The organism is Thalassotalea algicola, from assembly GCF_012932965.1.
Taxonomy (GTDB): Bacteria; Pseudomonadota; Gammaproteobacteria; order Enterobacterales; family Alteromonadaceae; genus Thalassotalea_F; species Thalassotalea_F algicola.
Genome location: NZ_JABBXH010000001.1, coordinates 691,813 through 807,155, shown reverse-complemented (window position 1 = coordinate 807,155; position 115,343 = coordinate 691,813). Strand labels below are relative to the sequence as shown.

Here is a 115,343-nt window from a genome sequence, read left to right as displayed (position 1 = left end):
ACCGAATTAAATCACACCCGAATAATGAACTTGGCAATTTAACCAAAGGATTAAACAAGATGGCAGAAAACCTTGAAGAACTTTTTGCCTCGAAGAACGAGCTATTGCTGTCAGTCAGCCATGAGTTGCGGTCACCGATGGCAAGAATGAAAGTGCTGTTGGCGTTTTTGGAGAAAGGCGAAATAGAATCTAAGTTGAATCGAGAAATAAATAAAATGGACGCCATTGTCGAGCAGTTGTTAGAGAGTGAACGACTTCGAGACTCGCATAAGTTACTCAATTTGGAGTCCTATTTTTTCCCCAATGTAATGGACGATATCATGACAAGTTTTGATCGCAATGAAAGTATCCAATTAGAAAGTAACATTCCTGAGATTGTCGTTAATATTGACTTGGGCCGATTCAAGTTCCTCATTCGCAACCTTATTGAGAATGCATTGAAGCACAATATTAACTCACGTCCAGTTATTGTCACTTGCCAAGAAGGCAATAACGAGCTCGCTATTACTATTAGAGACTTTGGTTCAGGCATCGACCCAGAGTTTTTACCAAGGTTGTTTGAACCTTTTTCTCAAGCTGAGCATGTAGAAAATAGAAGCAATAATGGGGTCGGTTTGGGGTTGTTTTTATGTAAGCGTATCGCCATTGCTCATGGTGGAGAGCTTTTTGTGAATAGCGAACTTAATAAAGGAAGTGAGTTTACGTTTAGGTTGCCAGTAGCTGCATAAAACACTAGATTGTATACAAACTAAAATCCCGCCAGATAAAAGCTATTCGTTATTAGAAATTTGAATTGGTTTATATAGTGACAGTTTATCAAAGTCCTAAATGGACATTTTTTCCCAAAAAACAAGAAATCGTTTATTTAGATGGTGAGAAAAAACAACTCCCTTCTCGAATTAGTAAATGTTTATTAACTCTACTCTCCAATGCTGGAAGTGTCGTAACCTACGATGAATTATTAAAAGAGGTTTGGGGTACCACACACAAAGAAGCCAGTACGATTTCATCTGTCGTTTCCGAGGTTAGGAAATTAATTGGTAGTGGAGACGGCGATGAAAAAATGATCGTAACAGTGCCCAAACGGGGTTACCGTTATACTTATCAGGTTCAAGTTTACACACTGGATGAGCTTACTGCTCGGGAAAAGTCTAATGAGAACCTGCTATCAACAAATCCTGCAGAAGAAACTATAACTAACAACGAACCAATAGTAAGTAATAGGCTTTCTTACAGATTTGTAATGATAACCTTATTAATTATTGTCAGCGTATATTCGCTCCTAAATTTCCTTAACTTAACCGAAACCAATGAGAATATAAAAGATCAAGCTATCCCTGCATCATCAATGCAATATGAAGTGCTATCACATGAATCAGGAAGAGAAGATGAGTTTGATATTAGTGATGATGGCCTTTGGTTAACTTATGTCAATAAAAGAACTGAGACCTTACCCAGTTTAAAAGTTAAAGAACTTGAGACAGGGAAAGTACAGCAAATAACGGCTGAAGCTGGCAGCTATTTTGGTTCACCTGTTTTTTCCAGCGACACTAATCGAATTGTCTACCACAAACAAACAGATCAATCATGTGAAGTTTGGATATTAGATTTTAGCACCAAGTTGCTTGAAGCTAGTAATGCAAAATACATCGCTAATTGTGGTAAAGGTGGATTTTGGTCTACGACTTCCTTTTCAAAGGATGGTCACCATGTTTACTACTCAAGAGCACATTCATTAACCGACCCTTTCAAAGTTTTTCGATTAGATTTAAGAACATCCTTTGAACGGAATATCACATCTCCAACCTCTTCAGGAAGAGGAGATTATTCTTTTTCACTTTCTCCTAGCGGCCAGCAATTAGCAGTTATAAGAAATGTACTTTGGCAGGAAAGTCACATTTTAGTAAATAACGTTGAAAACAATGAGTCTAAATTGCTGCTCAAATTACCTTATCTAACTGACAGGATCGGCTGGTTAAGTAATGAGCAAATAATTTATTGTGATAGGGACAGTAATATTTGGTCTTATAACCTAGCCACAGAAAAACAGTCATTAATGGCTGAATTAAACTTCACATGCAATTACCCTGTAGTTTCACAGGAACAAATCTACGCGATAAAAAAAGTAAGTATTAAGAATGCTATTTGGTCTCTAATAAAAAAAGATAATGGAGACTTTGCTATTACCCCTTTAATTACTAGTCCTTATTATGATTCCAATGCGATGTTTGGGCCAGATGAAACACTGTACTTTATTTCAAATCGCTCTGGAAAAGAGCAGTTGTGGCAAAAAACGCCTGATGGCTTCATACAATATAAAGGCGTTAACTTACCTCCTAACACTAGGGAATTAGAGTTTTCCATTGAAACTAATACCTTATATGGCTTATCCGAGCAACGTCTATTTCGCTATAACCTAGACATCGCTGAAATTGAGTGGATCTCAAAAGAAAAACACCAAGTATTCAATTTTAGTATTGCCGACAACAACCAACTAATTTTTTCCGAAGGTAAAGATGAGTACTGGACTCTAAAGTCGATAGATTTATTTACACTCAAAATTACAAATCTAAAGCTTAATGCTTTTTCATCGAAGCAATATGAGGGAGAACTATTCTTTACCCAGTATCATGAACAAGGTCTTTGGAAGAAAAACCTCGAAACAGGAATCGTTGAAAAAGTCTTGGAAAAAGTAGACATAAAGTTTAATACCTTCTGGGATATCTGGGATAAAAACACGCTAATTTGGGCTACCGACAAAAAATTTAAAATATATGATCTGAATAGCGGTCAGTTACTCTATGACAATTTAAATTTCGAAGGACATATCGGCTTTTTGAAGTGCAAAAAAGAAAGGTTGATGTGTACATTTTCCTTTAGGGAAAATAATGAAACTGAAATAATCAAATTAAAAAGTATTTAACTAATTGTTTTTAAATAAATATATTTTTATAAATTTTCCCAAGGATTTTCCAACGCTTTTCTTGAAGTGTTTTTACATTCCTTTTCATATGATTTGCGCCGTCAACTTAAACACATGATTGGTATTAAACATATGAGACAATTTTTCTTAATTATTATCTTTGCGCTAGGTAGTTTTAATGTACTAGCAAAGTCAGAAATAAACTTGAATGAATTACTGCAACCTCACGAAGTTAAACAAGATATAGATCAATGGATTAACTTCATCAATAAAACCCACCCTCAACTGTCATATACAGTTAAAGACGTAGATCGTTTTTATTTAGACGTAGAAAACCTTAAAGATAACATTAACGAACCTATATCCGTTTTAGATTTTTGGCGCAAAATTTCTATATTCAATAGCACGCTAAGTGATGGTCATACGGTAATCACATTGCCTAAACCGAAAGAACTCGCAAATATTCATATAGCAAATGGTGGCGGAATATTCCCGTATAGTGTGGTATTTAATAATGACAAGCTCGTTATTAAATCAACTATAGATGGAAAGGCAACCGAATTAAGAGGGAGTGAGATTATCGAAATAAACGGTAAGAAAATAAATGACTTTATTGCCCCCCTTCTAAAACGAACTCATGGTGATAGTAAAGCATTTCGTAAAGCTCTACTACAGAGGCGTTTTTCTGAGTACGTATGGCTTTACTATGGCAACATAAAGTCTTACGACATTGTATTATTAAGTAAATTCGGTAAACAAACCCAAAAGAGCATTAATGCAAGCCATATCCAATTTGATCTTTCAGATAACTTTAATGACAACTTTAAGTTTGAAATGTTAGATCCGAAGAATGCTTTATTAACAATAGAAACCTTTTATTGGGGAGCTGAATACAAAGATGTTATTGCTTTTTTACATGATGCGTTTTCAAAGGTTCAAAATAGCTCAGTCGAGCATTTAATTATCGATATTCGTGAAAATGGTGGCGGTGATGACGTTATTTGGATTGATGGCATACTACCTTACCTTGCCAAAGAAACATGGAAAACGGGAAGTAAGTACAAAGTTAAAGTTATAGAAGGTCGAGCGAAAGAAGGTCAAACAGTTGGTGATGTGCTTGAAGGTGATATGAGCTTTCGAGAAGTAAAAGGTAACGTACCTAAGTTTAACGGAGATGTATCGGTTTTAATTAGTGACTTTACTTATTCTTCATCTATATTGTTTGCCAATGTAATTCAAGATTATCAAATGGGTCAATTAGTTGGCGAACCGACAGGCGGAAGGAGTGGTCAAACGGGTGGAATTCAAGCGTTAAATTTAGCAAATTCAAACTTGAGAGTAATTAGCCCTCGTTTTTACTTGGAAAGACCTAAAGGAGGGCATAACTATGCCCCCGTTGAACCTGACTTACCAATAAACTATGACAAAACAATACCTGAACAGTTAGTAAACAAGCTGATAAACCAACGCAACTTGATAACTAATTAATGTAGCATTTGCGTTAAGGAGTTAAATGAATTAGATAAAGTGAAGGATGGATATTACCCAGTAATTCAAAGCCATCCTTTATAGCATTCAAGTTAAAACGTTTTGGATAGGAATGAGTTAGTCACCCGTCCGCTTTGTAGAACTTATTTAATAAAACCTTATTATCATGATCGTCTGTTGCTAAATTGAAAGTCTCAGCATTTTAATCAGAACTTTCTCGCCAAGTGACTCAATTCTCAAGACTTGTGATGATCCACATAACCAAAAAATCAACCAATTTGATAAAGATCAAAAAATTTAGAGTAAGTACTTTACTTTTATAGAGCAGGTGCTCTATAATGTGTTTCGTTCCTTGTGAACGCCTGTTGTAATAATTTTGTATATATTCTAGCTTTCCCCATAGCTAAATACGCCGCTGATATTTATATCGGCGGTTTTTTTTGCCTGAAATTTAATGTTGACTATGATTAAGGATACATTGAAACAATTTGTTCAAGGCTAGAATCACCTCTAATGACACATTTCACTGCCTTGTTTTTTATTGTTGGAATATGCGTTTTTCATATAAATGCTCAGGCAAATGAGAAAATTCGTGTCGTCACTGAGGAATGGCCGCCTTATAACTATACCAATGACGAAGGAGAAGTAGTTGGTTTAGCAACAGAAGTGCTGAAAACAGTGTTGCGTGAAGCTGATATTGATTACCACATAGAAATGCTTTCATGGAGCCGCGCATATAAGCTAGCGAAGAAACAAAGCCACACACTTATCTATACTATTTATCAGGCTGAAAACAGGGAAAGTCAGTTTCAATGGATATGTCCGCTAATTAATACATCAAGCCTTAATGTTTACGCATTAAAAAGTAGAGCGGATATAACATTATTAACACTTGCCGAATTGAAACAATTTACAGTGGGCAGTACAGAAAGAAGTTTCCTTTATGATTATTTGATAAACCAAGGGTTTGAAGTAGGAAAAAACCTTGATAGTGCTAGTGATGAAGAAGCCAATATTCGAAAATTATTTCGTGGACGAATTGATTTAGTCGCACAAGAAGAGTTGCCATTCAAAATGCGTTTAGCTAAAGCGGGATTAAGCTTTGACGATGTAAAACACGTGCATACTCTATTTCCTAATGCCTCAAACAAAAGCTGCATGGCTATGAGCCTTAGCACCCCTAAAGTGTTGGTTGAAAAAATTAGAAAAGCCCTGCAAAAAGTAAATGATAAAAGAGCGAATAGGCTTTCATCTAATTAAAAAAAATTAAGAATATTCGAAGAAGTTATCCCACTTACTATCTAATATTTGTTTCGCTTCATTAATAGAAACTGCTTTATATACCTGCTCTTGTATAGTCACTAGCGTTAATTTTTCAAGCTTTTGTAATGCATCTGAAATTTCAAAATCTAATGTACATTGATGTGTTTGTTCAAACCATTGCTCTATTTGTTTATCTAGCGCCTGAGCGGTTAAGCCGTCAGTATTTTTAAGTAAAAAGGTATAAGCCAGCAGAGCTTCTTTAAAATCTTCTTCTTCGGCAGCGTCAATTAAGGTGTGAAATACGCCAGCGTTGTTATCCAAATTTTTGAAATAGAGATTATCTGACAGCGCCTTCATAAATTTAATTTTACGGTTTTTGAATTTGCTCCATTCTTTAAAAACAAAGCTGCCAAATACACCTAAGCCAATACCCAGTGAAATAAAGTGTTGCTGAGTCATTTCTACTTCTTCACTGCGCCACCCTAACCAAAAGGCAAATAGTGCAGCTAGTAAGACAAATGATGCGCCGAGTTTGGTCACTAAAACAACGGCACCACCAATAGCAGCAGATGCTCCAATAATTGCCTTGTCTATTTTTCGCATGCGAACTTCGCTGTTGGGAAACAGCATTTCTAGATCTGCTTTGGGGACATTTTGGAAAAGTTTAACTATGGTTGAGCCTGGTTCATAACCTAATGGCGTTTTCTGCTTACGTTCAAAATAGGTTTGGTCTTTAAAGGTAATAAATACGGCAACACGATCGTAATTGGTAAACTGAATTTCTTGTTTGCGAAAGCCCCAAAAAGTAGAAAGAGTTTCAGATTTTTGTGATTCACCACGACGATAAAAAACGACCTGTTCAAAGTCATCAAATTCGACCTCTAACCTAACCTTAAATAGCGATTCTTCGCTCAGTGCATCTTGCAAATCTTGTTCGGTAACTTTTTCAAAGTTTGCGGCATTTAATACTTCGGCAAAATTTTTAGCAAAACGGCTTTGGTGCTCATTACGTTGTTTTTCAGAATAAGGGGTTAGCAGTTTTGTGTCTGCATTTGGGTCGAATGGCGCGTAGTCGTTTTTAAGTGCTTCTAGTTGTTCATGGTATTGAAAATGAAACACGCTAGCGAGAATGTCGCAAAACTGTTGGAAAGCATTAGCTGATTGGCCATCAGCAACTTCTTGCTGGCACATAGTAATAATATCTTGCTTTCTAAAGGGAATAAAACGATCGGCACTCATAACTTTCTACGATTTATACTGAGAAAGTTAGAGTGTATGGGAAAACGAGCTAAGAAGAAATCTTGTCAGAAAAATTATGATTCGGTTGTTGTGTCAACGATTTCATCAGCAAACCAATTGCTAATCACTTGTGTTGCTTGGTCGTAGCCTGTGCGTTTTAATGATGAAAACGCTTGTACTTTTATATCACCCTTTAGTGCAGCTAGTGTCTTTTGTACTTTTAACACCTCCGCAGATTTTTTACCTTGTGATAACTTGTCACACTTTGTCAGTAAACAAAGTACGGGTAAGTCACTGTCTACCGCCCATTCAATCAGATCTTGGTCTAAGTCTTTTAAAGGGTGACGAATATCCATTAGGACAACTAACCCTTTTAAGCAGTCGCGTTTTTCTAAATATTCACCTAATGCCTTTTGCCACTTTTTCTTCATCTCAAGCGGTACTTTAGCAAAACCATATCCTGGAAGATCAATAAGGCGCTTATTCTCAGCAATTTCAAATACATTGATTAATTGCGTGCGGCCAGGTGTTTTACTTGTACGAGCAAGGCTTTTTTGACGAGTTAATGTATTTAACGCACTTGATTTGCCTGCATTTGAGCGACCCGCAAAAGCAACTTCTATACCTGTATCGTCTGGTAGACGACGAATATCGGGGGCACTAATGGTAAATTTGGCTTTATTTAAGTTGATTGCTTGCTCAGACACTATGGCTTTCCTCAGTTGAAGTGGCGCTATTATAACGTTTTTTTGCAAGCAACTAACAAGAGATTGCAAAAATAACCTGATTTTTTATAGGTTTTTCTGTGCTAGGCTGTTACACAACACGAATATTCGTGTAAAATATCGCGACGAATTTATCAACCGTATTTAGTGTGCGTGTGGGCTTCTAATCATTCACAAGCATTAAATGTAAGAAGAATAAGCAGAGAGCATTCGATGAAAAAAGTTATCGTATCACTTCTATTGGGCTTAGGTGTGTTAGCTAATGCCAATGCACAGGGCGACGTTGAAGCAGGTAAAACTAAAGCTGCAACTTGTGCTGCATGTCATGGCGCTACAGGGCATAGCGCAATTGACACTTACCCTAACCTAGCTGGCCAGCATGCTGATTACATTGTTAAGCAATTAAAAGCATTTAAAGACGGTTCAACCCGTAATGACCCAGTAATGTCACCAATGGCAGCACCATTATCAGAGCAAGATATGCAAGACTTAGGTGCATTCTTTGCGAGCCAGCCTAGCACTCCGAGCGATGCTCCGGCAGCTTCAGAAGGTGGTGCTCCAGCTGCTCCTGCTCCAGCAGCAATCGTTGGTGATGCAGCCGCTGGTAAATATTTATACGAAAACGGTGACGAGTCTCGTTCAATTGGTGCTTGTATTGGTTGTCATGGTAAAGAAGGTATGAGCGATGTACTTATTTACCCTAACCTTGATAAACAACACCCAGAATATATTGAAAAACAATTAAAGCAGTTTAAAGAAGGCGCTCGTGATAACAATTACGCGATGAGTCAATTCGCTGCGCCATTAACTGAGCAAGAAATTGCTGACTTAGGTGCTTACTTTAAAGACCCAGCAGCAGTAGCAAAAGCGGCACCAGCTAAAGCGAAAGCAGTGGTAACGGTTGTTGGTGATGTTGAGCTTGGTAAAGCGAAATCTGCAACGTGTGTAGCATGTCATGGTACAGATGGTAATGCGTTGGTTGCTATGTATCCTAAACTTGCGGGTCAACACGAAGGTTACTTATTAAAGCAGCTTCAACAATTTAAATCTGGTGCTCGTGACAATGCAATCATGGCACCTATGGTTGCGGCACTTTCAGATGATGACATGAAAAACCTAGCAGCTTTCTATGCAAGTCAAACAACGTCAAAGGTTGCTAAGCCTGATGCAGTTAATGAAGCAGGTCGTAAGTTATACTTCGGTGGTGATTCTGTGCGCGGGATTACCGCGTGTGCAGCATGTCATAGCCCTGTAGGTGACGGTATGGCAGCAGCTAAATTCCCATCGCTTGCTAATCAGCATCCTGATTACATCAAGGCACAGTTAGAGCAATTCCGCTCTAAAACACGTGCTAACGATGCAAATGCAATGATGCAGAACATTGCGATTAAATTAACTGACAAAGATATTGCTGACTTAACAGCATTTATTCAATCGTTATAAGTTAAAGAAATTGTTAAAAAAAAGCAGCCTAATGGCTGCTTTTTTTATGGCGAAGTTATAGTAAACGTCTTACTATTTAGATTGAATAGTATTCGTTGGTTCTATAATTAAATCCATGAGTGGTCATTCTAATAAAGTTCATGAACATATAATTTGTCCGCAGTGCGACCTGTTATCCCGTGCGCCCAATTTGGAGCAGGGTCATAAAGTGGTTTGCAAAAGGTGTGGCGCCAAGTTATATGAATGTAAAACTAACTCTATTGATCGCACCTTGGCATTATCATTAGCCGGATTGATTTTAGCACTACCCGCAATGTCGTTACCTATCATTGGTGTCGGTGCCGTTGGCCTACTAAATTATTCTTCATTGCTTGAGTGTATTCACCAGCTCATTAATAATGGCTATCAAGGAATAGCGTTGTGTATTTTCCTTTTCACGATAGCAATTCCTGTCGTAAGACTGTTTGCTGCAACATATATTACTTGGTCTATTAAATTTAACCGAGTTACCCCTGCACTACTGAACTTTTTCCGCTCATATCACCAGCTTGATAGCTGGACAATGCTGCATGTGTTTTTGCTTGGTATAGTCGTTTCTATGTATAAGCTAGTTGACTTAGCAGAGTTGCATGTGGGGGTTGGTTTTATTGCATTTGTTTCACTATTAATTTGTTCTACAACCATATCGGTAACACTGGATCATCACTTGATTTGGGATCGACTGGAGCAAAGCTTAGATGAATAAAACGGCGAAAAGTGAAGGCCTTAGCTTATGTCCCAAATGCTATAAAGCCAATGCATTTGTAACTGGCCGACATAAATGCCAACGATGCAACGCAACGTTTTATCAGCGAAAGCCTCGAAGTATTGAATACACAATAGCTTGGACGATAGCTGCTTTAGTGATGTTTATTCCAGCTAACTTAATGCCAATTATGGTGTTTACTGCGTTAGGCAATGTAGATGCCTCTACTATACTTGGCGGTATTCAAACATTCTTGAAACTTGGGATGTACCCAGTAGCAATAGTCGTTTTTATTGCTAGTTTTATTGTGCCTTTAGGAAAAATTTTAGGCTTGGTGATATTGGTACTAGGTGTAAGAAAAGGACCTGGCTTGAAGTCAGAGCAACGCACTAAGCTTTATCACGTTGTCGAGTTTTTGGGACCATGGTCCATGCTTGATGTATTTGTGGTCGCATTAATGGCGGCTGTGGTGAATCTTGGCTTTTTGACCTCAATAGAGGCAGGTCCGGGAATTACTTATTTTACTTTAATGGTAGTGTTTACCATGTTTGCTGCCGAAAGTTTTGATCCTCGATTGTTATGGGACAGTGAAAAATATGAATAATAATACACCCGATGAAGGGTCAATGGTTAAAGTGGTGAAGCGAGAAGGAATTTCTGCTGTATGGTTAGTGCCATTTATCGCTTTGCTCTTTGGTGGTTGGTTGCTAATAAAAGCGGTTGCAGAGCGTGGTGTTTTTATAACGGTTCAATTTGATAATGCTAATGGCATTGTCGTTGGTAAAACGGAGGTTCGATATAAAGGCTTAACCGTAGGTAAAGTGGTCGATATAGAAGTATCTGAGGATTTGCAAAAAGTCTTAGTCGAAATTGAAATGATTGCCGAGTCAGAAGCGGCAATTACGGATAAAACACAATTTTGGTATGTGACTGCAGATATTTCTTTTGCGGGCGTAAAAGGGCTCGATACGTTGTTGTCGGGTAGCTATATCAATATGAAACCTGATGTTACGGGATTGGGTAACTCTCAAAGAGAATTTGTTGCGCTTGATGAAGAGCCTCCTCTTGATGAAAGTGTTGAAGGGTTACACTTGGTATTGACGACGAATAAGTTAGGGTCAATAGCTAAGGACTCCCCAATTACTTATAAGCAAATTAAAGTAGGTTATGTTGCCGGATATCAATATGACGAACAACTGAGTTTAGTTAAGGTAAACGTATTTATTGAGCCAGAACACGCCCACTTGGTAAAAGAAAATTCTCGATTTTGGAATGCGAGTGGCTTTAGTGTTACCGGTTCTATAACTTCAGGTATTAATATTCAAACAGAGTCTCTTGCCTCTATTGTAACGGGCGGTATTGCTTTTGATACGGATGAACAAGCAATAGAAAAACCGGTTGCAAAAAATCACATGACTTATGAATTACATAGTAATTTTCAAGAAGCAGAGATGGGGCATACCATCACACTAGATCTTGCATGGGATGCTGATATTGATATTGGCGCGCCTATTGTTTACCAAGGCATAACGCTTGGAAAGCTAGAAAGCTTTACTGATATTGATCCTGAGACTCGAAAAATACAGGCACAAGCTAAAATAAACCCAAGAGTTAGACGCTATTTAACCACGGAAACACAGTTTTTCTTAATAAATCCGCAGTTAGATTTAGGTGGCGTAACCAATATGCATCGTATGCTAACTGGATCTCAAATTGGTGTAAGGCCGTCAGGTGAAGGGGAGATTTCGAGTCGTTTTAAAGTGTTCAACCAAAAGCCTGCGTATAAATATAAAGAGCCGGGTTTACATATTGTCTTGGAAAGTTCAGGTGTATATTCATTAAATGCCGGTGATGGAATCTATTACAAGCAACAAGCAGTTGGTAGCGTTCAGGCAATTGAAAATACAGGGCCAAATCAGTTTCTAGTGCATATCTTTATTAAGCCGCAATATCAAAACTATGTCAGTAAAGATAGCCGCTTTTGGAATGCTAGCGGCTTTAGGTTTACAGGTGGCTTACAAGGGTTTGAATTACAGGCCCAGTCTCTGCAAAGCATTATCAAGGGTGGCATTGCGTTTGATAAGGGTAATAAGCAAGTCGAGCAAAAACCGATGAATGGTGATCGTTTTATATTGCATGCCAATAAAGATATGGCAAAAGAGCGATTGCCGTTCGAATTAGCCGTGGCAAATGCAAAAGACATTAAACGAGGTACCCGTATTATGCACAGAGGTGAGTTAATTGGCTCTGTGCATCATATCGAACGCCGAGAAGGCAAAGCTTATATGACCGCTGGTTTGTTGCCACAACATGAATATGTACTTCGCGAAGGTAGTTTGTTCTGGTTAGTTAAAGCGGATATTTCATTATCAGGACTCACCGATACTGACGCGCTATTTGGTGGGAACTATATAGGTGTTAATGCGGGTGAAGGGCAAATCAAACGTCATTTTGTTGCCCATTTAACACCGCCCAAAAAACCAGTTTCACATCGTGGATTACAACTTAGAATAAATGCTGAAAGCGCCAGTGTCGTAAATTCGGGTAGCCCAATAAGTTATCGTGGCATTACGGTTGGTCAAGTTGACAACATAGGAATAGAGGCTTCAGGTGCGAAAGTGGCGATCAATATCACTATTGATGAAGAGTATCGTCATTTTATAACGCCTTACTCTAGGTTTTATAACGCTAGTGGCCTAACAATTTCAGGTGGGTTGAGTAACTTTGTTGTTAAAACTGAATCTGCAGACGCCATGTTAACGGGCGGAATTAGTTTTTATAACCCTGAGCAAACCGAAGGAGATTTAAATGTTGCCGAAGGGGACACTTACTCACTATTTGATAATTTACAACATGCACAGAGCGCTGGTGAGGTAGTAAGTATTTACTTCAATGAAATCTCTGGTCTTAAATCAAATATGAAAATTAAATTTAAAGGGCAAGATATTGGGTTCATAGAGCGAGTTATATTTGATACTAAAGGTTATGGAGCTACGGTTGTAGCTTATTTAAGTGATAGTGGCCAAAAGTTCGCAGTGACCAATACAAAATTTTGGTTAGAGCAGTCGGAAGTCGGCTTGGTCGGTAACAAAAACATTGGCGCAATATTAAGTGGTGGCTTTGTTAATGTAATCCCTGGTTCGGGCGGGAAACAACGAGAGTTTGTAGCAGAAGATATTGCCCCTGTAGTTGAGCGTTTACCTTATGGGTTAAATATAAAATTGGTTGCTGACCGACTAGGTTCGGTGCGTGTAGGCAATCCAGTACTATATCGTCAAGTACCGGTTGGCAAGGTAATTGGTGTTGGTTTATCTAATAGTGCTGACAAGGTAGACATATATATCAACATTGCGCAGCGATACGCAAAATTAGTTACGAGCAATAGTGAGTTTTGGAATACTAGCGGGGTCACCATAGATGCAGGTTTGTTGTCAGGAGTGAAAATAGATTCCGAGTCTATAGAAACGCTTATTGCTGGAGGCATTTCATTTGCGACTCCAGAACGTGAAGGCGCTGATTCAATGACCGCTGTCGAAAACGGGCACACTTTTACTCTATATCCTGAGTTTAAGGATAAATGGTACGACTGGGCGCCGAAAATACCGATTGGAGCCCAGTAACTGTCAGCGCAATTTAAATATAGTTATTTGCAATCGCTTTAAGTCGCTTAGTTGCTTCAATGTAGCACTCTGCTTGGGTGATTGCAGTCACAACTGCAATGCTATCAACACTGGTAGACCACACATCGGACGCATTAGTTAAGTTAATACCGCCAATTGCAACTACTGGAATATCAGTCGAAATGTTCAGTATTTGCTTAAGGTTAGTTAACCCTTGGATCTGGCCCGTCATGTCTTTTGTTTTTGTAGGGAATATTGCACCAATTGCTAGGTATGATGGCTTCAGCTGTTGTGCTAATAAAAACTCATAAATACCGTGAGTACTAATGCCTAATCGAATGCCTGACTGCTGAATTTTTGCTAGGTCTGCTTGGTAAATATCTTCCTGACCCAAATGAATACCGTAGGCCCGATGCTTAATTGCCAATTGCCAATGATCATTTATAAACAATCGCGTGTTTGGGTAGTTGTTAGCTAACTCTACCGCTCTTTCTATAATAGCGTCTAACTCGTTTTCAGGCTTATTCTTTACTCTAAGCTGAATAATCGTTAATTCTAACGGTAATAACTTTTCTAGCCACTCTATTGAATCAACTACTGGATATAGCCCTAGACTTTGATTACCGTCTCGTTTCATTCCTAGTTCAGCAAACGGCGAAGTTGGATAAGATAAAAGTGGCTGAGTAAGTTCTATCTGCGGAAAAATACTAGGTTTAGTAGGTAACTCGGTTTGTTCGAACGCACCATAGTATTGAATGCGACCGTCGTTTGCTATCATGCCTTGTTGCATAAAGGCTTTGGTAATCGTAAGTGCATCGCGTAGCAGATAGCCTTTACTGAGCAGAGCAGCAATAGCGGAAGCGAAACTACAGCCACCACCATGAGTATAGTCGGTATTAATGCGCTCTGAACTTATGCTGTATTTGCTTCTTAATTGTTTGGGCTCGGAAAATTGATAGCCATAATCAACACAGAATTCCTCGTCAGTATGACCACCTTTAATAACGGTATTATTTATCCCGAATGTAGAAAATTTATCGGCTATGTCATCAACAGCGCCAAGATAAATGCCAGTGAGTTTTTCTGCTTCTGTCATGTTTGGGGTTAATACGTCGATTACTGAAAACAAGTGATGCAGCGCGTCTTTGGTGACTTCGGTTGTTACTCCTCCAACGGTGGCTGCTGCGACGGGATCGTAGACCACAACCAAATTGACATTATCTGCCTTTAACTCGGCGATTTTTTCAATTAGCCAGTAAATTTGCTCATCGGTGGCAACCATACCGATTTTAATTGCATCAGGTAGTTTATCTTCTATTAGCAGCTGATATTGCTGTTCTAATATCTTGATGTCGACAGGATTAATTGTGAGTAATTCTTCCGAATTTTGTACTGTGTTAGCGGTGATGAAGGCGCAAGCTTCAACGGCAAAACAATGTATGGTACGTAAGTCTGCGGCAATACCTGCGCCGCCTGAAGGGTCGTGTCCAGAAATAGTCCAAACGATAGGTTTATTTTTATTCATATTCATCTAGGTTTGATGCCAAAACGGTGTATCTAGCGTAGGCGTCGAAGGATGTGCTGTTTGACGTTGCGCCATAATACCAGCTAAGTAAGCTTGCTCGCCAGCATCTATTGCAGCTGCAAATGCTTGTGCCATCATGATTGGGTTATCTGCTAGCGCTATCGCCGAATTGAGCAAAATACCGTCGTAACCCATCTCCATGGCTAAACAAGCATCTGAAGGCTTGCCGATACCAGCATCTAAAATTAATGTTGCATCGGGTAAGCGCATGCGAATAGTTTCTAAATTATAAGGGTTCATTAGCCCTTTCCCTGTGCCAATTGGAGAAGCCCATGGCATGATGACCTGACAACCTAAGTCGTATAAACGTTGACAGATCACTAAGTCATCGGTGCAATAGGGCAGCACCTTAAAGCCCAAAGCAATAAGCTGCTCTGCTGCGTTAAGTAACTCGATCGGATCTGGCTGTAAATTGTAATCATCGCCGATAGTTTCTAGTTTAATCCAGTCAGTGTTAAATATTTCGCGGCTCATTTGCGCCAATGTCACCACTTCTTTTGCTGTTTTGCAGCCAGCAGTATTCGGTAATAAGTGTCCGTTGGTTTGGGCTGTAATATCTTTAATATATTGCCAAATCTTCGCGCCGGCCTGCTGTGCTGGATTTTGCCTTTTAAGCGATAAGGTTATTACCTGACTACCACTAGCAATTATGGCGTTTTTCATTACCTCAGGTGATGGGTAAAGCGCACTTCCAATTAATAATCGGCTATTAAGGTGTTGACCATAAATGTTCAATGCCATTGCCTAACCTCCTTGAATTGGTAGAAAAATATCAACACAATCGTTACTAGCAAGCGGTGTTGTCGTGTAATTATCTTTTGCGATGAAGCTGCTGTTTACTGCGACTGCAAAACTTTGCTTTCTTTCCAGTGCAGATAAATGCCATTGCAGTGCATCTGCAACCGTTGGTTTATCGCAGGGTAACTTGGTTTCTTCACCGTTTATTTTTATGTTCATAGGTTACTTTTAATTCTTCGGGGAGTTGTTTTTTCTTCTATCGCTAAAAGCGAGTGGTAGGGTGATTCAGCTAAAGGTTGACTTGGTTGACCACCCAAGGTTAAAAGTCGTTGTTCGATAGCAAATTCAAGTTGAGCCAATACAATCGGCGCAACTAAAAAGCCATGACGATATAGTCCATTTACTTGAGCGATACGGGTATCAATAAAAATTTGCGGTTGGTTATCGCTAAACGCTGGGCGCAACTGTGTAACATGTTGTCTTATATTAGCTTCGGCAAACCCTGGATGCACACTGTAGGCCGCGCTTAATAGCTCCATTGATGACCGAACTGTCATTGGCGCTAAATCTTCACTTTCAACTTCGGTCGCGCCAACTACATAAAACCCTTTGGTTTTCGGTGCAATATAAAGTTGATATCGAGGGTGCATTAGCCGGATAGGCCGCTTTAGTTCTATATGCGGTGCATATAACTGAAAAAGCTCCCCTCGCACGGCGCGTAAATCTGATAACGGCTTAGCTTTAGTGGTATTTTCACGTGCACCACTGCCTCGGCAATCGACGATAAAATCATATGATGTTTGATGCCTAGCTTGGTTAATAGCTTGGCCTTGCTGATAATCGATGGTGACACTACTTTCGTGCTCGTCAATGCTTAAAACCTTGCTATGTTCCTGCCAAACAACGCCCGCTAATTCGAGCTGCTTTTCTAAGGCAATAAGCAACTTTCGATTACCTAGCTGCCCTTCTTCTGGCAAAAATAGACCTTGGTTGAAGCTGCGGCCTAATTCCGGTTCAAGGGCTAATAGCTGTTCGCGATTCAACTTTTTAAGTGCATATTGCGAGTAGTTGCTCTCCAAGAAGCGAGTAAACCGTTGATAGTCACTTAGGTCTTGTTCGTGACTAACCACGATGGAACCTGCATGTTGAAAGTAAGTGTAGCCATCAAGCTTAGCCAAAATGTTTGGCCAACATTTAAGCGCGGCAAACCCCATTTCCACAATATTCGCAGGGCTATGCATTGCTTCTCCTAGCGGAGTTAGCAGCCCTGCTGCGGCATATGCAGCACTGTTTTTACCAGCTTTACTGTCTTTATCAAACAAGGTCACCTGATGACCTTGTTCTAATAACGACAAAGCGATTAAACGGCCCATAAGTCCAGCACCAATAACGGCAATATTGGTGCTGAAATGCTTGGAGGTCTGCTGCTCTGAGTGAATGTTCACAGTTAGCTACTTTACTTGATGATAAATTTCACTACCTGTCGCTTTAAACTCTGCTGACTTTTCAGCCATGCCTTGCTCAAGCGATTGACTATCCAACTCAATCGTTTCATTGAGTAGCTTTATTTCTATAGGTTGTGCGCCTTCAGCTTCTAGTTTCGCAGCATAATCACGGACATCTTGAGTGATTTTCATTGAACAAAATTTGGGACCACACATTGAACAAAAATGCGCTATCTTGCCTGATTCTTGTGGCAGTGTTTCATCGTGATATTCACGCGCTCGCTCTGGATCTAGGCCTAAATTAAACTGATCGTGCCATCGAAACTCAAAACGAGCTTTTGATAAGGCGTTATCACGAATTTGTGCACCCGGATGTCCCTTGGCTAAATCACCAGCATGGGCGGCAATTTTGTAGGTGATTAATCCTTCTTTAACATCATCTTTGTTTGGCAGGCCCAAATGTTCTTTAGGGGTTACATAACAAAGCATTGCGCAGCCATACCAGCCGATATTTGCCGCACCAATACCCGAGGTAATATGGTCGTAGCCAGGTGCAATGTCAGTAGTTAGTGGACCTAATGTATAAAAAGGTGCTTCGTGACAATGCTTAAGTTGCTCTTCCATATTGGCTTTTACCATATGAAGAGGCACATGACCTGGTCCTTCGATCATTACCTGAACATCATGTTGCCACGCAATTTTAGTGAGCTCACCAAGCGTATGCAATTCAGCGAACTGTGCTTCGTCGTTGGCATCAGCGATAGAACCAGGGCGCAGCCCATCGCCCAGTGAAAATGCTACATCGTACTTTTTACAAATTTCACAAATATCTTCAAAATGCGTATATAGGAAGTTTTCTTTATGGTGTGATAAACACCACTTCGCCATGATAGAACCACCACGCGATACAATGCCAGTGACACGTTTTGCCGTCATCGGTACGTAGCGCAGTAGAACACCTGCATGAATGGTAAAATAGTCAACACCTTGCTCTGCTTGCTCAATTAATGTGTCGCGAAATACTTCCCAGGTTAGGTCTTCAGCAACACCGTTTACTTTTTCTAACGCTTGGTAAATAGGTACGGTGCCAATGGGTACTGGCGAGTTTCTAATAATCCACTCGCGGGTTTCATGGATATAACGACCTGTCGATAAATCCATTACCGTGTCAGCCCCCCATTTAGTTGACCAAACTAGCTTCTCTACTTCTTCTTCAATAGACGAAGTGACCGCTGAGTTACCGATATTTGAATTCACTTTGATTAAGAAGTTACGACCAATAATCATTGGCTCAGATTCTGGGTGGTTAATGTTACATGGAATTATGGCACGGCCTTCTGCCACTTCTTTTCTGACAAATTCCGCGGTAATTTGTTCTGGCATCTCGCTGCTGCCAACGATAGCGCCGAAGCTTTCACCTTGATGTTGCTGTTTTAAAATTTCATCTTTCATTTCAGCACGTTTAGTGTTTTCGCGAATCGCAATATATTCCATTTCTGGCGTGATAATACCTTGGCGAGCATAATGCATTTGCGTGACGTTTTTACCTACTTTTGCACTCCGAACTTTTGGTAAATTATCAAAGCGGATGTGGTCTAGCCCTTCATCAGCTAGACGTTGTTGGCTGTAACCAGAGCTTGCTCCTTCAAGCATTTCGGTATCGCCACGATTTGCGATCCATTCTGCTCGCAGTTTTGGTAGGCCTTGATGAACATTTACTTGAACCGAAGGATCTGTATAAACGCCTGAGGTGTCGTATACACGCACGGGTTCGTTAGGTTCAAAAATGGGGTTTTCTTCAGTGCCGCCGACAAAGGTATCGCCTACGGTAATTTCACGCATAGCTACTTGGATATCGTGAAGCTCACCTTGCACATAAATTTTATTGGAGTTTGGGTAACTTTGGCCTGAAACATTGTTGATAAAAGCTTCGGCTTGCTGACGTCTTTCGCGTCTTGATAATGAACTCATGGTCTCTCACCTGAAAATTATTAATATCAAAGGCGGAGCTCTAAGGTGTAAAACGAGGACGAAATAATGCCAATGATCTTGTGAGGCATAGGTTTCGCACTTGTTCCCTTCGCAGCAATTACACTGATCAGGTTCTACGGATCCCGCTTACGCGATCTCAGCCTTTTGGCACTCCGACAAGTTCGGTTAGCAGCTTATTGCTAGTTGCATAAGTTGCTAAGCTGGCAGAAAGATTACATAAAATGCTTGTAAGTGCAAGTAGTGCTAAGCTTAGGAGCAGAGCAAAAACTGCCTGTAAAAAAGGACATAATAATGAAAAATAGGCGAATTAATGAGTTACTCGTATTGTGTTGGCTGTTATTTTCTTTTAACTCAGCTGCTCAAGCACAAGAGATTTCTAGCGAGCGACAGAATGTTTTAAGGGGAAGTATTACCGAGCAAAGAGCTTGGTGGGATTTGCAGCATTATCAATTGTCGGTTGCGGTTGATATTGGGGAGAAACGATTTTCTGGCAGCAATCTGATTACCTACAAAGTGCTTTCAGACGTTAGAGAGCTTCAACTTGAACTTCAACAACCTATGGTTTTAGTTGCTGCTTATCAACAAGATACAAAACTTGCAATACGCCAAGAAGGATATAGCTATTTTATTACAACCGTAGCGGCAAATGAAGTTGGTAAAGAGTATCAATTGAGAGTTGAGTTTAATGGTCAGCCACATGCGGCAAAGAATGCCCCATGGGATGGCGGTGTTACTTGGTCAGAAGACGGTGGTGGAATGCCATTTATTGCCACGTCTAATCAAGGTATAGGCGCTAGTATTTGGTGGCCGAATAAAGATCATGGTTATGATGAACCGGATCGCGGTATTGATATGTTTATTGAGGTACCGCAGCCCTTTGTAAATGTCTCCAATGGGCGCTTAGTTAATGTCGAAGATAAACAAGATGTGGGTTCTCGAATATTTCATTGGCAGGTAAAAAGCCCAATAAATAATTATGGGGTGAATATTAATATTGCGGATTACGTTAATTTCTCCGAAGTATATCAAGGGGAAACTGGACCACTTGATATGGATTACTATGTGCTTCGTGAAAATGAAGATAAAGCACGCATGCAATTTAAAGATGTGCTAAGAACGATGCAGGCATTGGAGCATTGGTTTGGTCCGTACCCATTTTACCAAGACAGTTTCAAGCTCGTAGAAGTACCGTACCTTGGGATGGAGCACCAAAGCTCGGTCACTTATGGCAATGGCTACCAAAACGGGTACAAAGGTAGAGATTTGAGTGGTACCGATTGGGGACTTAAGTGGGATTATATTATTATCCATGAAATGGCTCATGAATGGTTTGCCAATAGTATTACGGCAAAGGATATTGCCGATCTATGGGTACAAGAAGGTTTTACAACTTATGCCGAAGGCTTATTCGTCGAATACCATTATGGTAAACAGGCGGGCGATGAATATCAGCAGGGATTGCGTCAAAATATCAATAACGATAAGCCTGTCATTGGTCCCTATCATCAACACAAAATCGGCTCTTTTGATATGTACCCTAAAGGAGCTGCGTTATTGCATACGATTAGGCAGGTGATTAATGATGATGATAAATGGCGAGAAATTTTACGGGGGCTTGGTACCACGTTTTATCATCAAACGGTATCTACAGCGCAAATAGAGCAATATATTATTGATCAGTCAGGCAAAGCGCTTGGCAGCCTATTCGACCAGTATTTACGAGATAATCGATTACCAATTTTAGAGTTTAGAATAAAAGGGCAACAACTTACTGCTCGATGGTCTAATGTGATTGAAGGTTTTGAGATGCCAATTCGTGCAAGTATTGGCGAACAAGAGCAGTGGTTTAATTTAACCACCCAGTGGCAACCGTTTGAATTGCATGAAGGTGAGTTGGTTTGGGATAACAACTTTTACATTGCTCAAGCCTTCCTTGCTCTACAATAACCAGGTATTGAAGAAATAAAAAAAGCGCTCATCGAGCGCTTTTTTTATTAAGAAACTAGCTTATTTTAAGCTTGCATAGTATGCCGAGATGTTAGCAATGTCTGCATCTGATAATGGCATTGCCATAGGCGCCATAACTGGGTCTTTACGAGAACCTGATTTGAAGTCTTTTAATTGCTTCACTAAGTATGCCTCTTTTTGGCCGGCAAGGTTAGGATACATTGGAACTGCTGAAATACCTGCTGCACCGTGACATGCTGCACACATGCCTGATTTTGCTTTACCCGCTGCAACGTCTGCTGCAAACGCCGGAGCTGCCATCATTGCTGCAGTTGCAATAGCAAGAGTCATTTTTTTCATAATGTCCGTCTCTCTTTAATGATTAGATTTATTCTGAGCCTTTATCAATTATAGGGAAAAAGGGCTAAGTTGTCCTTGATTTTTTTAGTATTATATCAAGAACCATTGTTACCTAAGTTGATAAGATGCTCAAGCCGATTGTATTAAACTTCGACAATCATTTACTCAAACATATGCCTTTCCAAGTTCGCAAAGTTAGGCCAACCCCTTTGGTAGGCTCACATATAGTTGCTGTAAGCGGCGATATGCTAACAGAGCTTGGCCTTACAAAAGATGATTTACATCAAACAAACTTTGTTGAAGTCTTTTCTGGTAAAGCATTACCTGAAGGCGGTTGTCACCACGCACAAGTGTATGCTGGGCATCAATTTGGACAGTTTGTTCCTCAATTAGGAGATGGCCGAGCCATTAGTTTAGGTGAAGTAAAAGGAAGCGAGTTTCTTCGTTGGGATGTTCAATTAAAAGGGGCAGGGCAAACGCCTTTTTCTCGTATGGGCGATGGACGAGCAGTATTGCGTTCGTGTGTTCGAGAGTTTCTGGCTAGTGAAGCAATGGCAGCACTTGATATTCCAACAACGCGAGCGTTAAGTATTATCGGTAGCAGTCAAGATGTTTACCGGGAACAAGTAGAAAAAGGTGCTGTGATGACTCGATTAGCACCAAGTTATATTCGATTTGGCCATTTTGAGTATTGGTTTCATCATGGAAAGAAAAGTGAGCTTAATCAGCTGGCAGATTACTGCTTAGCGACTTATTTTCCCGAATGTTTAACCGAGGAGAAGCCTCATTTAGCTATGCTGCAAAAAATAGTGCAATCTACTGCAGAGCTTATTGCGTTGTGGCAAGTACATGGTTTCGCCCACGGTGTAATGAATACCGATAATATGTCGATTTTAGGCTTAACGATTGACTATGGACCTTTTGGCTTTTTGGATGATTATGATCCTAAGTTTATCTGTAATCACTCAGATCACACGGGTCGCTATGCTTTTGAGCAACAACCAAGTATCGGTTTATGGAATTTAAATGCGCTAGCGGTAACGTTTTCAGATTGGTTGTCTGTCCAAGAAATTACTCAAACATTAAGTCAATATGAGCCGATATTTGTTCGGCATTACTTACAATTGATGCAGAAAAAGTTGGGCTTTAGCCATTGGCAGGAGGATGACCAGTATGTGTTGGGAGAATGGTTGAACTTATTGACTAAACACAAAGCTGATTACACCTTGAGTTTTCGACAACTCAACCAAGTGTTTGTTAAAGACAGTGAAAATGAACATTGCCAAGTACTTTTATCACAATTTTCGGGTGATAGTGCTGCGATTAGTTGGTTAAATAAATACCGTCAACGATTGTTAGAAGATGAATTTGCAGATAAAGCTCGTCACCAGCTGCAAAACCAATACAATGCAAAATATATACTAAGAAATTATCTTGCACAGCAAGTGATAGAGGAAGCTGAGCAAGGTAACTATCAAATGCTTAATGAGTTACAAAAAGTGCTAAAAGCACCTTTTGATGAGCAACCTGATTTTGAAAAATATGCCATTCAATCACCAGATTGGGGAAAATCATTGGAAATTTCATGCAGCAGTTAAATTCTGAAAATATTTTCTTTACACAAGATAATATAGAAATTCGCTTATCAGAATCCTTCGACGATGAAGATATTCAATCGTTGGTAAATCTAGTGTTGAATGAGGTAGATGGCGCAAAAATAATTGAACATATACCAGGAGCAGATAGGTATAACGTAAGATTTACTGTGTTGGCGAGTAACTTTGTACTTAACTTTGAGGTTTATAGTCAGTCTTGCTGGATTGAGCTTGAATCGGGTGATGGTGAAGAGCTGGTTAAACTAAATCAGTTAATAAAGAAATAATAATATGGAAAAAATACTAATTAGTGCTTGTTTCCTAGGTTTAAATGTTCGTTATGACGGCAAAGCAAAAGCATTGTTAAATCGCACTATTACAGACTGGCGTCGGCAAGGGAGGCTTATTGTTGTTTGCCCAGAAGTTGCGGGAGGCTTAGCTGTACCAAGAGAGCCGGCTGAAATAAATAGAGATACTGGCCAAGTTATCACGCAGCAAGGCGCAGATGTCAGCGCTGCCTTTAAATCAGGTGCTGAACATGCGCTATATTTGTGCCAACAACATAACATTCGTTATGCATTGCTTAAAGAATCAAGTCCTTCGTGCGGAAGCTCCAGGGTTTACGATGGGACGTTTAGTGGGAAAAAAATTGAAGGTAGAGGAATTACCGCACAACTACTTGAAAAGCATGGTATTCAAGTATTTTCTGAGCAAAATTTTAACGATTTGGTTGCACTATTTTCCGTAGATGCAAACGGTGTATAGTTAGGCTATCGCCACTTTGTTTCGACCGCCGTCTTGGGCACAGAAGAGTGCCTTTTTGGTGCGTTTAACTAAAGTATTGAGAGTTTCACGACGTTGAAATTCACTAACACCCAATGAGATGGTCATTTGTGGTAATCGTATCCCTGATTTACTGCTGATGAAGCGAATCTTTTCAACGCCTTGGCGAATTTTTTCAGCGATTTCACCGGCTATATTCATTTCGACATCTGGTAGCAGTATCAGGAATTCTTCATTGCCTGTACGTACAGGTAAACCGCTTTCGCCGACATAGTTACTCACTTTATTGGCAATTTTAGATAAGATGACATCACCAATGAGTGAGCCAAATTTTTCGTTAAAATCTTTAAAGTGATCAACATTAATCACTACCGCGGCAATTTGACGGTCAGGTGCTTCTGTCACCCAAGCTTCAAAGTGTTTAGTGAGTGCTTTTTTATTGTAAAGTCTAGTGATCGGATCTAAATAAATTTCTTTGCGAGCAGCAGCAAACTCATGTTTTAACGCATTTGTTTTTTGCTGTGCGGCTAATAGCTGCTCTGTTAACTTTTGTTGCTGTTGTTTAAACTTTAAGGCCGCTTGCTTTAATTGATTAATTGCCTGCTGCTGTTGCTCATCATTGCCATTGCTTATCACGCCAACATTGTTTTCTACATTTTCAAGGAACTGTTGGCTTTGAACGGTCGACTGTAAACAAGTGTCTTTAACCTGATTAGTGACTTTATCAACATCATCAAACATCTCGTCACGAAATTCACTCTGTCCTAGAATGTATTGCTGATAAGTCTCTTCAATAATGAAGTTGTCTAAATGCTGGTGGTTAAAGAGGTGTTGATCAATTTTGGTAATGAGCGGAATGTTTTTTTCACTGATATATTCATAGGCAATTGCATAATTTATTGGGGCAGCTGACAACTGCCACTTAGCGAGCTGCTTAAGTGCCTTTGTCATTTTTGCTTCTGCTTGTGCTATCGAATCATGGTGTTTCAATGATTCATCCCAATAAAATCAATATCCGTAGACCATTCTGTCTAAATTTCAAGAAAACTTCTAGTTTTGCATGCAATTTTTACAATAAAAATTGTAACCGAGCCAAATTGCTTCATTTATCAGCAATTACTGTCACAATATTAGGCAAGTTAATAATTGAATATTGTATGCGTGCAAGTAGAATGGTCACACCTTTATCTATGCCTATAAAAACGAAGTAGCGCAAAGGTTACTGCGCTAAGTGACAATGAGAAGCAGTTTTATAATCCCTTTGACACTCCAAAAATAGAATAACGTTGGAATTTATCATGAAATATTTACATATAATCTTGGCTTTTCTGCTTGTTGCATGTAGTCAAACTACGCAGAAGCAGAAGATAGATGCCAATGAACAGCTGGCCGGTGTGATTGCCAACTATCATAGCTACGAAGAACAAAGCAGCCCATATAATAAGCCAGAGGCTGGAGCAAGTAATGCACAGCTTCCAGACATGAGTTCGAAGAAGTTAGCTGCAAATCATCAAAAACTAAAGGCTATCTTTGAGCAAGTTAACGCAGTGGATATAACAAAGTTAGATGATAACAATAAAATTAGTTGGTCCGTTTTACACTATCGCATTAAAAACCAACTCGACAGTTATTTAAACAATGAGTACTTGATGCCACTTACGGCAGAGTCCGGATTTCACGCTTACCTAAGTTTTATCACGCGAATGGTCGCGTTTAAAACGGAGCAAGATTACATCGATTACTTGAGTCGATTAAATCAAGTGCCAAATTACTTCTCGCAGCAAATGGCTTGGATGCGTTTAGGTATCGAAAAAGGCTATACCCAGCCGCAGATCGTACTAGAAGGATTTGAAGACTCAATCAAAGCATTCATCAAGGAAGATGTTACACAAAGTGCTTATTACCAGCCGTTTAAAGCGATGCCATCACACCTTGATGAAGCAACGCAAGCAAACTTAAAGACGCAGGCTAAATCGGTAATTTTGGAAAAAGTATTCCCAAGTTATCAGCAATTTTATGACTTTATGGTTAATACCTACAAACCAAATGCGCGTAAAAACATTGCTGCAAGCAGCCTCCCAAACGGCAAAGCTTATTATGATAATCGCGTAAAACACTTTACTACACTAGATATGACAGCAGACGAAGTTCATGAAATTGGCTTAGCTGAAGTAAAAAGAATTCGCGGTGAAATGCAGACCATTATTGAGCAAGTTGGCTTTGAAGGCAGTTTTGCTGATTTTGTTGAATTTCTGAGAACAGATGAACAATTTTATGCAAAAACGCCTGAAGAGTTACTAAAGGAAGCATCTTTTATAGCCAAGAAAATGGATGCAAAATTACCAGGCTTGTTTAAAACCTTACCTAGAACACCTTATGGTGTGATCGAAGTGCCTGCTAATATCGCACCCAAATATACAACTGGTCGATATTCTGGTCCTTCTCGAGATGATCAACCAGGTAATTACTGGGTGAATACCTATCGATTAGATCGTCGCCCTCTGTATGTTCTTGAAGCATTAACGTTGCATGAAGCTGTACCTGGTCATCACCTTCAAGGCTCGATTGCACGAGAAATGGAGAATGTACCTAAGTTTAGAAATCAAACATACATTTCAGCATTTGGCGAAGGTTGGGGACTTTATTCTGAATTTTTGGGTATTGAAGCTGGTTTTTATCAAGACCCATATAGTGATTTCGGTCGACTAACATATGAAATGTGGCGAGCTTGTCGTTTAGTGGTTGATACAGGTATGCATGTCAAAGGATGGTCCCGCGACAAAGCGATGAACTTTTTAGCAAGTAACACTGCGCTTTCACTGCATAATGTTAAAACTGAGATTGATCGCTATATCTCATGGCCTGGTCAGGCGTTGTCATACAAAATTGGAGAATTAACAATAAAACGCTTACGTAAGGAAGCGGAGCAAGCTTTAGGTGCTAATTTCGATGTTAGAGAGTTTCATGATCGTATATTAGAAAATGGTTCTATGCCATTGTCGATGTTAGAAAAAATTATTCGTCAGTACATTGCTGAAAAGAAACTATCTTTAGAAAAAAAATAAGATTGAACTGACAACTTTAGCAAGGTAGATGGCGAGTACGCTCGTCATCCTTTGTTTTTACTAGAAGGCTGAATGTATTAATACGCTGACGGTAAATTGGAATTGTTTAAGTTGAAATTAATTGATTTAAGAATAACAAAGGAAGGACACGCAAAGTTAACCGTGAGTTTGCCAGGTTTAAGAAAAACCTAATATAGATAAGCCCCCACTATATCTAAATTCGGTAGTTCCGCTGTCCTAGGTTTCCCCTTAGACCGGTAACTTTGCGTCTCTAGTTTTCACCAGATTTGCCTTTGTCGAGCTTTAGTTGCTCTGTAACCATTATAGTATAAAGATTTTTAACTTGTAAACGTTTTATTTTTTCGACGCTTTCGTACTGTTATTCATCGATTGGTAAAATCTAAGCAACGGGTTAGAATGCATTGAGTTTGTCGACTTTTTTGCAAAGGTAACGGCCACGTGAAAGCCAAGGTTTTGATCTGTTTATTTATTTTGTTGAGCATTGGCTTCTTCCAAAGTGCCGTGGCGCAACAAACCCGTGAGATAGTTAAAGAAAATACTGAGCGGGTTAGTCAGTTATATCAAGCGGATAAAGATGATTTAGTCTATGAACAAGTCGTTACACTTGCCACCGAAATCATTCAATATCGTCAACAATATCCTAAAGAAATTATTGCTCAAGCCTATGTGTTACTCGCCGAAGTAGCAAATAGTAAGGGAGATTCTGCACGCGCTTTCCAATTTGCCGTTGACGGCTTGACCTACAACCCGTTGCCAGTAGAAATACAGTTGAACTTAGAGATAAAAATAGCCGCAGGTTATTTTGTTAAAGGCCAATATCACAATGTTTTCCATTTTGTAGACCAAGTATTTAATCAAGCCAAGGAATACGGTTTGATTAAGTATCAACTGCTCGGTTTAGGCTATCGTGCAATGGCAAACGCTTTAATCGGCGAGAGCGAAAAAGCTTATGGTGATTTAGTTCATGTGAAAGAGCTAATTGATCAACATAGGCAATACGCAGAATATTTGGAGTTGTTGGAAGTTATTGCAATTTCCTATCATTATTTAGGGGATTATCAGACGGCCTTAGAAATGCATGAACGCATTCTTAAACTTAGATTTGCGCTTAATAAGCAAAATGGCATTGAAACGACCTACTACAACTTGGCTGGCGGCTATAAAGCAACTCACAGGTATGACGATGCCTATAATGCATACTGGGAAGTTAAGAAAATAGCAGAACAAGAAAATTGGCCAATTAAACGAGCTTATGCAGAGTTAGGGTTGGGGCAAGTCTTATTAGAACAGCAAGATTTTCAAAAAGCATATTTAGCGTTGATTGAAGCAGAAAATTCATTTAAAGGGCAAAACTTAAATAAACCTTATTTAAGTACGTTGATTGCCTTAACTAAGGCCAGCTATGCGACAAAACGAGAGACGTTTGCTCAGCAATTATTGATGCTAGCAGAAGAAATCTCGGAAATAGCAGAAGTCTCAAGTAGTCAAATTGACTTGTATCTATTGTTGTCCAATCATTATCAAAAGCAGGGTGAAACTAACAAAGCGTTAGACATGTTGAACCAATATGTAGAGCTTCAACGTCAATTTTTCAAAGGTAATCAACTCAAAGCAATTCAAGCTCCATCTACTTTAAGTATCGAAAATAGTAATAAAGAAATCGCCTTAGATTTAGCTGAAAGCTATGAAGCGCATACTGAATTTTCAGAGCGCCTAGTAGTACAAGAACGCTTGGTCACTATATTTTTAATGACCACTTTATTATTGGCCGTTATTATATTACTTCAGTGGTTTTCTTATCGTTCCAGAAAACAAAATTATGTTTATGAGCAATTAGAACGTCCTGCCTATATATTACCTTCCCCTGCTCAAACTAAATACATTTACCATCGAGCCTTTAAAAAAGCGCGTAAGTATGAATATCCGTTATCTGTAGGTTATTTGACAATAAGTAACTGGCAGGATTTAACGTTTAGTTTTAATAAAAAAGTGATTGGCGAAGTAAACAAAACGATAGCTACATTGATTAATGAACATGTTGGTGAATTTGACCAGACTGGGCAGATCAATGATGGTGAATATATTGTGTTATACCCTCACCAAACTAGCGAACAAGCGCAGGCTAAATTTGAAAAGTTGATTGAGGCATTAAAAGTAAGATTTTTTGCCAACTTAGGTGAGTTTTCGGTTAATATAAGATTCTCTATTGCTACGCCAACGGTACAAGATATAGACCCTTATATCTTTTTGTCTCGTTTAAGTGATGTGTCGTGAATTTAAAAATTAAGGTACGAGTAAGTTGATAGTATTAGCATTAATCGTTGTCGTAATATTTGTTGTTGTTAGTATATATTTTTATTTTCGCTCAGAGCGGTTGCAGCATGAATTGATGCAGCAAAAGCGTGAAAGCGTACAGACTCGAAAAGATTATAAATTATTAATGGATACACTTGCTGTTGTAGCAGCAAAGCAATCTGAATTTTATCTATTTCGCTATAATGCAACAAAAGAAAAAGCTGAAAAAATTGCCCCGACAATTGCCAGCGACATGGCGCTTATTTGGCCAATCGTGAACAACTATTCTGCTATCTTTCGCTCGTGCTCTTCGGGTAAAGAAAAATTAAGGCCTATTGTCGAAAAGTGCTTTGAAAGTTACAAAATTGGTTCGTTTAAAGAGTTTTTACGGTTTATCTCTGGGCAAGAGAAGCATATTAAACGAATGTGGGCGAGTGATAATTTAAATGGTTTTATGTCGATGATGGAGGCGCTTCTTACCGAACAGCAAGGTGAGCTAGCGAAAGTTAAACCGATAAAAAAGCAACCTAGCCAACCCCAGCCTACTGTAGAATTTCAGAAGTTTAATCAAGGTTGAGCAACTATAGATAATAAAAAAGCGCCTAAAGGCGCTTTTTTATTATCTAATCTGAATTTTGGGAGCCGTATTAATTTCACCATCTCCGGTAATAGTCGCTGCATTTCCATCGCATAATAATATGGCTAATCCGCCAGTATTACTTTCCCTTATAAATGCTAAGTCATAACCAAACTGAGTTAGGCTACTTGCAGCAAATTTTTGGGCTAAAGTAAGTTGGTCCCACAAGCCAGCTTGAATTTGTTCGTGATGCCTTCTTTCTAAAAGCACTTCACGTTCAGATGTAGCATGCATTTTCTGCCTCTATTTACGCTGTGTTGTTAATGGTTAACCACCACATTATCGAAACACTATATTACATTGATTAATATTTCAACACTAAAAAAGTATAAATAATAAAAAATTAAAATATAACGGCTAGTTAGCATTATTGATAATCTAATGGTCAGAGCAGTATGGCTTGTTTTTGTTTAAGTGCTATTTCCTATTAAGACAAGCGTTATATAATAGTTATCAGTTGAAATACAAAGGGTTTGTTATGAGTCAGGTACTAGACGATTTATTATCGTTACTTTCACTGGAAACAATTGAGCAAGGAATATATCGAGGTCAAAGCCAAGATTTAGGGTTTAAAGCGTTATTTGGCGGCCAAGTTATGGGGCAGGCATTGTCTGCAGCGCAGGAAACGGTTGCTCCAGAACGCTTAGTACATTCATTGCATTCATATTTCCTTAGAGCAGGAGATGCCAGCAAGCCTGTGGTATACGAAGTTGAAGAGCTACGTAATGGCCGAAGCTTTAGTGCTCGCCGTGTACAGGCTATTCAAAATGGTAAGCCCATATTTTATATGACAGCATCCTTCCAAGAGCCGGAGCCAGGCTTTGAACATCAAGATGAGATGCCTAATGTCGCACCTCCGGAAGATGTAGCGTCGTATCAAGATTTCATTTTTGCTAACCAACATATTTTGCCAGAAAATGTTAGAGGTAAATTTCTCGCAGAAAAGCCAATTGAATTAAAACCTGTAGAGCAATACAACTGGGTGTGTCCAGAAAAGATGCCGGCACAATGCAATATGTGGATTAAAACCAATGGCGACCTGCCTGATGATTTGCGGGTTCATATGTATATGTTGGCGTATACCTCAGATTTTCAGTTCTTACCTACGGCGCTCTTTCCACACGGACAAACACACTGGAATCCAAATTTTCAAATAGCGACTATTGATCACACTATGTGGTTTCATCGTCCGTTTAGATTTGACGATTGGCTGCTCTATTCGATTGATAGTCCGTCAGCGACAAGTGGCCGAGGATTAGTTCGAGGGCAAATATTCAATCGCCAAGGCGAGTTAGTGGCTTCGACTATGCAAGAAGGTGTTATTCGAAACCGCAAGCCAGCTTAGTTTTTCTGCCAATCAAAGCCGGTTGGGTGTTGGAATATTCGCAAACCAAACTCCGGTGCAATGGCATACAAATGATCAAAAATATCTGCTTGTATGCCTTCATAACTTACCCAATTTTGATCGTTACTGAAAAAATACAGTTCTAAAGGTACCCCTGTTGACGTTGGTGCCAATTGTCTCACCATACAAGTCATTTCATGGTGAACTTTTTTATGTTGAGCTAGATAAGCTTCAATATAAGCTCGAAAAGTTCCGATATTTGTTAACTGTCGTTGATTTAACTTATCTTCTGGGCTAATGCCATTTGCTTGGTGATGTTGGTTTATTTCTTCTGACTTCTTGGCTAAATATGGCTTTAATAAACTGATACTTGAAAGATGTTCGATATCTTCTTTTTGGCAAAACTTTACACTAGCAATATCAACTTTAATTGCGCGCTTTATTCGTCGCCCACCAGAATTAAACATATCGCGCCAATTTTTAAACGAGCCGCTAATTAACGCATAGGTGGGTACAGTGGTTACGGTTCTATCAAAATTTTGGATTTTTACCGTGTTTAAGCCAATTTCTAATACGTCACCGTCGGCGCCATATTGTGGTAGTTCTACCCAATCACCAGGTGCCACCATCTTATTGGCAGCAATTTGAATACTTGCAACTAAACCTTTAATAGTATCTTGGAAAACTAACAACAGCACTGCGGTTAATGCGCCAAGACCACTAAGTAAGAATATCGGTGAACGATCAACGATAACTGATACTGCTAAAATTGTAGCAATCAGGTAAATGGCAAGCTTGATCAGTTGTACGGTTGCATTAAGCGGTAAATAACGAGCTTTAGCTTTTGCTAAATAAATACTTTTTATTACATCAAGTATTGCGCAAATACAGCGGGCAATTTGAAAAATTATTGCTACTCGTGCCGCCACTTTAATAATAGGTATAAGCGCCGAAGACTCAGGCAATAAAAGCGGTGTTAATAAAAAAAGTAAGAAAAACGGAACAATTAGCGATATTTTACTGAATACTTGGTGTTGAACGAGTAAATCGTCCCATTGGTTTTTAGATTTTTCTACTAAGGTTCGAATCAACACCAGAATTCGATGCTTCACTATGTAGTGACTAGCAAGTGCAATGAATAACAGGGCGGCAAATCCAACTAAATGACTACCAAGTGGTAAATGTGCACTTGGCCAACCTAGTTGAGTGAGGGTCTGTGTTATCCATTGATTCATATGCTAGCTCCTATCAGCAATCATTTGTGCTAAGGTTTTATCCTTCTCTTGCCATAATTGATTAACCCAAGCTTGGAAGTTTTGTTTAAACTGCTTGTCGTTAAAATAATCGCCGATTATTTCTTTGGGAATATCGATTGTTTGTACATTAACATCGATTTCAGAAACTTTGCCATAAATGAAGTCTTTAAATGTTGGAATACCTTGCGGGTAATAGATAGTGACATTGACTATTTTGGTTAAGTGCTGCCCCATTGCGTCAAGTACAAAAGCAATACCACCAGCCTTTGGGCGTAATAAATGGGCAAACGGAGATTTTTGTCTTTTGTGTTTCTCGGCTGTAAAGCGAGTGCCTTCAATAAAATTCATCACACTAACTGGCTTATGCTTGAACTTTTCACAAGCCTTTCGCGTAGTTTCGATATCTTTACCAAGTAGATGTGGATTTTTCTTAAGGTATGCTTGGCTATACCTTTTCATAAATGGAAAATCTAGTGCCCACCAAGCTAGACCTAAAAATGGCACGTAGATTAGCTCTTTTTTTAAGAAAAATTTTAAAAAAGGCACTTTGCCATGTAACAGCCTTTGCAGCACTAAGATATCTACCCAACTTTGGTGATTGCTTAGTACTAAATACCAATCTTTCTTTCCTAATTTGTCTAAGCCCGACACTTTGTAGCTAACTTTGGTAAATAAATTTTGGATGCTGGTATTAACCGCTACCCAGTTACTTGCCATTTGATCTAGCAGGTAGCTAAACAGTTTTTGCCATCCCTTTATTGGCACAAGTGCTTTTAGAAACGAACAGATAACAATTGGTATTAACCAAAATAATGTATTGATTGCATATAATAAAAACGAAATAGAACCTTTAATTGGTCCAGGTAAAAAATTCAACATAATGCTTATTATTATTCGATGAAATAATCCTTAATTACATAACTTTGATTGTAAGGCTTTCTGACTAATTTGAAAATTGCTTTTATCATTGGTTAAAAAATAGTAAGTGGGGCAACTTGTTAGTTGGTTATTAAATAAAATTTGATAGTAAACAAGTGTTTTCGACCTTTTGATACCTCAAACTAAGTTAACTGACATCCATGTCATGGAAAAAGTCTGACTTTCATTTGGGCAATGTTGTTGCAACATAGATGCTCTCTATCTGTAATCGATAAAATATTCACAGGTCACTAAATAAACATGCTTTCAGCTACCTTGATTTTCGTAGCCTAAAATTCATGTTTTCAACTGTCAAAAATGCTTTTAATTTGATGGATATGCTTTAAACCGATTAAAAATAACTTTTTTGTTTATAAAAAGTAAAAAAGATGATTGCTATTTAGGCGTTTTTCACGTCATGCTATGGAAGACGAAAACAAAGGAGGAGCAATGAATTTTCAACGTGTTGTCATTAAAGTTGGTAGTGCCCTAGTCGCGCCTGAAAAAAATGGTTGTAGCGGCAAGTACTTACTATCAATAGCACGCTTTATCACCCAGTGTCATAGTGCTGGGAAAGAGGTAATCTTAGTTTCATCGGGCAGCGTGGCTGCTGGACGTGCATTAATACAACATGGCTCTCCCAATCCCTCCATCCCCACTAAGCAAGCAATGGCTGCAGTGGGGCAAATGAAAATGATGGCAAACTGGCAGCGATTTTTTGATGTGCCTTGTAGTCAATTATTGATAACCCATGGCGATTTAAAAGATCGTCAGCGTTATATCAATATTAAAAATACCATTCGCATACTATTGGAAAATGGTGTCATCCCTGTGGTCAATGAAAATGATACGGTAGCTACGGATGAACTGAAAGTCGGCGACAATGACAATTTAGCAGCTTTAGTTGCGTTAGTGAGTGAAGCTGACTGCTTAATGATTTTAAGTGATGTTGATGGTTTGTACGATCAAAACCCGAAAGATAATCCTGAGGCGAAATTATTAACCGAAGTCGCTGAGATCAACGATGCCATCTATAAAATGGCAAGTGGTACGACAAATCACATTGCAACAGGCGGTATGCAAACCAAAATACAAGCAGCGGAAAAAGCGACGGAAAATGGTATAGCGACTTTTATTGTCAATGGTGAAAAACCGCAAGTGTTTGAGCAATTGGTTGCCAACCAAAAACCAGGTACACACTTTTTAGCGAAGCAAGCACCGGTAAAAGCGAAAAAGCATTGGTTAAAACATACGTTAAAAAGTGCAGGTAAGGTCTCACTTGATGCAGGTGCAATTACTGCGGTTATCGAAAAGGGGGCATCGCTACTGCCTTCAGGAATAAACAGTGTTAGTGGACAATTTTCTGCAGGCGATTCGATCGATTTAATTAGTCATAGCGATCAGCGTGTTATTGCCAAAGGTATTAGCCAATATAGCCACCGTGATCTTGAAAAAATTAAAGGCGCAAATAGCAACCAAATAGACTTAATTCTTGGCTTTTGTCCTAGCAAGGTTATTGTTCATCGCGACGATATGGTGATACTCAGTTAAGGGTTTGATGGAAAGAGAAATGACAGAATTTAATATGCAGCATATGGCGCAGCAAGCTAAAGTGGCGAGCCGTCAAGTGGCACAATTGACCACCACAGAAAAAAACGAATTACTGAGTGATATGGCGCAGGCGATTCGACACGAAAGCCAAAATATCATCAATGAAAACCAGAAAGATTTAGTCGCGGGTCGTGATAAAGGTTTATCAGAAGCGATGCTTGATAGGCTTACTCTTACACCGGAACGAATAGAAGGGATTGCTCAAGCAATTATAGACATTGTTAACTTGCCTGATCCTGTCGGCAATATTGCCAATATGCAGTTACGTCCTAATGGTCTGCAAGTGGGTAAAATGCGTATTCCTCTAGGCGTTATTTCGATGATTTATGAATCTCGGCCAAATGTTACGGCTGAATCGGCTGCTTTATGCATAAAGGCTGGTAATGCGGTTGTACTGCGAGGTGGCTCAGAAGCCATTCATAGTAATTTGGCTTTAGCGAATTGTATACACCAGGTATTGGCTAAATATGAGCTAAATCCTCATATGGTCTCGGTGATTCCTGATACGAGTCGCAGTGTCATTGAACAGTTATTGAAACAACGTGACTCCATTGATTTAGTGATCCCAAGAGGTGGCGAGGGACTCATTCGTTATGTAACTGAAAATAGCCAAATACCGGTGATACAGCACTTTAAAGGTGTGTGTCATTTATATATTGATGAGTACGCAAGCTTAACTAAAGCCACTGATATTCTGGTTAATGGGAAAACACAGCGCCCAAGTGCTTGTAATGCAATCGAAACTGTTTTAGTACATCGTTCAGTAGCTGATAAATTCTTACCTCTCGCTAGTAAGGCGTTAGCGGAATTTAATGTCAGGATACATGCGTGTATTAATAGCATTAGCTTTTTTGATAACGCGATACCTGCAACAACTGATGATTATCATGCTGAGTATTTGGCTCAAGAAGTCGCGATTAAGGTTGTTGAAGACTACGATGCAGCTATTGGCCATATCAATGAGTTTACGTCAGACCATACCGAAGTCATTGTTAGTCAGGATACTTCTCGCTGTCAGCAGTTTATTCGTCAAATAAACTCTTCTGTTGTGATGGCCAATGCATCATCGAGGTTTTCAGATGGAGGTCAACTTGGACTAGGCTCTGAAATTGGTATTTCAACCAGTAAATTACATGCTTATGGTCCTATGGGCTTAGAGTCACTGACCACAGAAAAATTTGTTGTCGTTGGCGATGGTCAGGTTCGAAACTAGTTAGTAGTAACTTAAAAAGGCCAGTCGAGTATGATTGGCCTTTTTGTTTAAGTGGGAAAGATATTTCAGCTATTGACTAATAACATGGCGAGCATAGTCTCTATCGCTGTGCTCAATATGCTTGATTAACCACTGATTTAGCTGTTCCATTTCGGCGTCAATCGCTGTCGGCTCAGATACCTTTATTTTATCCATATGCTGTTCCAGCTCTGACACTAGTTTTTGATGGCTAGCTTTATGTTCTTCGCCCTTAGGGTAGCCATGATTGTCAAAAAAATTCTCTTCCCATTCAAAATGAACTTTGGTGTATTCAAGCAATGCTGATAAGGCGTTAGCAATTGCCGCACTGCTGCGGTTTTGATGAGACATGATGTGCGCTTCATTCATCATTTCTACCATTTTTTTATGCTGACGATCAGCTTCTTCTATACCGATGGAATATTTATCTTGCCAATGCAGTAGGCGAAGTTTTTCTTCATGCTGGTCAAAACTGTTTTCGTCGATGTTGTATCGTTGAATAACTAAGCGCATTTCCTTAGACATTGCTGAAAGTTGTGAGCCTGCTAGTGCCAAAGTTTGTGCGCCTTTTGAAGCGTTATCAGCGACATCACTAATATGCACTATGCTTTGAGCAATTTCTTCTGACACGCAAGATTGCTCTTCTGCTGCTGAGGCAATTTGGATGCTCATATCATTGATGCTACTCACGGAGGTCGCAATGGATGACAGTGACTCTCCTGCCATCGCGACTTGCTCTACCGAAGAGTTAGCATATTCCTGACTTTTAATCATGCTACCGGATACATCAGTAATACCCGATTGGATAAGCTCGATCATGCTTTGGATTTCTAATGTTGAATCTTGAGTTCGTTTTGCTAGTGTGCGTACTTCATCTGCTACAACGGCAAAGCCTCGACCTTGCTCCCCAGCTCTGGCAGCTTCAATGGCTGCATTTAGTGCAAGCAAATTGGTTTGATCGGCAATACCTTTAATAACGTCTAAGATATTGGTGATATCTTGGCTGCTTTCTTTTAGCTTATTAACTCCTTGCGCTGAAAAATTAATATTTTCTGCTAATTGGTTTATCGCGCTGATAGTTGTTTTGACAATATCGGTACCTGTTGATGCATCCTCACTTGCTTGTTGCGACGAGGCAGAGCCAAGCTCCGTATTCTTAGCCACCTCTTGAACTGACGTACTCATTTCGGTGACGGCAGTCGATGTCATCGCCAGTTCTTGTGATTGAGACATCATACCTTCTGCCGATTTTTGGCTTTCTAAAGCAATCTCATCCGCAGCCTCGGCAATAGCATAGCTCGATGCTCTAACAGCAATGATTGAGCGACTAAGTGCGTCGGTAATTTCATTAATGCTAGCGGCTATTATTTGTAATTCATCTTTGGTATTTAACGTTAGTCGAGTATCAAGGTCACCATCACAAATTGAGTGTGCGGCAATGGTCATTTTGTTCAGACTGTATTTAATTGACAGATAAATGCCGATATAGAAATAGGCTAATATTAATACGACCGCAACAATGACAAATATATAGAAGTAGATAGCTAATTTTGCCGTGTTAATTTGTGATGTCATTTGCTTTTCTAATAATGGCTGCATGGTGTCAAACAATACCAATAGGGCTGATATAGTTTCGGTGCCTTGGGAAAAAAAGTCATTTGGTGCCATTGACACCTTGGTTGCTTTTACTATTTCTTTATCTGCTAATGCTAAATAATTTATTAGCTTATTCGATGCTTGCTGATAGGGCGATTGTAAAGAGTGCTTCAGCTCAGGTGCCGTGCTAAATAAGTACTCGATGTCTTTTGCTAAGTTTTTAGCGTGACGAGAGCTGGCTAATGCGGCAACTTGTAATTTGTTGTCAGTAGTGAGTGCTTTGGCAGCTAGTACACCAGAACCTTTACCACGTAATCGTCCCAAAGATTCAATTTGCGCAGGTAAGGTATGTAGCAAGCTACTAATTAAATAACTATTGGAAGCGTGCTCATCTTGTAGCATTTTACCTTGGCGGCCGATGGTATCCATGAAATCGATGGTATCGGCAATGAGCTCTGTATAAAGCCCAAAAATATCTGCCGCTTGCCCAGCAAATGCTTTGTTGGTGATTTCTGACCAACGGCTTTTCAAAGAGCGTGGAATGTTTTGGCTATTCAAGATAGCACCTAGCTTTTCATCTACTTTTAAGAGTTTGCTAAAGTCACTTTCGACAACTTTTCTTTTTGCCAAAATTTTACTTTCAATTGACTTATCGCCATTGAGGTAAACATTTGTCATTCCTCGTGTTTGTGCAATATGTTCAATCAAAAGTCTTAGCGGTACTATGTAAGTTGAGGCATTTAATTCATACTCTGCTCGATCAACCCGCTGCCATTGAGACATCGTCAAGCTTGCAAAGAAAAATATCAGCGGAAAGATACAAAACAGAGACACCATGACAAATTTCGCTTTAAATGAAAGCAAGTTAGATATTTTAATTGCGGGTGAGAACAGCTTCATATGAATGTCCTTATTTTAATAGCCTGAATACCATTATGGTTATTAAATAAAAATTTGCTGTTAACAGATGGTAAATAGTTAAGTGGTGTTGATTTGAATCAAGGTTTGAAATGAATGATATTCTGCGTCGAATTTCACTCACGCAGAATATCACATTGGTGAAGAGAAAATTATTTTACGGTAATTGTGCCTGTCATTTTGGGGTGAGGCCCACAGAGGTATGGAAACTCACCTTTATCATTAAATGTCAGTTGATAGGACTCATCTGGAAAAATGTATTCAGGTTCTTCTTTGAATAGCTGTTGAAACCATACGTTATGATATTGACGTTTCTCGATATTTTTCCAAATTACCGTATCACCAAGGTTAATAGTGAGCTCAGCTGGAATAAATTTTTTTTTGTAAATTTCAACAACATGCTCCTTTGCTAATACGTTGCCGCAAACTAACAATGAAATAAGTAGTAGCGGCGCGGCTAGCTTATTGATTATTTTTTTCATTAATTTACTTCCTTAATTCCAATATTATTATTTGAACGCTATTGTTCGATTAACCTAGCTTAAACGCGATAGAAAATAAAAAAGCTTTCCCTTTGTAGAGAAAGCTTTATTCATTTTTAGCAATAATACCAGCTATTTTCGAAAGCTAAATTATTGCTTGGTTACATTAATGTGCGCTTCTTCATTGTCTAGCGCCAATCGGTAACCGAATGATACATGATGATAGCGAGCGCTGGTGTAATCGTCATGAATGGCAAAACCAAAGTTGTAGACTTTACCTGCTTCTAACGTCACATCGCCTTCTTTATCTGATACTAGTGGACGTTTGATAGTTACCGTCCAAGTATCACCAGTAAGGGTTGCTACTGCTTGACCGCCTTGACCGCCATGCATCTTGCGTTCATCTAGGATGTAACCATCTTCAACTGCGCTGTCGCCAGACTTAACTCGAACAAGGTCGAATAATTGCTTAGCCTGTACGCTTGCAGTGATTTCTTCAGCTGACTTAAGTTTATCCCAGCCGCCTAGTGCTTTACCACGGCGACCTTTCAGCTCTAACTTAGTACGGCTTTCTTTAATGTACTTAGTCACACCATTGTTTAAATCTAAACGACTAGCAAGTTCACTATTAGCAAGTGCATCTTTTTCTGGAGCAAATGGCATTGTATTAGCATCTGCATGGCATGAACCCCAACAACCCGCGCGGTCAGCAAATTCAACTTCATCGGTAGCTATCATATAAGCTAACTTGATTTGGTTGGCTGGATCCATTTTTCCACCATCAACAAATGGTGCTGGGGTATGTTCAGTATTTGGCCAGCTAAATTTCAAGTAAACATTTTCTGCGTCATGTGTCGCATCAATTGTTACCGGAATACTGCCGCGTTTATTAGGAATTAAGTTTGGCTCTAGTTCTTTTTCGCTTTCACCTGAGACAATTAACTGACCGATATCAGCTATTTCTTCTTCGTGACATTCAATACAAGGGTCACCTTTAGAGAATGCGCGTTTACCACCATGATTGCGGCCCAATATCCATTCGATAGACGCAGTGCCTGGGTAGAATAACGTAATATCCCGTGAGCTTGCTTTACCCCAATCAACATCAAACGAAGCGCTTTCACCCGATGGAGCTGCACTGCTTGGTGCTGATGTACTTTCTTTGCTAGCAGAACCACCGCTTGTTGCTAGCGCTGCTTCAACTGCTTGTTCTATTTTTTGCTGCATCTTCTCTTTCTCTGCAGCAGCTTCTTCTTTTTTCTTCGCTTTTTCAGCCGCTTCTTTGGCTTCTACACGTGCTAAGCCATCTTTATAAAGCTGTGGTACTTCGCGAATATAGTCAGGATTTGGCGCTTCAATTGTTTCTAACTCTTCGTCAGTTAGTTTGTCACGCACATTGTGATGGGCAATACCTTTATGACAGTCAATACAGGTTTGGCCGGTTTCAAAAGCATTTAAATGTTGTTTACGTGCTCTCGGTTTTTGGAATTCTGGGTTCATTGATTCAAAGTTATGACAGTTACGACATTCTCTTGAATCAGTTGTTTTCATCGCATTCCATACGCTTTTGGCAAGCGATAAGCGATGCTCTTCAAATTTTTCTTTTGTGTCAATTTTTCCTGTTAACCAGAAAAACACTTCCCTAGATGCTTGTATTTTTCGCACAATTTTATGAATCCAAGGATCTGGAACGTGGCAGTCTGGACAACCAGCTCTTACACCCGTGCGATTAGAATAGTGGATGGTAGGGGTATATTCTTGATAAACATTGGCTTCCATTTCATGACAACCAATACAGAATTCTGTGGTATTTGTAGCTTCCATGGCAGTGTTAAAACCACCCCAAAAGATAATACCAACAATGAAGAAAACGACCGCGCCAGCCACGGTAGTACCTAATACTGTTCTGCGTGACCAGAAACTAGGCTTTTTGTTCATGTTATCCATAATCAACTCGTGAATGCAGAAAGAGCAATGCGAGCATAACCAAAGTTATGCTCGCCATTTTATTTTTAATCGGAATTAAAAATAATTAAGTTTTGTGGTTTACACGGTTGTAAACGTTAAACTTACCAGTTGGTGTAGTTAAACCTTTAATACGTGCTTTCTCTTTAAGAGTTTTTGCATCGTATACTACGATTTCACCAGTTGGGTTTTTGTTATCCGTACGGTTCCAAACTGAAACCCAAACCTCTGAACCGTCTTGGTTAAATTCGATATGAAGCGCAGCTTTACCTTCTTCTTCAGTTACACGAATTGTTTTAACGATTTCACGAGTTTTCTTATCGAAAACTTGTACAGATTGTTGAATTTCTGGCTCTGGGTGCTTAAGTTGGTCAGCCCATACATAGTCTGAAGTTTCATGAGTACGGATGAATACACCAGCACCGTCTGTTTCAACTTCATAACAAAGTTTCCATGCTTGCTCTGGACGGTTGATAGGATCGTTACCCCAAACAGAAACAAGACCTACACCTAAGTGAGTAGTACCGCCAACAGGACCACATTTCTCGTCAATCCAGTTAGCACCTGGACCTGGGTGAGGTAATGAGTCAACGTCGATCATCTTCTCTAACTTAGCGTCTTTAGTATCAACAACAACCATTTTATTTGATGCGTTAGCAGCGATTTGGAAGTAGCGACCTGAAGGATCGAAGAAACCGTCATGTAAGAATTCTGCAGATTCCATAGCAGTAATCTTTAAGTTGTCTAAGTCTGTGTAGTCAACTTGTAACATCTTACCTGTTTCTTTAACTGCAACAATGAATGCAGACTCATTTGGAGCTGTGTAAATAGCTGCTACACGTGCTTCGTTAATGAATTCACCTTTAGTGTTGTAACCGCGAGTTGAAACCACTTTAAGCGGATTAAGAGTTTCAGCGTCCATGATTACGAAGTGAGCAGGCCAGTAACCACCAGCAATAACGTATTTACCGTCACCTGATACCGCGATATCACGAGCGTCATATGCCATCTTAGTTTCAGCAACTAACATTTTGCCTGGTTTTTGCCATAAATCGATTTTGTTAACTTTACCGTCACGACCGATGGTGTACCAGAAACGACCAACGTCTTTTGCAGTGTCTTTCTTATGCTTTTCAGTACCTTTGATTACGTGTACCGCATAACCAGTATCAATGTGGTCAATAATTTCTTTAGTGTCACCGTCAACGATTGCTGCTTTACCCGCATCACGTTCGATTACTACGAAGAAGTTTTTCCAGTTACGGCCGTGAACAGGCTTAGTTGGGTAATCTTTAAGAGCAACGTACTCTTTAGTGTGACTACGCATTTGCTCTAAAGACATTTCCGGTGGAACTGGTGGTGTCATTTGGATAAAGGTAGCAAGGTTGGCAATTTCTTTCTTGGTGAACAAATCATCAAAGTTGTTCATACCACCTTCGGTACCTAATGCGATGATTTTCTCTAAACGCTTTTGGCCTTTCTTAAGCATATTTTCTGGCTCAAGGTTTTTACCTGTAGCACCTTTACGTAAAACACCATGACAACCAGCACAGCGCTGGAAGTAATGTAATTGTGCTTTTTCGAAATCTGCTTTTGATAAGGTTGGTTCAGCTGCTGAAACGCTCATGCTCAAGCCCGTTGCTGCAAAACCCATCGCAAGGCTAAGAATGCTTAAACCATGTTTGATTTTATTCATGCTTTCTCTCCAGAGATTATTCATAGTTAGTTATCTAGGTAGAGGAAATATTTAATCTTCTTTTGGACTAATAAATCCGGTTTACAACTATGTTTGATTTGGTTTCTACCTTTCTGGCAAGCACTATTACTGATAAATCTTGTTACATATATGTTCTAGATCAACTTTTTTGTGTGATTTTTGAGCGTTGATGTAGAACTTTGATCTAACACAATCTAATAGGTGAAAACGGTATACAAAAAAGAATTTGCCAATAAGATTAGGTCGGGACTTTTGATTTTATTGATCGTATGCGCCTAAGTGTGTGTTCTTAAAACACTAAAAAAAATGTGGGTATTACAATGACTAAACAATATCGAGCGTTAATTTATGCAGCCATCATTGGGCTGTTAACAGTAATTATTTTCTTAGGCTTTTTAATGGGGCTTGATAACAAGTTGTCGTGGCTATTAGTGATCGTATTGGTCGCTATCCCATACTTATATAGTTATAACAAAAGTAACAAAGTTGTAAGGTGGAAAGATAGCTATAGTGTGGGTATCGAATCGCTAGATGCCGATCATCGAAAACTATTATCGTTGTTAAATCAGTTTAATACTGCTTATGAGTATTACATGGGTGAATCGTTTGAGCGCCAATCGCTTAAAGAACTAATAGATTACACTCACTATCATTTTGAACGCGAAGAAAAAATGATGGAAGAAGCGGGTTATGAAGATATAGAAGCGCATAAAAAACAACATCAAGCCATGATTGCAGAAATTAATGTACTAGATGCAAAATATGCAGAACATGGTCATGAAGCATTTGCAGAAATAAGTAAATATTTAACCAATTGGTTGTTGAATCATATAAATGGTACAGACAAGCAATATAGCGAAGTAATGATCGCTAAAGGCTTAAAATGATTATTTTACTAGATGATGCTGCCAGACTTTCTGTCAGCATCATCTAGGTAAGTAAAAGACCATTATCACGCAAAAAATCACGATCAGCCAAAACGCCTTCTTAAAAAAATTCACACCTTTATTTCTATCTAATGGGTGCGCCTTCGTTAACGGCATCCCACAATTACTGCATTGACCTTCACTAGCATCATTGTCAGTTTGGCAATATAAACAGGGTACTTTGTCTGATTGAGTAGTCACGTCAACTCCTATTATTGCGTTGTAAGTCTATGATAAATTTGCGGAAGACATACAGGTAATTGTGTTGGGTTTGATAGCATTGTAAAGCTGTATTGGCCAAACAAATATGGTAAATAAGCTTCAGCTTCTTGGTCGACGGTTATGCAAAAAGGTTTAATGCCGAGTTTTTTCGCTTCAATAATCGCTTGATGAGTATCTTCAATGCCGTATCGACCTTCATAGTGATCTATATCATTTGGCTTGCCATCGGTAAGGATTAACATCAATTTTTGTGTTGAACCTTGCTCCTGTAATACCTTGGTCGCCTGCCTAATAGCGGCGCCCATACGGGTATAAAACCCTGGCCTTAGTGCTTGAATACGCCCACGAATGTCATCACTATATTTTTCGTTAAAATTCTTAATAAGGCTCATACGCACATGATGGCGTTTTACAGAAGAGAATCCGTACATGGCAAAATTGTCGCCAACGGTATTAAGCGCTTCACCAAAGAGTAGCATTGAGTCTTTCACTACATCGATGACCCGCTGGTCGTTGCTGACATAAGCGTCTGTAGACATAGAAAGGTCTGCTAGTAACAAACACGAAAGGTCGCGATTACCACCCCTAAAACTTTGATAAATCCCTCTTTCAGCGGTTGGAGCGATTTGTCGCTCGACATAAAAATCAAGCCAAGCGTTTAGGTCAATTTCTTCACCTTGAGATTGATTTTTTAACCAATAACGTAATGTTTGTAATTGCTCAAATTGCGCTTGAATATTCTTCGCTGTTTTTTGAAGATGTTGGGGAAGTTTTTTAGCGATAGAATCCTTTGGTAACATGGGCTGCAATAAACAATGCTCTTTAACGAGTACTTGTTGCTTGTAGTCCCATTCAGGCAGTCTTATACCTTCGCCTAACGGAATATCGTCTTCTGACGGAGAAGGTAAATCTAAATCTATTTTGATCCGTGCACTTTTTTGACTTTGCTGCTGCGATAACGAAATTTTATCTAAATCTTCAGCGACGCGCTGGTTTTCATCATCATCTTCATCACTATCATCCTCGCCACGATCGAGTTTAGAAAATTCACTCCATGAAAACATGCTTTCAAGGCGAAAGATCATCATACCTTTATCTTCGTCGTTTGCTTCTACACGCTCTGCTTTTTTGCGATTAGTTTTGCCTTTTGTTGCTAAATGCTTTTGTTGCTCATCAAGCTCAGTTTCATTGTATTCAGGCAATATATTTGGGTTGACTTTAGCGCTTGGATAAAGCCATAAGTAAACAGGTTGTGGTGCGTAATCTACTACAGGAAATGCGTTAACTGAGCCAGGATTTACTACAGCTTGAACAATAGACTGCTCCATTAGCTGTTCTTCTTTTGGGCGTTTTGATATATCAGCGCGACTTTCGACAAAAGCTTTTGCAAGGCGATCATATCTCGCCTGTAAACTAGGATAAGCCGTTAAAACAGATAGCACTAAAGCTTGGTTGTCTATTGCCCAATGTCTGAACTTGTCTTGATGATGGGCAGCGAGTACCGCTAACCAAATGTATAAGTCTCTATTTAATTCTTTAGTTGAAAATACAGCAAGAGTCTCAGGCAAGCGCAGACTTTCTTCGTCCTGCCATGCAAGACTAATCTGTTGATTTTCACCGGCAATTTTTTGTAGGAACGTTCGTCTAACTGCATAATCTCTTGGAGATGCTGCTTCAATACGTTTAACCGCTTCACCACCAAGTGCTCGATAAACCACGCCAACAGCTTTCGCTACTTGCGAGAACTCGATTCGAGCATCGTGATAATCTGTGCTGGCTTTACGGGTGATATATTTATGCCAAATCTCGCCAACCCATTCTTCCATAATTTTGCCAATGCTTAATTAATTATGGATTGAGCTTATCAAACTGACGTAAATATTATTTGATATGTATTAAGGATGTGATAACTACTACCTAATAAGTGGTAGTAGCTACTTTACTTTTAAATTAGGTAAGTTGGTGTTTGCTAACACGTTAAGTACTAGTCCTACCATAAAGAAGAAGAAGGTAGTCGCGCCAATTGCTGATTTATGAACAACGTCATCTGTTCCATAGATAGTGGCTAAATAAATACCCAAAATTACCGCAATAAGTGTGCAAATATAGCCAACAATTTTTGCAATTTTCTGAAGCAAATGTTTTTCGGTTGTTTCTACTCTGTCCACAATGAACCCTTTTAAAATAAATTAACCGCGATATCACTATCGCGGTTAATAAATATTAGCATATTAGTTAACTTAATTATGCTGCTTTTTCTTTAGTGAAGAAGCTAGATAAGTAACAAAGTAAACCAAGGAAGAACACAACACCTGCAATTTCACGTAACCAGTAGAAAACTGCTAATTTGTCTTGTGTCGCCATAAAGCTAAGTGCTTCGCCAGTTTCTGGCAGACGTTGCAACCATACTTGTAATACACCAGCACCTGTTAAGAATAGTGTGATGAATACCATAGCTACAGTCATTAACCAGAAGCCCCACATTTCGCGTACTTGCGCTCTGTTTGGCATAGCTTCACCGATACCACGAATCTTAGGCATAGCGAATGAAATAATTGTCATAACAATCATTGCGTATGCACCGTAGAAAGCCATATGACCATGAGCTGCGGTAATTTGTGAACCATGTGTATAGTAGTTAACTGGTGATAACGTGTGTAAGAAGCCCCATACACCAGCACCTAAGAATGCCATTACAGCTGTACCTAGTGCCCATAACGTAGCCGCTTTGTTAGGATGTTCGCGACGACGACGGTTAACCATGTTAAATGCGTACAGTACCATAGCAAAGAACGGTAACGGTTCTAATGCTGAGAAGATACTACCTACCCACTGCCAGTACTCAGGAGTAGCTAACCAGTAGAAGTGGTGACCAGTACCTAAGATACCTGTGATTAATGCCATTGCGATAACAACGTATAACCATTTTTCGATAACTTCGCGATCAACACCCGTCGTTTTGATTAAGATGAATGCTAAGATTGCACCCATAATTAATTCCCAAACACCTTCAACCCATAAGTGAACAACGAACCACCAGAAATACTTATCTAATGCTAAGTTTGATGGGTTATAGAAAGAGAATAAAAAGAATACCGCTAAGCCGATTAAACCAGTCATTAACACCATATTGATCGCAGTTTTACGACCTTTTAAGATAGTCATACCTAGGTTAAATAAGAAACCTAATGCTACGATGACAATACCTATTTTGGTGATGGTTGGTTGTTCTAGGAACTCACGGCCCATGGTTGGCCAAAGGTGGTTTAGGGTGATATCTGCAAGTGTCGAATACGGCACTAATAAGTAACCTAAAATAGTTAATACACCGGCAGCAGCAAATACCCAAAAGAGCGTAATGGCTAGCTTAGGACTGTATAATTCGGTTTCGGCTTCCTCTGGCACTAAGTAGTACGCAGCACCCATAAAACCAAAGAGCAACCAAACGATAAGTAAGTTAGTGTGCACCATACGTGCAACGTTAAATGGAATGGCGCTCGCTAAGAAGTCTCCCATTACATATTGTAAACCCATCAGTAGACCAAATAAGATTTGGCCAACAAAGAGTACTAGTGCAAATATAAAATAAGGTTTTGCAACTGCTTGAGATTGATATTTTAAAGTATTCATTGCGTTACCCTTCATCATTTGGTGGCCAATCATTAACGTCCATCTCAGCAGTCCACTTTAAGAATTCTGCTAAATCGTCAATTTCTTGGTCATTTAAATGGAAGTTAGGCATTTGACGACGGCCAGGAATATTCAATGGTTGAGATTTCATCCAACCGCTGAAGAATGCCTTAAAGCCAGCTTCTCCGCCGCGACGTACATATACGTTACCTAATTCAGGCGCATAGTAAGCACCTTCACCAATTAAGGAGTGGCAACCTATACAGTTGTTATCTTCCCAAAGCTCTTTGCCTCGCTCTACAGCTTCGGTAAGGTTGTGTCGATTATCCCGTTTGGGCATCTCTTTGGTGGTATGGAAAGTCAAAGCTAGAAATATAAGCAGGAAGAATACGCTTCCGCCGTAGTAGATATTTCGAGCCATGCCTTTAGTAAATTTTTCCGACATGGTTTTATCCCCATTAACTTAAAAAAGCCTACTGATAATAGACACAATGCGCTTTAGTAAAGTTGATGGAAATCAAACTTTTTACCATATGTAAATAAATGTGATCGTATATCGCAAATACTTGGTCTAAATCAAAAAAGAGGGAGTTTATTAACCATAGCTTTTGTAAGGTTAAGCATGCCGATCAGGACAAAAAATGCGTGAATTGTTACAAAGTAAACTAATGACAACATCAGAGACAATTGAAAGTTATAAGACATTAACAAGGCAATCGAAGGTAATACGACAAGGAAAATGCCAGCAACGAGCGAAAGTTGTATTGAACGGTACAAATGAACTTTCGCAACACCTTTAGGCAATTGAGTTTTATGCCGAAAAAATAAGTACAACATTGCTATAAATGATAAGCCAGGAACCAGCAATAGGTTAGATAGATATAGCGACTGCATGATTATGGCTAGGTTATTCTTTTTTTTATTTTCATCAGCCATTTCATTCTCCTTAAAGCAAATAAATTACCAAAATAATCGCAGGAACTAGTAGTACATAACTTAATAGCAAAAGTCGCCAAAAGCGAGGTGCTTCTTTCAACTCCATAAAGATATCAATAATTTGCTGACCTTTTAATGAGACAATTGCCAATACTAAAAACAAAAACAGTGAGTGATTACCAATTACCTGTCCAACAAACACTGACAGTAAGGTTAACGTGATCAAAATAAACCAGCTTGCGATAATTTTAGTCGTATTCATTGTCTTAAAAGTCGCTATCTAAATTATATACACTAAAGGAAATAATATAATCCAAAGCAAATCCACCATATGCCAATAGCTGGCGCCTGCTTCAAAACCCGATATATCTTGTTGGTAAGCATTTTTTCTGGCTCTAAGCGTTATATAAGCCAAAATCACCATACCCAAAATGACATGCAGGAAATGAAATGCGGTAATGAGAAAATACAGTGTAAAAAAAGTATTGGTTTCGATGTCGATACCGGCATCGAATAGGAAGCTGTATTCCCATAGTTTGACCACTAAATATACTAGCGCTAACAATTGCCCTAATACTAAATAAATGACCGTTGACCTAACTTTTTGTTGGGATATGGCATGTAGCGCTAATGCGACAAAAAAGCTGCTGGTAATAAGAGCGAGTGTATTGATTAAGCCAGCAACAGGGTGGAGTTTTGCTTTGCTGGCGGTAAATAACTCGGTATTAAGTTGTTCAGTAACAGCAAAGCCAATAAAAAATATGGCGAAAACTGACAGTTCAGCAAGGATAAAAAACCACATGGCTAGATCGCCAGGTAGTCTTTTATCAACGATTTTTATGGTGCTGTCAGCATCTATCGATGCTGAGATACTTTGAGTCATGGCTAGCTAATCATCAAAGTATATACGCGCCACTTCCATTAATGCTTCAATTGTTTGTGGATCATCAGTTAATGGTTCTGCTAAACAGCAGCGACAAACTTCAAGTGGCTTCATGCCCACTTTTAACATCTTGGCTGCATAAATAAGTAAACGTGTCGATGCTACTTCGTCTAAGTCATTGTCTTCTAGACGACGCAGTGCGTGAGCTAATTCAATCAAGCGACCAGCTAAGCGAGGCTCGACGCCCGTTTCTTTAATTAATATCTCTTGCTCTATTTCTGCTTCTGGATAATCAAACCGCATCGCAACGAAGCGTTGACGAGTACTCGGCTTCATTCCTTTAAGTAAATTTTGATAGCCGGGGTTGTAAGAAACAACCAGCATAAAATCGGGGTGAGCTTCTAACATTTCACCCGTGCGATCGATTGGAAGAATGCGGCGATTGTCCGCCAAAGGGTGTAACACTACCGTGGTATCTTTACGAGCTTCAACGACTTCATCTAGGTAACAAATACCACCTTCACGTACAGCACGAGTTAGCGGTCCATCTTGCCAATATGTCCCATCGCTACCGATTAAATGACGGCCAACGAGATCAGAAGCAGTTAAGTCATCGTGACAGGCCACGGTATAAAGTGGCTTATTAAGCTTATTCGCCATGTGTTCGATGAAGCGAGTTTTACCACAGCCTGTTGGGCCCTTGATAAGTACAGGCAATTGATTATTGAAGGCATATTCAAACAGCGCAGATTCGTTGTGTTGTTCTTGGTAAAAAATACCTTCTTGTTCACTGTCTGCTACGTTTGTAACAGCTTGCACATTACTTGTTGTCATGATCTTTCTACAATTAGCTTAGATAGCCTTACCTTAACGTGTAGTGGTCTTGCCAGCAATTGACAATTAAAGCTTCATTGATAGGGATCAACATCAAGGGTAATGTAAATGATTATCGCTTAATTACTACTTATCGTAATTTTGAAAACATCAGGAGCGCAGACGTCAATACATCGTCCGCAGTTAGTGCAGTCACTGTCATTAATTACAGGCGAAACACCTTCTTTCGCGTCTTTTAATGGTGGCTTTAACACTTGTGGCTCTGGACAAACCATATAGCAATCACCACAATTATTACATTGCTCGCGATTAACTGCTGTTACCTTAGTTAATCTGACCTTGCCAATTAGGCCGTAAAATGCCCCCATAGGGCATATATGACCACACCAGCCGTTTCTAACGACTGCAAAATCCAGTAAAAATATCGCGACAAGCACTAACCAGCCGTAACCGATGCCAAAAACAATGGCGCGATTTATCATTGATACGGGGTTTATCAGCTCCCATACGACAATGCTAATTACTAAAGGGACCAAAAGCGTGGCAGCTAAAATGACTAATCGTAATCGTTTAGGAATATTGGTATGTGCATTGATACCGAGTTTTCTTCTTAACCAAGCGGCTAAGTCTGTCACCATATTTATCGGGCATACCCAAGAGCAATATGCTCTACCACCGACAAAGAAATAAAATGCGAGTACTATGCTAACACCAATAATCGCGTTTGCTTCAGGAATATGACCGGCAAAAAGTAATTGGGCAAACACGTAAGGATCAGATAGCGGCACGGTATCAAATACTGTACTGCTGGCAAGGTTGCCGCGCATTATCCATATGCCGAAAACAGGGCCGAGTAAGAAAAGTAAAATGATCAGACTTTGGGAAAGGCGTCTTAAGATAAGAAATCGATGAGCATACCACATGCCGTGCTCTTGTTGAGCAGCGCTACCAATAGCTTGTTTCATTATTTCGACTCCGGTTTAGCAATATTGAGCTTAGGTAAATCGGGCCCTGCTTCTAGCTCTTTTGCCTGATCGGTTTGCCAATAGAGTTGGTAATGATCTTGGATTTTTCCTTTCGCCAAATCGACTGGCAGAATCTTTATTGCCGGCTCCTCAGTAATACAAGCATGCTCACATTTGCCACAACCTGTACAAAAATCGGCATGGACAACGGGCTCCAAAATTGCGTGGTAATCAATACGAGGATTTTGACGGCGTTCTAATGTAATGGCTTTGCCAAGTAAAGGGCAAACGCGATAACAAATATCGCACCGTAAGCCATTCAAGTTTAGGCAACTTTCACGATCAACAATAACCGCGATACCCATTTTGGCATCGTCAATATTGGTCAACTCTGGATCTAAAGCACCTGTAGGACATGCTGGCACACAAGGAATATCGTCACACATCTCGCAAGGCGTTTTTCTCGCATCGAAAACGGGAGTGCCATTTGGCGCGTTGTCTAACCAACTGGCGAGTTTTAATGTGTCATAAGGACATGCTTGAACACATAAACCACACCGTGAACAGGCTGATAGGAAATCTTGCGTTGGAAGTGCGCCTGGTGGTCGAAGTGCTTGCGCATCACTCGCACTGGAATTGGCTGCATAGCCACCAATTAAGCTTGATACCACGCCGACTGAACATGCCGCTTGTGCGGTATTAACCATAAATTGGCGCCGGGTTTTTTTTACAGGTTTTCTAGCCATTCATTACCACCTGATATGTTCGGGGCTTTCACCCTAATTATAGAATTGTTAGGTGGTTATTAATTGACCTGAATCAAGTAAGAGATGGTTAACGTTTTGCTGAATTTATTCACTAAAAATAAATAAGGGTTAGGCATTTGAAATATCGAGTTTAATTCTTGAAAAGGCGTTATAAGCGCGTGAAATCATTAACCATAAAAAGCCCCAATTTATAATGAACAATATACCAACTAGCTTCGTTAAACTTGGTATGAAAGCGCTCATTACCACAATGACTAATGTGCCAAGGTGTATCCAATAAAGCTGCTTACCATGTTGACGTGAAATAATTGCGTAATGGTCTGGCATTAGCCCCATTCCCATTGGGTATTTCATTGCGTGCTGTTGCAGATGAAGCGTAATTAAAAAAGGAACAATTTTGAGTAACATCCCTTGAATTACACTTAACACAACGCCCACCACGAAAATTACACCTATTATGCTATCTAAGGAAAACGGTAATTGTTTGGATGATAAGGTAAATAAATTGACCACTAACAAAAACGAGCAAACTAACAGTGAACTTAAACTGAGCTGCCAAAACTTAATGGTAGTATCCGGTAATTTGCGTTTTCGCAAACTCAATTGCTTTAAGGCAGCAATTGCATATGTTGCAAGTAAGGTAGCAATAAGTGCAAAGGTGACATGGCTATTGCTAAAGAGTAATTCGATTGCTAGTGAAATTAGTAAAATAAACAACCCAAATGGGTAGTGATTTTTTATAGTGACAGGAAACTCTGGTGTGACATGAAACATAGGGATAACTTGGAAGCTAATCGTAATAATGAGCAAAGTAACCCAGCCAAGTGTTCCAAAAGCGGCGTGAATATTTGTCCAGTATTTAGGAAGTGCACCGAAATAGCCCGTTTGATAATTTAACAGAAAGCTAAAGCCCAATATTATTGTTAGTGCAAGCATGATTACCGCTAACAGTACAGGTGTCCGAGTATAGAAACCGCTGGCGTTAAACCATAAGGTGTAAATCAAAATTACGCCAAAACTCAATAGACTTATCGACAGTAAAAAAAGGGCAGGAAGAAAGCTTAATTGCTGTAAAAATGCGGCTGACAGGCAAAGTATGCCAAAAGAAAGTAAAGATATAAAAACTATCGCACCTTTCGAATTAATGGGAATAGGTGTTCCACAAAGTACGGGTAATAGCTGAAAGAGCGAGCCAAACATGATCATGGCAACAACACCTAAAGCGATAAGATGGGTTGTCGCTAATGTGATAGGCATCCAGCGGCTGAGCCATATTTGTTCGCCCCAAAATATCAGCAGCACGCCAGTTAAAATCGCAAATATTGGCGCGGTTAAATAAAAGCGAAACGGTATGTTAAGTGCTGGAATATTGTCAAACTGCAAACCGCTCAAACGCATAAGTAGCCTATTTAAGAGCCTGTTTTATAAAGTTATCAGCTTGAGCATCATCGGCTCGCCAAATATAAACATAATGCTGACTTTCGCCAATTGCGTGGTGACTCCATGCCATGCCTTGCTCGTTGAGAATTGCATAAAGCGGCACAGGCTCTCGTCGATGAAAAACTTTCAATACTTGTCCACTTTCCAATGTCACCAGCGCCTTAATAATTACTTGCATCGGCAATGGCGGTGATAAATCACTTACATCGAGAGCGACAAAAGCCATTAACGCGTTACAGATTGCATTTGTGCCAAAGTGCTAGCGTTGTCTGGCAAGCGCATATCACACATAGGGTATAACATTTGCTCTTCTTTCATATTATGTTGCTGTATCAATAAGACTAAACTCTCCACAAGGCCCATTGCACGTTCTTGATCTTGCGACGCTATCGCTTGTTCCATTTGAGCGACAAAGGCTCGCATCTGTTCATGTTCACTGCGCATAACCATTGTTGGGCCCTGTGTGATCCCTGTAGCTTGCTCAAATGCTGGGAACAATACTTCTTCTTCCATTGTTAAGTGATGAAGTAATTCTGAGACAAATGCGCGCCATTTTTGCTGATAACCAGCCCAATCGCCTTCGGCTAAGGGACTTTCTGCATCGGCGAGGATTTCGTCACAATCTCTGTGATGGGTTGTCATATAATGTTGAATATCAGACATGTTGTTTTACCAAAAAGAATAATTGGCAAAATTCTAGCCAAATAAAATGAACTGGGTATTGATGAAGATTAATAATTAGTAATTTCTGTTTATTGAGTTTTCAATACTTAGCTATTTGACTATTCGCTATAAGCTGAGCTAAATTTTCCAATAAAGTTGTAACATGTTATTAACAATTGTGTGTAAGGTGCAATCTTCGGATATAGTGGCTTACCCAAGGCAAATACGCCTTCATGAAAAAAATAATATATATGGATATTGAAACAGGAACCTATCAATGAAGAAACTACTCTTAGCCTCATGTATTGCGATAGCAGCCGCTGGTTGTGTATCAACATCAATGCAATCAATTGGCTCTAACGAAACTAATACGGACGTTGTAGCTCAGCAAAGTGCGGAATTATCTATTCCTTTTGAAAAATACACGTTAGATAACGGCCTTACCATCATTCTTCATCAAGATAAATCTGATCCTATCGTCGCTATTTCTACCATAGTGCATGTTGGTTCTAACAGAGAAAAACCAGGGCGTACAGGCTTTGCCCACTTCTTTGAGCACATGGCCTTTAATGATTCCGAAAATGTTCCGCAAGGCGCCAATCGCAAAATGATTGAGGAGCTAGGAGGAACACGCAATGGTGGTACGTGGAGCGACGGCACAATTTACTACGAAGTGGTGCCTAAAGATGCGTTTGAAAAGCTAATGTGGATAGATTCAGATCGACTCGGCTATATGATCAAAACAGTTAACGAAGGTGCACTTGAGCGCGAAAAGCAAGTCGTAAAAAATGAGAAACGTCAACGCGTTGATAATCGTCCCTATGGTCATACAGGCCATGTTATTCGTAAAAACTTGTATCCAGAAGATCACCCGTATAACTGGACTGTCATAGGTGATTTAGAAGATCTGCAAGCCGCGACATTGGAAGATGTAAAGGAATTCTATAAACAGTATTACGGCCCATCAAACGCAACAGTAGTCATAGCTGGCGACATTGATATTGCTAAAACAAAGGAGCTGGTTAAGTATTGGTTTGGTGAAATTTCCGCTTCAGAGCCGGTGGCGGATATGGCGCCAATGCCCGTATCTTTAGCAGAAACCAAGAAACTCTATCATATAGATAATTTTGCCAAACTACCTGAATTACGGATGACATTTCCTACGGTCGAAGAATATTCAAAAGATAGCTATGCGCTAAATGTGTTGTCTGAAATTCTAAGTTCAGGAAAAAGAGCCCCGCTATATCAAGTGTTAGTTGAAGAAAAACAACTTGCTCCTTCTGCATGGGCATACAACAGTTCACAAGAAGTGGCCGGTACTTTTACATTGCATGTTAGAGCGAAACCGGGCATTGATTTAGATGCTGTTTATGCTGGCATTAATGAAGCTTTAGCGCGTTTTGAAGAAAAAGGTTTCAGTGATAAAGACCTAGATATTATTAAGGCAAAATTAGAAACCAAGTTTTATAACGGGATTTCTAGCGCATTAGATAAAGCATTTCAGCTAGGTACTTATGAGGAATATGCTGGCGATCCTGCGTTTATTACGCAAGATATTAAGAATATTAAAGCCGTCACAAAAGAAGATGTGATGCGAGTTTATAGCAAATACATCAGCAAAAAGCCGTTCATCATGACGAGCTTTGTTCCTAAGGGACAGCAAGAACTAATTGTTGATGGTTCACTAATCGCGAATGTTAAAGAAGAACAAATTGTTGCAGGTGCTGAGAAAAACTTTGATTCAGATATGAGCGTCGCGTATCAAAAAACCGAAACTAAAAACGATAGAAGTGAACCAGAATTAGGTGACTTACCGCTGATTAAAGTACCTGAAGTTCATTCCTATCAAGCGGGTAATGGCTTGGAGATATTGAACGTAGAACACCGAGAATTGCCGCTTGTTAATTTTAAATTGCGCATAGAAGGTGGGGCGTGGTTAGAAAGCTTCGATAAATTAGGAACGGCGAGTTTACTTAGCCAGTTAATGAACGAAGGGACAAAAAATAAAACCCCTGAAGCGCTAGATGACGAAATAGGCTTACTTGGCGCAGGTATAAATATCTCATCTGATGGCAACAGCATTTATATTTATGGCAATACGCTAGCACGCAATTTTGAACAAACGATGAGCTTGGTAACAGAAATGTTATTGGAACCTCGCTGGGATCAAAAAGAATTCGATCGCATTAAAGCCAGCCGTTTAACTACGATTGAACAAAACTACGCAAGGCCAGACACCATTGCTTCTAATGTGTTTTATAAGCAGCTTTATGGCACAAAGCATAGAGCAGGGTTACCGACTATTGGTACTAAAAATACGGTAGCTTCAATATCGCTAGACGATTTAAAGCATTTTTATCAAAACGCTATTTCACCAATGAACGCTACGTTAAACGTGGTAGGTGATATTTCTCAACAAGAAATTGTTAAAAGCACGAAACATTTAGCTAAGCAGTGGCAAGGTAAAGCAATTGAGTTGCCGGAATTCAAAACACCTGCCATTGTGAAAAAACCGAAAGTGTTTTTTGTTGATGTGCCGAATGCTAAACAATCTGTCATTATGATGGGTAAACCTGGTTTAAATGGCACTGACCCTGAATACTACCCGTTTACTGTTGCTCAAAATCGCCTGGGTGCTGGTGGTAGTGCACGTTTGTTTCAGACTTTGCGTATCGAGAAAGGTTATACCTATGGTGCTTATTCTTATATGAGTCAGCGTCACTATGACACGCCATTTATTGCTCGCTCGCAGGTAAGAACCAATGTCACCTTAGAGTCATTAGAAATATTTAAAGACTTAGTAGGTAACTATGCTGAAACCTTTGAACAATCAGACCTAGATACCACCAAAAATTTATTGATGAAGCAAAAATCACGTTATTTTGAAACGATCAATAATGTTGTCGGAATGCTAGATACCATTAGTGAATTTGACTTGCCACACAATTACATTGAACAGCAGCAACAAGAACTACAATCGATGACGTTGCAGCAAGCAAAAGCTATCTATAACAAACATGCTGATGAGCAGCAGATGATTTATGTTGTTGTTGGTGACGCAAAAACACAGCTAAATCGTATGAAGTCGTTAGGTTATGGTGATCCAATTGTTTTAGATAAAGATGGCAATCGACTGTAACTACTGAATACTATTGCGCCCCGATAAGGGGCGTTTTTATCTCAACTAATAAATTTATAAACGTTTTGTTGCAATTTGGCAGTTCAAGTTGATTGAAAAATAGCCATGGTCAATTAATACTTAGCGTTAATTCTCAATGAACTCACGATAAGGACAGTTATGAGCATCAACCACTTTATCCGTCAAACAGCGCTGGTCGCCATGTTGTGTTGTACAACGTCAGCAGCTTTTGCTTCACAACCAACAACTTCTATATCTTCGCTTTATTCGCAGCATGCCGAGAAATCGACCTTAAGTATGGATTTTACCGTAGTTAATGAGCTGCTACATGCTGGTGTGTTAGATATGGGGCGTTCGACGCGTAGTTGGGCGAAAAGTGTTCGTCCAAACACTGGCACTCGTATGAGGCACAATATAGACGGCGCAACAGAGAATGAAACCAACCGATTCTTTTATGAGAATTTAGCAGAAGAGCAGGAGAAAATAGTAAAGCTGCGAAAAAGCCTAGAGAGCATTCCGTCAGATACACCGCTATCGTTTTATACCAAAAGGCAGCAACTGGCTTATTGGCTTAATTTATACAATGTAACGGTAATTAACGAGATAGCTCAAATATACCCTGTCGAGAACCTAGAATCTCGATTGTCTGGCGAGCTTTCGTTCTTCAGTGAAAAATTGCTTAATGTTCAAGGAGTCGCATTAAGCTTAAACGATATACACTACGAAATTTTGCCAAATTTATATCAAGACGAACCATTGGTTATTTATGGTCTTTATCAAGGCTATCGAGGTAGCCCTAATATTCGTAAAAAAGCGTACACTGGTTACAATGTTTTTGATGCACTTAAAGATAATGCCGAAGAGTTTATTAACTCAAATCGTGGGACGCAATTTAATGGCGCTAAAGGCACGGTAAGGGTGGCGCAGTTCTACAAACGAAACATTGAATTTTTCCCTGATTTTCAAAGTGATTTAAAAGCGCATTTATTAGAGCATGCTAATAAAAGTATTAATGAAGATGTAGCGAATGCTAAGGAATTTGTCACCAATATCAAAAACTACCGAACTGCTGATATCTACGGCACATTTAGAAATCATGAAGGGAGTGTCGCAACTGATGCTACTCAACAGAAAAGCAAAAAATCATATGCACAAGTGATGAAGTTGCGAGAATTAATGAGAGTTAGAGCGGTTAATCTTGGAGGCGGTCGCGTGACTGTAACAGATCTCGAATCGCAAGAAGAAAAGTAAAGATGTTAGCTTGTTAAGAAGAGAGTGTTAAACGCACTCTTCTTAACTAGTAATCTTAAATTAACATAAAGGTTAATTATCAATCCGCTAAAAACCCTGAATAAACAGCGGCAATAGCAAATGCAAAAATTGCACTCGTACTTATTACAATTGATTTCGCACAATATGCATCAATACCCATTACAACGTCAGCCATCGAAATACCTACTTCATTTTTAACAGTGCTAGAAATTTACGGCGCGCATAATAAATAAAGTTAGACAAATAGTCTAGACTAAATACTCTAAATCACTGCCGAGTAGTGTGGTTTATCGCGTGACTTTGTTTGAGCGCAAATTTTTGTTAGAAATAAATGCCTGCTATTGAGTGTTCTTACTGCTGTAAAACCAGCAAAGCTAAGTGAGTTTTTGGGATTAGTGCCACGAATATGATGATAAATAATTTACCAGCCTTAAATTTCAAACCTTCATGCTAGCTAAATTATCATTTATTTTTCAATGTGGTATAGCTAGTTAGCTGTACCACGTTGAGATGATTTTGTTCATTTACCAATTAAATAATAAAGAATAATTGGTAGTTGATAATTGACAAAATTATTATTCCATTTATTATATCGCCCTTATGTGACGAATCGTCACCAATGAAATGTAGATTAAATAAGTAGCTAACACAGCACAGAGTCGTCAATGGCACCGAAAGTACTAGATGAATACAGTTTAAAAGCGCGAGAGCAAGATATTATCGATGCTACGATTGCGCTAATCGACAAAGATGGGGTAGAGAATATCACCATGGATAAGGTCGTTGCTGCTGTTTCTTATTCTAAAGGTACGGTTTACAAGCACTTTCTCGGTAAAGAGGATTTGTTTTTAGCCATTGGCAATCAAGCGATTACCATTATGCATGACTTGTTTAGTCGAGCGGCTCAATATGAGGGGTGCCCGCGTGAGCGTATGTTGCTTTTGAATATTTCTTATCTTATTTACGCGATTTTGCACCCTGCGCTGTTTAAAAGTGTGCAGTGTGCTAAAAGCCCTACGGTATTTGGAAAATCAAGCGAGAAACGCATTCAAGAGCAAGAGCAACTTGAAGCGAAAATGATGGGCACGACCTTTAGTATTATTGAGGATGCACTGAAAAAAGGTCAGTTGATTATTCCTGCGCATATGGAGATACAGCAAGTTTGTTTTGCAACTTGGTCACAAGGGTTTGGTACGATTTCATTATTATCGTCAGAAGTTGAACAATGTAGTGGTAGTTCTGGTTTGGTCGTTGAGCGTGAATTAATCAATCAATCAAACTTATTATTTGATGGCTTGGCATGGTTACCTTTATCGAAAGATAAAGACTATCGTCAATCGATAGAGCTTGCATTGCGAAATGTTTTTCCGAGTGAGTTAGCCTTGTTAAAAGCAATGGGGCGTGAATTTAACTTTGGTTAGTTAATTTGTTATGGGCATTAGTGTCGCTAATACCTATTAACTTACCTAACCAGTTAAAAAAAATATATTTTTCCACATTTTTGTGGTGCGGCTTTGGCCGTTTTTTTATACCAATATAGTGACGTTTCGTCACTATAAGACCTGTTTTACTCAATAGCTAATATTGTGTTTAAAACAGATAAAACTGATTGAAAAATTAGTTGGAATAATAACAAAACCGGTGCTTACACCGTTTTTTTTAATATAAATGATGACGATTCGTCATAATGGAGAGAGTATGAAAGATAAGCTGTTTGGCTTTGTAGGAAAGCACCCTGTTTGGGTCATTCTCGTTAGCCTATCCTTCGCATTTTTTGCAGCTTCAGGCGCGCAAAATTTAATATTTAAAAGTGACTATCGAGTGTTTTTTGGCGAAGACAATCCGCAGTTAGTTGCTTATGAATCTATGCAAAACATCTACAACAAAAGTGATAATGTTTCTTTTGTTGTCGTCCCCGAAGATGGCAATGTCTTTACCGCTAAGCACTTACAGGCGCTAAAAGAATTAACCAAACAAAGTTGGCAAATACCGTATTCGACTCGTGTTGACTCAGTCACCAACTTCCAATACACCTTTGCTGAAGAAGATGACCTAATTGTTGAAGACTTAGTGATGAATGCCTCGTCACTTACACAGGCGCAATTAGCCAAAATAAAAACCATTGCGGTTAACGAACCGCTTTTGGTAAATAAAATTATTTCACCCGAAGGTCATGTATCGGTCGTTAATGTCAGCATTCAATTTCCCGGTAAAGACTTAAATGCTGAAGTGCCTGAAGTATCGCTATTTGTTAAGCAAATGACGGAAAAGTTCTTGGCAGACAATCCAGGTGTACAAGTGCATTTATCTGGCATGGTGATGATGAACGGAGCATTTACTGAAGTCGCAATGAGCGATAGTGCATCGCTTATCCCGCTAATGTTTCTTATCGTGATTGTCTTTATTGGCTTTTTACTAAGAACAATTTCAGGCACTTTTGCCACGGTTATCGTCATTATCTTAAGTATTGCAACCACTATGGGTATTGCTGGTTGGATGGGCATGTTTTTAACCGGGCCGTCGTCATCTGCACCAACGATGATCTTAACGTTAGCCGTTGCTGATTGTATCCATATATTATCGAGTATGTTCTATGAAATGCGCCACGGTAGCGACAAGAAAACAGCCATAGCAAAAAGTTTACGCCTTAATTTCCAACCAATTTTCTTAACGAGTATTACTACCGCTATTGGCTTTTTAAGCATGAATTTTTCTGACTCACCACCGTTTCATGACTTAGGTAATATGGTGGCAGTTGGCGTGATGCTGGCGTTTGTATTCTCGATTACTGTATTTCCAGCGTTACTGACGGTTTTACCGATAAAAGTAAAACAAGCTCAAGCCGGAGAAAATAACACCATAGAAAAACTGGCGAATGTAGTTATTGCTAAGCGTAAGTTGTTACTTCCGCTAACCAGCGTGCTAATTATTGCATCAACATTGTTTATCTCGAAAAATGAACTTAACGATGATTTTGTTAAGTACTTTGATACCAATATTCCATACCGTGTTGCGACAGATTACATGCAAGAGCATTTATCTGGCATGACGTTATTAGAAGTGTCTGTGAAAACCGGTACATCTAGCGGCATCAACCAACCGGAGTATTTAAGCGCCGTTTCTAACTTTACCGATTGGTTGCGCGAACAGCCAGAAACCGACCATGTAAATACGATTACCGATACGTTAAAGCGTTTAAATAAAAATATGCATGGCGACGACCCTGCTTGGTACAAATTGCCAACCGACCAAGAAATGGCGGCGCAGTACCTATTGCTTTATGAAATGTCACTACCGTATGGCTTAGATCTGAATAACCAATTAAATGTTGATAAGTCGTCCTCGAAAATTGTGGGTACATTCAAAAACATGACCAGCACAGAGTTGATCGCATTAGAAATGCGCATTAACAACTGGTTTGCTGCCAATGCCAGCCAATATCAAGTTGACATTGCAAGCCCAAGTTTGATGTTTGCCCATATTGGACAGCGCAGCATTAACAGCATGTTAGTGGGTACGGTACTCGCGTTAATCCTTATCTCGGTGATTTTAGGTGTTGCGCTTAAAAGCTGGCGTTTCGGTGCAATTAGCTTGTTACCCAATTTAATTCCTGCTGGCGTTGCCTTTGGTATTTGGGGACTAAGTGTTGGCCAAGTTGGTATGAGTATCTCGGTGGTTATCGGCATGACGTTAGGGATTGTTGTCGATGACACCGTACACTTTTTAAGTAAGTACTTACACGCTCGTCGCGAAAACCAAGCCGATACAAAAACAGCGGTACGCTACGCCTTTGGCCATGTTGGTAAAGCGCTATGGACAACAACCTTTGTTTTAGTTGCAGGGTTCGTCGTGCTTGCGCAGTCTAGCTTCAGTTTAAATGCTGATATGGGCCTTATGACCGCAATTACCATATTTGTTGCGCTTGTTGTCGACTTCCTATTTTTACCTCCGTTATTAATGAAACTAGATAGCGGTAAGTTCGAATCAAAACAAGAGACGACACCCCCTGAAAATAATCAATTACCTGAGCCAAGTAGCGTTAGTTAATCGGCATTGGGTAATAGGCACTACGCAAGAAGTAAAGTGCTGCCACGAAATATGCCGGCAGCACGACAAAATAGAATTTGGAGAAAAAGATGTTAGTAAAATCAATTAATAAACTGGTATTAACCACAGCGTTAAGTATGACAATGTTAAGCGCATTTGCTGTGCCATTAGATAAAGAGGCGGCTGCCGCTCGTGGATTAGAGATATCAGTAGAAGCAAAAGCGCGTGACACCGGTTGGAGTGATAATACCTCTGACATGCAAATGGTACTGCGCAATAAACAGGGCCAAGAAAGTGTAAGGGAAATTAAAACCAAAACCTTAGAACTGCTTGATGACGGCGATAAAAGTTTAACTATTTTTAACAAACCACGAGATGTTAAAGGTACGTCATTTTTAAGTTTTTCTCACCCAGTAGGTAACGATGACCAATGGCTATATTTACCCTCGCTAAAACGCGTAAAACGCATTGCGTCTCGTAATAAGTCGGGACCTTTTATGGGCTCAGAGTTTTCGTTTGAAGATTTAAGCTCATTTGAAGTGGAAAAGTATCGTTATAACTATTTAGGTGACGAACAAATCAATGGCTTAGATAGCTTTATGGTCGAGCAATTTCCGGTAGATGAAAATTCAGGCTACACCCGTCGTATTGTGTGGATTGATAAAGAAGCATACCGCGTTCAAAAGATTGACTTTTATGATCGCAAAAACTCGTTGTTAAAAACCTTATCTTATAGTGACTATAAGCAATATTTAAACAAGTATTGGCGTGCAGACTCGGCTGAAATGGTTAACCACCAAAGTGGTAAAAGTACTACGTTAAAATGGCAAAACTACGCGTTTAAAACGGGCTTAGTTGATGGTGATTTTAACCGCAATACCCTAAAGCGTGCGCGATAAGCTATGAAGAAAGTAGCTTATCCATTAACAAAAGCACTTAGCGTACTGGCATTAACCAGTACGCTAATGCTGATGAGTATTAGCTTTATTGCCAAGGCGGAAGAATTTGAACTGTCTGGAAAAGTAGGTGTTGAGCAACGTTACTTTTTTAATGAAGGGCAGTTTGATTCTCAGCTAAAAAGCGGTCAGTCATCTGTTTATCTTGAGCCTGAGTTTTATTGGAGCTGGGGCGATGGTGCTGACTCAATCACCTTTAAGCCTTATTATCGTTATGACGGGCAAGATGACGAACGCAGCCATGGTGATATCCGAGAGCTATCTTATGTACATGCGGGTGATGATTGGGAGTTGCGCGCTGGTATTCGCAAAGAATTTTGGGGCGTCACTGAGTTTCAACATCTAGCAGATGTGCTTAATCAAACTGACAGTGTTGAAGACTTTGATGGTGAAGATAAACTTGGCCAGCAAATGATTAACCTATCGCTCGTTAATGACTGGGGTATAGTTGATTTATATGTATTGCCCGGCTTTCGGGAGCGAACTTTTACTGGTCAAAAAGGCCGATTACGCGGCGCTATAGTGGTTAGTGACGAACACGTGCAATATGAATCGTCAGCAGAAGAAAATCATCTGGATGGTGCTATTCGTTGGAGCCATAGTGTTGATGTATTTGATGTTGGTGCTTACTGGTTTCACGGAACAAATCGTGAGCCAATTTTAACGCCAGTTTATAGTCAAAGTAATACCAATCAACCGATAGTTTTGCAGCAATATTACAACCAAATGGATCAATTTGGCGTCGATATTCAAGCAACGATAGATGACTGGTTATGGAAGTTTGAAAGTATTTATCGCACCACAGAACAAGACGATTTCTGGGCAACACAAGCCGGCTTTGAATACACCTACGTTGGCGTGTTTGAGTCGGCAGCAGATTTAGGTTTACTTGTGGAGTATGGCTGGGATTCGCGCGGCGAAGGTGATGACAACACGCCGGCAGCAAGTGTCCAAAACGACATTTATTTTGGGGCTCGCCTTGCCTTTAATGATATGCAAAGCAGTGAACTATTAATGGGCATGAGTGCCGATTTAGACCACAATGCCTACAGTTTTATTTTTGAAGGTAATCGCCGCGTTGGTGAGAGCATTAAAGTAAGTTTAGACATTCGCTTAATGCAAAGTACCGAGCCAACCGACCTGCTTTATAGCATTAGAGAAGATGACCATATGCAACTTGCCGTAGAGTGGTATTTTTAGTCATTGGTAAAAGTGTATTAACCTAGCATTAGTGTAGTGATGACAAAAGGGAGTTGGGATTTACACACTAATGCTTTAAAGTCATCCTATTGCTTAACTATTCTACTCGTAGTTCTAACTCTATAACGATGCACTCTTCTCTATTTAACACGCCACTCTCTTGTTTATTTGCCTTCATGTTGCTTGCGAGTAACTCTGTATCTGCACAGTGGATTAAGCACAGCTTTCAAGTCATGGGCACCCAAGCCCATGTTGAGTTTTGGTTTGACGAGGCAACTAGTCCAGAAAACTCTGCTGAGCGGTTAGTAAAGATTATAGAAGTGGAAATGAATCGAATCGATCGGGCGATGAGTCCTTACAAGCCAGACAGTGAGTTAAGTAAGGTGAATCGTTTAGCGAGCACTCAACCGGTCAAAATAACCCGTGAATTAATGGCGCTTTTGCAAGTGTCGCATAACATCGCCCAGCTAACGGAAGGTGCTTTTGACATTACTTATGCATCTATTGGTTATCAATACGATTATCGTAAAAAACAAAAGCCAAACCAGACAGCAATTAACGATGCGCTTGACGCCATTAACTATCAAGGCATTAAGCTAAATACAGCAGACTCCAGTGTTTATTTTCTTCATCCGCAAATCAAAATAGATTTAGGCGGTATTGCCAAAGGCTATGCGGTTAAGCAATGCATTGAATTACTTAGCAAGCAGGGAATTAAGCATGCCTTAGTTAGTGCTGGCGGCGACACTGGCTTGTTAGGTGATCGTCGCGGTCGACCTTGGTATGTAGGAATCAAGCACCCAAGAGCAGAAGATAAAGCCGCAGTTCACCTGCCCCTTACTGACGAAGCCATTTCAACGTCAGGCGACTATGAACGCTATTTTATGGAAGATGGCGTACGTTACCATCATATTATTAACCCAAAAACTGGTGACTCCGCGCGTAAGGTGGTCAGTGTTTCCATTATCGGCCAAGACTCAACGTATGTTGATGCGCTTTCAACGGCAGTTTTTGTTAAAGGTTTACAACAAGGCTTGGCACTCATAAATCGCTTGCCAGAATATGAGGCGATTATTATCGACAATAAGCAGACCTTGCATGCATCTAACGGCCTGCAGTAATTTCCCCGACAATTTAGACATCTAGTTTGTTCCTAGGATATTACTGATAATTCTCAGTAAATCCCCAGCGGAGATAAAACTTCCTCTGTAATTTATTGATAATAGAAAATAAATTAGAGTTTTAGTGACTGGATATTACGATGAAGTCTCAATAATCCCCCTGCATTCGCTAATGAAAGTAGTTTTTATGAACTTAACGAATTGAATTATTGGGTTTTTCTGTTAATTTAAAGAAAGAATCGTAGATGGATATTACTGAGACGTCTACATAATATACTGTTATGTGTAAAGGAGAATATCCACGATGGATCGCAAATCACTAAAATTCAAAATTATAGCTGCAATAGTAACTATTCCACTATTCGCAATATTCTTAATTGGGTATACCTTTGTTATTTTTAAAACTAGCGCAGATTTAAGTGATATTAAATATTACTCTTTATTAGGTTTAGGCCTTTTAGGCATTTTCTTGTGGGGTAAAATGTCTATAAGTACCGTTAAAGAAATCAAATCAGCTAAAGTGTAATTTACACATAACAAGCTAATTAATAAGGACAAAAAGCAGTTTGCTGTTTTCGTTCCTCAACATTTTAGCCAACAATTTTTTGCCCATTATTAGGGCGTTATCTGTTTCAGGGAGAATTAAGTGCATTTTGATGGAAAAACATTAACCACACCACCGAAAATTGATCAGAAAGTAGCTTCATTTTGCAGAAAACTAAGTACACAAAGTCCTGTATTTCTTGATGTAAAACCTGAATTATGGTCTAGACAGTGCACATGTGAAATGAATGTAGAAAAGTACATTGAAGAACATGGTGGTGAAAAGCTATTTGGCTTTAAAATTTGGTATATTAAGAATAAGTACATTGAAGCGGAAAGGCATGTTGTATTAAAAAACGATAGTGAGTTAATTGATTTAACATTCAATACTGATGGTGAAACAAAAATATTATTTGTTCCCGACGCTTCAAATGACTTCGATTCAAAGCCTCCAAAATTCAGACAAGGTTTTACTGTCAAAGCGAAAAAGTTCGCCGAATTCCAGAATTTACAAGATAAGAACATAGAGCGAATGTCTAACGAAGAGTCATGGGATAATATGCTCACATATGAGCAATGGCTAGCTGGTGATCGTATGACAAATATGTGGGTAAAAAACAGCTAACAAGCCAATTAAGTGGTGGGACTGCTAACAGCTTGCTCGGTTCCGCTACGCTACACATTTTAGCAAGCTATTATCAGCCCCTTATTAGGGCGTTAGGTGTTTATCGTAATTCAGCGCATGGAGCACGAATGAAAAAGGGTTATGAACTTTACCTGAATATCCTTAAGGATATTAAATATAGAACATCCGTTATTGACCAGTTGTTCGCCGATGCTTCAGGAACGAACCTAGAGCTTACTGTTTTAGAATCAGCATGCTTACAGCTTAGAAAAATTTTGGAGCAAATTGCGTTTGGTTCTTTAGTTTCAAATGTAGAGCTTTATTCCCAAGAATATAAAAAATTTCAAGAATTTTGGAATGCAGAATACCTGCTTAAAGATATGGCTAAAGTAAATCCAAAATATTTTCCAATACCGATTTCTCAAGATAAAAGTGCTGTTCCAGGCGTAAAGTCGCAATTCAATTTAAAACACGATGACATATATTTAAACCCTAAGGAGTTTATTAAAGTTTATAAAAAATGTGGGGCTATCCTCCACGCGAGTAACCCTTTTGGTTCAAAAGTCAGTAATGAGTTTTATAAAAAAAGCATACCTATATGGCGTAATAAAATTATAAACCTTTTAAACTCCCATCAAGTCCATTTTGTTGGCGATAAAAATTTATACTTATTTCAGATGGGAGCTAAAGATGAGTCACCGTCTTTACAAGCCTTCGAGCCTGTGCAATAAAAACACCTAACAAGCGCATTAAGCACGGGACTGCTAACAGTTTGCTCGGTTCCGCTTCGTTACACATTTTAGCCAAACATTATCAGCCCCTTAACAAGGCGTTATGTGCATTTCATTGATTGCACTTATAAATTTGAACACGATAAATAACAAGGATGAATTTTTAATGGAAAATGAGTTTGCTACGTTAGGATTAACAGGGTTTTGCTTTGGTGTTTTTTGCGCATATTGGGCGAAAGAAACAAGTAGGGATATTTTGATGTGGTTCTTATTGGGTATGTTCCTTACACCATTTGCAGGGTTATTTATTCTTTCTAAATTATTTAGCAAGAAAGAAAGCACATAACAAGCGCATTAAGCACGGGACTGCTAACAGTTTGCTCGGTTCCACTTCGCTTCACATTTTAACCAACAATTAAAAGCCTCTTAGTGGGGCGTTTGTATTTCAAGGAGTCATTTGTAATGTCAGGGAAGTATCCAAATAGAATTAAAAGTCTACCTTTGTATGATGGACGATTCGATGCATATAAACTTGAAGCCAAAGATAGTGACGTATTGTTTGCATCTTATCCAGCAGGAACGTCCATACCATTGCATAGTCATGATACAGACAATCATGGTGTAATAACCCGCGGAGAATTGATACTTACGATGAATGGAGTTGAAAACAGAATTTCAACTGGTGAATGGTATCATGTTCCAGCACACGTAGCGCATTCGGCACGTTTTGAAGTAGAAACCGATGAAGTAGAATTTTGGTTTAAAGAATCTACATAACAAGGCGTTAGCTTGCTCGCCATAACATTGATCATTAAATTTCGAATATAAAGTAATTGGAGGGTTATTCCGGCTCCGTTCAAGCAAACATATTGAAATACAGAGAACCTGTGAAAACGCAGGTCGTGAAGGCTGGGAATTGGTAAGTGTTAGCTATGACTGGTTGATAGTTTCACATGTCCTTTACTTCAAGCGAAGGTTTATAGCCACATGAGTAATTTGCTTACAATAATAACGAAAAAGTTTTAATAGCGTCATATTATCAACCGCTTATTGGGGCGATAGTTGAACATGAGCTGAGAAGAAGAGTTCAGTTTAATTTTAATAGGAAACGTTCATGGAAGAGAAAGTGTATTGGTTTAAATCTCTCAACAAGGGAAGTTGGTCTTGGGGTCTTCCACTCGTTTGGCAAGGCTGGGTAGCTTGGCTGCTATTTGGGATAGTTAATTTCGTCAGTCTTATCTATGTTGAACCGTTAAATGAGATTTGGCACTGGATTGTTTTTGGAACAAGCATATTTTTAATTATTCTTGTTCATTTTATTAAAGGCGAGCCACCGAAGAATCGCTTCACCTAATAAGCCAGTTAAGCACGGGACTGCTAGCAGCTTGGCTATGTTCCGCTTAGCTAGGTAGTTTAGCCAAACATTATCAATCCCTTATTGGGGCGATAGTAATATAAGAGGAAATCAAAATGTCAGGAATCACTGATTTAGACAAACTACTGCGTTCGATGAGTCCAAAATTAGTAGAGTCAGAGTTTGTATTTTGCACTGTGTCAGGTGCACTCATCGACTATGTAGAGTTAAATCCCGTTGCTACGTTTATCGAACCTGAGGATTTAACTCTGATTTTAGAAAAGTCTGTAGCTGAAAAAAACGGTCTGTCTTTTGAGGGCACTTATAGCCAAATAACACTCACTGTTCACTCTAGCTTAGAAGCTGTTGGGCTGACTGCAGCAGTGGCAAGCAAATTAGCGTCCAAGGGCATAAGTGCTAATGTAGTTGCAGCTTACTATCACGATCATATCTTTGTTCAAGCGACTAAAGCAGAAGCGGCAATGTCAGCGTTAGAAGAGTTCACACCGCGTAAGTAGCGACACTTAAACAATCGGTTGAAAGGCGGTGAGTGCATCTAACATAGTAGCACTACCTAGCCCTTGCCTAGGGGCAACGGCATTAAACTGCCCTTGTTCACCATGCAGCGCCATGTAGTTAAGCAATACCGTATCAACCAACAAGTTTACATTATTAGCCGATGGCGCAGATGCCGTATCGACCGAGGCATCTGAGCGCATAAAGCCTAGCTGCTGATGCCTCGCCATTTGCTCGGCGTCAGCGCCCATCAATTGCGGGCGTCCAGTAGGATTGAATACTAAGAAAAACGATGCTCCTGTCGATGAATTATCGCCGGTCCATTCGCCTTTTCCTCTGCCTTCTAACGAATCGTCAATCCGGCCATTACTGGCAACAGAGCCATCGCTAAATACGTACATCATTAGAGGCATATTGCGTCTGGCAGCATATTCTAAACAAGCGCCCATACAGCGGCCGGCTCTTAAGTCACGTAATTCGCCAGTGGCACGTTCACCGGTATGATAATCAAAGCCGCCCATCGTCACTGTGCCGGCTCCAGAATAGCCGTTAACCACGAGCTTCATAATAGAAGCGGTTTTTTGAAACTCCGATTCACTGTCAAATTCAGCGAGGGAAAATATACCGCCAGGACCGACGATATCAGGGTCGAGTACTGGGTTTAACGTAGAGGGGTCGCCAAAACGATCGGCTAAGTCAGCACTTTTTACATAGCCACAATTGACTAAGTCTTTAATAACGTCGTCACGGGTCACTTGGCTGTTAACCGAATTCATTTTTTGTGCGCTAATTCGCTGAATACTTTCCATAACGGCAACTGAGTCTGATTGCGAAAGCAAACTGAATAAATCGCCAATATCGACCAGTCCAGTAACATCAGAAGGACGATCAATTTTGGTTGGTCGCATACTCAAATCGATAAAGTTTGCAGGTGCCATTGAGTTGCCGCCGGAGTCGGTGCTACGCGAGCCAATTAATGGCATCAATGAACCATTTGCGCCTGCTGCAGCAATGGCATACATCGGATTATGAGGGTTATTACCGGTGTCATTATCTGAGCGGGCTGGAATAACAGCCCCGTTGATTAGTGCACGAGTTTCAGCACTGGTTTTTTCTAAAATACCGCGTAAAAACGAGGAGTCTGAATGAAACGCTAAACCAAGTTCGGTGTTAATAAAATCGGATAAACCTGTCGTAGGGTTGGCAATGGACGGTGCCATATCACCTGGTAAACCTAATTTGTTATAGCCCGCAGTAGAAAGGAAATCTAGCTGCCCTCCGGCACCGCCAACTAACACATTTGAGCCTGCGATATTGGCGCCACCAGCTAAATCAAAACTGATAAAAGGTATTTTGCCAGCGCCTTGCACATTAATGCCGCAAGAGTCGCGCAGTGCATCTAAATCTGGTGACAGCGCAGCATTTGCTTTGTTTGGGTTGGCAAACAAACTAAATAACGATAGCCCTGCGATGGCGTGTCCACCAGTGCGTAATCCTGTCGAAATAAAATCTCGGCGAGTCATCGGCCGTTTATGATCGGCAAATAATAAGGGAGCGTCAGGGTGAAGGTGCTTTGGTTTACTCATTGTCTTGCCCCTGTTGTTTATTTAACGTTAAAAAATGCGAAGGAAAAAAGGTCAAATTACACATACTGCTTCCTTTCTTTTCTAAACCAAAAGATTCCATCACTGTTTGAACCTTTAATTGAATCAATGCGCTGATCATTGAACCACCACCACAGCGCTCGCTAGTACCGCTGCACAACTTGCTTTGGCAATGGTTCGTGTACGTTCTGCAGAGCAAGCGCCATCACACACAGATAGTCGAGTAACTAAACTATCCAATTCATTGTAAACGTCAGAGGTATCCGGCTGATTAGCTAAATTCAGTGGTATCATGCGATTAATCAATGGATTTAATAAATTGCCACGTTCTGCGGCGCTTAAGGCGTTTGCAGGTGGTTGGTTAAAGTCTACATCTGGGAACCAACTATTACGTATGTTGGTATCTTCGATTGCGCTATCACAATAGGCGATCGCCAATTGCGTTACCCCCATTTGTTGCGCTGAAATAAAGGTTTCAATATTTTCAATGCTAGGCAACTGTCGTTTCACTAATTGGTAGGTATCAAACACTTTGCTATTGGCTTGATTAACGCCGGTTAAGCTACTCATCGTGTGATTAATTTCGGCGAAATTTCTTAGGCCAATTTGTGCGGTTTCGCTCGAAGATGGCACTTCATCAGGGCTAATAAATTCTCCGGGAACAGAGACATTGGTGTGCTCGCCTATTTGCTCGAAGGCGAGGAAAAACTCATCTTGGCTGGCACCTTTTTCTAGGCCAATAATGGTGCCTAGCGACGACAAGCTCATTGGTGTCGCTAAACTTTGCCCACCATTTATTGTTAGGTCTAAGTTAGCATAAGCTTGACCATGAATACTTTCTTTACCATTTAGCCCAATGCGAATGCCTTTTAATGGCAAACTACTGGATAGGCTTGAACCATCAATATTAACTAAAGATGCACCACTAAATAAATAGCTGTAATTGTCGAATTGACTCACTTCAAACATCACATAACTATTGGGCAATTCGATCAATTCACTTACCGAAAATAGTAGGAAGAATTTCTCGCCTACACCCACATCATAATTTTGCTGAATTTGTTCTGAGGTTAACACTCTGTTGTAAACAGCAAGCAAACGCATATCCCCTTGCCAGACATGCTGATTGGACGCTTCTCTACCCAATATTAATGCGTAGCTATCATCCCATGCGGTTAGTGGCGCAATGTCTTGATCAGTCACTTCAATCAAATTGCCATTAACGTATATACGTCTGCCTTGAGTGGCGTTATAGGTGATAACAACGTGCTGCAGTGTTGCTTGTAATACTTCATCGGCATCTGGCGTGCTAAGTGCGGGATCGCCGTTAGTATTGGAGTCTTGTGTACGCAATGAAAAATCATAGTTATATTGAGTTTGCCCCAACATAAAGTTTCTATCATTATCGCCAGCAGAGTAAGTTACTATGCGTGCAGGCCCTTCTTGCACAACATTGTTGGGTGTTACCCAAGCTTCTACGGAAAATTCTCCGGTAGAGGTGATTAAGTCAAGTAACTTTTTACTACTTGCAGTACTGGCTTGTGCTTTACCATTAGTAAAAGAAAGCCCCCAACTGCCTAACCATTCAACATCACCCGTTAAAGTTAAATTGGCTGCTGGTGAAATGCCCGAGGTGTCATAGGCAATATTGCCTTCACCGGTTTTAAATTGGTACAAAGCGATTATGTCTGACTCGAATCGCCCACCACTAGAGGCCGTAATACCGTCTGTTAAGCGCAATGACTTTGATATCACCATTTCAGGGGAAATTGCATCTACTGCTATCTCGTCGCTAAATGCGGTAATAGCATTGAGCATTTCCATGCTATCGCTTTGGCAATTACTCCAACAATTATGAAATTCGCTGCCTAAACGAACCACTAATCGAGACTGCGCGGGATCATCCAGATTGATGACTTGCTTGGCGGCTTGATACGCTTGGTCTATGTCATTACTTGCAAAAAATGGTGATTGGGCAAAATCAGAGGACTCATTGTGACAATCTACACAGTACTGACTGACAAGCGGATAAACATGCGAGTTAAATAAAGATGGGTCATCAGGGAAGTTTTTGCTCGAGCCCGGCTCTCTAATAACAGGAGCAGTAAGCTCGATGGTATTGGCTTGGCTAACTCGGTCATCAGACCAAAGCTTGATCCACTGTTCCATGGTCTCACCACAGGCGCTATCACTGGCTAACCAACAATTGTGCCCGCCTTCGACTTTTTCAACGAGCCGTGAATTTCCGGGGTTGGTTAAATCGACTAGCGGGTTGGTCGCGGAATAAGCGTCGTTAACGTCTTCTCGATTCGCAAAATAAGGCGCTTGATTGCCGACTGTATGACAGGCACCACATTTATCTGTAGTAGAAATATTGTCCCACAGCGCTGTTTTATACTTTTGAATATCTTCTGTAGCTGGCGCAGGACCGGTATATTCATCTGACTGCGGATCTTGCTGCTTGGGAGGGTTTGATTCAACATCACCGCCTCCACAGGCCGTGACTAGTAACGAGAATGATACAATGGAGAGCGCTTTTATCATGTCAGTTTTAAGCGTATAGAAGTTCATTATTATTCTCCCATACAGTAATTACCAACTTCAGCGAATATGCGCTTTAATTGATAACCATTTTGTTTGAAAGAGTCAGTAGTCGCATTGATTTGTGCCAAGTCGGCTTCGCTTTCAGCATCTCGTAAACATACGGTATTAAATACTTTTTTTACTTGGCACTGAGCAAATGCTTGGCTATTGGCCAACTCTTGTCCTAATGATTTGGCCCCACTTCCTTTACCGCTTAAGCTAGGGTCCCAACCCAGTTTTTGGTTACTCCCTTCACGCCAATAGTTTTGCCATTGATCATCTGGTGTAACAAAGCCATAGGGAAACGTTGTCGAATTGATATGGTATTTACGCTGCACTCTAGTACCGGTTGTAGCATCAATTACGCCGGCTTGGTTATAAGTAATAGCACCTAACTCACCTGTAGGGTCGGCATTGCCATCAAACTGATATTCATAATAAGCGAAGGCTTGTGCTAATGGGTCCATGCCGCTGTGACACGCCAAGCAATTATTAATAAACAACCGACTATCGCCACCAGGACTTCGGCTAACATCTTGTCTAATGCGATCAGGTGGTAATGAATTATCTTTTAGTGGCTCTAGGTCAGTACACAAATGATTCATTAATGTGAAACGCAGCATTGCTCGATTGGTGCCTAGATAAAAGAATGCTTTGGCAGCTGCGCGACTGGTAAGTACTCCGGCAGTTGCTTGTGGTGGTAAGCCGTTCAAACTAGATTGTGTGGTACGTTCTAATCCATCAGATAAATCAATGAATTGATCTTCTAGTGCTTGGTAATGGTTGTTGTTATTGTTGTTGTATGCAGGCAAGCCAAGACTGGCTTTTCCCACGTAAATCATATCTGATTGCAGTATTTCTCTAAAATCTACATCGTCTCTAACCACCCCAATTACTGTTGCGCTGTAATCATTTAATGGTGCGAAAATATCTTGTTCAATATTGGTCCATGGTGTTGCGAAAAGCTTCAAGGTAGTGGAATAAAACGCGGGGTTTTCCATCGCTTTGTAGGCGGCTTCTATTGGTTGGTTATTATCGAGTAACGTGGCAATTTCCAATAACGCTGACTGTGAAGCTGGTACTCCTGCAATTCTATCGTGCAATTGCTTCGCTTGTTCAATTGTGCCGGCATTGGCAGAGGTAAAGAAAAAGGCAGAAAAAAATAAAAGGGACAGCTTAACAAAATGATTCACAAAAATTTTTGGTTCATTTGAAAGTAATTTAGAAAGCAAATGTGAAAATTTATACGAAATTAGTCGTATATCTGTTCGGAACTTCATGTTCATACTGTCTCCTTACAATTATTTCAGCTATAAATCAGGATAAAAATTAATATGGCTTAATTTCTAATAATGATAAATAAATCAGCATGCTATAACGCCGACAGCGTTATTTGAATTCGCTTAATAACCCAGAGTGGTTAAAAGTTATTCAATAAAAACAGTTGAAACACTGCGACTAGACGGCAATAATGTCAAGAAATATTACACTTTTGCAAGTGAATATTTTCGTTCAGGATGATACATAGGGAAGGGTAAAAATGCCGCAGTTTGGCTCCAAAGTAATACTTATTTTAGCCCTGTTTTTGCTATTTGGTTGTGATACTGAAACCGCCATTAGAGATGAACAACCAGACCCTATATTAGTTGAATACCCTGTTGTTTTCATTGAGCGTAGTATCATTACCCAACGAGATGAAGATGACCAAGAAAACAGTGAAGTTGCTCGCTTTAATCCCTATAACCCCACCCAATTTAATGCAGGCGCCCATTTATTTATAAAAAATAACGCCTTTGCCGATTCACCTGTCACAAATTTAACTCAGTCGCTCTTTGGCGATGAACAAGGTATAGATATTCGTGATATTAGCGTCTCAGATGATGGTCAAGAATTGTTGCTGTCTATTCGAGCACCTGAAATTGAAGGGGCTGACGAAGATGAGCAACCACACTGGAATATTTGGCGGTATCAGCATGCAACAAAAATTTTAGAAAGGCTCATTGTCAGTGATCAAATAGCCGAGCAAGGTGATGATTTAATGCCATCATTTTTACCTGATGGCCGCATAATTTTCGCATCGACACGCCAACGTTTATCGCGAGCAATATTGTTAGATGAAGGTAAACCACAATATACCGCGTTAGATGAAAGCAGAAATAACGAGACCTTTAATCTACATGTCATGAACCCTGACGGCACTGGCATTGAGCAATTAACCTTTAATTTAAGTCATGACTTTTACCCGCTAGTGTTACAAGACGGCCGTGTACTGTATAGCCGTTGGGATGCGATGGGCGGTAACCATGGAATAAACCTGTACAGAATGAATCCTGATGGTACCGATAATCAACTGGTGTTTGGTTGGCATTCTCATCAAATCCTTTTTGATGAACAGAGTGCCCGAATTGAATATATCAAGCCACAACAGCTACCAAGTGGTGAACTGTTGATGTTACTTAGTTCTCAGAATGAAACCTTATATCAAAAACGACCGGTCACGTTAAATATCAATGACTTTACTGACAATACACAAGCAGCGGTCGGCTCAGGTGCAGCAGGCAATGCGATACAAGATCTCTCGTTAAACGATAGTTTTGATTTTAACTTTTCGTCAGAACTTTCGGTTACAGGCCGATTAAATCACTTAACTCCGTTACCAGATAGTAGCAACCGCTACCTGATGAGCTGGGATGTTTGTCGCGTTATCGTAGAAGAGCAAATCAGAGGTTGTGGACAATTTACTGAGCAAGAGCTTATCGAAGGAGAGTTTGAGCTTGCCGACCCTTTGTACGAATTATGGCTGCTTAACAATGGTGATAATACCCAGCAGCTTGTTGCTGCGAGCTCTGAAGGAAATATGATCACTGAAGCGTTTGTGATGCAGCCAACAGAACAGCCGAAAAATTTTATTGCAGATAAAACTATTGGCAATGAATTGGACGCTCAACTTCATGAAGAACTAGCTGCCGCTATTCATATTCGTAGCGTTTATGATTTTGACGGTCAAGACGTTACCGCTAGTACAAATAACCCACAAGGTGTTGCACGACTCAGTGATCCCTCATTAACCCCAGCTGCCAATTTGCCGGCAAGATTTTTACGTATTGTACGTGGTGTGCCAATGCCACCTGATGATGTAAGAGACATTAACAATACTGATTTCGGCCGCAGTAGCAATCAGCTGATGCGTGAAATTATCGGTTATGCCCCGATTCAACCCGACGGCTCTGTTAAAGTAAAAGTACCAGCTAATATCCCATTGGCACTTAGTGTACTTGATGCTAATGGACAGCGTATTACAGGTCGTCATCGTCAGTGGCTTACGTTAAGGCCTGGTGAAACACTAGAGTGTAATGGTTGTCACACGGCTAATAGCCAACTTCCCCATGGGCGTATTGACGCACAAGCACAAAGCATTAATGAAGGCGCCTTGGGTGGTGAAGCATTCCCAAATGCCAGTGAAGACATTATTCCTGTGCAAGGGCAAACCATGGCACAAGCAGATGAAATGGTGAATGGTTTAATGGGCTTGTCTGCCGATATTCGCTATCAAGACAAATGGACTAATCCAGCCATTTCTGTGGTAAACCCAGCACTAGAGTATAGCTACGATAATATGGTAACACCGGCACCCGAAGGTAGTGAATGCTTTAATAGCTGGACAACTTATTGTCGTTTAAAAATAAATTACCCAGATCATATTCAGCCACTTTGGGAAGCAGCTCGACCTGTTATAGACGAGACAACACAAGAATTAATCGCTGATAATACCTGTACCGGTTGTCATAACATTGTTGATGCCGATGGCGTGACCCAAGTACCAGCCGGACAGCTTGAGTTAACTTCCACACCATCGAGTGATCAAGCCGCGCACTTTACCAGCTATCGAGAGTTGATGTTTAACGATGTAGAGCTTGAAGAAGTTGATGGTATTTTAGTTGACCGATTAGTTGAAGTGCTCGATGAAAATGGTGATGTCGTGTTTGAAGTTGATAGTGACGGCGAGCTTATATTAGATGCACAAGGGAACCTAATTCCAGTACTGACAACGGTAGGTGTGCCCGCAATATTATCGACAGCTGGCGCTAGAGCAAGCGATCGTTTTTTCGAGGTGATAAACAATACAACGCATCAGAATATGTTGAGCTTAGATGAATTGAAGTTGATTAATGAATGGTTGGATATTGGCGGCCAGTATTATAACAATCCATTTTACCCGCAAGACTGAACCAGTAAATGATAAAACAGGGACATATGTTTAAAATTTTAGTAACAAAAATGAGTTTAATGCCTGCTGCCTTGGTTTGCGCCTTAACATGTTCGCTGTTTAGTTCTTCATTATATGCGCAGCAAACTGCTGAGAAAAACATAGTTGAATCAAAACAAGGTCTGGTTAATCTTCGAATTGAAGTGCCATTTGTTGAATTACATTCTGGCCCGAGTGCTGGTTATCCTGTAGTTCATGTTATCGAACAAAATGAACAGGTGACTGTACTGGTAAATCGTACCTCTTGGCTAAAAGTTAAGGACAAAAGGGACAATGAAGGCTGGCTGCATGAAGATGATCTTTTTGGCTTAAGTCAACAAGGTGAGGCAATAGCTCAGACAGAAATATCATGGCAAGACTTCCAAAATCGCGATATTGAAAGTGGTGTAATGTACGGTGATTTAGAAGGGGCAAACTTCTATAACATTTACCTTGGTTATCATTTCACACCAGTGTTTAGCGCCGAAATTTCTGCAGGTAAAGCACTTGGCAATATTTCAGACAGCAATTTATTTGAGGTCATGTTAATTAGCCAGCCTCTCCCTGACTTAATTGTTACGCCTTATATAGGTGTGGGTGCTGGCATAATTGATACTAAACCACATAGCGTTTTGGCAGACTCAGAAAAGCGTGATAGCACACTAATGAGCGCAGCAGCCGGCGTTAAATATCATCTTGCTCGTAATTTTTTAATTCGGGCCGAATATAAATTCTCGTTGGCATTAACCGACCGAGATGACAATGAAGAGATTCAAACATGGAAAATAGGTTTCAGCGTATTTTTTTAGTGCCAGTACTGGCAATGAGTACACTAGTATTTAGTGCATATTCTCAAACAGTCACGGCTAATGAACAATCACAAGCGCCTGTGGTTGAGGCGAAAGCTGATGTTGAACGTCGGGAAATTCTGGATGATCTGCTTGATACTGAAGATTTTGAAATAGGCATTCAAGCTGGAGTTATCTCAATAGAAGATTTTGAAAGTAACGCTTGGCTAAGTGGCCATATTGGATACCACATTAATGAGCATTTTTATGTTAAAGCACGTTATGGTCAAGCAGAAGCAGGTGAAACCAGTTTTGAAAAACTAGTTAGCGCAGCCCCTTTGCTAACGGACGACCAACGCGACTTTACCTATTACGGATTAAATATTGGTTATAACTTTTTACCCGGTGAAATATTCCTCACTAAAGACTTAGTACTTAATAGTGTTTTTTCCATTGAAGTGGGTGGTGGTAGTACCGAATTTGCCGGTGACGACGAGTTTACCGTAAATATCACTGCGAATTACCGAGTATTTATTAATGACTGGGTTGCCTGGGACATCGCCATGAGTGATTACGTATTGGATACGCAAGTAACTGGTGAGTCGAAAACGACGCATAATTTGAATTTTGTCACTGGCCTGTCATTTTATTTTTAACGCTCAAGTAGCCATAAGAAACGATTAAGGAAAGTCTATGTTGTTAAATAAAAAGTGGTTTCAAAGTGCGTTAGCTGTATTAGCCATAGTAATGTCAATGAATGCTCATGCGCTCAATGTTGGCCAAGCTGCACCGGATTTTACCCTTAAAAATATGCAAGGGGTAAACCTGAACTTAACCGAACAACGCGGTAATATAATACTCATCAATTTTTGGGCATCTTGGTGTGGTCCGTGCCGAAAAGAAATGCCAGTTTTACAAGCGCTTCAAGACAAGTACCAAGATTTAGGCGTTAAGGTATGGGGCATAAATGTTGAACAAGAAAATCAGGCAGGTAGAGATTTTCTGAAAGACCTCGATCTAAGCTTTTCCATCTTTTTCGATGAAACTAACGCGCTGTCTAAAACTTATCAAGTTGAAGCGATGCCAACAACAGTCATTGTCGATCGTGATGGTGTTGTGCGCTACGTTTATCAAGGTTACCGAGATGGCTTTGATAAAAAATACGCTAAAGCAATTAAAAAGCTCATCCGAGAATAACGAGTAACATATGGTAATTAAATTAATAGTAAAAGTTGCCTTAATCATTTCCTTGATTAGCTTGTCAGGTTGTGCGAGTTTTCCGCCAAAACCCTGGGTAAAGCCTTATGAAAGACAATTTTTAGCAGATCCGATTATGCGCCTTGCTCGTCATCCAATAGCCAATATGCACATTGCTCACGTGTTGGAAGGTCGTGAATCGGCACGTGGCGCAGAAGGAACTGGAGGTGGCGGCTGTGGTTGCAATTAAAGTTAAATTTCGTTTTCTATTGCAAGTCATTGGAGCTCTATCCTGCTTAATGCTTACTTTCACCGGACAAGCTGCAGTATTGGAACCCGATCGTGCAGACGTGCTTTACCATAGCTATGAAGGTGGTGGCATGACAATTGACGGTCCAGCGGTTTTGCTGAGAAAAAAAGCCAGTGAGTCCGTTGCTGTGACCGCTTATTACTATTTAGATACCATTTCCTCTGCGTCTGTTGACGTAGTCAGTACTGCAAGCCCATACCGTGAAGAGCGTCACGAAGGGCAGCTTGGTGTTGAATATCTTAACGATAAAACATTGATGTCCTTAAACCTGAGAAAAAGTGACGAGGATGATTATTTGGCACAGTCGTTTAGTGTCAACGTATCACAAGATACTTTTGGTGATTTAACCAATTTAAGCCTTGGCTTTTCATATGGTGATAACGAAATAAAACGTAATGGCGATGATAATTTTGAAGAGCAAAGTGAGCAGTACCGAGTACGCGCTGGAATTAATCAAATACTGACAAGTAAGTTAGTCGCTAACCTTAGTATTGAAGCGGTCGCTGACAAAGGTTATTTAAATAATCCGTATCGTACGGTACGTTTTGTCGACAGCTCTATCCCATCTGGCGTTGGCTATCAGGCAGAGGTTTACCCTGAAACTCGAAACTCCTTTGCCACTAAGCTTTCAGCAAGCTATTACTTGCCTTATCGCGCAGCACTTTTATTTCATTATCGTTACTTTAGCGATAGCTGGGAGATTGACGCCAGTGATATCGAAATTGGGTATCGACATCCTATTGGCGACAATATAGAGCTTGAAGTCAAAGCGCGTTATTACCAGCAAAGCCAAGCTGAGTTTTATAGTGATTTGTTCCCTTACCAAGATGCGCAAAATTATCTGGCAAGAGATAAAGAATTAAGTGATTTTGATGATATTACCCTTGGCGTTGGTGTGACTTATTTGTTACCAGAGTCCTTATCTATTGGTGACACGCGTTCAGAAGCGACATTGCAATGGGATTATATAGATTTTAACTACAACAATTTTAGAGACGCTACCGCTGATGCAGGCATAGGGGAAGAGCCCTTATACGGTTTTTCTGCCAATGTAATTCGCGCATTTATAAGTATTTATTTTTAGTGCATTTCTTGAATCGTTGTTTTTAAGTGTAGATAGGCAAGGTAAAAATATGAAAATGTTTAAACTGCAAATTTCATTCGTTGCGATGTTCATGGCGCTAGTCTCAGTGACTGTGTTTGCCAATGATGAGGGGCCCGCTAATGCAAATAACGAATCGAATAGTAATTTATCTTCAGCACTTGAAGATATAAAAAGCCAAGTATTAAAACTTAATCGTGAGCTGTTTATTTTAGAAGAAGACTTACTCTTTCCTGCCAGCACTCAAGTCGCAGTTTTTGTTTCGGTTGATGTTGGACGTTTTTTCACTATCGACAGTGTTGAGCTCAAAATAAATGAAAAAAACGTTACTGGTTTTCTCTATACAGAGCGGCAACGAAAAGCGTTAGAGCAAGGCGGTATTCAACAAGTTTATTTAGGTAATTTGAAAGTAGGACAACATCAACTAACCGCCATATTTACCGGCGAAGATGCCGAAGGTAGAGCAGCACAAAGAGCTGTTACTCATCAATTCGAAAAAGACGATGAAACAGTAATGATTGAACTAAAAGTTACTGATAATACTTCAACGTATCGTGCTGATGTCCAAGTTGAACAGTGGGTATTGTAGGTTAACTATGTCGTTAAGGTTGCATAACTTGCTTAAGATCACCGGTATTGCGCTTTTGGCAATATTGGCCTTTTCTGGCAGGGCAATCGGCACCGAAAATACACATGATGACACTGAGCTCGCTGACAAATTTTATCGCCAGGCACTGTTTTATTATTTTTCTGGTGATTACGGTAAAGCGCTAAGGCAAATTAGTTTAAATCGCCAGCGTTTTAGTGCTGAACTTAATGTGAATACTCCGAAGAGCCAGTTGTTTGAAGCAGGGTTGTTGGTCTCTGTTGGCATGCATAAACAAGCAACCCAGTCATTATTAGCCCTAGAACAAGCACAAAGAACACAACGTAAAAGCTTAGCTAAGCAAAGCGATGCTAAGTCAAAAAAAGACAAGCGTTCAGCGACTTCGCCACAAGAACTTATGTTAATTGCCCGTTTACAGTTAGCAGAGCAGCAGGTTCAACAAGGTAATAGGTTAGGCGCTCAACAAACGCTTGCCAAGGTAACTTCGCTTTCGAATGGAGCAACACTGGCTAATGCTTACTATGAGCAATATTACACATTAAGCCAAATTGCTTATTGGCCTGAACAGCCAGAACTATCAACGACTGTTCTCGCTGAACAAAATCTAGTTACCGATAATGCCGAACAAATGCCATTGTCTACTGCCTACATCACATTAAACCAAGCATTATTAGCGATAGAAAATAGTGATTTTGAACGCGGTGAAGCTATGCTTGTCGCCATCAAAAACCAAGAATGGCAAGCGACAACTCAGAACTTTTGGCAGCTATTATTCAACCCTTTTTCAAGCCAATATTTCGATGAAGACGAGCCAACTAGCGACAGTGAAACCCAACAACAAGCCGTTAATGATTATGCCCAGCTTTTATTAGCCCAGCTCTATGTTAAACAACAGCGTTTTGAATCAGCCTATTATGAATTAAAGGAATTTCCACAGTACAGCCCTTATACTGAGTCGGCATTGTTTACTTTCGCTTATGCCGCACAAAAACATGGGCAATATAGTATTGCATTAACACTACTAGCATTAATGCAAAAGCAATATCCCTACTCTAATTTGGCATGGCAATCAGCTGTGCTATTCGCCGGCCAAGTTGCAGAGCAAAAATCACTTGCACAAGGCCTTGCAAGTTATGAGCAAGCAGAACAATTTTACCTGCAGCGTTTAACCGATTTAAACGACTTTCAGCAACGCTTTCTAGCCACCGATAATTTGCTCGACTTTGTTATGCCAAAGTTGACTAGCGATACCGCTGTTAAAGAAAATCAGCCAAGCAGCACACTGGAACTGTTTAAAAAACAAAACGTGTTCAGTAGTGATGAATGGCTGCAAAAAGCCTTGCTTGACCCTTCACTAAAAACAGATTTTCAATATTTAAAAGAATTGGATTTACTCAGTGTGCACTTACGTCAACAGCAGCAAAAAAGCCATTGGTTAGCCGATACCATCAAGCTCAATAAGCAGCGAAAATCTGAGATCGTCGTAGCCCAACAACAGCAGTCGCACCAAGAACTTATTGCCGAATTAAAGCGCCAACATCTGCGCCTTTCACAAGTCGTAGAGTTAGCTGAGCAAGACTACGATGTACAAAGGTTTTCCTCGCAAACAGAAGCCGACTGGCTGAAAAGAATCAAGAAGAGCAAACAGCTTATTTCTAGCATTGATGGACAGCGAAATATTGAGGACTACCAAGAGAGGTTAAGTCGTGTTGAAGGGGTTTTAACGTGGCGTTTATCGCAAAAGATGCCAATACGATTATGGCAGCACAAAAAGCAGCTAGCAGAGATAGCACAACAACTTAGTCGATTAACGCAGCAACAACAACGCTTTGAAACATTAGCTAGTGCCGAAAATCTTTTAGTATCTATCGAACAGCGCCACCTGCAAAGCAATGACAAAATTACCGAATTATTAACAAAGCTAAGTGATTTAAGAGCCGTTACCAGCAATACTCTCCGACAGAAGGTTTATCAGTATGCTATGGGGCAGCGTCAATTGCTCCAACAACATCTGCTAACCGCTAGGCATGAAATGGCGGCTGTGCTAGAGCAAATGTCGACAGTGGATAAGCGCATTGAGTCGCAATTAATGCCTATGATTCCTAGAACTGTACCTATCTCGCCACCTCAAGATAAAGGGCGACTATGATGCTGGCTAACAGGATAAAAAAGATTCTTCGTCCGGTTTGTTATGTCGCGACTTGCACACTAATGACCGGCTGCTTAGCAACTTTTACTAGCGACAAGCCTGAGCAATCGCGAGCAACTTTGTCTGACTTGGCGCAAAATAGTGAGGAAATACAGTTAGAGGCCTTTGAAATGGCTAAGGCTGATAGAGCTGAAAAGTTGGCGGAAATCTATCAGCAATTACTTACCCTGGAGCCAGACCCTGAAATAAGAACCAACGTTGAATATCGCTTAGCACAAATTAACACTCAAGTTTTTGAACAGAAACTGTTTGCTGATGACGACAGCGAGCAGGCTAACACGATTAAAACCTCTGGTAATGGCGTATTCGACGAGCAAGCACTACAAAAGCTAATCATTGATTATCGTCAGCTACTTAAAAATTACCCTACGCGCAAAGAAAACGAAGATATTCAATATCAACTCGCTAAAGCGTTAGATCTGCAAGGTAATATTGATGCTAGCCTTGCAGAAATAGAGTCTTTATTGTCACGTTTTCCTGAAACTCAGTATCTTGCTGAATTAAATTTTAGACGCGGTGAAATTTACTTTAATTTGCAAGATTACACGACGGCGTTGTCGGCCTATCAACAGGTCATTGACGCCAAAGAAAACAGTAAATACCTAGTAAATAGTATTTATATGTCTGGTTGGGCCTTGTTTAAATTAAATCGCTTATCACAGGGCAACGTCGCTTTTTTGCAAGTAATAGAGTCGATAATCTCAGAGGAAAAACAACGCCCTTATCCAGACAGTTTTGCCTTTGAAAACCTCGATAGCCGATACCAAAACTTGTTAATTGATACGCAGCGGGTACTCAGTATATCGCTGAGCCAACAACAGCAAGCCAAATCGCTAACTCAGTTAGTCACTTCGCAGCAAGCATTGCCTTTTATCTACCTGTATCAACATGTACTTTTCGACAACTTAGCAAACTTTCTAATTAAAAAAGAGCTTACGCATGATGCTGAACTTACCTATCAAGCTTATATTGATTTAGCGCCAGAGACGTTGTGGGCAGCACGTTTTTCTTTATCATTACTCGATATGTATCACCGCCAAGGTCGTTTTTCCGCGATGCATCAGCTGAAAAACAACTATGTTAATCGTTATGGATTAACCAGCGTATTCTGGCAACAGGCTAACTCTTCAGTACAAGAAGAAGTATTACCCCATCTTATACAGTTTAGTGACGAACACAGTCGACGACTTTATGCGCATGCCCAAGAACAACAAGCGGGTGTTGAGCGAATAAACGCCTTTGCAGATGCTGCTGACAGTCTCGCTATTTACTTAGCATTAGCTAAATTACCAAAGGCAAAGCTATTGCTAACCAAGGAATTACTGCCTGATGAGTATCTGTTTGCCGAAGCCAATTTTGAAGCTAAGCGCTATCGACAGGCCCTGGATAGTTACCAAGATATTGCTTACCTCACTAAAAGTGATGCCAGCATGCACCAGTCGTTAAAATTACAAGCAGCTTATGCTACAACGCTAACCGTTAGAGCGCTATTAAGCACAACTGAACAAGACAAGGAAAGTAATCTCTATCAAGAACTTATCGTTGAACGTAATCGCTTAGATTTGCAATTTATTGATCAATACCCAAATGACAAACGCTCGCTCGTATTAGCAACCCATGCTGCTCAGTACGCATTTGATAAGCAAGACTATCGTCAGTTGCAGACAATGAAAGAATATGTATTAGCGTCACACACCGCTAGCAACGTAAATGCAACAAACTTAGCGCCAGAAGCACTTAAACAAGTTCAAATAGTGACGCAATTATCGGCAAATGGTTACTATCAACGTAAGTTTTATTCGCAGGCAGAGCAAGCTTATGAATTAGCGCTTTTCTATGTAAATAAACAAGAAAGTATTTGGCCAAAAATGCGAAAGTTACTTGCCTCAAGTATCTATTTCCAAGGGCAAATGCTTAAAGCAAGACAGCCGCATGCCGCAGTTCAGCATTTCTTGCGTCTTGGTCAAATTGTTCCAGAATCAAGCTACCGCGTCACAGCTGAATTTGATGCCGCCAACTTATTGTTGGCGAATCAATCATGGCAACAATCCATTGAAGTGTTACAGGCATTTTTAAAGCGCTATCCAAATCATGAGTATAGTGCGTCTATTCCTGCCAAATTAGTTCAATCTTATGAAGCGTTAGAGCAGTGGGAGTTAGCAGCGGAGCAATTGTTAGTTATAGTAGCAAGTGAGCCTGAGAAAGCATTAAAACAAGAAGCACTGTATACAGCAGCAGATTACTACTTGAAAGCGGGAAATAGCACAAAAGCACTGATTAACTATAGAACCTACGCGCACGCCTACCCGGAACCGTTTGATATTGCCCAAGAAGTGCGCTTTAAAATGAGCGAATTTTATCGGCAAAGCCAAGAGCCAAACAAACGCTATTTCTGGTTTAGGAAAATACTTAAATATCATCAACTTCAACGTAAAAAGGCACCACAAGCTATTCAAGCTCGAGCTATTGAGTTAGCGTCTACTGCCGCCTTTGGTCTAGGCGTTGTTCATCAACAAACATTTAGATGGCGCAAACTTAAAGCACCTTTACAAAAGAGTTTAAAGCGTAAGCAACAGGCAATGAAGCAAGCGATTAACTATTATCAGCAAGTGCTTGATTTTCAACTGGCGCGATATGTGCCACAAGCCACTTTCAATTTAGCTGAAATGTACCGTCAATTGGCAAAAGATGTCATTGAGTCAGAGCGGCCGGGTGACCTTGATGATTTAGCGCTGGAAGAATATGAAATTTTGCTGGAAGAGCTTGCGTATCCTTTTGAAGAAAAAGCGATTGAAATTCATGCCAGTAATGCACAAAGAGCATGGCAAGATATCTACGACCCTTGGATAGAAAAAAGCTTTTCTACCTTGGCTGAACTAGCGCCAGCGCTATACAACAAACAGGAGCGAACTCATGATGTTATTGAAGCCATGCATTAAACGCGCTTCTTATCTTAAAAGCTTTGCTCTTACCGCTTTTCTTGTATTGCAAGGCTGTACTATTGCGCCTGAGTCGCCAGAAAAAAGCTTAAGTACTGTAGGGCAAGATATTGTTGATATGGTCGACGTTAATTCTGGCGTTAAAGAGGCGCCAGATGCTGATGGCAAAACTTTAGCGGTTGGCAATAACATTGAGAAAAATTCAGTAAATCGCTACCTTGTGCAAGCTGAGCAACGCCTAGCAACTGTCTCAGTTGAAGATAAAGCTAAATACAATCGTGCGCTGATGCTGATGAAAGATAAAAAATGGCAGGCAGCTGAACTGCTATTCGATCAAGTACTAACCGCACAGCCAACACTATCAGGTGCTTATGTAAATAAAGCGCTGATTGTTATGAACACTAGTGAAATCAAAGTTACCGACGACTTGATTAAGGCTAAGCGCTACGTATCTAAGGCCATTAGTATCAACCCAATTAATCCTTATGCCCACCAAGTGAACGCACGAATTGCACGCTTAACGGGAGACTTTGCTCAAGCCGAGCTAAGCTATCGTCAAGCGCTGGATATTTGGCCCAATTATCCAGAAGCGCATATCAACTATGCTGTATTGCTTGAGTTATACCGCGGGCGATTTCTTGAGGCTCGACAGCATTATTTAGCGTACTTGGCGCTAACACCAGATGACGAATTAGCAAAACGTTGGCTAGCGGGAGTCGAACTGAAAATTAGGCGAGCTGGCATTGAAATACCAGCTGACAATATCGCAACGCAAGGTAAGGATTAAGATGAACTATTTTACTTACCTCATATTGATTGTATTTAGTGTAAGTTGCATCGAACTCGCTATTGCCACAGAGGTTGAACCTACGCAATCAGTGACCGAAGTTAAAGTAAATGACGAAAAGAACAAGGAAAAAGATACCGCTACAAAAGCGGAAACTAGGCAGCCAAAACTAGCTAAAAATATTGTCACTATTGAAAGTAAAGTCACTGGCTCACAAGAACAACCTAAGGTGCTTTACATCATGCCTTGGCAAGGAATTAACAACCCTATTACCGTGAAAGACAAAGAAATGCAGCTTATGCTGCCAAAAGTACAACCTATTTACCCCAAAATTTTTAAACAACAAGTCAGGGCGTTTGCTGCCGAGCAGACACAGAAAAGTGTTCAGCAAACCGACAGCCGAAAAAATTAACGTAGTAAGGAAGAAACAATGAGTTTTACAGAGACAGTTATTGCATTTTTACAAAATGGTGGCCCTTTTATTTATCCAATCGCCTTAGTGTTAGTTGTTGGTTTAGCTATCACCATTGAGCGTTGGATTTATTTAAGCGCTGCACATCGCACCAATAAAAACGCCTTTGGCATGATTCACAATGCCTTGAAGTCTGGTGATGTTGAAGCCATAAGTAAACATGCAAAAAATAATACGGCACCGGTATTTGATGTACTGGAGTCGGGTATTGCGCGTCTTTCTAAATCGAGCCGACGTGAAGATGTAGAGTATGCGATGGAAGAAACCATCATGGAGTATATGCTAAGACTTGAAAAGCGTACGCCATTTATCGCAACACTTGCAAATATCGCTACATTACTTGGTTTACTCGGTACTATTATGGGGCTTATTGCTGCTTTCTCCGCGGTAGCAAGCGCGGATCCAGCTGAGAAAGCTAACTTGCTTTCTTCAAGTATTTCAGTGGCAATGAACACCACAGCTTTTGGCCTAATCACAGCGATTCCACTAATTTTGTTTCATTCGAGCTTGCAAACGAAAACAGCCGCGATAGTCGACTCTATTGAAATGGCAGGTATTAAATTACTTAACTCATTGTCATTTAATCAGTAATTGTACTTATTTCGAGGCTAGTGATTATGAGACGTCGTCGTCGCCCAAACACGGAAGATGCTGAGTTAGACATCACATCATTTATGAATTTAATGATCGTGCTAGTACCAGTATTACTGCTTAGTTTAGTCTTTTCGCAAGTGCGAATACTTAATTTACAATTACCAGTACTTTCTGAGGCTGAGTTAGCTGAAGATCAAGAAGAACCAAAAGTTCTAGAGCTTGTGATCACTAATGACAGTTTAACGCTGAATTATCCGGCTGGAATTTTACTTAAAACCTTTGAAAAAACAGAACAAGGCTACAACTTTTCTGCTCTGTCTGTATATCTACAAGATTTAAAATTGACCTTTCAACAGCAAGCAATTGATAAAAACGATATTGTTATTTTGCTTGAGCCTGCCGTTGACTATCAAACCATAGTCACTGCTATGGATACCGTTCGCTCTTTTAAAGCGGTTGTCGCGGCCAATCTTGTTGATGCAGAGCTTTTTCCTATGATTTCATTAGGCGATGCACCTGAAGAGGCTCTTAATAATCGTGCTGCCGAAGTAAACGGAGGTGCGTTGTGAAGCAATCATCTCGAGCTAAAAGGCGCGAACGTCATCATAAGCGCTTTAAAGCAGGCAGTAAGTTAAACCTTGTTGCATTAATGGATATTTTTACCATTTTGGTATTTTTCTTAATCGTCAATCAATCTGAAGTTCGAGTGCTGCAAAATATCGAATCGATAAACTTACCAGTGTCTATTGCGGAAGAGTTGCCGGTTGAAAACGTCGTTATCACAGTGCTTGATGATACGGTGCTAGTGCAAGAACGCGCAGTGTGGCAAAAGTCAGTTTCTGGTAATGAACTAGCTAGTGAAGACCTTAGCCAAGAGAGTGGTGAATTTATTGCGGCATTAACCGCTGAGTTAAATTATCAAGCCAGTAAGCGCGTAGAGCTAACTGAAATGGAGCTTGAGAAAGGGCGAGCGGTGACCATTATAGGCGACTCATCTATCCCCTATACCATTTTAAAGCAAATAATGGCTGCTTGTGCTGACACGGGGTTTCGCAATATATCGCTGGCTGTCGAGCAAAAAGTGCAGTCATCAGTAAACATTGGAAGTGGAGGTTAATATGACGGTTGCAACCGTATCTAACCACTTCACCGAACAAGAGCGCTTTCAAGAGCTTGGTGATTTGTTTAAACCAAGCCCGCAGGATAAACGATTTACGCAAATATTATCTTTGCTGCTCGTTGTTTATTTGGTATTTGCTATCGTCGTGCCTTTGCTTGAACAGGCGGAAGTACCGAGGGAAGTGAAAGAGCAAATCCCTCCACAGTTAGCGAAAATACTACTTAAAGAAAAGCAATTACCGTTGCCGGAAAAGAAACCGCCGCTGCCCGAGCCTGAAAAAGTAGAGCCTGAGCTAAAAGAAGAAGTGAAAGAGCAGCCGCCAGAAAAACCACCTGTTGTACCACAGCAAACGCGTGAGGCAGCAAGAGAAAAAGCCCAAACTTCAGGCTTAGCGGCGATGAAAGATGAATTGTTTTCTATGCGAGAAGCCTTTGAAGTCAAACCAGCAGCTCAAACAAAACTGGAGCAAACTAATACGCAAGAAACGAAAGTGAAGCGTAAATTACTTGCTGGTGCTGCCAATAAGCAGAGTGATGGTGCTTCTGCTGCTGAAATCACGCAAACAGTAACAAGTGATGAACTAAGCACTAAAAATACCCAGCACATTCGTTTAGCAGAAGAAGAGGTGCTAGCCAGTGAAGGAGCAATGGCAGAGCAAGATGCATTAGCAGCACAAGCTGGGCAACGTTCAGAAATTTCATTACGCAGAACGTTAGAGTCGAATAAAGCTCGACTTTACGCGCTATACAACCGAGCGTTACGTAAAGATCCGTTCTTAAAAGGCAAGGTGATGTTTGAAATTGAAATTCAACCTAATGGCAGTGTTAGCAAGGTAGTTATTAAATCAAGTGAATTAAATAATGCCAAACTCGAACGTCAGTTAACTGTTATTCTCAAGTCGATTAAGTTTCCACAAGAAGCGGTTTATATCATGACCACGATTTGGTCGATTGACTTTTTACCGAGTTAATTTGTGGTCGATGATTAATTCGTCGTGATCGTAATAGTTAAAATTTAACCATAAAAAAACACCATTAAAGGTGCTTGAAAAATAAGGTGACTAAAGGGGTTTGAACCGCACGGTAATAGAGAGGGGAATCACGAGTGATTCGTCGTGGTCGTAATAGTTAAAATTTAACCATAAAAAAACACCATTAAAGGTGCTTGAAAAATGGGGTGGCTAATGGGACTTGAACCCACGACAACCGGAATCACAATCCGGGGCTCTACCAACTGAGCTATAGCCACCACTGAAGAGAAAACTGACTCTGAAGAGTTAGTGCGCGGATTCTATCGTAAATTGAGATTGTTTGACAAGCGACATTTATCGTTTTCTCTATTATTATTTGGCTAAAGGTATTAAAAAATTATTCAATATGTCGTTAGAAAATTTATTTGCACAACTTGACGGTCAATTAACTGGTGAGGAAGCTAAATTACCGCCAGTCGAAATGTGGGATCCTGAATATTGTGGAGAAATGGATTTAATAATTAAAGCTAATGGTGAGTGGTTCTATAATGGGACGCCGTTTAAGCGATTGCGGTTGGTTAAGCTGCTTGCATCGGTGTTAAAAAAAGAAAATGATGACTACTTTTTAGTAACACCAGTCGAAAAGATTAAAATTAACGTAGAAGATGCTCCTTTTGTTCTCACCCAATGGCAGTGGCAAGATGAATCACATCAGCGAATGATGGTTGCTACGCATTTAGGGGATGAATTTATCTTGGGTAAAGAGCACCCAGTAATGTTAAATGAGCATGATGAACCTTATGTGATTGTTAGAAGGAATTTACAAGCAAAGGTGCATCGCAATGTTTATTACCAGTGGCTTGAGCAAGCGACTGAGCAGCATACTAGTGATAGTACAGCATTAGTCATTAAAAGTGACGGGGTACAGTTTGTGATAGGACGCTACCAAGAGTAGCGTCCACTTTAGTTTGGTTGTTTTGTTAACAATCTTAAATAACGCGAGAAAAACGTTGTTGATTAAGGTGCTGTTTCATATAAGCATCAAAGGTCATACAGATATTACGGATCAGTAGTCTAGCCTTTGCATGTACAACAATCTCATTGTCGCGATTAGTCACTAAATTATCATCAATAAATGTCGTTAGTGATGTTAACTCTTCAGCAAAATATTCATCAAAGTTAATTGAGAATTGTTGCTCAATTACACGCTTATCTAAATACATATTGCACATGAGTGATTTAATCACTGTACCGCGAATTGCGTCATCAGTATTAAGGGTTAAGCCTTTGTCTATCGCATGGCCTTGCTCATCAACTGCTTTATAGTAACTTTGCAGCTCTTTGTCATTTTGACTGTAGCAATTACCAATGGCACTAATTGATGAAACGCCAAAGCCTAGCAAGTCACAATCACCTTGTGTGGTATAGCCTTGGAAATTACGGTGCAGCGTACCATTTTTTTGTGCAATCGCCAGTTCATCATCTGGTTTCGCGAAATGGTCCATGCCAATAAAATCAAATCCTTGTTGGCAAAGGGTTTCAATAGCCAACTGCATTAATGCCAATTTTTCATTTGCATCAGGCAACCATTCATCTTTGAGTTTACGTTGAGCAGCAAAACGGCTTGGTAAATGTGCATAGCTAAATAATGAGATGCGATCTACCGCCATGTCTTCAACACTTGCTAGTGTGCGTGCAAACGTATCTAATGTTTGGTGTGGCAGCCCATAAATTAAGTCAATATTGACTGATTGAAAACCGACGCGTTTTGCGTGATGAGTAAACTCGGTAATAAACTCAGTAGACTGTAGTCGGTTAATTGCTTTTTGCACTTTTTCATCGATATCTTGGACCCCAATACTCATACGATTAAAGCCAAGCTCGTACAAATGCTCTGCTAAGTCGAGTTCTATTTCCCTAGGATCAATTTCGATACTCATTTCCACATTCTCAGCTAATTGGAAATGACCTTTTAGTAGTTTAACAAGTTGGCTAATTTGAGGTTTAGTTAAAAAGCTTGGTGTACCGCCGCCCCAATGAATTTGTTTTACTTGATATTCTTTAAATAACGGCGCCTGATGAGCAATTTCTTTAGCAAGGTAATCCAAATAAATATCTGCTTTATCACGATGGCGCGTGACGATTTTATTACAGCCACAGTAGTAACAAAGACTATGACAAAAAGGGATATGAACATATAGCGATAAATCTCGATTGTCAGAGCTTTCAATCGCACTCACTAAACCAGCTTCGTTAAAGCTGTTATTAAACTCCAGTGCTGTCGGGTAAGAGGTATATCTTGGACCACTGGTGTTGTATTTATTTAATAATTTTTTATCGAAAAGCTGTGCGACTTGCATAATATCTCCCAATTTCATGGAAGCTAAGTGTACCCCTAAAGAGGTAAGTGAAAGTTGATCAGGCGCAAATTATGATCAGTCGGCACACTTGATACATTTTGTTGCGGAAGGCTGAACAGCCAAGCGTTGTTCGTTAATGGCTTCTCCGCACGTTCCGCAATAACCATAAGTGTCGTTATCGATACGTAAAATAGCATTGGATAGTTGCTGGATCTCGATTTTAGCTTCAGATTCCAGCGCATTAAGTACTTCATCATTTTCTCTTTCACCAGCCTGCTCAGACCAATCTGCATGACGACCATTGGCAAAATCATGATGAATACTATCGATGCGCTTTTGTAATTCGACGATACGCTTGGTGAATTGTTGTTTCAACTGCTCTGACATTGTTACTCCTACGCTAGGTTAGTGAGTAAATGAATTTAATGAGAAGTTAGTGCGCTGTTTAATTCTGACTTTCTATTGAGTACGGTTTCGTGTAATAACTCAAGTTCAGCATCAATTTGCTCTGTTAGCTTAGCTTCTACTTTCATTCGCTCGACATCTTGCATCATTCGTTCTTTCTTAGGAAGTTGCTTGCGCTCATCTAAAATAGAGTGATGCTTTATGCTTTCGTATAGTTCAACTATAGCAGGAAATTGTTCAGTTAGATTTTCGCTAAGCTTAAGTGAGTCAAGAAGAACATTAAGTCGCCAAGCGCCTTCTGCATATTCACACTGTGACTCTTTCATTGCCCTGACAATAATAACGGCGCTATCAAGTACTTTTACATCGTGTTCAGCGTGCTTTTTTTTATGTAGAGCATTGGCTGCTGTTTGCGCTTGTCGCTGTTGCTTTAACTGTTTTAATAATTTTCCAGCGTACGCAGCAAGCGCAAAAATGATCAATCCACCGATAATGGCGAGAAGCATTAAAAGATTATTCTCAGACATCTTATCTACTCAAATTTTGATAAATCAGAGCTATCGAGCTTATCCCAAAGATCATCTTCGCTAAGATCTGTTTGTTGTTCGTCTTCGGTATCATCTTCATCGTCAAGTTGTTCAGCTAGCGCTTCGTGTTTATCCATCATTTTGTTGTAGTAGCTAACTTCAGACTCAGTTAATAAATCACCGTCTTCTTGCTTATCTAAAATAAGCTGTAGTTTTTCATCGGCTTCGATGGCGGCAATTTGTTCAGCTATAGATGGGCCCGTCTCTATTACTTTTATCGGTGCAATTCCTTGCGCTAATTTTGGCTTTTTAGACTTTACTTTTTCTTCTTTAACGGGGGCTTTAGTAAGAACTATAGGTTTTTTACTACCGATACGTGGGTCTTTATTTACAGCAGCACTCGACTGGCTACGACTTTTCTTTACCGCCTCTTGTTGACGGTTACCTGATATTTTACCGCTTTTCTTTTTCGGCTTTTTATCTTTACTGCTAAAGTCTGATTCTTTCGAATCTTTGTTTGGTCTTATAGAAATAGAACCTGGGTTTCTGGTCTTTTTTTTACGCGTCATAATGAGCAAGGCATTTGATAGCTAATAATGACGCTATTTTACGCGATATAGCGCAGAACGGGAATAAAGATTTTAGAAAAGAAAAAAGCGATGCAATTGCATCGCTTTGGGAGAGTGTATTGTGGCTCACGCCAGCAATATTTCGTTCCGATTCTTAATAGGTTTCCTACCTAATTAGCACAGTCCCTGTTAATCTGACATATCCTGTTATTCTTTTAACGTTTCCGTACTTAATTTTCTTTTTCTTGGTCTTCCTAACACTTTTTTTGGCTATCCCTACGAGCCCTCCTGGACTTGTAAAACTTATCTTCCCGATAATTAAGGCAACCATCCATGTTAAATTTTAAGGGTCTTCACTTAAGTGAATGACAACTTGCTTCCTGTCAAAACTAGTAAAACTAGTGTCCCTGTTATTGGCTAACTCAATAGCTGGTCAATACTTTACCTTGCTCACTTTCTTCGACAAGGGTGTTTTATAATATTTTTTATAATTATTTGATGTGATTTCTCTAAGTGGCTGTATTTAATGTGTAATAAAATTGTAATCTATCGACGAATGGTGATTATCTATCGCATCTATGGCAAATGTCTTACAAATTTTATGGCAAAAGTATCACGCTTGTTGTGTTTGAATTTTGTACGAAATGGTTCGTTTATAACCAACGTTAAGTTCACATAAGAGTAATATTGTATACAAGATATTAACTTAACTAAGCATAAACACTTTTAGTGGTAATAAAAAACCAGCACTTGGCTGGTTTTTGTTTAACTAAATTAACAAAAATTAGTCTTGTTCGTGAAGCCAAGCCGCGTGTCTTGGGGCTCGTTTAGTTTGACTCCATTCTTCAATCATCAAAGGTGCAACTCGTTTCAATTCCTGAAATTGCTCTTTGGTACCGGTATTTGCTGCAAGTTCAAGACGATGACCATTTGGATCAAAGAAGTAAATAGACTTGAACACACCGTGATTTACAGGTCCCAAAACGTCAACATCTTTGCTTTGTAGATATTCTTTGGCTGCGACTAGCGCATCAATATCTTCAACTTCTAATGCGATGTGCTGTACCCAAGTCGGCGTATTTTCGTCTCTGCCCATGTCTGGTGAATTTGGAATTTCAAAAAACGCTAAAACATTGCCCATCCCAGCATCTAGAAATATATGCATATAAGGGTCTGGTGCTTTGGTTGATGGCACTTCATTTTCGGCAATCGCGACGGTAAGCTCCATATTGAGCATTTCTTTATACCAATCGACAGTTTGTTTTGCATCTTTGCAGCGATAAGCTACATGATGTATGCGTTTAAGGTTAATCATGATAAATGAACAATGTTATTGATTACTGATAACGCTATTTGTATCACAAAGAATAGGTAGGCACTAAATGGTAAAGCAGATTGGTGATCGCTTTAACGTATGAGAATGACTACAGCCGTAACAATAATTTTACAGCTGCAGTTAGCTTAGCCGTTGCGAGTTAAGCCAGTATCACCGTTTTGTCTCCGTTAAGGCATATGCGTTGTTCGGCGTGCATTTTTACCGCGTGTGAAAGTGCAGTAGCTTCTAGGTCATGACCCATATGTACCATTTGCTCAATAGTGAATGTGTGATTAATGGGTTTTACTTCTTGGACGATAATAGGACCTTCATCTAGATCTGCAGTCACATAGTGTGCTGTTGCACCGATAATTTTTACCCCTCGTTTGTGTGCTTGGTGATAAGGGCGTGCGCCTTTAAAGCTAGGCAAAAATGAATGATGAATATTAATAGCCTTGCCTTTTAACTCTTCACATAAGTCGTCTGAGAGAATTTGCATATATCGGGCAAGAATTAGTAAGTCAGCTTGGTGGTCATTGAAAATGGTCAGCATTTGAGCTTCTTGTTCAGCTTTAGTTGATTGCTTAATTGGTAAATGATGAAAAGGAATACCGTGCCATTGGCTCAAAGCTTGGCAATCTTTATGGTTGGAAACAATCGCCACAATATCAATGGGTAAAACACCAGCTTTCCATTTGGTTAATAATGAGACTAAACAGTGGTCATCTTTGGATACGGCAATAACAACTTTCGGTAGCAAATCTCTCGAGCGCAATTGATATTGCATATCTAATGGCTTAGCTAACGTCTCGATGCCTTGCTTAAATTCTTCAATAGGTACGGTTAGTGATCTGTCATCAAATGCAATACGGGAGAAAAAGGTATCTGTGTAGGGATCACTATACTGTGAGGTTTCAGTAATAAATGCCCCGTGTTGATATAAATTATGTGTGATTTTAGCAAGTACTCCTGACGTATCAGGACATTGCCACGTTAATACGTAGTGATTATAAGACTGCATTTATTTTCCAACCGTTAAATAAGTCTATATTGCCAGTATTGTTAGTATGTAAGCTAGCCTGAAAGGTTATAAGTTACATTTCTTCTCTATAAGTGAAAAATTAGCGTTTGTTAATTTCTACAAGAAATTTGAATAATGCGGTTTTTGGAATCATCACGCTAACGTGTTATAACGCCTTTATAGGTAAAGTGGAAAGAGAATTATTATGTTCGCGAAGCTAAAATTTGCTCACAAGATAAACCTTGTAGCTGCAGTATTATTGGTTTTGGCATTAACCATACTCACTATTAGAAATTACAGTGCAGTTAAATCAGAAGTGCATGAAAATTTGAGCCAAGGAATTGCTGAAATTTCATCTTCCGTTTCTGGCAATATAGCTAATTGGCTTAACGGTAAATTAGCGATTGTTGAAGCGATTGCCTCTTCCACTGAAGCCGGTGCTGATTCAGAACGCATAGCCGATATCGTCATACAAGCTGATGTATCAGGTGACTTTAAAAATGCCTATGTTGGTGTGGAAGGTTCGGGGGAGTTTATTTTAGATGACCCTAGTATCGTATTGCCAGAAGGTTTTGATGCACGACAAAGGCCTTGGTATACACAAGTTAAGCAAAACAGGGCCTCTTCATTTACCGAACCCTATGTGGATGTCACGATTAATAAGTTGTTAATTTCAGCAGTAGCACCGATTGAAAAAAATGGTCAATTTATTGGTGTTGCTGGAGGCGATATTTTGCTAGATGAAATCGCAAATATTATTAATGATATTGAATTTCTGGGGCTAGGTTATGCCTATTTAGTCACCGATCAAGGTAAAATATTAAGTCACCCTAATGCTAAATTTATTGATAAAAACGTAAGCGATCTATTAGGCTTTAATGCAGCGTTAAGTAGTGAACTAGTTGATGTCGATAGCAGCAATCAAATTATCTCCTTTATTCCCGTAAAAGGTATTTCTTCTGTTAATTGGTATTTAGGGGTCGTGCTTGACCAAGAAAAAGCCTATGCACCTTTAGCTGATGCACGTACTCGAGCCATGATTTTCGGCTTTATTAGTGTGGTAGTGACTATGATTTTACTCAACGTACTATTGACTCACTTACTTAAGCCTATTAATCAACTTTCTGATGCCATTATTGATATTTCACAAGGCGATGGTGATTTAACCAAGCGTTTATCAGTGAATAGCCAGGATGAAATAGGTGAGCTATCACAGCACTTCAACAGTTTTATCGGTACTATTCATCAGTCGATGACTCAAGTATTGAAAGTCTCTGATCTACTCAACTCACATATTGGTCAAGTAAGAGATAGCGCCAGCAACGGCATAACAATGGCTGAACAGCAGTTATCTCGTGGTACTAATGTTTCAACGGCGGTTACTGAGCTAAATAGCTCAGCTCAAGAGATATCGAGTAATGCCAACAATGCCTCACATTTAACAAGCACGATGCAAGGTCAATCACAAGAAGGTGTAGGAGCGCTAACTGATAATATTGAAGCGATGAATAGGCTTAGCGAAGTGATGGGGGAGTCGAGTGTCGAAATTGGCAAGCTAAGCAAAGAAACAGAAAATATTGGTAATATTTTAGATGTTATTAAAGGGGTAAGTTCTCAAACCAACTTGCTGGCACTTAATGCAGCGATTGAAGCGGCGCGTGCAGGTGAGGCAGGGCGAGGTTTTGCGGTTGTTGCTGATGAAGTAAGGCAACTTGCTCAACGTACTCAAGATGCGACACAAGAAATTGAAGTCATGATTGAAAATCTGCAACAAGGTTCAACCTCAGTTGTTTCAGTAATGGACGAGAGCCAAAAAAATAGTGAGTCTAGTGTCGAGCTGGCTAATGTTGCGGGTGAAAAAATGCAGCAAATTATTACTGAATTAGCGGATGTTGACCGAGAAAATCATGCGGTGGCTGATGCGACAATGCAGCAAGTAAGCGTAATACAGTCGATTGATGAAGACATAATGCAATTGATGGATCTAAATCAGCAAGGTGTTACAAACCATCAACAAACTCAAGCCGCTTGTGACGAACTACAAGCAGCTTATGACAATTTAAACTCACTAGTTGGGCAGTTTAAAGTTTAGCGAATATTAAACTGCTAAGTATTGGCTTTTAGCATCAAGAGCGATAGTGGTTACGTGTTGTCGCTCTTGGTAGGTTCATTGTATTTAGCGTTTTTTTCAGTACTTGTTACTAGTGTTGCTCGACGTTTCATAAATTGACGGTAGGCGTGGTGAAGTTTATCGGCAACTTCTTCTTGCGTACTTGGTTTCGCCATATAGTCATCAAAGCCTGCCGCCAAACACTTATCAGAGCTACCAGATAACGCGTCAGCAGTTACTGCAATTAACCACAGCGCTCGACCACTTTTTTCATTGGTTAATGTTTTAGCTAATTCAAAGCCATCCATTACTGGCATATGACAATCAGAGATAATAATGTCATAGGGCTTTTTACGGTGCATTTGCAACGCTTGTTCGCCATGCTCAGCAATATCGGGCTGAATATTTAGCCGGTCTAATTGAGCGGTTAGCACTTTTACATTGACGATATTATCTTCGGCGACAAGAATTCTAATTGACTTAAATCGCTGGTCATTGGCAGACATTTCGCTGCGGTTTGTCTGTCGCCGTTCATTTTTACTGGGCAAATGAGCAATTTGTTTCAATGTTAAAGTAAAATGAAAGTTACTGCCTTTGCCTTCTTTTGATTCGAGTGTAATTTTCCCGCCTAATGCGTTAATAATTTCCTGACTAATACTTAAACCAAGACCTGTACCACCAAACTGGCGACTAACTGCATTGTCTGCTTGTATAAATGGTGTAAATAGCTGTGCCTGCTTATTTTTCGCAATTCCGATCCCGCTGTCTTGTACACTGAGTTTGACGGTATGGTAGGAGTCACCTTTTCGATTATGTTGTTCGATTACATCAACACTTAAGCTAACTGAGCCCTTTTTAGTAAACTTTACAGCATTACTCACTAAGTTGTTTAGTACTTGCATGAGCCGAGTCGGATCACATAGGTAATGTTCGTTGAGTGCACTATCTAGCTTAAGTGTAAGCTTGATGGGTTTTTCTTTTTCATGGTGTTTAAAGTTTGCAATCGCACTTTGGCAAAGGGCTTTAATATTTACCGGAACGGTCTCCAGCGTAAGCTTACCAGCGTCTATTTTTGAGAAGTCTAATACATCATTAAGTAATGCGAGTAGATTTCTAGCTGAACCATCTAAGGTGCTTAATAAATCTTTCTGTTTTTCATTTAAAGAGGTATAAGACAGTTCTTCGGCCATACCTAATACACCATTCATCGGTGTTCTTATTTCGTGGCTCATTCGGGCAAGGAAAGTGATTTTCGCTTGAGCTGACTTTTCTGCTTCAGCTCTGGCAGCTTCAGCGATAGATAAAGCTTGTTCCACTTTAGCTCGGGCTGTTTTAACAATTTGTAATTGACGAAAATATATCCAAGCGACAATCAGGCCAATTAAAGCCATGGAAATTAGAATGTAGCCTGCTTGGCGGTAGGCACCTTTGACATGCACTTGTACGTCTTTTTCAAGCAGTATAGATTGACTCCATTTATTGTACAGCGCATCAAATTCATAAGCCGTTAAGTTGCTGATCGAACGATTTAATAAGTTTAATAATTGTGAGTTGTGCTTTTTTACTGCAAACCGGTAACTACTATTAGCCCTGAAAGTTGGCATGGGTTGACTGTTGAGATTTGCCAGCAGTAGTTTCTTGATGAAGTAAGAGCTCATTAGAGTGTGGCCAATGAAAGCATTTATTTCGCCTTGCGCTACCGCTTTCAGGACTTGTTCGTGAGTGTTGTAATATTTAAAGTCAGCGTTTGGCAGCATTTCTTCCAAAATCAGGCTATCGTTATAACCGTTAAGCAGGCCTATGGCTTCAAATTTAAGGTCAGAAAAGTTATTTGAAATTGTGGAGCCATGACGGGTGACTAAACTATATCGAGCTTTAAGGTATGGGACACTGTAATCGAGCTTTTCTAATAAATGTTCACCTTGAGTTGATAAAGGGGCAAGATCGCTATTTTGATTATAAACGCTCGAAAAATAGTCCGATTCACTTTTAATATAATTAGGTCTAAAAATTATTCCTGTTCTTTCTGTTACTTTTTTAAGTAAATCAATTGCTAGGCCACGCTCTGCGATATTATTAAAGTCTTTTGTGATAACAAACGGTGGAATTCCATAGCTAAGTGCTACATAACTTTGCTCATTGTTATCAATAAGGTATTGCTTTTCTTCTTCGGAAATATTTTTAATATATTGCCCTAACGTAAGATCGATATTGCTATCATTATCAAATATATATTTGTCACGCCATAATTTGACTTGTATTGAATTTACGCCGCGCAAACCTTCATTAATGTCATACATTAATGCTCGATCATCTGCTCTAGTCATGACATGAAAAAACACTTCCGGTGTTTCTGATGGGTTTTCATAAAATTTATCAATCAAATTTTGTTGCGCAAGTTGAGCTTTTAGTGCCCACGGTTGAGTGGAATAAATAGCATCATATTCTTGTTCATTGTTGAGTAGGTCACTTAAATCGTAATAATAATCACGTTCAATATGACCGCCTAAATAGTTCAGCGTTTGGGTGGAACTGGAATGAATCGCTAACTTAATGTTGCCTGATTGCTCTGCATCGATTCGGCGGAACAGTCGTTGACGATACTTCGCATAAGGTAAGCTAAAAAGAACATTCTTATTAGGAGTTCTAATGATTGATATGGCAACGATGTCGATATCATTATTTTCAAGTGCTTGCCTAGCATTTGCCGTAGCCAATTGTTGAAATTCGATTTGATATTGAAAATCTATCGCCCATATTTGCCAATAAGCCTGTAAAAACTTAATTAAATCGTCAAATTTTTCTTTATCGTCTAGTTGGGCTACTGAAGTGGTTGGTAAAGCGATGCGTAGGGTACGATTTTCCTGAGAATCTACGCTATTATTTTGAGCGTAACTACTTGTCGGGAATAAATAAATAACGAAGGAAATAAAGGAAAACAAGCAAAATATATTGCTTAACAGGTGAGGGAGTTTCCTGTGTGCCGCCATATGTTTCCAACACCTTAATTTGTATTGATAAAAATTATAATGTCAGTAATCGAATGTTGTTGAAAGTTTTTTTCGCAACTAAAGGTCACATGCCTAACTGTTTTAATACTTGGACTATTATGAAAAAAATACTTTCAACACTAATTCTTTTAACTTTTGCATTATCGGCTAGTGCAAAACAAATTGCTGAATCAGCAGATCTGGTTTCCCCTCTTCTTAATGGTCAACAAGCACCAGAAATGCAAGTGACTACTATTGAGAATAAACAAGTACCTTTATCTAAGGTATTAAATAATAAAAAAACCATATTGTTTTTTTATCGTGGTGGCTGGTGCCCATTCTGTAACACGCAAATGGGACAGCTCAAGCAACTAGAACCTAAGTTGAAAGCAGCTGGTTTTCAGTTAGTAGGAGTTTCTACAGATGCGCCAGAAAACTTACAAAAAAGTGTTGATAAAATGTCATTAGATTATCAATTAATTTCTGATTATAACTCAACAATTTCCCAAGCGTTTGGCTTAGCTTTTTTTACCTCTCAAAAAGTGACAGAACGCTATTTAGCAAAGATGAACCTAACTAACCCTTTGCAAAAAAATGGTCATGGTGATGAGCGCTTAGTATTGCCCGTACCTGCTATTTATGTAATTGATTCAAAAGGTTTAGTGCAATTTAGCTATGTGAACCCTAACTTCAAAGTTCGTTTACACCCAGAGCTATTATTAAAAGCAGCACAATTAGTTAACTAAAATCCAATATTTTAGTCGAACATTTGAAGTTATTCGCTACAATAACAAGGTGTTAATTATTGAGAGTGACAGATGAATTATCCCTTTTTAAGTGCTGTACTATTATCGATTAGCTTGGCTGCATGTAATAGCAATCAAACTATAGAAGAATTAGCAACAGAACAAGCGACTGAGGTTGAAGTGAGTAATGTTAATAAACTTGTGCATGCACAATGGCAACTTGTTCAATTAAACGGGCAAGCAGCAGAAAAAGGCGAAGGTGGTAAACCGATATTTCTCCGTTTTAATGCTGAGAAAAGCCAGGCAAATGGTTTTTCTGGATGCAATAATTACTTTGGGCAATATAGTGCAGATGAACAAAGCCTTAACTTTAGTCACTTTGCGATGACTCGAAAGTTTTGCAAAAATGCGATGGCGTTAGAAGGGCGTTATGCCAAAGCTATGGCAACGGTTGCTGGTTATCAATTTAACGAGAGCCAATTACAATTGCTTGATAAGCAAGGCTCCATTGTTGCTGAGTTTTCCAGAGACTAAAATAAGTTAACATATATATTATATTGAAAGCCGAGTTGTTACATGACTCGGCTTTTTTGTTTGTATATTCAAGAATATTGACGGCTTTCAATAGAAAACCATTTGCTGATTTGCCTTGAATAGCTGGCTCGTGATAAATTAATACTCAACTTGTATATACAATTTGGTGATGAGATGTCTCAATGTTTTACGCTAATAAAAGGTAATAGTCCTTTATTGATTAGCATGCCTCACAATGGTCAAGAAATTCCCGCTGATATCGCTGAAACAATGACTGAAGAAGCTAAAGCAATACGTGATACGGATTGGTTTAAAGATAGGCTGTATGATTTTGCAGAAAGCATAGGGGCGTCTGTTATCATGCCTCACAATAGCCGTTATGTCATTGATTTAAATAGAAACCCAAGCGGTGAGAATTTATACCCGGGCGCGAACTCCACTGAGCTTTGTCCGACAACTGCTTTTGATTTATCGCCGCTGTATTTACCCAATAAAGCACCAGATTCTGAAGAAGTTTCTCGTCGCGTTGAACTTTATTGGCAGCCCTATCATCAGGCACTCGCCAATAGGTTATCCGAAATCAAACAAAAATTTGGCTGTGCTATTTTGCTAGAAGCGCATTCTATCTTGTCTCATGTGCCGCGATTTTTTGAAGGCAGACTCCCTGATTTCAATTTTGGTACGGCTGATGGTTATAGCTGTAGTGAAGCGTTAGTAAAACAAGTAGAAAATATTGATTTTCAACCATATAGCCAAGTAACTAATGGTCGATTTAAAGGTGGTTATATTACCCGAGCATTTGGTAATCCTGCGGACAATGTTCATGCATTACAGCTTGAATTGTCACAAATTACTTACATGGATGAACAAGAGCTAACCTACAATGAAGTATTAGCCGAGAAAGTTAAACCAAAATTAAAAGCCTTGGTAGAAACGTTGATTGCATACGGCCACAACATAGCGACAAAAGGTTAAGTGAAAATGATGAAGTTATTTGCGCGGCATATATTGCTTGCCGACGGATGGGCACATGAACAACTGCTGACTATTGAAAGCGGCGTTATTACATCGATGGCAAAAGGTGAAGCTTCACAGGCGGATCATGTTAAAGAAGTTATCATTCCAGGCATGGTAAATTGTCATTCTCACGCTTTCCAACGAGCGTTTGCTGGATTTAGCGAGCAAGGTAGTGAAGGGCAAGATAGTTTTTGGACATGGCGAAAGATTATGTATCAATTTCTTTCTCAATTAACGGTTAATGATGCTGAGCTCATTGCTAACCAGCTTTATATTGAGATGCTGAAAAAAGGGTACACACGAGTAGCGGAATTTCACTATTTGCATCACGATATCGATGGGCAGCCTCATCAAGAACTTGCTGCGATGGCCAGCGCAATCTTCAAAGCCGCAAATAAATCTGGAATTGGATTAACTTTACTGCCTGTGCTTTATCGATTTAGCGGCTTTGGTGAACAAGAGCCGAATCAAGGGCAAAGACGATTTATTAACTCAGTTGACCAATTTAATCAGCTAATAGATGATTGTTTTGAGCTATCCAAAGTTTATCAAAATACTAATGTCGGCATTGCACCACATTCATTGCGAGCTGTAGACAAAACGTCCCTATTGTCTGCCGTTAATCACGTGAGAACAAAAGATGCCAATGCCCCAATTCATATTCATATAGCGGAGCAGCAGCAAGAAGTTGACGATTGTTTATCACATTATGATAAGCGCCCTGTGCAATGGCTGTTAGATAATGCCCCTTTAGATAAACATTGGTGTTTAATTCATGCAACGCATATTAATGATGCAGAACGTCAAGGGATGATCAGAACCGGAGCGATTGCAGGTATTTGTCCAACAACAGAAGCAAACTTAGGTGATGGTATTTTTCCAACGACAGAATTCGTTACTGAGCAAGGAACTTTTGCAATAGGTTCGGATAGCCATATTTCGGTTAACCCAGTAGAAGAGCTAAGATGGCTTGAATATGCACAACGGTTAATTAAGCAGCAAAGAGCGATTTTGGCCGACAAGAAAACTCCTTCCGTGGGGCAATTTTTATGGAAAAATGCCGCCAAAGGTGGCGCTCAAAGTACGGCGTCAAACTGCGGTGAAATTGCGGTAGGTAAGCAAGCAGATTTGTTAGTTCTTGATGAGTTGTTACTAAGTGCCTATGCCCAAAACGACCAATTTAAACTTGATAGCTTAGTATTTGCTAGTATTGATAATTGCGTCAAAGATGTCATGGTTAATGGTACTTGGGTAGTTGAAAATGGTACACATCCAGAAGAGCAAAAAATTCATCAAGCATTTAGCGAATTATTAACGAGGTTATCTGAAAACTAATTATAATGAATAAACAGCTAGCAATTAACCCTATTGTTCGAAGCACATTGCAGATTAATCAGCAAACTGCTGTTAGTTCATTACAAAGTGAAAAAGACCTAGTTGCTGTCGAGCAACCTTTGCAAATTATGCTGACTTACTATGACACTGGAGTAAGTTGTTGGGTTACTAAGCAGTTGGCAGTGATTATGCGCACGCCAGGTCAAGATGAGTCGTTAGTGGTAGGCTATCTTTTCACTCAGGGTATTATTGAACAGTTAAGTGATATTGCCGATATTTGTCTTGAGGAATTAAATAATGCGGAAGTGTCATTAACCAAAGATGTAGCAATAAACTGGCAAGAGATTACTCGTTTATTTGCTAGTCACTCTGGTTGCGGTGTTTGTGGTCAAAGTCAGCTTAAACAACTATCGGTAAAGCACTCCTCATTTAAAGACGCCACTTCATGGCTAACAACAGAACAAATTTTGGCTATGCCAACCACGCTCAGGGAGCAGCAGGAAGTTTTTTCTCAAACTGGTGGCTTACATGGCGCTGCTATTTGGTATAACAACACGTTACGCTTTTGCGCTGAAGATATTGGTCGCCATAATGCGGTTGATAAAGTGATTGGCCAATGTTTAATTGAACACAACACTAGAAAAGGTTGTGTTTTAGTATTAAGCGGTCGTATTAGCTTTGAACTAGTGCAAAAAGCTGTGGTTGCTGGAATTACGGTTATTGTTGCCGTAGGAGCACCTTCTGATTTAGCAATAACCACTGCTAAACAATTTAATCAAACCATTATAGGCTTTGTAAAATCACAGCAAGCCAATGTTTACAGTGGTGAGCAACGATTAATACAATCAACAGGAAATGGCGATGAGTTATAAGAAGTATACAGGCGCTGCCGGTGGTTGGGGCGCGTTAGCAAGTACAGCTAAGCACCTGTTGAAAAGCGAAAATATCGCAAAAAATATAAAAAACTTATTGAAAACAAATCAGGATAAAGGGTTTGATTGTCCTGGTTGTGCTTGGGGTGAAAAAGATGAACCAGGCCGCTTTCGCTTTTGTGAAAACGGGGCTAAGGCGGTTAATTGGGAAGCAACCAGTAAGCGTATTCCAGCTAGTTTCTTTGATACACATTCAGTTCGTTGGCTAGATGAGCAGAGTGACTATTTTTTAGAAGATCAAGGGCGTCTGCATCAGCCCCTATCTTATCATGCTGAGTTAGATAAATATCAGCCGATTAGCTGGTCGCAAGCATTTGATTTAATAGCAAATCAGTTGAATACACTTGCTAGCCCGAATCAAGCAGAGTTCTATACCTCTGGGCGCACGAGTAATGAGGCTGCATATCTATACCAGCTTTTTGTTCGGGCGTACGGCACCAATAACTTTCCCGATTGCTCTAATATGTGCCATGAAGCTAGTGGTTATGCGTTAAAACAAGCTATTGGTATTGGTAAAGGCACTGTTACCATTAAAGATTTTGAGTATGCTGATGCTATTTTTGTATTTGGGCAAAACCCAGGCACCAATCATCCACGTATGCTTGATTCGTTAAGCCATGCTTCACGCCGAGGGGCAAGTATAGTAACTTTTAACCCGCTGAAAGAACGTGGCTTAGAGCGTTTTACCAACCCACAGTCTGCCAAAGAGATGTTAGCCGGTGATGGCACAACAATTTCAAGCCAATATTTTCAACCTAATTTAGGTGGCGATATGGCTGTAGTGCGCGGTATGGTTAAAGTATTGGAACAGCGAAATGCGAGTGCAACTCAAAAGGGCTCTTCGCTTTTTGATGAAAAGTTTATTACTGAACATACGCAAGGTCTAGAAGAATACTTAGATTTGGTCCGCAATACATCTTGGCAACATATTGAACAGCAGTCAGGGTTAAGCCAAGCTGAAATCGAACAGGCGGCCACTATTTATCAGCAAGCCAACAGCGTCATTGTCACTTGGGCAATGGGTATCACTCAACATAAACATTCAGTCGCTACTATTCAGGAAATTACTAATTTACAGCTGCTATTTGGTCATATTGGAAAACCTGGGGCTGGTCTTTGTCCTGTGCGAGGGCATTCAAATGTTCAAGGGGATCGCACCATGGGCATTAACGAAAAACCTGATGATAAGTTTTTAGATAGCCTTACAAGTCATTTCAACTTTAAACCACCAAGAGCGCCGGGACACAATACCGTGCAAGCTATTAGCGCTATGCTAGCAGGTGAAAGTAAAGTATTCATTGGGCTAGGTGGTAACTTTGTAGCCGCAACGCCGGATACAGAGCTTAGTAGAAAGGCTATGGCTAGCTGTGATCTAACTGTTCATATAGCGACTAAGTTAAATCGCACTCATGTTACACCAGGAAAGCAATCTATAATTCTACCATGTCTAGGGCGAACAGATGTTGATGTACAAGCCAAAGGTCCTCAGCAAGTCACTGTGGAAGACTCGTTTTCAATGGTGCATGCCTCAGCAGGTGTAGTCGAAGGGCATATAGGAGACATGCGTTCGGAACCTGCGATAATAGCAGGAATTGCCACTGCTACCTTAGGGAATCAGCCGGTTAATTGGCTTGAATTAACTCAAGACTATGATGGAATTAGAGAGCTCATTGCGAATACCATACCTGGTTTTAAGAATATGAATGCTAAATTACAACAGCCGGGTGGATTTTACCTAGGTAATAGTGCGGGTGAGCGGAACTGGAATACACCTAGTAAAAAAGCGGAATTGAAAGTTAACGCGTTACCAGAAAATATTGTGCCTCAATCAGTAAGAGCGCTAAGTCAAGATAAGATATTTGTCTTGCAGACCTTAAGGTCACATGATCAATACAACACAACAATCTATGGTTTTGAAGACAGATATCGAGGGATAAGCGGTGAACGAGAAGTGCTGTTGTTGAACCCAGAAGATATGACTGATTTAGGTTTTGAAGCAGGTGACCTAGTGGATATCACGTCACTTTGGCCAGATGAAGTCGAGCGAAAAGTTACTGCTTTTAAACTGCTACCCTACGATATGCCCAAAGGGAATGCTGCGACCTATTTTCCAGAGGCAAACCCTTTGGTTGCGTTAGATAGCGTTGGCGATAATAGCGATACCCCAACCTCTAAATCGATTGCTATTGTAATTAGTGCTTCGTTAAAACAACCCAGTATATTGTGAAATAGTTTGGCAAACTAACTTTTGATTTTTTACATGAAATTTAGAGTCACGTTTGCCACTACAAAAGTCAGTGTAGTATTCTTTTACACTACTTCTAGAGCTAGTAATCTGTTCTAAGTATTTAATTTCACTATCTCTAAATTCATCAAACCTTGATTCTAAATCCTTATAAATTCGATCTGATTTTAAACGCACTTTAGTGTCGGTGGCATCAGAAAATATCTCTAAAGCCGTTTCTTTTTGTTCGTTATACCACTGTGTTAGCTCTGGTTGAGGGTAGAAATGCAGATACACAGCAGCGAAAACGATTAAGATCAATAAATTTTTCATAGGTTGTCATATAATAGTGAAGTGGCAATAGGATAATAAAAATTTCGCCAATAATAAAATAAAGACTTTATAATTAAAGTCTTGTTATCAAATCACTGCATTAAATTTTCCGTTAGGGCGAGAGTAAAACGTGAGCGAAACTACCCCAAAAACCGATAGTGCTAAAGTCATTCCTGTCAAAAATGTGAAGATTCATCGTCCAGAAGGATCAAAGCAAGAACAGTACAAACCACGCGATCAAATCTATGTAAGAAAAGTAAGTGGTTACTTTCAACGATTCCGTCGAAAAATGAATTTTTTCTTTTTGTTTATGTTTGCGGCTATTCCTTGGATTAACTTTAATGGTCAGCAAGCGGTTTTATTCGATATAACTGAGCAACGTTTTAATCTTTGGGGCTTAACTCTTTGGCCGCAAGATTTAACACTATTAGCTTGGTTATTTATTCTTAGCGCTTTTTTACTTTTCTTTGTTACCACGTTTTTAGGTCGAGTTTGGTGTGGCTATTTATGCCCACAGACGGTTTGGACCTTTATTTTCATGTGGTTTGAAGAAAAAATAGAAGGTACCGCAAACCAAAGAAAGAAATTAGATCAGCAGAAATTAAGTGCGTCCAAATTTAAAAAGAAAGCATTGAAACATTTTTGCTGGTTGTTCTTTTCCATACTCACAGCTATTACATTTGTTGGCTTTTTTACGCCAATGCGCGATCTATTTATTGATTTCTTTACTTTTGAAGCGTCCTTTATGTCGGCGGCAAGTATTTGGTTTTTTGCATTTTGTACTTATGGTAATGCCGGCTGGATGCGAGAAATTATGTGCTTACATATGTGTCCATATGCGCGCTTTCAATCGGCAATGTTTGATAAGGACACGCTAACGGTTTCTTATGATTATAACCGTGGTGAAACTCGTGGCGCACGAGGGAGAAAGCAAGACCACAAAGCCATGGGACTGGGTGATTGTATAGACTGCAACCTGTGTGTTCAGGTTTGTCCAACAGGTATAGATATTCGCAATGGTCTGCAGTACGAATGTATTAATTGTGGTGCCTGTGTAGATGCTTGTACTGGCGTAATGGAGCGAATGAATTATCCCCAGGGACTTATTCGTTATACTACTGAGCATGAACTGAAAGGGAAGAAAGTTCATTTTGTCAGAGCTAAGCTTATTGGGTATGCGACGTTGTTGGTCATTATGACGAGCTTACTTGGATACGAAATAATGAACAGAGTGCCTGTTTCGATGGACATCATTCGTGATCGAAATGAGTTGGCGCGTGAGAACTTCAATGGTGAAATTGAAAATGTTTACACCTTAAAAATTCTCAATAAATCTCAAAAAGACAATACTTATCGTTTATCAGTCCAAGGAATCGAAAATGCAAAATGGATCGGTGAAAACGAAGTGCATGTTAAGGCAGCTTCGGTTTATACTCTACCGATTAGTATTGCAGTAGATCCTTACGAGCTAACAAGTTATATGACTGATATCACTTTTGTTGTTGAATTAGTAGAAAAAGATAGCGATGTTCGACTGACGCACGATAGTCGGTTCTTTAAAAAGCGCTAATGGCAGTTTTTGATTTTTCTTCGTTAACGCCAGATTTAATTTTAGATGGGCTGGACTCTGTAGATTGCTATGCTGAGTCTGGCCTTTTGCCGTTAAATAGTTATGAGAACCGCGTTTATCAATTTCAGGTAGAAGGTGGTGAGCGTTTCGTGACTAAATTCTACCGCCCACAACGTTGGCAGCTAGCACAGATACAAGAAGAGCATGACTTTGCATTTGAGCTAGCAGAACAAGAAATCCCTGTAATAGCCCCATTAAAAAGAGATGGTCAAAGCCTTTTTGAACATCAAGGTTATTATTTTGCTTTGTTCCCTTGTCGAGGGGGGCGAATCTTTGAAGTTGATAACCTAGATCAGCTTGAATGGATGGGGCGCTTTGTCGGTCGTATTCATTCAGTTGGCGCTAAAAAGCCTTTTGAACATCGACCTCAGGTCAGTAGTGAAGAGTTTTTAACAGAAGCTCGCAACACAATTGAAGCTAGTGGTTATGTACCTAGTAGTTTGAATACCGCTTTCTTTACTGTGTTAGATCAGGTTGTTCAGCTGGCATTCAGCCAATATAAACCAAAATCAACGATAAGATTACACGGTGATTGTCATGCAGGTAATATATTGTGGCGAGAAGAGCAGGGGCCACACTTTGTTGATTTAGATGATTGTCGACAAGGTCCCGCGATTCAAGATCTTTGGATGATGCTTTCAGGAGACCGTCAACAACAATTGTTACAATTAGATACTATGTTAAGTGGCTATGAAGAGTTCTTTTCATTTGAATCGAGTGAACTTGCCTTGATAGAATCTTTGCGTACAATGCGGGTAGTCAATTATATGGCTTGGCTGTGTAAACGTTGGAAAGATCCCGCGTTTCCGCTAAATTTCCCTTGGTTTAATACTGAAAAATATTGGGAACAACAGGTGTTGGTGTTAAAAGAGCAACATGCAGCTTTAACGCAGCCACCACTAAGTTTAATACCGTAAAGGAATCATAATGAAAAAAGTTATTGCGAGTTTTTTACTTGCTGTATTGCTACCATTTGCTGCAAATGCTGCGAATTATGTTGAAGGCAAACAATACACGAAAGTTAGCGATCAGTTATCCAAAAAACCTGAAGTACGCGAGTACTTTTCATTTTATTGCCCACACTGTCTGCGCTTTGAGCCTTTCTTTGCAAATGTGAAAAAGAACCTACCTGAAGGCGTTAATTTTGAACGTAACCACGTAGACTTTTTGCGTTTCACAACACCAGAAATTCAATTTATGGTGACTAAAGCGCTAGCAACAGCACAACAGTTAAAAGTTGAAGACAAGATTGCAGCTGCAATTTTTAATTATATTCAAGTTCAACGTGGCGCTATTACCGAAGTAAAAGATTTACGTAATATCTTTGTATTAAATGGTGTGGATGGTGCGGCGTTTGACAAAGCATTCAAAAGCTTTGCCGTTAATAGTAAAGCGAAAATCATGAAAAAATATCAAGATAATTTAGTGAAAAAACGAGCATTGACAGGTGTTCCTTCGGTTGTTGTAAATGGTAAATATCGTATCAACACTGACAAATTAGATCGCGATAACTTTGAACAAGATTATATTAACTTAGTTAAATATTTAACTGAGTTAGATAAAGCGAGCTAACTGCCGTTTTATATTGATAAAGGCTTAGCTTTGCTAAGCTTTTTTTTTGCTTTATTTTTAATGACTAAGCTAATGATAAGAAGTAAAGCAATACCTGAGAGAGCCAATAAGGCACCTTGCTCATGGCTTTCTGCCAGCTTTGCCCCTCCGCCTGCTAAAGAAAAAATTACCATTTGTGGTATAAACCCGATAAATGAGCCTAAAACATAAGGTTTAAATGGGATATTTGTAGCTCCAGCAATAACATTAGTTAGAAAGTTACTACCTAGTGGCAGTATCCGAATAATGAGTGCTTTGGTAAAAGTACTTTCACTTAAGAACTGATGAATAGTTTGGGACTTTTCTGGAAATTTTTGAGCAACTTTTGCTGAAAATAAATATTTTGCAGCGATAAATGTCATCATACAGCCAGTTATTGTCGCTAATAAGGCGATAAGAAACCCTTGGGTAACCCCGAATAAGGCACTAGCACTAAGTGCCGCTATTTGTCTTGGTAGTGCGAGCGCAGTCGCTACACTTAATGCTAGATATAGCAATATGTGTCCGAATCCAGGTTCAATAAAAAAGCTACTGGAGCTAAATAATTCGACTAAAGGTTGAATAGCAAAGGCCTTATTTGGTGAGCTATATTGCAGGCGCTGAATGAACTATCCAGCGATTATACTGCGACTTGAATTAAATACGAATCAGAATAGGCGATTAATAAAACGAAGTAGGCCTATAAGCCTTGTAATAATTTGGCTTTTGCTATTTCAAACTCTTCTTCAGTTAAGAAGTTCTCGGCGCGCAATCTTGCTAGTTTCTCAAGCGAAGCAATTATTTTGGTATCTAACAGTGCTTGTTCGCTGATTTTTTGGCTATTCTGGTTTTCATTATCAAAGTTAGAGGCGCTTTGTGTGGCTTTAGTCTCTATGGGTTTTTCAGCTTCTTTTGGTTTGGTTATGACGGGGCTAACGGCTTGTTTATCACTACTGTATGCTTTGTTTTTTTCGATTGCATTGGGGGGAGGTGTTTTGATTGTTAAAGCACTGGTATCTCTTTGTTCTGTTCCATTTGGACATAGCTGTAAAGACAATTTCCAACACCAATTAATAATACTTTCGCAAACTTCTCGATAATTGGTTTTTGAAATACGGTTGTCACCTTTTCGAATATATAAATATATTGGGAATGGTTTTTGCGCTTTATCAACGATGAGTAATTGGATACTTCGTAATTTATTCGGCAGCATCTTTTCTCGTTTTTCTATGTTGAAGGCTTCGCGAACCACTTGTTCCAAGTCGTTTCCCATTCCTTTTTCTTGTGTCAAGCTGCAGATAGCATGCTCATTAAGCAAAATATCGCACTGACGTAAGTCGTTAATATGTATGCTATGCAAGGGGGCAGTTTTATGGTGCTGGAAAAGATGAATGACCTGTTTATCTGAAGAAAACTCTATGTGAGTGAGTTGTTTATGATAGAAATTAGTGGTTGATTTTTTGTTTTTATTAAAGTGCTTAATTAAAATATTAACGGCCCAAAGAATAATGCCAAGCAATATAAATGCGACCACTATTTTCTCGAAACTTGTATTATCTTGTTGTTGATAGCTTACTGACTGCTCTTGCCCTGGAATGGAGATATTAATCAGTTTCGATAACTGCTTATCGTCATTATTATATACTAATAGATCACCTAAGTGATCTACATATAGCTGTACACCATTCTGGCTGTCTAGTGGCCAAAGCGTCGTTATTTTAGCATCTGCAGCGTGAGGCATGTTTTGCAATTGCCATTGGCCATCAATATACGTAGCAATTACTAATGCACCATAAAGATAGCTTAACTGTTTACCTTGATAAGAAAGCGCCTGATGCGGCGAAATGGCTTTCTGCTCGATGGTAATTAGTTTGTTTGCTTTACTGGCTTTGCTGTTAAAGCTAATTTCGCTAATTTGTCGCTGCTTAGTTACGTAATGATCTACGACAAGTTGATTTTGATTTCTACCCGACCAAAAGAAACGGCCTAAATTGTTAAGTCCGTGAACTAGTATTTCATTGGCAATATTGTTGTTGTTTAAATAAGGGTTGGTGCTTGGGTTTGTGTAGCGTTTTAAGCCAAACTGCTTTGGATTTATACGTAATATAGCGCCTGAATATAAAGGAGTATTCTCAACGCCTTTAACCTCATCAAGACTTATGTACAGCTGACCAAAATGTTCGTGCCACACTTTTATGTTGGGGTTGAACGCTATTTGTTTAATCAAGTTTTCTTGGTTTGGCGAGCCTATCCGTATTATTTCTCGCTGTGTTGACAGATCGACCACCAAATTTTCGTCGAGCTTCCATTCATAAATAACGCTATCTGCTTTAATTTGGGGTTCGCTGTAATTATTGCCTAAAAGTCTTGCTCGTTTGCGTTTAGTATCAATTGTTTCACTATGTGCTGTATAAAACGTTAAATAACCTTCTTGGTCGCGAAGGTTAAAGTTAGGATGC

At 39.8% G+C, this 115,343-nt stretch carries 102 protein-coding genes, 1 tRNA gene, 1 pseudogene and 2 riboswitches (2 of these 106 only partly in view); of the genes and pseudogenes, 59 read left to right on the top strand and 45 right to left on the bottom strand.

From position 1 onward, the window contains the following. The 4 genes from HII17_RS03680 to HII17_RS03665 all read left to right on the top strand — a co-directional run. On the top strand, positions 1 to 728 hold the 3' portion of the coding sequence (locus HII17_RS03680; protein ID WP_169073940.1) for a HAMP domain-containing sensor histidine kinase. Its footprint begins 592 nt before the window's first position; the window shows 728 of its 1,320 coding nt (coding positions 593-1,320); its start codon lies off the left edge, out of view; its stop codon occupies positions 726 to 728. A 77-nt stretch (positions 729 to 805) separates the two neighbouring features. Further along, on the top strand, positions 806 to 2,923 hold the full coding sequence (locus tag HII17_RS03675) for a winged helix-turn-helix domain-containing protein (protein WP_169073939.1): 2,118 nt from the start codon (positions 806 to 808) through the stop codon (positions 2,921 to 2,923). Positions 2,924 to 3,055: 132 nt separating this feature from the next. After that, on the top strand, positions 3,056 to 4,411 hold the full coding sequence (locus tag HII17_RS03670; RefSeq protein ID WP_169073938.1) for a S41 family peptidase: 1,356 nt from the start codon (positions 3,056 to 3,058) through the stop codon (positions 4,409 to 4,411). A gap of 513 nt (positions 4,412 to 4,924) precedes the next feature. Further along, positions 4,925 to 5,671, top strand: coding sequence for a substrate-binding periplasmic protein (locus tag HII17_RS03665; protein WP_169073937.1), 747 nt, complete (start codon positions 4,925 to 4,927; stop codon positions 5,669 to 5,671). 6 nt (positions 5,672 to 5,677) lie between these two features. Here the strand turns inward: HII17_RS03665 and HII17_RS03660 are convergent, their stop codons facing one another. Together HII17_RS03660 and yihA are read right to left on the bottom strand one after the other, a co-directional pair. Then, a complete protein-coding gene (locus HII17_RS03660; protein WP_169073936.1) occupies positions 5,678 to 6,913 on the bottom strand; it encodes a TMEM143 family protein in 1,236 nt (411 codons plus the stop codon). A 74-nt stretch (positions 6,914 to 6,987) separates the two neighbouring features. Further along, positions 6,988 to 7,620, bottom strand: a complete 633-nt coding sequence (yihA, locus tag HII17_RS03655; RefSeq protein WP_408033869.1) for a ribosome biogenesis GTP-binding protein YihA/YsxC — start codon at positions 7,618 to 7,620, stop codon at positions 6,988 to 6,990. A 231-nt stretch (positions 7,621 to 7,851) separates the two neighbouring features. On the opposite strand from yihA, the gene HII17_RS19020 reads away from it, so the two are divergent. The 4 genes from HII17_RS19020 (at position 7,852) to HII17_RS03635 (ending at position 13,446) form a co-directional block, all read left to right on the top strand. Further along, the gene (locus tag HII17_RS19020; RefSeq protein WP_235938627.1) at positions 7,852 to 9,081 is read left to right on the top strand and encodes a c-type cytochrome; all 1,230 of its coding nucleotides are present in this window, start codon (positions 7,852 to 7,854) and stop codon (positions 9,079 to 9,081) included. Positions 9,082 to 9,289: 208 nt separating this feature from the next. Then, positions 9,290 to 9,826, top strand: a complete 537-nt coding sequence (locus HII17_RS03645) for a paraquat-inducible protein A (RefSeq protein WP_169073935.1) — start codon at positions 9,290 to 9,292, stop codon at positions 9,824 to 9,826. Continuing rightward, positions 9,819 to 10,430 carry a paraquat-inducible protein A gene (locus tag HII17_RS03640; protein ID WP_169073934.1) on the top strand — a complete coding sequence of 204 codons (612 nt, stop codon included), beginning with the start codon at positions 9,819 to 9,821 and terminating at the stop codon, positions 10,428 to 10,430. The genes HII17_RS03645 and HII17_RS03640 overlap by 8 nt, the downstream gene beginning before the upstream one ends. Beyond that, the gene (locus HII17_RS03635) at positions 10,423 to 13,446 is read left to right on the top strand and encodes a PqiB family protein (RefSeq protein ID WP_169073933.1); all 3,024 of its coding nucleotides are present in this window, start codon (positions 10,423 to 10,425) and stop codon (positions 13,444 to 13,446) included. Before HII17_RS03640 ends, HII17_RS03635 begins: the two co-directional genes overlap by 8 nt. A 13-nt stretch (positions 13,447 to 13,459) precedes the next feature. Here HII17_RS03635 and thiE read toward each other — a convergent pair whose 3' ends face one another. Genes thiE through thiC form a run of 5 tightly spaced genes read right to left on the bottom strand, consistent with a single transcriptional unit; the run spans position 13,460 to position 19,185 of the window. Next, positions 13,460 to 14,971, bottom strand: a complete 1,512-nt coding sequence (thiE, locus tag HII17_RS03630) for a thiamine phosphate synthase (RefSeq protein ID WP_235938626.1) — start codon at positions 14,969 to 14,971, stop codon at positions 13,460 to 13,462. A gap of 6 nt (positions 14,972 to 14,977) precedes the next feature. Further along, entirely contained in the window at positions 14,978 to 15,772 is a 795-nt protein-coding gene (locus HII17_RS03625) for a thiazole synthase (RefSeq protein ID WP_169073931.1), read from the bottom strand. 3 nt (positions 15,773 to 15,775) lie between these two features. After that, positions 15,776 to 15,988: a sulfur carrier protein ThiS gene (gene thiS, locus HII17_RS03620; RefSeq protein WP_169073930.1), complete on the bottom strand. Its 213-nt coding sequence runs from the start codon at positions 15,986 to 15,988 to the stop codon at positions 15,776 to 15,778. Then, the gene (gene thiO, locus HII17_RS03615; RefSeq protein WP_328824452.1) at positions 15,985 to 17,214 is read right to left on the bottom strand and encodes a glycine oxidase ThiO; all 1,230 of its coding nucleotides are present in this window, start codon (positions 17,212 to 17,214) and stop codon (positions 15,985 to 15,987) included. The genes thiS and thiO overlap by 4 nt, the downstream gene beginning before the upstream one ends. Positions 17,215 to 17,220: 6 nt before the next feature. After that, on the bottom strand, positions 17,221 to 19,185 hold the full coding sequence (thiC, locus tag HII17_RS03610; RefSeq protein ID WP_169073929.1) for a phosphomethylpyrimidine synthase ThiC: 1,965 nt from the start codon (positions 19,183 to 19,185) through the stop codon (positions 17,221 to 17,223). Between the two features lie 87 nt (positions 19,186 to 19,272). Then, a riboswitch (TPP riboswitch) is annotated at positions 19,273 to 19,371 on the bottom strand. Positions 19,372 to 19,497: 126 nt separating this feature from the next. On the opposite strand from thiC, the gene HII17_RS03605 reads away from it, so the two are divergent. Then, the gene (locus HII17_RS03605; RefSeq protein WP_169073928.1) at positions 19,498 to 21,153 is read left to right on the top strand and encodes a M1 family metallopeptidase; all 1,656 of its coding nucleotides are present in this window, start codon (positions 19,498 to 19,500) and stop codon (positions 21,151 to 21,153) included. 60 nt (positions 21,154 to 21,213) lie between these two features. On the opposite strand, the gene HII17_RS03600 is transcribed toward HII17_RS03605, so the two are convergent. Next, positions 21,214 to 21,513 carry a c-type cytochrome gene (locus tag HII17_RS03600; protein ID WP_169073927.1) on the bottom strand — a complete coding sequence of 100 codons (300 nt, stop codon included), beginning with the start codon at positions 21,511 to 21,513 and terminating at the stop codon, positions 21,214 to 21,216. A gap of 125 nt (positions 21,514 to 21,638) precedes the next feature. On the opposite strand from HII17_RS03600, the gene HII17_RS03595 reads away from it, so the two are divergent. The 3 genes from HII17_RS03595 to HII17_RS03585 are packed head-to-tail and all read left to right on the top strand — an operon-like array spanning position 21,639 to position 23,873. Next, positions 21,639 to 23,111, top strand: coding sequence for a protein adenylyltransferase SelO (locus tag HII17_RS03595; RefSeq protein ID WP_169073926.1), 1,473 nt, complete (start codon positions 21,639 to 21,641; stop codon positions 23,109 to 23,111). Next, complete coding sequence (locus tag HII17_RS03590) at positions 23,099 to 23,395, top strand: DUF3630 family protein (RefSeq protein WP_169073925.1); 297 nt, start codon at positions 23,099 to 23,101, stop codon at positions 23,393 to 23,395. The genes HII17_RS03595 and HII17_RS03590 overlap by 13 nt, the downstream gene beginning before the upstream one ends. 4 nt (positions 23,396 to 23,399) lie before the next feature. Next, positions 23,400 to 23,873, top strand: a complete 474-nt coding sequence (locus tag HII17_RS03585; protein WP_169073924.1) for a DUF523 domain-containing protein — start codon at positions 23,400 to 23,402, stop codon at positions 23,871 to 23,873. Here HII17_RS03585 and HII17_RS03580 read toward each other — a convergent pair whose 3' ends face one another. Further along, positions 23,874 to 24,881 (bottom strand): GGDEF domain-containing protein, encoded by a 1,008-nt coding sequence (locus HII17_RS03580; protein ID WP_169073923.1) that lies wholly within the window; start codon positions 24,879 to 24,881, stop codon positions 23,874 to 23,876. Positions 24,882 to 25,189: 308 nt separating this feature from the next. Between HII17_RS03580 and HII17_RS03575 the strand changes: the two genes are divergently transcribed. The 3 genes from HII17_RS03575 to HII17_RS03565 all read left to right on the top strand — a co-directional run bounded on the left by HII17_RS03575 (position 25,190) and on the right by HII17_RS03565 (position 29,849). Further along, the gene (locus HII17_RS03575; protein ID WP_169073922.1) at positions 25,190 to 26,956 is read left to right on the top strand and encodes a DUF885 domain-containing protein; all 1,767 of its coding nucleotides are present in this window, start codon (positions 25,190 to 25,192) and stop codon (positions 26,954 to 26,956) included. A gap of 219 nt (positions 26,957 to 27,175) precedes the next feature. Further along, a riboswitch (cyclic di-GMP riboswitch) is annotated at positions 27,176 to 27,258 on the bottom strand. A 157-nt stretch (positions 27,259 to 27,415) separates the two neighbouring features. After that, a complete protein-coding gene (locus tag HII17_RS03570; RefSeq protein ID WP_169073921.1) occupies positions 27,416 to 29,251 on the top strand; it encodes a GGDEF domain-containing protein in 1,836 nt (611 codons plus the stop codon). 25 nt (positions 29,252 to 29,276) lie between these two features. Continuing rightward, positions 29,277 to 29,849, top strand: coding sequence for a hypothetical protein (locus tag HII17_RS03565; RefSeq protein ID WP_169073920.1), 573 nt, complete (start codon positions 29,277 to 29,279; stop codon positions 29,847 to 29,849). A gap of 42 nt (positions 29,850 to 29,891) precedes the next feature. Here the strand turns inward: HII17_RS03565 and HII17_RS03560 are convergent, their stop codons facing one another. Beyond that, a complete protein-coding gene (locus tag HII17_RS03560) occupies positions 29,892 to 30,143 on the bottom strand; it encodes a hypothetical protein (RefSeq protein ID WP_169073919.1) in 252 nt (83 codons plus the stop codon). 244 nt (positions 30,144 to 30,387) lie between these two features. Between HII17_RS03560 and tesB the strand changes: the two genes are divergently transcribed. After that, positions 30,388 to 31,254, top strand: a complete 867-nt coding sequence (tesB, locus tag HII17_RS03555) for an acyl-CoA thioesterase II (RefSeq protein WP_169073918.1) — start codon at positions 30,388 to 30,390, stop codon at positions 31,252 to 31,254. Here tesB and HII17_RS03550 read toward each other — a convergent pair. Both HII17_RS03550 and HII17_RS03545 read right to left on the bottom strand, forming a co-directional pair. Continuing rightward, complete coding sequence (locus HII17_RS03550; protein WP_169073917.1) at positions 31,251 to 32,489, bottom strand: mechanosensitive ion channel family protein; 1,239 nt, start codon at positions 32,487 to 32,489, stop codon at positions 31,251 to 31,253. The genes tesB and HII17_RS03550 overlap by 4 nt on opposite strands. A gap of 3 nt (positions 32,490 to 32,492) precedes the next feature. Further along, a complete protein-coding gene (locus tag HII17_RS03545) occupies positions 32,493 to 33,389 on the bottom strand; it encodes an acyltransferase (protein WP_169073916.1) in 897 nt (298 codons plus the stop codon). Positions 33,390 to 33,878: 489 nt separating this feature from the next. Here HII17_RS03545 and proB point away from each other — a divergent pair, with 489 nt between their 5' ends. Continuing rightward, positions 33,879 to 34,979, top strand: a complete 1,101-nt coding sequence (gene proB / locus HII17_RS03540; protein WP_169073915.1) for a glutamate 5-kinase — start codon at positions 33,879 to 33,881, stop codon at positions 34,977 to 34,979. Positions 34,980 to 34,998: 19 nt separating this feature from the next. Beyond that, entirely contained in the window at positions 34,999 to 36,252 is a 1,254-nt protein-coding gene (locus HII17_RS03535; RefSeq protein ID WP_169073914.1) for a glutamate-5-semialdehyde dehydrogenase, read from the top strand. 69 nt (positions 36,253 to 36,321) lie between these two features. On the opposite strand, the gene HII17_RS03530 is transcribed toward HII17_RS03535, so the two are convergent. From HII17_RS03530 to HII17_RS03515, 5 genes and pseudogenes are all read right to left on the bottom strand, one after another. Beyond that, positions 36,322 to 38,766 carry a bacteriohemerythrin gene (locus HII17_RS03530; RefSeq protein WP_169073913.1) on the bottom strand — a complete coding sequence of 815 codons (2,445 nt, stop codon included), beginning with the start codon at positions 38,764 to 38,766 and terminating at the stop codon, positions 36,322 to 36,324. Between the two features lie 170 nt (positions 38,767 to 38,936). Next, the gene (locus HII17_RS03525) at positions 38,937 to 39,266 is read right to left on the bottom strand and encodes a cupredoxin domain-containing protein (RefSeq protein WP_169073912.1); all 330 of its coding nucleotides are present in this window, start codon (positions 39,264 to 39,266) and stop codon (positions 38,937 to 38,939) included. Positions 39,267 to 39,416: 150 nt separating this feature from the next. Next, positions 39,417 to 40,661 carry an ethylbenzene dehydrogenase-related protein gene (locus HII17_RS19015; RefSeq protein ID WP_408033874.1) on the bottom strand — a complete coding sequence of 415 codons (1,245 nt, stop codon included), beginning with the start codon at positions 40,659 to 40,661 and terminating at the stop codon, positions 39,417 to 39,419. A 3-nt stretch (positions 40,662 to 40,664) separates the two neighbouring features. After that, positions 40,665 to 41,216 (bottom strand): annotated as a pseudogene (locus tag HII17_RS19010) (NapC/NirT family cytochrome c); the annotation flags it as partial. 82 nt (positions 41,217 to 41,298) lie between these two features. Next, complete coding sequence (locus HII17_RS03515; RefSeq protein WP_169073910.1) at positions 41,299 to 42,927, bottom strand: cytochrome D1 domain-containing protein; 1,629 nt, start codon at positions 42,925 to 42,927, stop codon at positions 41,299 to 41,301. A 341-nt stretch (positions 42,928 to 43,268) separates the two neighbouring features. Here HII17_RS03515 and HII17_RS03510 point away from each other — a divergent pair, with 341 nt between their 5' ends. Next, a complete protein-coding gene (locus HII17_RS03510) occupies positions 43,269 to 43,835 on the top strand; it encodes a bacteriohemerythrin (RefSeq protein WP_169073909.1) in 567 nt (188 codons plus the stop codon). A gap of 251 nt (positions 43,836 to 44,086) precedes the next feature. Here the strand turns inward: HII17_RS03510 and HII17_RS03505 are convergent, their stop codons facing one another. From HII17_RS03505 to HII17_RS03445, 13 genes are all read right to left on the bottom strand, one after another. Beyond that, complete coding sequence (locus tag HII17_RS03505; RefSeq protein ID WP_169073908.1) at positions 44,087 to 45,922, bottom strand: nitric oxide reductase activation protein NorD; 1,836 nt, start codon at positions 45,920 to 45,922, stop codon at positions 44,087 to 44,089. Between the two features lie 108 nt (positions 45,923 to 46,030). Next, complete coding sequence (locus tag HII17_RS03500; RefSeq protein WP_169073907.1) at positions 46,031 to 46,264, bottom strand: hypothetical protein; 234 nt, start codon at positions 46,262 to 46,264, stop codon at positions 46,031 to 46,033. 76 nt (positions 46,265 to 46,340) lie between these two features. Continuing rightward, positions 46,341 to 47,726: a cbb3-type cytochrome c oxidase subunit I gene (locus tag HII17_RS03495; RefSeq protein ID WP_169073906.1), complete on the bottom strand. Its 1,386-nt coding sequence runs from the start codon at positions 47,724 to 47,726 to the stop codon at positions 46,341 to 46,343. A gap of 4 nt (positions 47,727 to 47,730) precedes the next feature. Then, positions 47,731 to 48,171, bottom strand: coding sequence for a c-type cytochrome (locus tag HII17_RS03490; protein ID WP_169073905.1), 441 nt, complete (start codon positions 48,169 to 48,171; stop codon positions 47,731 to 47,733). A gap of 131 nt (positions 48,172 to 48,302) precedes the next feature. Continuing rightward, positions 48,303 to 48,662, bottom strand: coding sequence for a hypothetical protein (locus tag HII17_RS03485; protein ID WP_169073904.1), 360 nt, complete (start codon positions 48,660 to 48,662; stop codon positions 48,303 to 48,305). A 10-nt stretch (positions 48,663 to 48,672) separates the two neighbouring features. Further along, entirely contained in the window at positions 48,673 to 48,924 is a 252-nt protein-coding gene (locus HII17_RS03480; protein ID WP_169073903.1) for a cytochrome C oxidase subunit IV family protein, read from the bottom strand. A gap of 18 nt (positions 48,925 to 48,942) precedes the next feature. Next, complete coding sequence (locus HII17_RS03475; protein ID WP_235938625.1) at positions 48,943 to 49,545, bottom strand: cytochrome c oxidase subunit 3 family protein; 603 nt, start codon at positions 49,543 to 49,545, stop codon at positions 48,943 to 48,945. Between the two features lie 6 nt (positions 49,546 to 49,551). Then, entirely contained in the window at positions 49,552 to 50,379 is an 828-nt protein-coding gene (locus tag HII17_RS03470; protein WP_169073902.1) for a CbbQ/NirQ/NorQ/GpvN family protein, read from the bottom strand. A 119-nt stretch (positions 50,380 to 50,498) separates the two neighbouring features. After that, complete coding sequence (gene napH / locus HII17_RS03465; RefSeq protein ID WP_169073901.1) at positions 50,499 to 51,344, bottom strand: quinol dehydrogenase ferredoxin subunit NapH; 846 nt, start codon at positions 51,342 to 51,344, stop codon at positions 50,499 to 50,501. After that, complete coding sequence (gene napG / locus HII17_RS03460) at positions 51,344 to 52,090, bottom strand: ferredoxin-type protein NapG (protein WP_169073900.1); 747 nt, start codon at positions 52,088 to 52,090, stop codon at positions 51,344 to 51,346. Before napG ends, napH begins: the two co-directional genes overlap by 1 nt. A 129-nt stretch (positions 52,091 to 52,219) precedes the next feature. Beyond that, entirely contained in the window at positions 52,220 to 53,509 is a 1,290-nt protein-coding gene (locus HII17_RS03455) for a hypothetical protein (RefSeq protein WP_169073899.1), read from the bottom strand. Between the two features lie 7 nt (positions 53,510 to 53,516). Beyond that, positions 53,517 to 53,777: a DUF2249 domain-containing protein gene (locus tag HII17_RS03450; protein WP_169073898.1), complete on the bottom strand. Its 261-nt coding sequence runs from the start codon at positions 53,775 to 53,777 to the stop codon at positions 53,517 to 53,519. Next, on the bottom strand, positions 53,777 to 54,214 hold the full coding sequence (locus HII17_RS03445) for a hemerythrin domain-containing protein (protein ID WP_169073897.1): 438 nt from the start codon (positions 54,212 to 54,214) through the stop codon (positions 53,777 to 53,779). The genes HII17_RS03450 and HII17_RS03445 overlap by 1 nt, the downstream gene beginning before the upstream one ends. A 277-nt stretch (positions 54,215 to 54,491) precedes the next feature. Here HII17_RS03445 and HII17_RS03440 point away from each other — a divergent pair, with 277 nt between their 5' ends. The 14 genes from HII17_RS03440 (at position 54,492) to HII17_RS03375 (ending at position 69,720) form a co-directional block, all read left to right on the top strand. Then, entirely contained in the window at positions 54,492 to 57,353 is a 2,862-nt protein-coding gene (locus HII17_RS03440; protein WP_169073896.1) for a M16 family metallopeptidase, read from the top strand. A gap of 159 nt (positions 57,354 to 57,512) precedes the next feature. Continuing rightward, positions 57,513 to 58,604 (top strand): DUF547 domain-containing protein, encoded by a 1,092-nt coding sequence (locus HII17_RS03435; protein WP_169073895.1) that lies wholly within the window; start codon positions 57,513 to 57,515, stop codon positions 58,602 to 58,604. Positions 58,605 to 59,290: 686 nt separating this feature from the next. Continuing rightward, the gene (locus HII17_RS03430) at positions 59,291 to 60,046 is read left to right on the top strand and encodes a TetR/AcrR family transcriptional regulator (RefSeq protein WP_169073894.1); all 756 of its coding nucleotides are present in this window, start codon (positions 59,291 to 59,293) and stop codon (positions 60,044 to 60,046) included. Between the two features lie 277 nt (positions 60,047 to 60,323). Further along, positions 60,324 to 62,672 carry an efflux RND transporter permease subunit gene (locus tag HII17_RS03425; RefSeq protein WP_169073893.1) on the top strand — a complete coding sequence of 783 codons (2,349 nt, stop codon included), beginning with the start codon at positions 60,324 to 60,326 and terminating at the stop codon, positions 62,670 to 62,672. Between the two features lie 89 nt (positions 62,673 to 62,761). After that, positions 62,762 to 63,571: an outer membrane lipoprotein-sorting protein gene (locus HII17_RS03420; RefSeq protein WP_169073892.1), complete on the top strand. Its 810-nt coding sequence runs from the start codon at positions 62,762 to 62,764 to the stop codon at positions 63,569 to 63,571. 3 nt (positions 63,572 to 63,574) lie between these two features. Next, on the top strand, positions 63,575 to 64,828 hold the full coding sequence (locus HII17_RS03415; RefSeq protein WP_169073891.1) for a hypothetical protein: 1,254 nt from the start codon (positions 63,575 to 63,577) through the stop codon (positions 64,826 to 64,828). 128 nt (positions 64,829 to 64,956) lie between these two features. Then, the gene (locus HII17_RS03410) at positions 64,957 to 65,949 is read left to right on the top strand and encodes an FAD:protein FMN transferase (protein ID WP_169073890.1); all 993 of its coding nucleotides are present in this window, start codon (positions 64,957 to 64,959) and stop codon (positions 65,947 to 65,949) included. A 304-nt stretch (positions 65,950 to 66,253) separates the two neighbouring features. Further along, positions 66,254 to 66,475 (top strand): hypothetical protein, encoded by a 222-nt coding sequence (locus HII17_RS03405; protein ID WP_169073889.1) that lies wholly within the window; start codon positions 66,254 to 66,256, stop codon positions 66,473 to 66,475. Positions 66,476 to 66,595: 120 nt separating this feature from the next. Beyond that, positions 66,596 to 67,117 carry a hypothetical protein gene (locus tag HII17_RS03400; RefSeq protein ID WP_169073888.1) on the top strand — a complete coding sequence of 174 codons (522 nt, stop codon included), beginning with the start codon at positions 66,596 to 66,598 and terminating at the stop codon, positions 67,115 to 67,117. Then, positions 67,099 to 67,848 (top strand): hypothetical protein, encoded by a 750-nt coding sequence (locus HII17_RS03395; RefSeq protein WP_211185232.1) that lies wholly within the window; start codon positions 67,099 to 67,101, stop codon positions 67,846 to 67,848. Before HII17_RS03400 ends, HII17_RS03395 begins: the two co-directional genes overlap by 19 nt. Before the next feature lie 166 nt (positions 67,849 to 68,014). Then, entirely contained in the window at positions 68,015 to 68,194 is a 180-nt protein-coding gene (locus HII17_RS03390; RefSeq protein WP_169073887.1) for a hypothetical protein, read from the top strand. A 116-nt stretch (positions 68,195 to 68,310) separates the two neighbouring features. Further along, positions 68,311 to 68,625 carry a cupin domain-containing protein gene (locus HII17_RS03385; protein ID WP_169073886.1) on the top strand — a complete coding sequence of 105 codons (315 nt, stop codon included), beginning with the start codon at positions 68,311 to 68,313 and terminating at the stop codon, positions 68,623 to 68,625. A gap of 337 nt (positions 68,626 to 68,962) precedes the next feature. Further along, complete coding sequence (locus HII17_RS03380; protein ID WP_169073885.1) at positions 68,963 to 69,202, top strand: hypothetical protein; 240 nt, start codon at positions 68,963 to 68,965, stop codon at positions 69,200 to 69,202. Positions 69,203 to 69,318: 116 nt separating this feature from the next. Next, on the top strand, positions 69,319 to 69,720 hold the full coding sequence (locus HII17_RS03375) for an ACT domain-containing protein (RefSeq protein WP_169073884.1): 402 nt from the start codon (positions 69,319 to 69,321) through the stop codon (positions 69,718 to 69,720). 6 nt (positions 69,721 to 69,726) lie between these two features. Here the strand turns inward: HII17_RS03375 and HII17_RS03370 are convergent, their stop codons facing one another. The 4 genes from HII17_RS03370 to HII17_RS03355 are packed head-to-tail and all read right to left on the bottom strand — an operon-like array spanning position 69,727 to position 75,191. Further along, positions 69,727 to 71,304, bottom strand: coding sequence for a general secretion pathway protein GspF (locus HII17_RS03370; RefSeq protein ID WP_169073883.1), 1,578 nt, complete (start codon positions 71,302 to 71,304; stop codon positions 69,727 to 69,729). Further along, positions 71,297 to 71,443: a hypothetical protein gene (locus tag HII17_RS03365; protein WP_169073882.1), complete on the bottom strand. Its 147-nt coding sequence runs from the start codon at positions 71,441 to 71,443 to the stop codon at positions 71,297 to 71,299. Before HII17_RS03365 ends, HII17_RS03370 begins: the two co-directional genes overlap by 8 nt. Then, on the bottom strand, positions 71,440 to 73,893 hold the full coding sequence (locus tag HII17_RS03360) for a LamG domain-containing protein (RefSeq protein ID WP_235938624.1): 2,454 nt from the start codon (positions 73,891 to 73,893) through the stop codon (positions 71,440 to 71,442). The genes HII17_RS03365 and HII17_RS03360 overlap by 4 nt, the downstream gene beginning before the upstream one ends. A 2-nt stretch (positions 73,894 to 73,895) precedes the next feature. Beyond that, positions 73,896 to 75,191, bottom strand: coding sequence for a hypothetical protein (locus HII17_RS03355; RefSeq protein WP_235938623.1), 1,296 nt, complete (start codon positions 75,189 to 75,191; stop codon positions 73,896 to 73,898). A 254-nt stretch (positions 75,192 to 75,445) separates the two neighbouring features. Here HII17_RS03355 and HII17_RS03350 point away from each other — a divergent pair, with 254 nt between their 5' ends. From HII17_RS03350 to HII17_RS03280, 15 genes are read left to right on the top strand one after another with little or no spacing between them, the layout of a single operon-like run. Continuing rightward, positions 75,446 to 78,133 (top strand): HzsA-related protein, encoded by a 2,688-nt coding sequence (locus HII17_RS03350; protein ID WP_169073881.1) that lies wholly within the window; start codon positions 75,446 to 75,448, stop codon positions 78,131 to 78,133. A 26-nt stretch (positions 78,134 to 78,159) separates the two neighbouring features. Continuing rightward, positions 78,160 to 78,960, top strand: a complete 801-nt coding sequence (locus HII17_RS03345; protein ID WP_169073880.1) for an outer membrane beta-barrel protein — start codon at positions 78,160 to 78,162, stop codon at positions 78,958 to 78,960. Continuing rightward, positions 78,930 to 79,595 (top strand): outer membrane beta-barrel domain-containing protein, encoded by a 666-nt coding sequence (locus HII17_RS03340; protein ID WP_235938622.1) that lies wholly within the window; start codon positions 78,930 to 78,932, stop codon positions 79,593 to 79,595. The genes HII17_RS03345 and HII17_RS03340 overlap by 31 nt, the downstream gene beginning before the upstream one ends. 37 nt (positions 79,596 to 79,632) lie before the next feature. Continuing rightward, positions 79,633 to 80,136: a TlpA family protein disulfide reductase gene (locus tag HII17_RS03335; RefSeq protein ID WP_169073879.1), complete on the top strand. Its 504-nt coding sequence runs from the start codon at positions 79,633 to 79,635 to the stop codon at positions 80,134 to 80,136. Between the two features lie 10 nt (positions 80,137 to 80,146). Further along, positions 80,147 to 80,386 (top strand): DUF4266 domain-containing protein, encoded by a 240-nt coding sequence (locus HII17_RS03330; protein WP_169073878.1) that lies wholly within the window; start codon positions 80,147 to 80,149, stop codon positions 80,384 to 80,386. A gap of 49 nt (positions 80,387 to 80,435) precedes the next feature. Then, a complete protein-coding gene (locus HII17_RS03325) occupies positions 80,436 to 81,530 on the top strand; it encodes a DUF3570 domain-containing protein (RefSeq protein ID WP_169073877.1) in 1,095 nt (364 codons plus the stop codon). A 49-nt stretch (positions 81,531 to 81,579) separates the two neighbouring features. After that, positions 81,580 to 82,137: an AraC family transcriptional regulator gene (locus HII17_RS03320; RefSeq protein ID WP_211185231.1), complete on the top strand. Its 558-nt coding sequence runs from the start codon at positions 81,580 to 81,582 to the stop codon at positions 82,135 to 82,137. Positions 82,138 to 82,144: 7 nt separating this feature from the next. Continuing rightward, complete coding sequence (locus HII17_RS03315) at positions 82,145 to 84,304, top strand: tetratricopeptide repeat protein (RefSeq protein ID WP_169073876.1); 2,160 nt, start codon at positions 82,145 to 82,147, stop codon at positions 84,302 to 84,304. Beyond that, complete coding sequence (locus tag HII17_RS03310; protein WP_169073875.1) at positions 84,301 to 87,303, top strand: tetratricopeptide repeat protein; 3,003 nt, start codon at positions 84,301 to 84,303, stop codon at positions 87,301 to 87,303. Before HII17_RS03315 ends, HII17_RS03310 begins: the two co-directional genes overlap by 4 nt. Then, complete coding sequence (locus HII17_RS03305; RefSeq protein WP_169073874.1) at positions 87,278 to 88,090, top strand: tetratricopeptide repeat protein; 813 nt, start codon at positions 87,278 to 87,280, stop codon at positions 88,088 to 88,090. The genes HII17_RS03310 and HII17_RS03305 overlap by 26 nt, the downstream gene beginning before the upstream one ends. Before the next feature lies 1 nt (position 88,091). After that, positions 88,092 to 88,502 carry a hypothetical protein gene (locus HII17_RS03300; RefSeq protein ID WP_169073873.1) on the top strand — a complete coding sequence of 137 codons (411 nt, stop codon included), beginning with the start codon at positions 88,092 to 88,094 and terminating at the stop codon, positions 88,500 to 88,502. Between the two features lie 18 nt (positions 88,503 to 88,520). Beyond that, the gene (locus HII17_RS03295; protein WP_169073872.1) at positions 88,521 to 89,153 is read left to right on the top strand and encodes a MotA/TolQ/ExbB proton channel family protein; all 633 of its coding nucleotides are present in this window, start codon (positions 88,521 to 88,523) and stop codon (positions 89,151 to 89,153) included. 26 nt (positions 89,154 to 89,179) lie between these two features. Continuing rightward, positions 89,180 to 89,725 carry a biopolymer transporter ExbD gene (locus HII17_RS03290; RefSeq protein ID WP_169073871.1) on the top strand — a complete coding sequence of 182 codons (546 nt, stop codon included), beginning with the start codon at positions 89,180 to 89,182 and terminating at the stop codon, positions 89,723 to 89,725. Next, positions 89,722 to 90,273, top strand: a complete 552-nt coding sequence (locus HII17_RS03285) for an ExbD/TolR family protein (RefSeq protein WP_169073870.1) — start codon at positions 89,722 to 89,724, stop codon at positions 90,271 to 90,273. Before HII17_RS03290 ends, HII17_RS03285 begins: the two co-directional genes overlap by 4 nt. A gap of 1 nt (position 90,274) precedes the next feature. Then, a complete protein-coding gene (locus HII17_RS03280) occupies positions 90,275 to 91,246 on the top strand; it encodes an AgmX/PglI C-terminal domain-containing protein (protein ID WP_169073869.1) in 972 nt (323 codons plus the stop codon). A gap of 202 nt (positions 91,247 to 91,448) precedes the next feature. Here the strand turns inward: HII17_RS03280 and HII17_RS03275 are convergent. Next, a tRNA-His gene (locus tag HII17_RS03275) sits at positions 91,449 to 91,524 on the bottom strand. Between the two features lie 62 nt (positions 91,525 to 91,586). On the opposite strand from HII17_RS03275, the gene HII17_RS03270 reads away from it, so the two are divergent. Continuing rightward, positions 91,587 to 92,201 carry a DUF1285 domain-containing protein gene (locus HII17_RS03270; protein ID WP_328824450.1) on the top strand — a complete coding sequence of 205 codons (615 nt, stop codon included), beginning with the start codon at positions 91,587 to 91,589 and terminating at the stop codon, positions 92,199 to 92,201. A gap of 34 nt (positions 92,202 to 92,235) precedes the next feature. Here the strand turns inward: HII17_RS03270 and hemN are convergent, their stop codons facing one another. The 6 genes from hemN to purU form a co-directional block, all read right to left on the bottom strand. Further along, complete coding sequence (gene hemN / locus HII17_RS03265; RefSeq protein WP_169073868.1) at positions 92,236 to 93,606, bottom strand: oxygen-independent coproporphyrinogen III oxidase; 1,371 nt, start codon at positions 93,604 to 93,606, stop codon at positions 92,236 to 92,238. Between the two features lie 75 nt (positions 93,607 to 93,681). Then, a complete protein-coding gene (locus HII17_RS03260) occupies positions 93,682 to 93,993 on the bottom strand; it encodes a TraR/DksA family transcriptional regulator (protein ID WP_169073867.1) in 312 nt (103 codons plus the stop codon). 35 nt (positions 93,994 to 94,028) lie between these two features. After that, a complete protein-coding gene (locus HII17_RS03255; RefSeq protein ID WP_169073866.1) occupies positions 94,029 to 94,538 on the bottom strand; it encodes a DUF2489 domain-containing protein in 510 nt (169 codons plus the stop codon). A 5-nt stretch (positions 94,539 to 94,543) separates the two neighbouring features. Continuing rightward, on the bottom strand, positions 94,544 to 95,107 hold the full coding sequence (gene yihI, locus HII17_RS03250; RefSeq protein ID WP_169073865.1) for a Der GTPase-activating protein YihI: 564 nt from the start codon (positions 95,105 to 95,107) through the stop codon (positions 94,544 to 94,546). Between the two features lie 784 nt (positions 95,108 to 95,891). Further along, positions 95,892 to 96,422: a VOC family protein gene (locus HII17_RS03245; protein ID WP_169073864.1), complete on the bottom strand. Its 531-nt coding sequence runs from the start codon at positions 96,420 to 96,422 to the stop codon at positions 95,892 to 95,894. Between the two features lie 160 nt (positions 96,423 to 96,582). Continuing rightward, positions 96,583 to 97,443, bottom strand: coding sequence for a formyltetrahydrofolate deformylase (gene purU / locus HII17_RS03240; protein WP_169073863.1), 861 nt, complete (start codon positions 97,441 to 97,443; stop codon positions 96,583 to 96,585). A gap of 205 nt (positions 97,444 to 97,648) precedes the next feature. On the opposite strand from purU, the gene HII17_RS03235 reads away from it, so the two are divergent. After that, the gene (locus tag HII17_RS03235; protein ID WP_169073862.1) at positions 97,649 to 99,535 is read left to right on the top strand and encodes a methyl-accepting chemotaxis protein; all 1,887 of its coding nucleotides are present in this window, start codon (positions 97,649 to 97,651) and stop codon (positions 99,533 to 99,535) included. Between the two features lie 50 nt (positions 99,536 to 99,585). Here the strand turns inward: HII17_RS03235 and HII17_RS03230 are convergent, their stop codons facing one another. Next, on the bottom strand, positions 99,586 to 102,543 hold the full coding sequence (locus tag HII17_RS03230; RefSeq protein ID WP_169073861.1) for an ATP-binding protein: 2,958 nt from the start codon (positions 102,541 to 102,543) through the stop codon (positions 99,586 to 99,588). Positions 102,544 to 102,662: 119 nt separating this feature from the next. Here HII17_RS03230 and HII17_RS03225 point away from each other — a divergent pair, with 119 nt between their 5' ends. The 6 genes from HII17_RS03225 (at position 102,663) to HII17_RS03200 (ending at position 109,334) form a co-directional block, all read left to right on the top strand. Further along, positions 102,663 to 103,289 (top strand): peroxiredoxin-like family protein, encoded by a 627-nt coding sequence (locus tag HII17_RS03225; RefSeq protein WP_169073860.1) that lies wholly within the window; start codon positions 102,663 to 102,665, stop codon positions 103,287 to 103,289. Between the two features lie 72 nt (positions 103,290 to 103,361). After that, positions 103,362 to 103,823: an META domain-containing protein gene (locus HII17_RS03220; RefSeq protein WP_169073859.1), complete on the top strand. Its 462-nt coding sequence runs from the start codon at positions 103,362 to 103,364 to the stop codon at positions 103,821 to 103,823. Positions 103,824 to 103,997: 174 nt separating this feature from the next. Then, positions 103,998 to 104,798: an N-formylglutamate deformylase gene (gene hutG / locus HII17_RS03215; RefSeq protein ID WP_169073858.1), complete on the top strand. Its 801-nt coding sequence runs from the start codon at positions 103,998 to 104,000 to the stop codon at positions 104,796 to 104,798. 6 nt (positions 104,799 to 104,804) lie between these two features. After that, complete coding sequence (locus HII17_RS03210) at positions 104,805 to 106,175, top strand: formimidoylglutamate deiminase (protein ID WP_235938621.1); 1,371 nt, start codon at positions 104,805 to 104,807, stop codon at positions 106,173 to 106,175. Between the two features lie 5 nt (positions 106,176 to 106,180). After that, a complete protein-coding gene (fdhD, locus tag HII17_RS03205) occupies positions 106,181 to 107,047 on the top strand; it encodes a formate dehydrogenase accessory sulfurtransferase FdhD (RefSeq protein WP_169073857.1) in 867 nt (288 codons plus the stop codon). Next, positions 107,037 to 109,334 carry an FdhF/YdeP family oxidoreductase gene (locus HII17_RS03200; protein ID WP_169073856.1) on the top strand — a complete coding sequence of 766 codons (2,298 nt, stop codon included), beginning with the start codon at positions 107,037 to 107,039 and terminating at the stop codon, positions 109,332 to 109,334. Before fdhD ends, HII17_RS03200 begins: the two co-directional genes overlap by 11 nt. Here HII17_RS03200 and HII17_RS03195 read toward each other — a convergent pair. Then, positions 109,311 to 109,664, bottom strand: a complete 354-nt coding sequence (locus HII17_RS03195; RefSeq protein WP_169073855.1) for a hypothetical protein — start codon at positions 109,662 to 109,664, stop codon at positions 109,311 to 109,313. The genes HII17_RS03200 and HII17_RS03195 overlap by 24 nt on opposite strands. A gap of 130 nt (positions 109,665 to 109,794) precedes the next feature. Between HII17_RS03195 and ccoG the strand changes: the two genes are divergently transcribed. Genes ccoG through HII17_RS03180 form a run of 3 tightly spaced genes read left to right on the top strand, consistent with a single transcriptional unit; the run spans position 109,795 to position 112,866 of the window. After that, positions 109,795 to 111,234 (top strand): cytochrome c oxidase accessory protein CcoG, encoded by a 1,440-nt coding sequence (gene ccoG / locus HII17_RS03190; protein WP_169073854.1) that lies wholly within the window; start codon positions 109,795 to 109,797, stop codon positions 111,232 to 111,234. Beyond that, positions 111,234 to 112,211, top strand: coding sequence for a serine/threonine protein kinase (locus HII17_RS03185; protein ID WP_169073853.1), 978 nt, complete (start codon positions 111,234 to 111,236; stop codon positions 112,209 to 112,211). The genes ccoG and HII17_RS03185 overlap by 1 nt, the downstream gene beginning before the upstream one ends. A gap of 10 nt (positions 112,212 to 112,221) precedes the next feature. Then, complete coding sequence (locus tag HII17_RS03180) at positions 112,222 to 112,866, top strand: thiol:disulfide interchange protein DsbA/DsbL (protein WP_169073852.1); 645 nt, start codon at positions 112,222 to 112,224, stop codon at positions 112,864 to 112,866. A gap of 8 nt (positions 112,867 to 112,874) precedes the next feature. Here HII17_RS03180 and HII17_RS03175 read toward each other — a convergent pair whose 3' ends face one another. Together HII17_RS03175 and HII17_RS03170 are read right to left on the bottom strand one after the other, a co-directional pair. After that, positions 112,875 to 113,402, bottom strand: a complete 528-nt coding sequence (locus tag HII17_RS03175; RefSeq protein WP_169073851.1) for a TVP38/TMEM64 family protein — start codon at positions 113,400 to 113,402, stop codon at positions 112,875 to 112,877. A 182-nt stretch (positions 113,403 to 113,584) separates the two neighbouring features. Next, positions 113,585 to 115,343: the 3' portion of an SHOCT domain-containing protein gene (locus HII17_RS03170; protein ID WP_169073850.1), read on the bottom strand. 290 nt of this gene lie beyond the right edge of the window; the window shows 1,759 of its 2,049 coding nt (coding positions 291-2,049); its start codon lies beyond the right edge, outside the window — the gene reads right to left on this strand; the stop codon is at positions 113,585 to 113,587.

Excerpts from the sequence above, each read along its gene's own strand:
- HII17_RS03670 (WP_169073938.1), top strand. The coding sequence starts at position 3,056 with ATGAGACAATTTTTCTTAATTATTATCTTTGCGCTAGGTAGTTTTAAT.
- HII17_RS03665 (WP_169073937.1), top strand. The coding sequence starts at position 4,925 with ATGACACATTTCACTGCCTTGTTTTTTATTGTTGGAATATGCGTTTTT.
- HII17_RS03660 (WP_169073936.1), bottom strand. The coding sequence starts at position 6,913 with ATGAGTGCCGATCGTTTTATTCCCTTTAGAAAGCAAGATATTATTACT.
- HII17_RS19020 (WP_235938627.1), top strand. The coding sequence starts at position 7,852 with ATGAAAAAAGTTATCGTATCACTTCTATTGGGCTTAGGTGTGTTAGCT.
- HII17_RS03640 (WP_169073934.1), top strand. The coding sequence starts at position 9,819 with ATGAATAAAACGGCGAAAAGTGAAGGCCTTAGCTTATGTCCCAAATGC.
- HII17_RS03635 (WP_169073933.1), top strand. The coding sequence starts at position 10,423 with ATGAATAATAATACACCCGATGAAGGGTCAATGGTTAAAGTGGTGAAG.
- thiE (WP_235938626.1), bottom strand. The coding sequence starts at position 14,971 with ATGAATAAAAATAAACCTATCGTTTGGACTATTTCTGGACACGACCCT.
- HII17_RS03625 (WP_169073931.1), bottom strand. The coding sequence starts at position 15,772 with ATGGCATTGAACATTTATGGTCAACACCTTAATAGCCGATTATTAATT.
- thiS (WP_169073930.1), bottom strand. The coding sequence starts at position 15,988 with ATGAACATAAAAATAAACGGTGAAGAAACCAAGTTACCCTGCGATAAA.
- thiC (WP_169073929.1), bottom strand. The coding sequence starts at position 19,185 with ATGAGTTCATTATCAAGACGCGAAAGACGTCAGCAAGCCGAAGCTTTT.
- HII17_RS03605 (WP_169073928.1), top strand. The coding sequence starts at position 19,498 with ATGAAAAATAGGCGAATTAATGAGTTACTCGTATTGTGTTGGCTGTTA.
- HII17_RS03600 (WP_169073927.1), bottom strand. The coding sequence starts at position 21,513 with ATGAAAAAAATGACTCTTGCTATTGCAACTGCAGCAATGATGGCAGCT.
- HII17_RS03595 (WP_169073926.1), top strand. The coding sequence starts at position 21,639 with ATGCTCAAGCCGATTGTATTAAACTTCGACAATCATTTACTCAAACAT.
- HII17_RS03590 (WP_169073925.1), top strand. The coding sequence starts at position 23,099 with ATGCAGCAGTTAAATTCTGAAAATATTTTCTTTACACAAGATAATATA.
- HII17_RS03585 (WP_169073924.1), top strand. The coding sequence starts at position 23,400 with ATGGAAAAAATACTAATTAGTGCTTGTTTCCTAGGTTTAAATGTTCGT.
- HII17_RS03575 (WP_169073922.1), top strand. The coding sequence starts at position 25,190 with ATGAAATATTTACATATAATCTTGGCTTTTCTGCTTGTTGCATGTAGT.
- HII17_RS03560 (WP_169073919.1), bottom strand. The coding sequence starts at position 30,143 with ATGCATGCTACATCTGAACGTGAAGTGCTTTTAGAAAGAAGGCATCAC.
- tesB (WP_169073918.1), top strand. The coding sequence starts at position 30,388 with ATGAGTCAGGTACTAGACGATTTATTATCGTTACTTTCACTGGAAACA.
- HII17_RS03550 (WP_169073917.1), bottom strand. The coding sequence starts at position 32,489 with ATGAATCAATGGATAACACAGACCCTCACTCAACTAGGTTGGCCAAGT.
- HII17_RS03545 (WP_169073916.1), bottom strand. The coding sequence starts at position 33,389 with ATGTTGAATTTTTTACCTGGACCAATTAAAGGTTCTATTTCGTTTTTA.
- proB (WP_169073915.1), top strand. The coding sequence starts at position 33,879 with ATGAATTTTCAACGTGTTGTCATTAAAGTTGGTAGTGCCCTAGTCGCG.
- HII17_RS03535 (WP_169073914.1), top strand. The coding sequence starts at position 34,999 with ATGACAGAATTTAATATGCAGCATATGGCGCAGCAAGCTAAAGTGGCG.
- HII17_RS03530 (WP_169073913.1), bottom strand. The coding sequence starts at position 38,766 with ATGAAGCTGTTCTCACCCGCAATTAAAATATCTAACTTGCTTTCATTT.
- HII17_RS03525 (WP_169073912.1), bottom strand. The coding sequence starts at position 39,266 with ATGAAAAAAATAATCAATAAGCTAGCCGCGCCGCTACTACTTATTTCA.
- HII17_RS03515 (WP_169073910.1), bottom strand. The coding sequence starts at position 42,927 with ATGAATAAAATCAAACATGGTTTAAGCATTCTTAGCCTTGCGATGGGT.
- HII17_RS03510 (WP_169073909.1), top strand. The coding sequence starts at position 43,269 with ATGACTAAACAATATCGAGCGTTAATTTATGCAGCCATCATTGGGCTG.
- HII17_RS03505 (WP_169073908.1), bottom strand. The coding sequence starts at position 45,922 with ATGGAAGAATGGGTTGGCGAGATTTGGCATAAATATATCACCCGTAAA.
- HII17_RS03495 (WP_169073906.1), bottom strand. The coding sequence starts at position 47,726 with ATGAATACTTTAAAATATCAATCTCAAGCAGTTGCAAAACCTTATTTT.
- HII17_RS03490 (WP_169073905.1), bottom strand. The coding sequence starts at position 48,171 with ATGTCGGAAAAATTTACTAAAGGCATGGCTCGAAATATCTACTACGGC.
- HII17_RS03485 (WP_169073904.1), bottom strand. The coding sequence starts at position 48,662 with ATGGCTGATGAAAATAAAAAAAAGAATAACCTAGCCATAATCATGCAG.
- HII17_RS03480 (WP_169073903.1), bottom strand. The coding sequence starts at position 48,924 with ATGAATACGACTAAAATTATCGCAAGCTGGTTTATTTTGATCACGTTA.
- HII17_RS03475 (WP_235938625.1), bottom strand. The coding sequence starts at position 49,545 with ATGACTCAAAGTATCTCAGCATCGATAGATGCTGACAGCACCATAAAA.
- HII17_RS03470 (WP_169073902.1), bottom strand. The coding sequence starts at position 50,379 with ATGACAACAAGTAATGTGCAAGCTGTTACAAACGTAGCAGACAGTGAA.
- napH (WP_169073901.1), bottom strand. The coding sequence starts at position 51,344 with ATGAAACAAGCTATTGGTAGCGCTGCTCAACAAGAGCACGGCATGTGG.
- napG (WP_169073900.1), bottom strand. The coding sequence starts at position 52,090 with ATGGCTAGAAAACCTGTAAAAAAAACCCGGCGCCAATTTATGGTTAAT.
- HII17_RS03455 (WP_169073899.1), bottom strand. The coding sequence starts at position 53,509 with ATGCGTTTGAGCGGTTTGCAGTTTGACAATATTCCAGCACTTAACATA.
- HII17_RS03450 (WP_169073898.1), bottom strand. The coding sequence starts at position 53,777 with ATGGCTTTTGTCGCTCTCGATGTAAGTGATTTATCACCGCCATTGCCG.
- HII17_RS03445 (WP_169073897.1), bottom strand. The coding sequence starts at position 54,214 with ATGTCTGATATTCAACATTATATGACAACCCATCACAGAGATTGTGAC.
- HII17_RS03440 (WP_169073896.1), top strand. The coding sequence starts at position 54,492 with ATGAAGAAACTACTCTTAGCCTCATGTATTGCGATAGCAGCCGCTGGT.
- HII17_RS03435 (WP_169073895.1), top strand. The coding sequence starts at position 57,513 with ATGAGCATCAACCACTTTATCCGTCAAACAGCGCTGGTCGCCATGTTG.
- HII17_RS03430 (WP_169073894.1), top strand. The coding sequence starts at position 59,291 with ATGGCACCGAAAGTACTAGATGAATACAGTTTAAAAGCGCGAGAGCAA.
- HII17_RS03425 (WP_169073893.1), top strand. The coding sequence starts at position 60,324 with ATGAAAGATAAGCTGTTTGGCTTTGTAGGAAAGCACCCTGTTTGGGTC.
- HII17_RS03420 (WP_169073892.1), top strand. The coding sequence starts at position 62,762 with ATGTTAGTAAAATCAATTAATAAACTGGTATTAACCACAGCGTTAAGT.
- HII17_RS03415 (WP_169073891.1), top strand. The coding sequence starts at position 63,575 with ATGAAGAAAGTAGCTTATCCATTAACAAAAGCACTTAGCGTACTGGCA.
- HII17_RS03410 (WP_169073890.1), top strand. The coding sequence starts at position 64,957 with ATGCACTCTTCTCTATTTAACACGCCACTCTCTTGTTTATTTGCCTTC.
- HII17_RS03405 (WP_169073889.1), top strand. The coding sequence starts at position 66,254 with ATGGATCGCAAATCACTAAAATTCAAAATTATAGCTGCAATAGTAACT.
- HII17_RS03390 (WP_169073887.1), top strand. The coding sequence starts at position 68,015 with ATGGAAAATGAGTTTGCTACGTTAGGATTAACAGGGTTTTGCTTTGGT.
- HII17_RS03385 (WP_169073886.1), top strand. The coding sequence starts at position 68,311 with ATGTCAGGGAAGTATCCAAATAGAATTAAAAGTCTACCTTTGTATGAT.
- HII17_RS03380 (WP_169073885.1), top strand. The coding sequence starts at position 68,963 with ATGGAAGAGAAAGTGTATTGGTTTAAATCTCTCAACAAGGGAAGTTGG.
- HII17_RS03375 (WP_169073884.1), top strand. The coding sequence starts at position 69,319 with ATGTCAGGAATCACTGATTTAGACAAACTACTGCGTTCGATGAGTCCA.
- HII17_RS03370 (WP_169073883.1), bottom strand. The coding sequence starts at position 71,304 with ATGAGTAAACCAAAGCACCTTCACCCTGACGCTCCCTTATTATTTGCC.
- HII17_RS03365 (WP_169073882.1), bottom strand. The coding sequence starts at position 71,443 with ATGATCAGCGCATTGATTCAATTAAAGGTTCAAACAGTGATGGAATCT.
- HII17_RS03360 (WP_235938624.1), bottom strand. The coding sequence starts at position 73,893 with ATGAACTTCTATACGCTTAAAACTGACATGATAAAAGCGCTCTCCATT.
- HII17_RS03355 (WP_235938623.1), bottom strand. The coding sequence starts at position 75,191 with ATGAACATGAAGTTCCGAACAGATATACGACTAATTTCGTATAAATTT.
- HII17_RS03350 (WP_169073881.1), top strand. The coding sequence starts at position 75,446 with ATGCCGCAGTTTGGCTCCAAAGTAATACTTATTTTAGCCCTGTTTTTG.
- HII17_RS03345 (WP_169073880.1), top strand. The coding sequence starts at position 78,160 with ATGTTTAAAATTTTAGTAACAAAAATGAGTTTAATGCCTGCTGCCTTG.
- HII17_RS03340 (WP_235938622.1), top strand. The coding sequence starts at position 78,930 with ATGGAAAATAGGTTTCAGCGTATTTTTTTAGTGCCAGTACTGGCAATG.
- HII17_RS03335 (WP_169073879.1), top strand. The coding sequence starts at position 79,633 with ATGTTGTTAAATAAAAAGTGGTTTCAAAGTGCGTTAGCTGTATTAGCC.
- HII17_RS03330 (WP_169073878.1), top strand. The coding sequence starts at position 80,147 with ATGGTAATTAAATTAATAGTAAAAGTTGCCTTAATCATTTCCTTGATT.
- HII17_RS03325 (WP_169073877.1), top strand. The coding sequence starts at position 80,436 with ATGCTTACTTTCACCGGACAAGCTGCAGTATTGGAACCCGATCGTGCA.
- HII17_RS03320 (WP_211185231.1), top strand. The coding sequence starts at position 81,580 with ATGAAAATGTTTAAACTGCAAATTTCATTCGTTGCGATGTTCATGGCG.
- HII17_RS03315 (WP_169073876.1), top strand. The coding sequence starts at position 82,145 with ATGTCGTTAAGGTTGCATAACTTGCTTAAGATCACCGGTATTGCGCTT.
- HII17_RS03310 (WP_169073875.1), top strand. The coding sequence starts at position 84,301 with ATGATGCTGGCTAACAGGATAAAAAAGATTCTTCGTCCGGTTTGTTAT.
- HII17_RS03305 (WP_169073874.1), top strand. The coding sequence starts at position 87,278 with ATGATGTTATTGAAGCCATGCATTAAACGCGCTTCTTATCTTAAAAGC.
- HII17_RS03300 (WP_169073873.1), top strand. The coding sequence starts at position 88,092 with ATGAACTATTTTACTTACCTCATATTGATTGTATTTAGTGTAAGTTGC.
- HII17_RS03295 (WP_169073872.1), top strand. The coding sequence starts at position 88,521 with ATGAGTTTTACAGAGACAGTTATTGCATTTTTACAAAATGGTGGCCCT.
- HII17_RS03290 (WP_169073871.1), top strand. The coding sequence starts at position 89,180 with ATGAGACGTCGTCGTCGCCCAAACACGGAAGATGCTGAGTTAGACATC.
- HII17_RS03280 (WP_169073869.1), top strand. The coding sequence starts at position 90,275 with ATGACGGTTGCAACCGTATCTAACCACTTCACCGAACAAGAGCGCTTT.
- hemN (WP_169073868.1), bottom strand. The coding sequence starts at position 93,606 with ATGCAAGTCGCACAGCTTTTCGATAAAAAATTATTAAATAAATACAAC.
- HII17_RS03260 (WP_169073867.1), bottom strand. The coding sequence starts at position 93,993 with ATGTCAGAGCAGTTGAAACAACAATTCACCAAGCGTATCGTCGAATTA.
- HII17_RS03255 (WP_169073866.1), bottom strand. The coding sequence starts at position 94,538 with ATGTCTGAGAATAATCTTTTAATGCTTCTCGCCATTATCGGTGGATTG.
- yihI (WP_169073865.1), bottom strand. The coding sequence starts at position 95,107 with ATGACGCGTAAAAAAAAGACCAGAAACCCAGGTTCTATTTCTATAAGA.
- HII17_RS03245 (WP_169073864.1), bottom strand. The coding sequence starts at position 96,422 with ATGATTAACCTTAAACGCATACATCATGTAGCTTATCGCTGCAAAGAT.
- purU (WP_169073863.1), bottom strand. The coding sequence starts at position 97,443 with ATGCAGTCTTATAATCACTACGTATTAACGTGGCAATGTCCTGATACG.
- HII17_RS03235 (WP_169073862.1), top strand. The coding sequence starts at position 97,649 with ATGTTCGCGAAGCTAAAATTTGCTCACAAGATAAACCTTGTAGCTGCA.
- HII17_RS03230 (WP_169073861.1), bottom strand. The coding sequence starts at position 102,543 with ATGGCGGCACACAGGAAACTCCCTCACCTGTTAAGCAATATATTTTGC.
- HII17_RS03225 (WP_169073860.1), top strand. The coding sequence starts at position 102,663 with ATGAAAAAAATACTTTCAACACTAATTCTTTTAACTTTTGCATTATCG.
- HII17_RS03220 (WP_169073859.1), top strand. The coding sequence starts at position 103,362 with ATGAATTATCCCTTTTTAAGTGCTGTACTATTATCGATTAGCTTGGCT.
- hutG (WP_169073858.1), top strand. The coding sequence starts at position 103,998 with ATGTCTCAATGTTTTACGCTAATAAAAGGTAATAGTCCTTTATTGATT.
- HII17_RS03210 (WP_235938621.1), top strand. The coding sequence starts at position 104,805 with ATGATGAAGTTATTTGCGCGGCATATATTGCTTGCCGACGGATGGGCA.
- fdhD (WP_169073857.1), top strand. The coding sequence starts at position 106,181 with ATGAATAAACAGCTAGCAATTAACCCTATTGTTCGAAGCACATTGCAG.
- HII17_RS03200 (WP_169073856.1), top strand. The coding sequence starts at position 107,037 with ATGAGTTATAAGAAGTATACAGGCGCTGCCGGTGGTTGGGGCGCGTTA.
- HII17_RS03195 (WP_169073855.1), bottom strand. The coding sequence starts at position 109,664 with ATGAAAAATTTATTGATCTTAATCGTTTTCGCTGCTGTGTATCTGCAT.
- HII17_RS03185 (WP_169073853.1), top strand. The coding sequence starts at position 111,234 with ATGGCAGTTTTTGATTTTTCTTCGTTAACGCCAGATTTAATTTTAGAT.
- HII17_RS03180 (WP_169073852.1), top strand. The coding sequence starts at position 112,222 with ATGAAAAAAGTTATTGCGAGTTTTTTACTTGCTGTATTGCTACCATTT.